Consider the following 115,343-nt stretch of genomic DNA (forward strand, 5'->3'; position numbering starts at 1 on the left):
GGCCGGCGTCCAACTGCCGAAACGTGCGGCGTTGAGGCCGCCGATCTTGTCGGATACGTGCATCAACTCGCTGATTTGCGCCGGGCTCAGCTCGCGCAACTGCTCGATCAACTCCTGGGAGTGGTCAAGGTATTGCGGCTGGGTAAAGCGCGGGGTCGCAGGCCTGGTCTCGAAATCGAGGGTTTTGGCGGGGGAAATCACCATCAGCATGAAGTCGTCTCCTGTAATCGTCGGGGGATTCTAGGGGGTAGGGCGGTTTGACTCCACCTATCAAGCCAATAGCCACGCAATTTCTGTAGGAGCGAGCTTGCTCGCGAAAAACGCCAGGGCACAGCGTGCATGCAGGATGCCAGTGTTATCGTTGACGTTCTTCGCGAGCAAGCTCGCTCCTACAGAGGGACCCGTTGTGCGAATTGCGCTTTTCTTATGCGCCTGGCTGGTGTGCCTGGGCGCCCAGGCGGCCAGTGTGGATGTCGCCAGCCTCGACCGCGGCACCTGGCCGGAAAAACTCAGCAGCCCGGCGCTGTTCGATGTGGCGTCACGCGCCGAAATCCTGATGTTCGCCAACACTCTGCTGGTCAGTGAGGCCCTGGACGAACCTGCGCTCAAGCAGCGCCTGGGCCTGAAGATCATCAACCAGGGGGCTGTCGATGACCTGCGTCGCCACCTGTGGCAACGGCTGCTGGAGAACTACACGTTCGCCCAGCAAAGCTGCGAGCAGGACGCCTCGTTCTGCTACCTGGTGGAAAACATGGACGACTTGCGCGAGCAGGCCGGCAAGTTTGAAGTCAGCGACCAATCCTTCTATATAGGCTGGGCCGGCCCCAGTCGCATGTTTCACCAGCGCTACCTGGACGAGTTGCTGCGCAAGGCCGCGTTGTTCCCGCAGATCAGCAGCGAAGTCGCGCGTTTTGGTGATTTCGAGCGCAATGGCGATGAGCTTAACGACCGGCTGTTCCTGCTGACCTTTGACGGCGGCCCGGCGCCGGTCAACGGTAATACCGACTGGCTGGCCGATTACCTGCGCAAGCAGAAAATGACGGCCACCTTCTTTGCCCTGGGCAACAGCCTGCAAACACGTCTGGAGAAAACTTCGGCCGCCGATGTGCAGGCGTTGTATCAAGGCCAGTGCGTGGGTATCCAGGGCTGGCAATATCGTTCCCACAGCCATTGGGTCGATTGGCAGGACTCCATCACCCGCAGCGCCGCGCTGACCCAGAACCTGCTGCCGGAAAACTACGTGCCGCTGTTCCGCCCGCCCTATGGCCAGCGCCGGGCCGACAGCCAGGGCTTCTTCCAGGCCCAGGGCCTGCAAGTGGCGCTGTGGGATATCGACTCCCAGGATGAGCCTGGGTCGCTCAAGGCCGAGGAGTCGGCTCATCGCGTTTTGACGCTGATGTTGTTGTGGCGCAAAGGTGTGATTGTGTTCCATGACACCCAGGACAAGGCACGGGTCGCATTGCCTCTGTTGTTACAGGCCACGGCGCAAAGTGGGTTGGGTTGGCAGGCGTGTCGGGAGGCGTTTCGCTGAAAAACGCAAATGCCCGGCCCTGTTGGGGATGAGGGGTTTCTGGGGCGATTTGCCGCGACATTTCGATGCAGGCGGACTTCCGACTTTAACGGTGCATCGGGCACTCGGCTAGTGCTATTCGTCATCCTGAAAAATAAACTTCAAAAAAGCGTCAAAGTGCTTTTTTCTGTCATGGGTTTTGCGGTATTACGAAGTCAGATCGCCGAAACCTGCACCACAGGTGGCGTCTTCCCAGACTCCCTTTGCGGTGTATCCGGCGGTCGAATCGAGGCGCAGCACTGTTGTGGTATTGCGTCGACTGGCTCCCACAAAGGTGACCGAGTATGGATGATCATGGACGTACCCCTTCTTCCGACCAGCCAATCCTTTATGTGCTTGATACCAACGTATTGATCCACGATCCAAACGCGCTGCTTAATTTCGAAGAACATCACGTCGCCATCCCCATGATCGTGCTTGAGGAGCTCGACAAGCTCAAAAGCGGGCACCATAGCGTGGCCGCCGAATGCCGCCAGGCCATCCGCCTGATCGACAAGACCCTGGGTGAAGCTTCGCCTGAGGATGTTGAAGTCGGCGTACCGATCCAGCGTGGCAAGGGCGACCCCAAGGGCTTGCTGTCGATCCTGATGAGCAAGCGCAGCGAGCCCAACAGCCTGCTGCCGGAAAACCTCAACGACAACAAGATCATCAACCAATTGATCGACCTGCACGCGCGCGACAAGGACCTGCGCCTGGTGCTGGTGACCAAAGACATCAATATGCGCCTCAAGGCACGAGCGTGTGGGATCGCGGCCGAGGACTACAGTACCGACCAACTGGTCGATGACGTGTCGATGCTGTCCCGTGGTTATCACACCATGACCGGCTCGTTCTGGGACCGCGTCAGCAAGGTCGAGACCCGCCAGGACCATGGCCGCACCTGGCACCAGGTACAGCTGATCGACAACCTGCCGGCGGTGCATATCAACGAATTCATCATCGACGAACAGGGTTTTGTGGGCTGGATCAAAGAGATCCAGGTCGACAAGCTGCTGATCCTCGACCTGCATCAGGAACCCCTGTTGCACCAGGAAGCCTGGGGCCTGAAACCGCGTGACGTGTACCAGAGCCTGGCGCTGTACGCGCTGCTCGATCCGGACATCCACCTGGTCAACCTGACCGGTGCTGCCGGTTCCGGGAAAACCATCCTCGCCCTGGCCGCCGCCATCGAACAGACCATGGTCACCAAGCGCTATCGCCGCATCATCGCTACCCGCAGCGTGCAGGGCCTGGACCAGGAAATCGGCTTTTTGCCCGGCACCGAGGCAGAAAAAATGGAGCCGTGGCTGGGGGCGATCACCGATAACCTCGAAGCCTTGCACATGGATGATGAAAACACCCATGGCAGCGTCGACTACATCCTCAGCAAAGTGCCGTTGCAGTTCAAATCCCTCAACTACATCCGGGGTCGCAGCTTCCAGCAGAGCCTGATTTTGATCGATGAGTGCCAGAACCTTACACCGCACCAGATGAAAACCATCATCACCCGTGCCGGCGCCGGTTCCAAAGTGGTGTGCCTGGGCAACCTGGCACAGATCGACACCCCTTACCTGTCCGCGACCAGCTCCGGGCTGACCTACCTGACAGAACGCTTCAAGGACTTCCCGAACGGCGTGCACATCGCCTTGCAGGGCGTCCCTCGCTCGATTCTGGCCGAATACGCCGAATCCCACCTGTAGCCGTCAGTGTGGGAGCGGGCAAGCCCGCTCCCACATTTTGATCTGCGTTGGGTTTACAATCGGGGCTTCTGATCAGGAGTATCCCCGTGCTGACTCATCTCGATTCCCAGGGCCGTGCCCATATGGTCGACGTCACTGACAAAACCGTGACGTTCCGTGAAGCCGTGGCCGAAGCGCGGGTGCGCATGCTGCCCCAGACCCTGCAAATGATCGTCGACGGCGCCCACCCCAAGGGCGACGTATTTGCCGTGGCCCGCATCGCCGGGATCCAGGCCGCGAAAAAAACCAGTGATCTGATCCCCCTGTGCCATCCGCTGATGCTGACCGGGGTCAAGGTTGAACTCGCCGCCGAAGGGGAAAATACCGTGCACATCGTCGCCCGCTGCAAGCTCTCCGGCCAGACCGGCGTGGAGATGGAAGCGTTGACCGCCGCCAGCGTCGCCGCATTGACCATCTACGACATGTGCAAGGCGGTCGACCGGGGCATGACCATCGAAAACATTCGCTTGCTGGAAAAACTCGGCGGCAAGAGTGGGCATTTCAAGGCGGATCAAGCATGAGTATCAACGTACTGTTTTTTGCCCGCTACAGCGAAGCGGTAGGCCTGGACTCGCTGGAAATGGAAGGCAACTTTGCCACGGTCGATGCCGTACGCCAGGCGTTGGCAGGTGATCCAGGTTTTGAGGTGCTCAACGAGGCCAGCTTGATGTGTGCGCGCAACCAGGAACTCTGCGCCCTCGACGAGCCACTGCAGGCAGGTGATGAAGTCGCGTTTTTCCCACCCGTGACCGGAGGCTGAACATGGCCATTCGTGTACAGGTCGAGGCTTTTGACCCCGGTGCTGAAGTCAACGCGATGCACGCGGCCAATGTCGGCGTGGGCGCGGTCGTCAGCTTTGTCGGTTATGTACGCGACTTCAACGACGGTCTCGACGTGGCGGGCATGTTCCTCGAACACTACCCCGGCATGACCGAAAAAGCCCTGGCCAAGATCGCCATCGAAGCCGAGCAGCGCTGGCCGCTGCTCAAGCTGGAAGTGCTGCACCGCATCGGCGCCCTGGAGCCCGGCGAGCCAATTGTGTTCGTCGCAGCCGCCAGTGCCCATCGCCAGGCCGCGTTTGATGCTTGTGCGTTTGTGATGGACTACCTGAAGACTCGGGCGCCGTTCTGGAAGAAGGAAAATACCAGTGAAGGGGCGCGGTGGGTTGAGGGGCGGGACAGTGATCATGTGGCGGCGGGGCGTTGGAAAGCCTGATTGTTGATTAGTCGATGGTGCCTGTATAAACAAGCTGCCACGTCTGTGGTTTACGGTTATGACGATTGTTGAAGTTATTTCGAATTGAGCTACTTGACTGTCAATTCTGACAGTTATCTTCTTTGAATTTTTAGGATCTACTTTTTCCAAGGATCTGGCATAAAAGTGCGTGCTTTTTGGCTGGTTTCTATTATTTCTTCGGATAGAAATTCATGGGAGAGCGAGATGATCAGGCAATCGGCTAATATGAAACTTGCACATTTTAATGTCAGGTTTGCTGACGGTACTGATTATACGGATGCGCTTTATGCCAATGGGCATCATCAGCTTGAAATCGTTGTTGAGGTTATAAAGGAGGTCGTCGGCCGGTTTAACACTTGGGGTAACGTTCCGTTGACTGATAGTGAGCGTGCGAGTGTAGAAATTGTACCGGTACCAACGGCATCTGATGAGAGTAAAGCGGTCGGATGGATATGTGATACGGAGAAAAATAAATACGATCCAGGGCTTTGGAATCGTACAGGGGAAGATTTAAGTGAGCGAGTACCAAGAAGTGTTGTTGCCGATCCGCGCATAGAAATTGTCAAGCGATACATACGTGTTGAAGAGAATGCATCTCTCGAACCTATGCAGTTCATGGCGACAATTATCTTGGATGGGGAAAACGTCACCAATAGCTATTCCGAATGGCCGACGGATTTTCAATCATCGGTCTTTGTTGCGCCTGTCCTGCCGCCTGAGTTGCTATCTACCGAGCTTACAGAAACGGTCGACTATAATGCTTTTAATGTGGTTAATAAACTCGATGTGGATGTGTACTACTGGAGTGGTGTAAATGGTTTGCGTTTTGTTGATAATTATGGATTGATTGAGCCGTTGTTTGTGCCGAATGAGGGGTTGATGTTTCAAACTTCTTATGGTTTTTCGGGGATATTTAAAGGAGGGGTTTTCAAAAATCCAGCCGCACTATATTGGTATTTAGATACGGTCCACCAGCAGCTTCCTGATATAGAACCGGGCTCAAATCCGGTCATTCGGCGAATAAATGCTAGCATCATGTGTGCAGCTAAGCTTACAACGACGATACCTGAGCTTCCGCATCTTGATTCAAAAAGTAACTGGCGGCTTCGGGACAATTTCGGAACACTCCATATATTCAAGATAGTGCCGTATGAGAGTGGCAATCGGTTGTCGATAGTGCCCGTACCACTGAAAAGGAAGGTTCATTTTTTCCGCATCACACTTCCCAATGGGCAAGATTCAACTAACGCTCTTTATGCCAATAGCCGACATCAGTGCAAAGTAAGCATTGAGGTCGTTGTGGAGCGTGAGACGGTAGATGGTGGATGGGAGGCTGTACCCTTAACCCCCGAAGAAAAAGCCAGTGTGACGGTGACGGCTTATTCGGCGGATGTGAACCAGCCGCTTCCGCTAGGGTGGGCGTGTGATACGAATAAAAATATATATGAAATCGGTCTTTGGGAACGTAGTGCAGAACCTGCAGGAGAGCAAGGCCCGCAAAGGCATGCAGACTCACCAGCTTCAATAGAGGTCATTGATCGTTATATGCGGCTGTTGGCAGGCTCTTCTGTTGAGTCTCGACGGTTTATGGCTAAGATAGTTGTAGGCGGCAAGGTCTATACAACTAACTTCAAGGATGGAAGTTCGGATTTCAATAGTTGGTTGCATATCTCCCCTCAGCGGCCTTATCGAGTGAAAGTTGCTGATCTTCGGCAGACCAGGGATGACCCATTTTGGGATGGGGTTTGGAAGATTGATATTGATGTTTATTATTGGTTGCCTCCTTCGGGTTTGAGGTTTGTCTCCCAGTCAGGACTGGATGCGCCTCTGCAAGTTAGTCATGAGGGGGATTATTTTCATACATCCTTTTGCCAAAGGTCGGGTAGGGTTTATAGAAAGGTGGGGGTGGTTGTCTCTAAGAATATACCCGGATTGAGGCTTCGTTATAATGATATTCATCGGGACGCCCCCGGTCATTGGGATAATCCCTATATTGAGTTTAATCGTGTGAATACAATCATGCGTGCGGTATGGTTTTCTACAGAAAGACCCATCAGTCAGGGAAATGCCGGAACACCTTGGCGCTTAATAGATAACTATGGTTGTGAGCACTCATTTGTGATACGTGAAGACTGGAATACAATTTTGCTGGCGGATTATGAGAATTGACTTGGGTTTTATTAGTGTAGGGAGCATGTCATGAATGTTTACTCCAATGCTTTTAATTTCAGTTCATACTTAAGTGGGTCGGTCGATCCGCGTACTGGTCAATACGGTTGTCAAATCAACTTGGCGCAGTTGTCCCCTCAAGGAGCTCTTGAGGTCAATCGCAGTATTGCTTTGTCATTCTCAATGCTCGGTCCCGAGAGCTCGCTTTATGGAAAAGGCTGGCGATTGAGCAACACAGAGTTTGATCTTGCTACCTCAAAACTTACTTTACTCAGTGGTGAGCAATTTCAGACGCAAGGCATGCCCTCGGTCAAAGGGACGATGATTATCAAGGATCGAAAGCTCCAAGATCTGGTGGTGAAGCGCCCGGATGAAAGTACGCTCTATGTGATTTATAAAGATGGCACGATCGAAGTTTTGCAGCGCACCAACAGTACCCTCCCTTATCGGATCACTTCTATAAAATTCGAAAACGGTGAGACCTTAAGCTTTCGTTATTCCGAGAGTGGGGCTCTGGAACGTATCCTCAATCACAAGCAGGAAGAATTACTGGTACTGACTTACGGGAGTGGGCGCTTACAAATGGCTGATGCCCGGGTTGATGGCGGCCGTTATGCGCGTATGTTGTTTACGCAGTCTAACGGCCGCCTCACTGCGGTCACCGCTCCGTATGACCGTAATGGCGCGCCCGGGACAGCTGCCTATAATATTGTGTACAGGGATCCGTTTCGTAACGGCCTGGTTGCGATCGATCGGATGCAGCTGCCTATGGGAGGGGAGGAGAAAATCAACTACACAGAAAATGGTCATCAATATGCAAATAACCAGTTCATCCCCCGAGTGTCCAGTTGGACGCTGACTCCGGGTAGTAATCAGCCTCGTATCACCCGGACTTATGGGTACAGCCCAGGTCTTAACTTTACAGGGTTCCCTTATGCCGGCGGTTTTCGTGAAGGCGAAGACAATTTGTATCTGGTTGGCAGTGCCTATGACTATTGGACAGAAGAAAAATACCTAGACTCGGAAAACAATGATGCGGTGCTAAGTACTACCCGTACCACCTACAACAAGTTTCACTTACTGATCGAAGAGCGAGTCCTGCGCGAGGGGACGTTGACCACGACGAGCATTGCCTATAACACTAAACCTGGGCTCTTTCCGGCGCAGCCGGCCAATCTCCACCTTCCGAAAACCATCACCAAACAATATGTACTGGCCGCTAACCCAACAAGGACGGTGATTGAGAGTATCGAGACCGACGACTACGGCAACGAACTAAGCCGCACTGACGCTTCCGGAGTTCGCACCGAATACAGCTATTACCCGATCACTGGCGAGAGCGGCAAATGCCCGGCCGATCCTCATAACCTGTTCCAGCGTTACGTGAAGCAAGAGCGCCTCATCCCGGTTGGAGGTACGCCTGCTGCCCGGCTCACCGAGTACACCCACACTCGCATGCCACTAACCGGCGACAGTTATTTTGTCGTGCAGCAGTCGAGCAACCAGGCCGGTGTGTTCAGCATGCAACAAACTTACTACGACACACCTGTCGCGCTGGCCGGCCGGCTGAAGAGCACCACCAGCACCATTGGCGGGCAGTCGTTGGTCAGCGATTTCAGTTACACCATTACCGGCGATACACTTTCCGAAACCCGCCGCCTCAAGGGGCGTGAAGGGCAATGGCTGGAGTCGGCGCGCACGCTCTCACTGGTCAACCGTCGTATATTGTCGATGACGCGAGACGGTGGCAGCACCTTGGCCCTGGCGTTCGATGTCAGTGGCCGGTTGACGTCGGAAACGGCATCCCCCGGCAAGCCGCAGCAAGCGGCGCGGCGTTATGCCTACCATTTTGCGACGCCGACCAAACGTGCTCACCTGATCACTACCGATGCCCAAGGCAACCGCTCAATCACTTACTACGATGGCCTGGGGCGTCAGGTCGCCGAAGCTCAACTGTTGACCGGGGACCAGGAGCGTGCTGCAGGGACCTGGCTGTATGACGCGCTTGGGCAAATCAAGGAAGTGGTTAATTTCGATTACCTGACCGACGGGCAACGCTTGCTCAAAAGCACCTACTCCTACAGTCGTTGGGGCAATGCCAGTCGTGTGACCCGTGCCGATGGCTCTGTGGTGATTGATGAATACGATCCGCAGCTCAATATCAAGCTGGAGGGCATTGAAGGCGGCGAGCGTCTGCGGACGTCTTTCAATGGGCATAATCAGCCGGTAAAGGTGGAGCGTCTCGACACGGCCAATAACAGCGTTGAAGTGGAGTCGCGTACCTACGATGGCTTGGGGCGTTGCCTGTCAGTACGGGATGTCAGCAAAAACCTCACCGAATTTACTTATGACCCGTACGACCGCCAACTGACGGCCACGCAAAAACCGGTAGATGGGACCCCACAACGGTCACGTAAAACAGACTACGTCCCAGGCACCAGTGGAGAAATGGTCAGTGCACTCACTATCGATGGCAAGCGGTTGGGCGCCCGTACTTACGATAGCCTGGGCCGAATGACCAGCCAGGTACGCGGGACAGGGCAAGCCACGACCTGGGAGTACGAAGCGGGTTGGATGGAACCTATCGCCATGAACTCCCCTGGTGGTGGCCGTCAGACCCTGACTTATGACAAAGAGCTGGATGTACCGACTAAGATCGAAATGACAGGGCTACCGATCAGTCACTACCGACATGACCCGGTTACTGCTGCACTGGCTCGCTCGGAGACCAATAGCCTGGTCCATGAGGTGTTTCACAATGCGAGCGGGTATCTGGAGAAAGACGTTCAAACCGCCAATGGCACGGCGTTGACTGCAACGTATGGTTACTCCTCCGGTGGGCGCCTGCAAAATCAAGCCGCTGCCGATGGCCAGCAAAGCCAGTTTGTATACGACACCCGTGGGCGCTTTTCAAAAATGACCGCCGGCGCCATGGCCATTGAACAGAGTTACGACACGTTTAGCCGGCCGCAGACCCTGACCACCACCTACGACAGTCTGAAGGTCGTCACCAGGGTGTCTTATGACACACTGGGGCGTGAAGCCGAGCGCCGCTTTGAGCAGAATGGTGCGTTGTTGCAGACGATGACCAGTACCTATCACGGCAACAGCATGCTGGCGACACGCGTTCTTCGGGATGCGAGTTCACGTGTAGTGATCGGTGAGACATTCACCTATGACGCCTACTTGCGGTTGAAGACGTACCGTTGCGAAGGTCTTGAACATCCTAAGGATCACCAGGGGCGTGGCATCGTCGGGCAGGATTTCAGCTTTGACAGCCTCAACAACATCACCCGGGTGGTGACCACCTTTGCCGATGGCACGCAAGACACCTGCGTGCGCTATTTCACGGGCACCGACCCAACCCAACTGACCCGGGTGACTCATACCCGGCCGGTGCAGGATTTCACCCTGGCCTATGATGCGGCGGGCAACGTGAAGACGGCGCCTTCAGGCCAGGTCTATACGTACAATGGTTTTGATCAACTGACCGCAGTACAGGCCGGCCCCCTCAAGTACAGCTACCAGTACGATGCCGAGTCTCGCCAGGTAAGCGCCTCCAGAGGCAACGAGGCGCCTGTGATGCTGGCGTACTCTGGTGATCGCCTGGATGTTCTGGTTGAGGGGAGCAAAAAGATCCGCTACTTCGACGGTAGGGATCAGGTGATGGCGCGCAGTGGTGGCGTGGATGGGCCGCAACTGCATGTCAATGATGCCGCAGGCAGTGTGCGCGGCGTATCGGCCCCGGGGCGGGCTCATGTGCGGCGCCATTACACGCCTTATGGCGACGCGCAGATACCTCTGGATGACGGTAAGGTCCGTACCATGGCTGACCTGCAACTACCGGCGTTCAATGGTCAGCGACTGGATGTTGCGAGCAATCTCTACTTCCTGGGCAATGGCCAGCGTGCCTACGATCCTGACTTGATGATGTTTCTGCAAGCTGACCCACTAAGCCCATTTGATGAGGGGGGAATCAACGGTTATGCCTACTGTGCGGGCAACCCGATCAACCTGATCGACCCCAGTGGGTTGTGGCCGAATTGGTTGAAGTGGGCGTTGACCGGGGCGGCATTGGCGCTGTCGATAGTGACTCTAGGGTTCGCCGTTCCGGGGGTTATAGCCGCAGCGGCGGCGTATACGGCGGCGGCAACTGCGGCCGCGGTAGCTACGGCTGCTGCCGCTGCTACTGCGAAAGCAGCGCTTACTACGGCAATGATAGTTCTTGCCTCCAAGCTCGCGCTGGCTACCGCTTCGGGGTTGGGTGTTGTTGGGGGGACACTGGGTACTGCGGCGCTGAGCATCGCTGAGGTCGACAGGAAGATGGGCTGGGACCGCTCGCGCCACATCAATAACCTGGGATGGGCTTCATTCGGATTTTCTATTGCTTCATGGTCTGTCAGTCTGGCAGGGGCTTACACGTCGGCAAGCCTGGCCTTTAACGCAGCAGCCAAAGCCGGGGCGGCCAAGGATTTTATCAAGTACCCCGGTTTTTTTGATACCCCGGTAGGGAGTGGCATTCTGGCAGCAGGTAAGCGCATGGTGGGTTTGAGCTATAAGTTCACCGATAAACAGGGAATCACCACGTTCAGCAAGATTTACGGTGTCACCCGTTTTGCATTGCGAACCACCAACTTTGGCCGGGCAATAGAAGCCAGAAGTAAAACGGCACCCGCAACTCCGGCTCCTGAGGCGGATCCATCAAGTTTCTCGACTCAGCCCCAGCCACAAGCGACGGGCAGCCGTTTGACCGATATGCCGAGCAGCAGTGCCAGCTATTACCAGGCATTCAGAGACGAGGCGACACGTATTCGCCAACCGATCCTGGGGGAATTGTTTTAAGGGTAACCGATGAGGCAGGAGCGGGAGCATGGCGCCAATGGGTTTGCGTCATGCTCCCGCTCAACTAAAACGCCTGGGTGACAGCATCGCCTCGCTCAAACCTGCTTGTTGCAAGCACTCGGGCAACCCCAACCCACGTACCAGCGCCGCACTGGCCTGGCCCATCGCCGGTGAGGTCTGAATCCCATAGCCACCCTGAGCCGCCACCCAGAACAACCCCTCCACCTGCGGATCAAAACCGCAGACCAGATCACCATCGCTGACAAAACTGCGCAACCCGGCCCAGGTCCGGGCCGGACGGCGGATGGTCAGGGTCGTGGCCTCTTCAATGTGATAGATGCCCGTGGCGATATCCAGCTCTTCGGGCTGTACGTCGTGAGGTTCCACTGGGTCGGCATTGGCCGGTGAGCCGAGGAACATGCCTGCGTCAGGCTTCATGTAGAACGAGCCGTCGAGGGCGGCCAGCTCTGGCCAGTCATGAATATCCAGCCCGGCAGGCGGGGCGAACACAAAGGCGCTGCGACGCTTGGGTTGCAGGCCGATTTTCTGCGCACCGGCCAGTTCGCCAATATGATCGGCCCAGGCACCGGCCGCATTGATAATGACCGGCGCACAAAAGCGTTGCTGCGAGGTGCGCACTTGCCACAGGCCTTGATCGTCACGGTTGAGCTTTTGCACTTCGCTGCTAGTGTGGATCACGCCACCGTTGCGCCGAATACCACGCAAATAGCCCTGATAGAGCGCGTCGGTGTCGATATCACAAACCGTCGGGTCATAGATCGCGCCGTAGACTTTCTCCCGGCGCAGGATGGGCAGCATCGCCAGGGTTTCTTCGAGACTAAGCAGGCGGGTTGGCGGGACCAGGGCCTTGGCGCTCAGGTACTGGCGCTGCAGCTCGTCGGGGTCGCCGATAAAATCCACGAGGACTTCGCCACGGGGCATGAGCAATGGATGCTCGGTAAAACCTGTGGGCGGATGATCGAAGAATTCGCGGCTGCCCAGGGTCAGGGCGCGCACTTGCGGGGTGCCGTAGGCGGCGATGTACAGGGCGGCCGAGCGTCCGGTGGAGTGATAGCCCGGCATGGACTCACGCTCCAGCACGATGACGCGGGCGTGTCGGGACAGCCAGTAACCGGCGGAGGCACCGGCAATGCCGCCGCCGATGATGATGTAGTCGGCTTGGGTCATGGGTTCCTCCTGGAATAGGTACTTGAAGATAGCGCAAGACTAATGTGGGAGCGGGCTTGCTCGCGATAGCGGTGTATCAGTCGCCGAATCTATTGACTGATCTATCGCTATCGCGAGCAAGCCCGCTCCCACATTTTTTACCGCATTCCAGCTTAAGGGCGCTTGCGTTCTACGGCGCGCAACAAGTGCGTCGGCGGTGTCTCACAGCTGATCTTGCGCCCCAGCAGCGCCTCGATCGACGGCAACTGGTACGAATCATCTTCACCGGCAAAGCTGATCGACACCCCGGCAGCACCTGCACGCCCGGTACGGCCGATGCGGTGTACGTAGTCGTCCGGCACTTCCGGCAGGGTGAAGTTGATCACGTGGCTGATGCCGTCGATATGAATCCCGCGACCCGCCACGTCAGTGGCCACCAGCACGCGGATCTTGCCCTCGCGAAAGCCTTCCAGGGTCTTGATGCGCTTGTGCTGCGGCACATCGCCCGACAGTTGCGCGGCGTTGACGCCATCGCGCACCAGGCGTTCTTCGATGCGGCGCACTTCGTCCTTGCGGTTGGCAAACACCATGACCCGTTCCCAACCGTTGTCGTTGACCAGGTTGTAAAGCAGTTTGTATTTGTCGGCACCGGCCACGGCATAGATATGCTGTTCGACGTTTTCGCTGGCGACGTTTTCCGCTTCGATTTCGACGATGGACGGGTCAGTGGTCCACTGCTTGGCGAGGTTCATCACGTCTTCGGTGAAGGTCGCGGAGAACAACAAAGTCTGACGCTCGTTTTTCGGCGGGGTCTGGCGAATGATCTGGCGCACTTGTGGGATGAAACCCATGTCGAGCATCCGGTCGGCTTCATCCAGCACCATCACTTCAACCATGTCCAGATGCACGTCGCCGCGCTGGTTGAAGTCCAGCAAACGGCCCGGCGTAGCCACGAGGATGTCGCAGTGCCGCGCTTCCAGGTGCTTGAGCTGCTTGTCGAAGTCCATGCCGCCCACAAACGTCATGACGTTGAGGCCGGTGTATTTGGTCAGGTCGGCGGCGTCCTTGGCGATTTGTACCACCAGCTCCCGGGTCGGTGCGATGATCAGCGCCCGTGGCTCGCCCATGTAGCGTTCTTTGGGCGGCGGGGTCTGCAGCAGTTGGGTAATGATGGAAACCAGGAAGGCAGCGGTCTTGCCGGTACCGGTCTGGGCGCGGCCAATGGCGTCTTTGCCGGCCAGGGTAAAGCCCAGCACTTGTGCCTGGATCGGTGTGCAATACGGGAAACCCAGGTCCTGGATGGCGTGCATCAGTTCCGGGGCCAGCTTGAAGTCATGAAAGCGGGTCTTGCCCTCTTGCGGCTCGACCACGAAGTCTTCCAGTTTCCACGGCTTGACCACGGGTTTTGGCGCACGTTCGCGGCGCGGTTTTTCCACGTGTGCGGGTTCAGCGGGCTGCACGGCGGTAGCGGCTGGCGGCTGTTTTGGTGAGGCAACGGGCGCGGTTCGGCCAGGCTGTTTACCGTCATTGCGGCTGCCGGGAGCTTGGACAGGGGCGCTGGGAACAGGGGCGAGTGGTTCAGCCTCGCTTTTACCGAACATCTTCTTGAGTGCTTTGAGCACGGTCATCTCATCAATTGGTTAAGGAATGTACGCCGGCCAGTGTAATGCAAGAATCGGGCGCGGCGTAGTGTGTTGGTCATGCGGCTACACAATGCCTGGTTTTCAACCCAGGCGGCCGGCCAGCCAAGTGCCGATATCGCGGATTTCCTCGGGTAACACTTCGTGACCCATTGGGTATTCCTGCCATGTCACGGTGACACCACGCAGTTTCAAATGCTCGTAGGCACTGCGGCCCATGGCGTTCTGCACCACTTCATCGTACTGGCCATGCAGGCACAGCGCCGGAATTCGCTGCTGGCTCGCCGACAGTTCGAGCTCGTCGCTGAAGGTTGGCGCATAAGTGGAGAGGGCAAGCACGCCACCGAGGGCACCCTGCCATTTCACAAACGCGGCGTGTAGGACCACGGCGCCACCCTGGGAAAAGCCGGCGAGGAAAATTCGCGATGCGTCTATTCCGCTGGCTTTTTGCTGCTCGATCAAATCAATGACCATTTCGGCCGACTCATCCAACTGTTCTCGGCTGATGGCCCGTGCTGGGCTCATGGCCAATATGTCGTACCAGCTGGGCATCTCGTAGCCACCATTAATGGTCACCGCACGGCTCGGTGCCTGGGGCAAAACAAAGCGGGTGGACAGCAAGGTTTCTTGCAGCGCCTCGGCCACCGGCAAGAAGTCGTAGCGATCGGCACCCAGGCCATGCAACCAGATTACGCAGGCGTCTGCGGGCTTGGCGGGCTGAAGAATCAAGGGTTCGGTCATGTTTGCTCCATATATGTGCGTGCGCGCCGATGGGGGGCGTTGGGGTGGTGCGAAAAAGGTGATTCAGTTAACAAGATGTCGCATGGTTGACTGTTTTGCGATGGTTCATGGGCTGAAACGGCTCAGCTGCCACTCTGGTACGGCGCTTGCTATGCGTAGGTCGATGTCAGAACTTTCCGAGGACGGTAACACTATCAGTGACTGCCGCCTGTGGGATACCGCTGGAATGACAGCACCAGCCTCTTGCCGCTTGACCCTAAAAAAAGCCAACACGGGTCGATATCGCCTCATAAGGGTGCGCAGAGGTTGGCGCTTCGACACAACAAGAGCAACTGGAGGTTTGAATGAAGGTATTGAAGTCCACCCTGGCCATCGCGACTGCGGCGACCGTATTGGGTATCAGTGGCCTGGCCCAGGCCGGCGCCACTTTGGATGCGGTGCAGAAGAAAGGCTTTGTGCAATGTGGTGTCAGCGACGGCCTGCCGGGTTTCTCGGTGCCGGATGCCAGCGGCAAGATCCTCGGGATCGACGCTGACTACTGCCGCGCCGTGGCCGCCGCTGTTTTCGGCGATGCGACCAAGGTCAAGTTCAGCCAGTTGAACGCCAAGGAGCGTTTCACCGCGCTGCAGTCTGGCGAAGTCGACATCCTGTCGCGCAACACCACCATGACCAGTTCTCGTGATGCGGGCATGGGCCTGAAATTCCCCGGGTTTATCACGTACTACGACGGCATTGGCTTTTTGGTCAACAACAAGCTGGGCGTGAAAAGTGCCAAGGAACTGGACGGTGCAACCATCTGCATCCAGGCCGGTACTACCACCGAGCTGAACGTTTCCGACTACTTCCGTGGCAACAACCTCAAGTACACCCCGATCACCTTCGATACCTCCGATGAAAGCGCCAAGTCGCTGGAGTCCGGGCGTTGCGACGTACTGACCTCCGACAAGTCCCAACTGTTCGCCCAGCGCAGCAAGCTGGCCGCACCGAAGGAGTACGTGGTGCTGCCGGAAACCATTTCCAAGGAGCCCCTGGGCCCGGTCGTGCGTAATGGCGATGACGAGTGGCTGGCCATCGTGCGCTGGGTGGGCTACGCCATGCTCAACGCTGAAGAAGCCGGTATCACTTCGAAAAACGTCGAGGCTGAAGCCAAGGCCACCAAGAACCCGGATGTCGCCCGCCTGCTGGGCGCTGATGGCGAATACGGCAAAGACCTGAAAGTGAAGAAAGACTGGGTCGTACAGATCGTCAAGCAGGTCGGTAACTACGGCGAAGTGTTCGAGCGCAACCTGGGCAAGAGCACCCCGCTGGAAATCGACCGTGGCCTGAATGCGCTGTGGAATAACGGCGGCATTCAATACGCACCCCCAGTGCGCTGATCGCTGATGGTTCTATCACCCGGTGGGCCAACCGCCGGGTGATGTTCTGTTCCATTTTTTGCGGGGCACTTCATGCAAACTCAAATCGGCGCACCCAAGCAGAAGCTCAGCTTCAGCGATCCCAAAGTGCGCGCGTGGCTATTCCAGATCATCACCATCGTGGCGGTGGTCTCGCTGGGCTGGTACTTGTTTCATAACACCCAGACCAACATGCAACACCGGGGTATTACCTCCGGTTTCGACTTTCTTGAGCGCAGTGCCGGCTTCGGCATCGCGCAACACCTGATCGACTACACCGAATCGGACAGCTATGCCCGGGTGTTTGTGATCGGCTTGCTCAATACCTTGCTGGTGTCCGTGATCGGTGTCGTCCTGGCGACCCTGCTCGGCTTCATCATCGGCGTGGCGCGCCTGTCACCCAACTGGATGATCAACAAGCTGGCGACGGTGTATGTGGAAGTGTTCCGCAACATTCCGCCGCTGCTACAGATCCTGTTCTGGTATTTCGCGGTGTTCCTGACCATGCCGTTGCCGCGCAACAGCCATAACGTTGGCGATACCTTCTTCATGAGCTCACGGGGCCTGAATATGCCGGCCGCACTGGCGTCTGAAGGTTTCTGGCCGTTTGTCGCCAGTGTCGTCGTCGCTATCGTGGCGGTCGTGTTGATGACGCGTTGGGCCAACAAGCGCTTTGAGGCCACCGGTGTACCGTTTCATAAGTTCTGGGCGGGCCTGGCGCTGCTCATCGTGATTCCGGCGTTGTGTACCTTGGTCTTCGGCGCACCGTTGCACTGGGAAATGCCCAGGCTTGCGGGCTTCAACTTTGTCGGCGGCTGGGTATTGATCCCGGAACTGCTGGCGCTGACCCTGGCGCTGACCGTCTACACGGCTGCGTTTATTGCCGAGATCGTGCGCTCGGGTATCCAGTCTGTGAGCCACGGCCAGACCGAAGCTGCGCACTCCCTTGGCATGCGCCCAGGCCCCACGCTGCGCAAGGTCATCATCCCGCAAGCCCTGCGGGTGATCATCCCGCCGCTGACCAGCCAATACCTTAACCTGGCGAAAAACTCGTCGTTGGCCGCCGGTATCGGCTACCCGGAAATGGTTTCGCTGTTTGCCGGCACGGTGCTCAACCAGACCGGCCAGGCCATCGAGGTCATTGCCATCACCATGAGTGTGTACCTGGCGATCAGTATCAGCATTTCCCTGCTGATGAACTGGTACAACAAGCGCATTGCGCTGATCGAGCGGTGAGGAAACACCCATGAGTACGCATACTTTCAAACCTGATATGCCGCCGCCGGGCAAGGTCTTCGGCCCGATGGCATGGGTGCGCGCCAACCTGTTCTCCAGCTGGCTCAACACCCTGCTGACCTTGCTCGCGTTCTACCTGGTGTACCTGGTTGTACCGCCGATTCTGCAGTGGGCGATCCTCGACGCGAACTGGGTGGGGACTACCCGCGCCGACTGCACCAAGGAGGGTGCCTGCTGGGTATTTATCCAACAGCGTTTCGGGCAGTTCATGTACGGCTACTATCCCAGCGACTTGCGCTGGCGCGTGGACCTGACCGTGTGGCTGGCCATTGTCGGCGCGGCGCCGTTGTTCATCTCGCGCTTGCAGCGCAAGGCGGTCTACGGCCTGGGCTTTCTGGTGGTGTACCCGATCGTGGCTTTCTTCCTGTTGCATGGCGGCGTCTTCGGCCTGACCAACGTGGCGACCAGCCAATGGGGCGGGCTGATGCTGACCCTGGTGATCGCCACTGTCGGCATCGCCGGCGCCTTGCCGCTGGGCATCATGCTGGCGTTGGGGCGGCGCTCGAATATGCCGGCGATTCGTGTGATCTGTGTGACCTTCATCGAGTTCTGGCGCGGCGTACCGTTGATCACCGTGCTGTTTATGGCCTCGGTGATGCTGCCGCTGTTCCTGCCTGAAGGCATGAGCTTCGACAAGCTGTTGCGCGCGTTGATCGGGGTGATCCTGTTCCAGTCGGCCTACGTGGCAGAAGTGGTGCGCGGTGGCTTGCAGGCGATTCCCAAGGGGCAGTACGAAGCGGCCGCAGCGATGGGCCTGGGCTACTGGCGCAGCATGGGCCTGGTGATTCTGCCGCAAGCCTTGAAGCTGGTGATACCGGGCATCGTCAACACCTTTATCGCGCTGTTCAAGGATACGAGCCTGGTGATCATCATCGGCCTGTTCGACCTGCTCAACAGCGTCAAGCAAGCCGCTGCCGATCCCAAATGGCTGGGCATGGCCACTGAAGGCTATGTATTTGCGGCCCTGGTGTTCTGGATTTTCTGTTTTGGTATGTCGCGCTACTCCATTCATTTGGAACGCAAGCTCGACACTGGCCACAAGCGTTAGGAGTTCTTTTGATGAGCGAAGCAATCAAACAGCCGGTGAGCCCTGAAGGCATTATCCAGATGCAGGGCGTGAACAAGTGGTACGGCCAGTTCCACGTGTTGAAAGACATCAACCTCAACGTCAAGCAGGGCGAGCGTATCGTCCTGTGCGGCCCGTCGGGCTCGGGCAAGTCTACTACCATCCGCTGCCTCAATCGCCTGGAAGAACACCAGCAGGGCCGCATCGTGGTCGATGGCGTGGAACTGACCAACGACCTCAAGCAGATCGAAACCGTGCGCCGTGAAGTGGGCATGGTGTTCCAGCACTTCAACCTGTTCCCGCACCTGACCATCCTGCAGAACTGCACGCTGGCGCCGATGTGGGTGCGCAAGATGCCCAAGCGCAAGGCCGAGGAAATCGCCATGCACTACCTGGAGCGCGTGCGCATCCCGGAGCAGGCCCACAAGTTTCCGGGGCAGTTGTCCGGTGGTCAGCAACAGCGCGTGGCGATTGCCCGGGCGTTGTGCATGAAACCCAAGATCATGCTATTCGACGAGCCGACGTCGGCCCTCGACCCGGAGATGGTCAAGGAGGTGCTGGACACCATGATCGGCCTGGCCGAAGACGGCATGACCATGCTCTGCGTGACCCACGAGATGGGGTTTGCACGGACCGTGGCCAACCGGGTGATCTTCATGGACAAGGGCGAGATCGTGGAACAGGCGGCGCCGAATGACTTCTTCGACAACCCGCAGAATGAGCGGACGAAGTTGTTCTTGAGCCAGATTTTGCATTGATCGATGTTTGAAAGCATAAACCCGGCCTGGCGCCGGGTTTATTTTTTTGGGCTAGGACGTTTTGAGTGCTTCAGCGTCGTTGTTCACCGTGTAGGTGAATGCACCGCGCATATCAGCGCCGTCCGCCAGGGTTTTTGCGTCTGCCAGCAAGTGTGGGTGACGATCCAGTAAGCGCATCAACAGCACCAAGGGTTTGGGCGCCAGAAGCTCGCCGCGCTCGTACCGGGAGAACGCGTTGTGACCGCCCCCGGACAGCAATTGCACCGCTTCCTTTTGTGTAAGGTGCAGTTTGCGGCGGGTGCGTTTCATCTCGGCGCCGATCATTTGCCGGGCGGCGAGGGTCAGTTCATCTTTTGCCTCTGCGTAGCGATCTGCGCTGTCGTTGTCAGGATCCCAGAAACCGTCGCCGCAGACCTCGCATTCCCAGCCTGAAAGGTTGTCGACCCGTCGCTCCATGCCTTTGACGCTGATGGTTTCGCTGCGGCCCTCGAAATAACTCAATGCATCGGGGGCGCCGCAGATGTAGCACAGCTCAGTTTTTTTCATGGGTTTTTCTCCTTGAAGGAGACTACTGGAGGTCTTCCGTCTGTGCGGTAAGTGACCTTGATGTAAATCTCCCTATCTTTTGAGTAAGTGTGATACACGTCCTGCCAGACTCTATGGTCTCCATAAGTGGTCATCGACTTGTACAACCTCCAGTTTTGTAACTCATAGATGACGCCCTGCATTTCCTCGATGCTGAAGCCGAGCTCCTCACCGCACTCTTGTGCTGCCCGGGTAAACGCTTTCTTCCCAAGCCGCCTGACATCAGCCTTTATCACCGCCAAATCGTAATGAGGTGTGTACTTTTCCATAAGACACCTGACTCCAATAATTACCCTTTAAGGGTAATTTTACTAATCGAAAATTCCGCTCCTTTACTCGCCTGAAAACCCTAGTGCGTTGCTTCTGTGGGCAACTCCGAATAGGCTGTACGAAAATTCATCCTATGATTGGACGAAAGCGAAAATCCGATGACAGACATCGCTCCGCTGATCAAACGTTCCCTGGTCGACCAGGCCCTGGACCAACTGCGCCAGCGCATCACCCAAGGCAAGTGGGCGATTGGCGAACGCCTGCCCACCGAGCCCGAGCTGTCTGCCGAGCTGGGCATCAGCCGCAACACCGTGCGCGAGGCCATGCGGGTGCTGGCGTTCTCGGGGTTGATCGAGATCCGCCAGGGCGATGGCAGTTACCTGCGCTCGATGACCGACCCCTTGGGGGTAATGAACGCCATGTCTCATTGCACCCTGTTCCAGGCCCAGGAGACGCGGCAGATTCTCGAAGTCGAGGCCATTGGCCTGGCCGCTTTGCGCCGAACCCCAGAAGATTTACGACGGTTGCGCGAAGCGTTAGACGCCAGCGGCGAGCACTACCATGGTGATCTGGAGCACTACATTCGCTGCGACCTGGTGTTCCACAAGCGCTTGGTGGATGCCGCTCACAACCCGGCCTTGAGCGAGTTGTACCAATACTTTTCCAGCATCGTCGGCGCCCAGTTGCGCCAGACCCTGAACATCAAGCCACGCCGCCAGGCGGTGTTCGACCTGCATGTCGAGCTGCTTGAGGCCGTGGAGCAACAGGACCCGGAGCGCGCCAAGGCATTGTCCCGGCAGTTGATCAATGAACCTTGACCCTGAGAGCGCCATGTCACGCCCAGAAAACACCCTTGAAGAATTGCTGATCGACGCCGAGGCCGACGACGAGATGGTCCAGCACAGCCCGCCGTTGGTGCATCGCCCGTGGCTGTTGCTGCTGGGCCTGATCCTGGTGGCGCTGAACCTGCGCCCGGCGTTGTCGAGCATGGCACCGTTGCTCAGCGAAGTGTCCAGCAGCCTGGGCTTGTCGGCGGCCCAGGCTGGCCTGCTGACCACCTTGCCGGTGCTGTGCCTGGGCCTGTTTGCGCCCCTGGCGCCGATCCTCGCCCGGCGCTTTGGTGCCGAGCGAGTGGTGCTGGGCATCTTGCTGACCCTGGCGGCCGGGATCATTTTGCGCAGTTCGTTCGGTGAGGTCGGGCTGTTCGCCGGCAGCCTGCTGGCCGGGGCCAGTATCGGCATTATCGGGGTGTTGCTGCCCGGTATCGTCAAGCGTGATTTCGCCAGGCAAGCCGGCACCATGACCGGTGTCTACACCATGGCCCTGTGCCTGGGGGCGGCGCTGGCGGCAGGGGCCACGGTGCCGTTGAGTCACTTCTTCGGCGACAGCTGGAACATCGGCCTGGGCTTCTGGGTTCTGCCAGCGCTGGTGGCGGCGCTGTTCTGGTTGCCGCAAGTGGGCCAGAAACACGGGGCCCACCAGGTGGCCTACCGGGTCAAAGGCTTGCTGCGCGATCCGCTGGCCTGGCAGGTGACCTTGTACATGGGCCTGCAATCGTCCCTGGCCTATATCGTTTTCGGTTGGTTGCCATCGATCCTCATCGGTCGAGGCTTGACCGCTACCCAGGCCGGGCTGGTGTTGTCTGGCTCGGTCATTGTGCAGTTGGCCAGCTCCCTGGCGGCGCCGTGGTTGGCCACGCGTGGCAAGGACCAGCGTCTGGCCATTGTGGTGGTGATGCTGTTGACCCTCGGTGGTTTGTTCGGTTGCTTGTATGCCCCACTGGACGGTTTGTGGGGCTGGGCGATTTTGCTCGGCCTGGGGCAGGGCGGCACCTTCAGCCTGGCGCTGACCTTGATCGTCCTGCGCTCGCGAGACGCCCACGTCGCCGCCAACCTGTCGAGCATGGCCCAAGGCTTCGGCTATACCTTAGCGTCCCTTGGCCCGCTCGCGGTGGGCCTGGTGCATGACTGGACCGGCGGCTGGACGGCCATCGGCTGGATTTTTGCGGTGATCGGCCTGGGTGCAATCGTCGCGGGGTTAGGCGCCGGGCGTGCGCTGTATGTGCAGGTCAGCAGCGAGAAGCTCTAGAGGTACACCACCTCCAGGGTCGCCGAGCCGTCGAGCAGGGTGTCGGTGCTCAGGTCCAGGTTCTGCCTGGCATTGATCACCGCCGCGACGTTGACCGTGCTGATCAACTCCTGGATCGCCGAAGGCCCGGCAACGCTGCCTTGGGTGTCGGTGAAACCCAGGTAACTGTTGGCACCGATATCGATGGGGTTGAGGTTGGATGTGCGCCAGGCCACCCCACCCGTGGTGGACTCGGTGCCGTAGGCAGTAGTGGTGCTGTCCACCTGGGTGTGGCGCGGGTCAAAACTCATGGAGTAAAGGCCGAGTCGATTGCCGCTGTGGTCCAGCCCCAGGCCGTAGTAAATCTCACTGTTGACCGTGGCCGTGCCATCACGGTTGTCGCGCATGCGCAGGGCAAAACGACTCGGGGCATTGCAGGCAATGCTGACTTGCAGGTATTTGATCGGCAGTCGTGTGCCCCGGTCGACGTTCAGGTCCTGTTGGGAGATCTTGCCGTAGTCAATCAGGCCGCCACTGGACAGCCGCGGCGTACAGGCGATGGGCGTGATCCGGCCCTTGACGGTCAGGTCCACGGTCGACGCCGCCAGTGCATGTTGGGCCGAGGGCAGTAGCAACAGGGACGAAAAAACCAGGCAGTACTTTTTCATGGGGTGGATTCCAGAGGCTAGAGGTAGATGATTTCCAGGGTGCCCGAGCCGTTGATGCGTACCACCGTGCGTAGATCCAGGGACTGGGTGGGGGCCAGGTAGGCCTTGATACGGACGGTACCGGCCAGGTTTTGCAACGCGATCGGGCCAAGGGTATTGCCGGCGCTGTTGGTAAATCCCATGAGGCTGTTGGCGGCGATAGGAATCTGTCGTGCACTGGAGCTGCTCCAGGCCTGGCCGCTGCTGGTGGAGTCCGTACGGTAGAGCGTGCCGTAGGCATCGGCGGTGAAATCCGCGGGGTCGATGTTCAGGTAGTAGCGGCCGATCTTGTTCCGGCTGTTGTCCAGGTCCAGGCCATAGGCGGTTTCATCGGTGCCGCCGGTCGCTGTACCGAAGCGGTTGTCGTGCATCAGCAGGGCGAAGGGCGTGGGCGCATCGCAACTGACAGAAAATTGCAGGGTACGGGTGGGCAGTGGGTTTTCGTTGGTGCTGCTCAGGTCCTTGGCCAACAAGGTGCCGTAATCGACCAGGCCACCATTGGACAGCTGCGGCATGCACGCGGCGGGTGCAAAGTGGGCGCGCAGGGTCAGTTCCCGGTAGCGACCGCTCTGGCGGCTATAGATTGTCCCTGGTACTTCCCAGGTGGTGGTGTCCTTGACCCGTGTGGCAGCGATATCGGCAAAGGCACTGAAGGTCAATTGCACGGAAAAGTGCTGGCCGCTGAGTACCGTATCGCCCTTGACCGGCGCGATGCCGTGGTTCGTGCGCCAGTTCAGCAGAGTGCCGCGAGCCACCGGCGGTTGGCCGAGTGCTGGGACCAAGCCAAGCTCCACAGCGTTGCCGTCCAGTACTGCGTCGCTGGCCTGGATCGCGTAACTGCCATGCTCGGTGAACTGCAGGCGCTGGGCATTGGCTGCCAGGGCTCTATAAAACAGACTCATATCGGCAGGTTGTGGACAGCTGAAGTTCAGGCTCATGCGCCGCTCACCCAGGGGGCGTTCAGACGCGCTGTCACGTTGGGCAATACGGCTCATCAGACCGAAGTCCAGCAGTGCTTCGCTGATGTTCAACTGGCATTCGTCCTCGGCGACGGCGTTGCTGGTGAATATCACCAGCATCAGCGTCACGGCCAGACGTGGCAGGGCAGAAATTATATCCATGGTGATTGTCCTCATGACTGATCACATCGGGCAGGTGCGGTTTCGAAATACACCCGCGGGTCGCTTTTTTCCGGCAACTCGAACCACAAGGCACAACGCGCCATTCCAGGTGCACTGACCCACAGTTGCGGTTGCTCAAGCACATTGGGCAGGAACACCTGGCCGCCGTCTTGAACCAGGGTCACGAACTCACCGCTAGCGGTGGTGACGGACGCCCCACGTGGCAGTGGCGTGCCCTGTTCGTTGCGCACGTAGAGCAATGCCCTGCGTGTCAGGGTCACGCCGAAGTCGACCCGATCCACGGCGCCGCGCCCGGCAGCGATCATCGCCAGGCCGTTGTTGATATCAGCGTTACGCGGCAGCGAGCGGGTCTGCACTTCCACCGGGCTGCGGCCATAAGCGCTCAACTGTGGCACCACGGCCTGGCCTTGCCAGTCGGTCCATACCGGACCGCTGGGGGTGCTCAGCTTGATGCCCTGCATATCGCCGACCGCGAGCAGGGCGAAGGTGTCACGCACCGGATAGGGCGACAGCGTTACGCCACCGCCATGCACCACCACACCGCCACGGGCACTGCCTTGATAACTTGAACGTTCGGCATCGGAGCGGCTGTAGCTGAAGTCGAGCTGGCTGTAGCGGGGCAGGGCCGAGAGGCCGAGGGTGGTTTCTACCTGCTGGTCGCGGCTGTCGTGTTCGGCGCTGACGCGGTAACTCAGTTGATCGTCGATCTGCTCGTTCAAACCGAGGCCGGTGCGGTGCTCGCCGCCCGAGTTGCGCACCCAACTGCGTACCCGACGGTTCTCGCCCAGGGGCAGGCTGATATTCAGGTACGCCGCATTGTCTTGCTGCTGACGGCCCCCCATTTGCCATTCCGCACTGGCCGACAGCGACACCCCACGCACACCGCTGCCCCAGGACACCAGGCCGCGGCTGCTGCTGTCGCCATCAAAGCTGCTGGAGCGCGAAACCCCGGCGCTGAAGGCGCCCAACCAGGGATGGGACCAACCCAGGGTGGCGCTTTGCTGATCGCGATAACGTGAGCGACGCTGCTGCGTAGTCTCGGGTTCGTAGGTGGCTTCTTCCAGCTCCCGATAGCCCGGTGTGCGCCAGGAATTGGCCACGCTGAACGACCATTGATCATTCAGGCGCTGGGACCAGGACAGGTCGGTCTGCAGCCCGCGGGCTTTGTCCCGTGCCTGCGCATCGGCGACCTGGCTGGACAGTTGCACTTGACTGTCCAGCCACGGCAGCCAGCCCAGGCTCAGCCCCGCCGCGCGGTATTCGCTGGACGCCAGCACGCCGCTGCCCAAGGACAGTTGCGGGTGCACGGCGCCGGTCCAGCCCGCACTGGCTACCCACGGATCCTCGCCCTGGGTATCACCGATGTTGCGCACGCGTCCCGCGGCCACTGAATAACCTGGCGCTGGCAACCCGAGGCCGAGCATGGCGGCTGGGACGGTGAACTGCCGCTCGTCACCGCTGCTTTCCCTGACGGTGACGTCGACGTCCGAGCGTGAATTCAAGCGTCGTACATCTGTCAGGGAAAACGGCCCGGCGGGGACCACTGTTGAGTGAATCAACGCGCCGTTCTGCCGCACTTCGACTTGCGCCGGGCTGTTGGCGATACCGTTGATGGTCGCGCCTTGGCCTTGTTCTTGAAGGGCCTGTTCGGTGAGTACCTGGACCCCCGTGATTTGCGCGCCGGACAACACCGGGTTGTAGAGATTGATCTGCCCGGCTTGCAGCACCGCCTGATGGCTGGCAAAGGTGCGTTGCGCATAAGCCTCCAGATGGGTGCTGCGCGACAGGCTGTCCTGCCAGGTCTGTACCTGGCGGCTGCGCACGATCCAGTCACCGGCATTGAAGCCGACCTCGGTATTGGCCGAGCCAAACCGGCTGTCGCCATCGCCAAAGCGATTGTAAAACCCGGTGAGATCGTAGTTGAGCAGGCCGGCAACGCCGCCGGTTTCATAACCCGAGATGTCCTGTTGCAATGGCCGCAAGGCCTCGGTCGGTACGACCAGAGAGACCGTGAGACTGGCCGGGTCGGGCTCCACCACGCTTTGTGGATATTGTGCGAGAAAGGCATGACAGGGGCCGTCGTCGCTGGGGACCAACAGGTTGGCAGCGTCCAACAGGGCACGGTCAAAACACAGCGTACCCTGTTGATCAAAGCCCACTTCCAGCCGCCCCCGGCGCTGGCCGTTGACCTGCAGGCTGACGGCATGCCGGCCGGCGGTAAAGCGCGGTGCGTCCAGCAACAGGCTGGCCAGTTGTGGATCAATACCACGCTGGTGCAGGGTCGTGGCATCAAAGCCTGGTCGTTCTGCGGCCCAGCCTCTGCCGGGCAACAGGGCGCATGCCAACAGCAGCGCGGGCAAGGCGATACGCGCAGGAATCTCGGGCACGGCTTTGCCGTCACGGTAGCTCAATACTGTTTTCACGAAGGGCACTCAAATGATGGGCGTTGGTGCGCCCTGGTGACGGTCTTCGAGCCGTCACTTCGTTATGCAGGCGCCGGGCGCCTGATGTTTAGTGGTCAGGTAATCGGAGCTTCATAGGCGGCGACTGCAAAGCCATACACCGTGGCCGGCTGCAGTCGGACTTTGCTGGCCGGGCCGCCGGTGGCTGGCACACTCAGGGTTTCTCCCGGCAACACGTAGGTGCGCGGCAGCATCGCCTTGCCGTCACCCGGGAGCAGGCGCAGTTCCTGGGCCAGGCGTACGACATACGGGCTGTCATTGCGCACCTGCAAGGTGTTGTCATTTAGCGACCAGGCAAGCCCGGTCCACGGTGTGCGATTGGGGGCCAGGCCCCTGGGATGAATGATCACCGGCAGGTTCTGGCGCACCGTCACGCCAACCCGCGCATGCCCGGCTTCAGTGGCTGGACGGCCCTGAGGCATGCCTTCGAAGATCGCCCGCTTGAGGCGCTGGGTGAGCAAGGGTTGCTGATTTTGCAGGATGAAACGTACCAGTTGTGATTTGGACGCCTCGACCCGCGATAGCGGTGGAGTGACCACCAACAACGGTTCGGTGTCTTCGGGAATGTCTTCCAGGGTGACGTGCAGCAAGGCGAGTTGACTGTCGGTGTTGGTGACCGACACGGCGGTTTCGCCATCGGCTTCGTAAATGATCACCACGGAGGTATCCGGAACCATTCCGTCGGCCTGTGCACACGTGCCAAACAGTAGCGTCAGGGCCGCGATACTGGCCACAGTTTTCAACAATGCTGTCGTCATGACGGGGTTTTCCATAGGGGAAATATGAAGAGCTCAGAGGTAGCGCAAATCCAGCACGATGGAGCCATCGAGGGGCACCTCCTGATTCAGGGTCAGGTATTGGGCAAAGTTGATGGCGGTGTCGATTTGCAGTTGGGCGCTTAACTGGCCGATGAAGTCGGGCTGCCGATCACCGGGGGGAGCAAAGCCGACGTAGGATCTGGGGGGGCATTGGGGGCCGGTGCCCAGGTTTCACCGTTGTCGCTGGAGGCCAGGGCTTGCATGGAGAGCGCGTCGCCCAGCGGGTTGCGATAAGACAGCGCCACTGACCCCAGGCGCTCGGCAGGCACGTGGATGTTTCTGCCCAGGCTGTAAACGCTTGGGCCCAGTGAGGACTCGGCTCGGTTGTCGACCCCTACCAGGGCAAACAGCATGGGCCTGGAGCACTGCACACTCAGTTCCAGTAAGCGGCTGGGCAGCATGGTGAACTCACTGGGGTTGAGGGTATGAGCAGGAATTTTTCCGTGATCGACCATGCCCTCGTCTGATAGCTCGACGTGACAGGCATCCGGCGTCAGCCGCCCGGTCACGGTGATTTCGACAAAAGATGCGGCGAAGGCCGTAGTGACGTTGCTCAGCAAAAGCACTATCGCCAGGAGGCGAGGGTAGGTATTCATCGGTTGGCGCCACTGGCCGAGGTGCAGACGGCCGCTACGGAAAAAATACCCATGCCTGCCTGTTCCAGCCAGGCATGGGCGCCCAAGGCTTACAGGTACTTCACTTCAAGGGTGGCCGAGCCGTCGAGCGTGACCTCGTTGCTCAGGTCCAGGCCATCGGTGCGGGCGATGGAGGTGTCTACCACCAACTCGGTTACCAGTTCCTTGATGGCGGCCGGTTGGGTGGCATCGTCCAGAGTGGCCAGCGCCATGTACAAGCCGGCGTCCCAGAGCTTTTCGCTGTACCAGGTATTGCCGCCATCGGACGAAGCGATTGTTTGCATCTGTGCCCCATCGGCAACGGCGTTGCGTAGCATCAGTTGGAACCAGCCCAGCTTCTGGGTGCCGTTGATCAGGCCCAGGCCATAGTCGGAAGACATGATGGATGAACCGGCACGGTTATCGATGGAGTGCAGGGCAAACTGGATGGGGGCGTCGCATACCACCACCAGGGTCATGACGTGTGTACCGATCAATGTGGGATTGTCCGGACGCAGGTCTTTTGCGGAGATCTTGCCGTGGTCGATGATCCCGCCACTGCTCATGTTCGGTGTGCAGGCGCTGGGCACGATCAGCCCCTTGACGGTCAGGTCCACGGTGGAGGCAGCATAAGCGGTGGTGGAACCGAGGAACATCAGGCCGGTGGCGATGGCCGTAAACAGGGGCTTCATGGCGGCGAATTCCTTTTGATAGCGTTTATGTGTGGCGCTTAGAGGTAGTTGACCTGGACCGTGGCGTGCCCGTCGACGGGGACTTCATCGGTCAGGGTCAGGTCGTCGGCGGGGGCGATATGGGCGTACAGGCGGATCTCGGCGTCGAAATTCTGTACCGCGATGGGTACCAGTTGGTTACCTATTGCGACGGCCGTCAGCATGGTGTGGGTGAGCAGGCTGGTCGGCAGCCACGTCACGCCGCCGTCTTGTGAGGTGATGGTGCGTACAGCGACGCCATCAGCCACAGGGGCATACAGATGAAAGGCGGTACCGCCGAGCTTTTCGCCTTCCGGTGTCATCCCCAGTCCATGCCAGAAGTCGTGATTGGCGGAGGAGCCTGCGCGGTTATCGATGGTGGTCAGGGTGAAAAACGTCGGTGCTTCACAGCGCACGCTCAATTGTATGGATTGGTTGGGCAGTGAGGTGTACTGCTCGGCGTTCAGGTCTTTGACCGCCAATTTTCCGAAGTCGACCATGCCTCCTCCGGAGATCAGTGGGGCACAGGCGCTGGGGGTGATACTGCCTTTGACCGTGAGGTCGGTATTGCTGGCGGCCATTGCGATTGACGATACGCCGGCTAGGCAGGCAACCAAGGGGATGCTGCGAAGAAAGTGCATTGTGTGAGCCCTCCTGGCGTTCTGGTTTGGCATTACAGGTACATCACTTCCAGCGTTCCGGAACCGTCGATAGGCTGCTCTTCGCTGAAATCAAACTGATCCGCGCGAGCGATTTGGGTGGCTACTTCAAGGTCCATGACCAGATCCTTTACCGGGATCAGCGCCGTGGCATCATCCAGGGCACCCACACCCCACAGGGTTTGCAGTTCCCAGAGCCTCTCTGCATACCAGGTACTGCCACCATCGCTAGACGCGATGGGTTGTACAGCGACGGCATCAGCCACCATGTTCAGAGGCGTCAGATAAAACCTGCCGAGTTTCTTGTTCTCATTGATCAGGCCCAGGCCGAAATCGCTGCTGCCGGTGGATGTTCCGGCACGGTTGTCGATGGGCCTGATGGCCATGGCGGTGAGGCCTTCGCAATTGATCGTCAGTTGCAGCGTGAACCTGGGAAGGGATGTCGGGTTGTTCTGTACCAGGTCCTTGGAGGCGATCTTTCCATGGTCGACAACACCGCCGCCGGAGAGGGTTGGTGTGCAGGCGTTGGGTGTGATCAGGCCCTTTACCGTCAGGTCCACGGAGCTGGCGGCAAAGGCAGATGCAGAGCTGGCGAGCAACAGGGCAGTGCCCAGCAGGGTTAGGGATTTGTTCATTTTCAGGTTGTTCCAGTGCAAGGTCGGCTGTTGAAGCGCGCAGGGCAATGCCTTTCCCTGGACAGGGGCAGGTTGCAAGGCGGCTTGGCGTATCTGTTTCAGGTCTGCCGCAGTGCGGCATCCCTGTTCCCTCTGGTTGGGGTGGGCGCAATTTATCGAGAGGCGGGGACTGGGGGAATACAACTATTACGACAATGGCGGGGCGGATAAAAAACCGCTTGTGCCATGTCGGAATAGTTTGTTTGGCATGTAGGACAAGTGGTTTTTTCGTAGTAGTTGCATCGTCACCAAGGCGTTCATAGCGATATTTTTAGGTGGCGATGGCGGTCATATGAGTGTTTGTGATGCGCTCTCTGACCGTTGCGTCAGTGCCAGCCGGGCGCTGTAGAACTGATCGCAACACTGAGGTGAACATGGAGACTGGCGTATCGTTGAACGCAGTGCTTTCCCGTGAACTGAGACCCTCGACCGTTCCGCCACCGCATTGGCAACATCTGAAGGTATTGGTGGTGGAGGACCACTCTGCCTATCGCGCCTTGATGGGGTGGTTTCTGAAGAAGCTAGGGTTGGGCCATCAATTGGTTGGCGATGGGCTACACGGGCTGGCGGCCCTCGCCGAATGCCCTTTCGATCTGGTCATCAGCGATTGCCAGATGCCACTGATGGACGGCTACAGCATGAGTCGTGCTATCCGTCGTCGTGAGTGTGCCAACGACCTGGCGCGAGTGCCGATCATTGCATTGACGGGTAACCTGGTACACGACGATCCCCAACGCTGTCGCGATGCGGGTATGGACGCCTGGTTGCTCAAGCCGTTGTCCCTTGAGCAACTGCATAGCGTATTGGCATTGTGGCTGCCCGGCCCGGCCGATGCGAAGCTGCACGCGCCGGTCTCGGCACTCTGGCCGAGCCGTATTGACCTGATCGAAAGCTTTGGTGATGCCCGCGTGGTGAATCAGATGCTCGCCAGTCTGCTTTGTGAGGCCCGGGAAGACAGTGCAGCCCTGGATCACGCCCGCATGACCCTGAATGTGCCGCTGACTGCCGAACGCCTGCATCGCCTGGTGGGAAGTCTGGCCTTTCTCGGCGTCGCAGAGTTGGAGTTGCGCGGGATGCGCCTGATCGAGCATGTCCATACCCAAGGCATTGTGTTGACAAAACCGCAGCTGGAAGCGTTCCAGACGGACCTGCGGGCCTACCTCGTTTACCTGGGCTCGTTGTGATGTGCTCGGCGATTTGTAGGGGGATGGAGTTCTGTGTTGAAGGCTTTGGATGTAGGTGTTTTCTTTTTATTTTGTAGGTTTTGGTTGGGTAACTACCAAACATTGATCTCGGCGAAAAAAGCGCGGGACTTAGGCGGTTGTTGAGGGCGGCTGGCGGAGGTATTTTGCGCGGACTCAAATTGCCATCATTCGTGGGTACCTAATGCTTCGCGTAATTATTGCTGACGATCATCCCATTGTACGTATCGGGCAGAGAGTGGTGATCGAGGCGAATAGCAGATGCAAAGTGGTGGGGGAAGCCGAGGGCCCGGATGAATTGCTTCGGCTGCTGGAAAGCACTTCTTGTGATGTGCTGGTGACTGATTTCGCTATGCCGGGAGGCCAGCAGGCCGACGGCTATGGCTTGCTGAGCCTGCTGCGCCGCCAGTATCCGAAGTTGCCCGTGATTCTGGTGACCATGTTTGCCAATGTCGCCACCTTGCGTGCCTCCTTTGCCCATGGCGCCCAGGCCATTGTCGCCAAAAGTGCCTCGGCCAAAGAGTTGCCCCAGGCGATCAAGGCGGTGAGCGCTGGGCAGACCTTTGTCAGCGAATGCCTGCGGGTTCAACTGGTGGAGGCTGGCACGGGGGATCAGTCGCAGCAGCCACAGTTGTCCGGCAAGGAGCGGGAAGTGGTGCGTATGCTCGCCAGCGGCATGACGGTCAGTCAGATCGCCGTACGGGTCAATCGCAGCATCTCCACCATCAGCAAACAGAAAAGCACGGCGATGAACCGGCTATGTATTTCCACCGATGTGGATCTATTTGCCTATGCCCGCAGCTGCGGCATGGTGCCATAGGGGCACACCCTTGGCATTTCGGGCGTCAATATCGATGGTGCTCCAGGTCTTTGCACACTATCGTGACTTTCCAAGCCTTTGCTGGATGCTGCCCATGCGCGATGCCCATAATGCCCTGATTACCGAGTTCTACAGCGCCTTCAAGCGCCTGGATGCCGAGGCCATGAGCGCCTGCTATACCGACGACGTGGTGTTCAGCGACCCGGCGTTCGGCGAACTACGTGGACGTGATGCCGGTGACATGTGGCGCATGCTCACCACCCGGGCCAAGGACTTTTCCCTGACCTTCGACAGCGTGCGCAGCGATGACGCCACCGGCAACGCCCACTGGGTGGCCACCTACCTGTTCAGCCAGACCGGCAACACCGTGGTCAACGATATCCAGGCGCGCTTTGTGTTTCGCGATGGCAAGATCTGCGAGCACCACGATCACTTCGACCTGTGGCGTTGGTCGCGCCAGGCGCTGGGTACCAAGGGCCTGTTGCTGGGCTGGACGCCGTTGGTGCGCAATGCGGTGCGTAGCCAGGCATTAAAAGGGTTGAAGGCGTTCCAGGCCAGTCGTTGATAAGATCAGCGTTTCTTTGCTTGGCCAGAGTCCGTTGTGAACAATCCTTCTGAACCCGTCGCTCCCAAGCCTTGGTTTGTCTACTTGGTGCGTGCGGCCAATGGCTCGCTCTATTGCGGGATCAGTAACGACCCGGTACGCCGCTTTGCTGTGCACCAGAGCGGCAAGGGTGCGCGGTTTTTCCTGTCCAGCCCCGCCGTGGCACTGGTCTACACCGAAGCCTGTGCCAGCAAGGGCGAAGCCCTGCGCCAGGAGCGGCTGATCAAAAAACTCAGGAAAAGCGCCAAGGAGTGTCTGGCGCGGGCTTATCAACCTGACTGATCAGTTCCCATCAGGCCCAACGGTAGGCCGCCGGCCTGGTATGCGCGGGTATTGAGCTTCGGCCGTGGCACTTCCCACGCCAGGGGTTCCTGATCAGGTGATCCCCCTGTAGGAGCGAGCTTGCTCGCGAAGAACGTCAACGATAACGCAGCGCTAACAGTTAACCTGCGTCGCCTGTACGTTTTTCGCGAGCAAGCTCGCTCCTACGGGGTTAGTGCTGACAGGATGGCCTCGGGGTTGTATTCGCGAATCAGCGTGCCGTTCACATCCACAAACGGAATCCCGCCGCCGCCCAGCGCTTGATAGGCCTTGCGGCCTTCGGGATCCTGGTCGATATCGACGCTCTTGTAGGGAATGCCCTTCTGATCCAGGAATCGCTGGATCTGCTTGCAGTAGCCGCACCACTGGGTGGCATAAAGCACCACCCGCGCTGACGCCCGGGTCTGCTCCGAGACCACCTGCGAGGGGTTGAACACCCGCTGGATCTTGCCCCAGTTCTGGAACACCACCACCACCAGCAACACCAGCAGGACTTTTTTCAGGACCCCGCCAAGCATCAGTTGCGGCGCTTGAGCTGGTCGGTCAGTTGGGTCGGCAGGCCCTTGATGATCAGGGTGCCGGCGGCCTCGTCGTACTCGATCTTGTCGCCCAGCAAATGCGCTTCAAAGCTGATGGACAAGCCTTCGGCACGCCCGGTGAAGCGGCGGAACTGGTTGAGGGTGCGCTTATCCGCCGGGATTTCCGGGGACAGGCCGTAATCCTTGTTGCGGATGTGATCGTAGAAGGCCTTTGGCCGATCTTCATCGATCAAGCCCGAGAGTTCTTCCAGGCCCATCGGCTCGCCGAGCTTGGCCTGGCTGCTGGCGTAGTCCACCAGGGTCTTGGTTTTCTCGCGGGCGGACTCGTCCGGCAGGTCTTCGCTTTCAACAAAATCGCTGAAGGCCTTGAGCAGGGTACGGGTCTCGCCCGGCCCATCGACCCCTTCCTGGCAGCCGATAAAGTCGCGGAAGTACTCCGAGACCTTCTTGCCGTTCTTACCCTTGATAAAGGAAATGTACTGCTTGGACTGCTTGTTGTTCTGCCATTCGGAGACGTTGATCCGCGCCGCCAGGTGCAATTGGCCCAGGTCCAGGTGGCGCGACGGGGTCACGTCGAGCTGATCGGTCACGGCCACGCCCTCGCTGTGGTGCAGCAGGGCGATGGCCAGGTAGTCGGTCATGCCCTGCTGGTAGTGGGCAAACAGCACGTGGCCGCCGACGGAGAGGTTGGACTCCTCCATCAGTTTCTGCAGATGTTCCACCGCGATCCGGCTGAAGGCGGTGAAATCCTTGGCGCCGTCGAAATATTCCTTCAACCAGCCACTGAACGGGTGCGCGCCGGACTCGGCATGGAAGAAACCCCAGGCCTTGCCTTGTTTGGCGTTATAGCTCTCGTTGAGATCGGCGAGCATGTTCTCGATGGCGGCGGACTCGGCCAATTCGGAGTCACGGGCGTGGAGAACTGCGGGCGTGCCGTCGGGTTTTTTGTCGATCAGGTGGACGATGCAATGACGGATCGGCATGGGCTTCTCGGCTGGTTGGGCGGGAGCGGTCGGCCTCCCGGAAAAAGTTGCCAGTGTACCGCACCCGTTGGTCCCGGCGTCGTTTGAAGCGGTTTCGGGAGCCCTCTGACGGCTCATATGCCTTTTTTTCACGGTTTAGAGCGATAAAGCTGACCAAATGGGTAGGTAGAAGCGGATATTTCCCCGTCTCTGTGCTAGTTTTGCCCCGTCTTACGCGATGTATCGGCGTTAAGCGTGCATTCAGCATTTGTCAGGTCGAACCAAACCCCGTTTCAGGCATCTATAACCCCGATCTCTCGCGGTTATGGCCAGGGGTGCCAGGCCATGATGGTCGGGCTCGATGGCTGACACTGCACTCTGCAATCCAAATGAATTTGATAGGGAAGGAACACCACAATGGCTTTGACTAAAGACCAACTGATCGCTGATATCGCCGAATCCACTGACACCACCAAGGTTCAAGTACGTGCAGTACTGGAGCAACTGGCTCAGATCGTTGGTGACCAGCTGGACAACGGCGGCGAAATCACTCTGCCAGGTGTTGGCAAACTGAAAGTGACCGAGCGTCCAGCCCGTACCGGCCGTAACCCTTCGACTGGCGCTGCCATCGAAATCGCTGCCAAGAAAGTGATCAAGCTGGTTGTGGCCAAAGGCCTGACCGATTCGGTCAACAAGTAAGACGCAGTAAAAAAACCGTGCTCCGGAGCGATCCGGGCACGGTTTTTTGTTGCCTGCGTTTTTTGCTTTATCTGTAGGAGCGAGCTTGTCTCCGGGCGGCGTTCCGACGAAGAGCTAAAGCACACCGCGTTAAACCAGGGAGAACACGTGATCGTTGGCGTTCTTCGCGAGCGAGCTCGCTCCTACAGGAGCGAGCTTAGCGCACCCAGCGCTGGCGCCAGAGCTGCTGCTCGTTCTTGGTCTGGAAGGTCCAGGCCACAAAACGGCTCTGTTTCTGGCCCTGGGACATCTCCACCACCTGGCTTTCCAGCACACCGGCTTTTTTCAGCGCAGTCTCGATGGCGGGCAGGTTGGAGGCTTTTGACACCAGGGTGCTGAACCACAGCACTTTATGGGCAAAGTGCGCACTTTCGGCGATCAACTGCGTGACAAAGCGTGCTTCACCGCCTTCACACCACAGCTCTGCCGATTGGCCACCGAAGTTCAGCACCGGCAACTTGCGCTTGGGGTCGGCCTTGCCCAGGGCACGCCATTTACGCTCGCTGCCTTTGGTCGCTTCGTCCATGGACGCATGGAAGGGCGGGTTGCACATGGTCAGGTCAAACCGCTCACCCGGCTCCAGCAGGCCCAGCAGGATGTGCTTGGGATTGGTTTGCTGGCGTAGCTGGATCACCTTGCTCAGGTCGTTGGACTGCACGATGGCCTTGGCCGCGGCGACCGCTGTCGGGTCAATCTCGGAGCCGAGGAAGTTCCAGCGGTAGTCCATGTAGCCGATCAGCGGGTAGACGCAGTTGGCGCCCATGCCGATGTCCAGCACCTTGACGATCGAGCCACGGGGAATCTTGCCGTCATTGACACTGGCCAGCAGGTCGGCGAGGAAGTGCACGTAATCGGCACGGCCCGGCACCGGTGGGCACAGGTAGTCAGCCGGGATATCCCAGTGCTGCACGCCATAGAACGCCTTGAGCAACGCCCGGTTGAATACCCGCACCGCATCGGGGCTGGCGAAGTCGATGCTTTCCTTGCCGTAAGGGTTAAGGATCACGAACTGGGCCAGTTCCGGCGTGGTCTTGATCAGCGCGGGGAAGTCGTAGCGGCCTGTGTGGCGATTGCGCGGGTGCAGAGTGGCCTCTTTGCGCGGCGTGACGGGCTTGGCCGTGGCGGCGGTTTTAGGCTTCTTGCGCGAAGGTTTTGGCGTGCTGGGGGCGGTCATGGGCTACGTCGATTCTGGGGTTGCTTCAAAAGTGGTGGGTATTGTCACACATTCCGAAGTTGATCTCGGTTAAATGTGGGAGCGGGCTTGCTCGCGAATGCAGTGTGTCAGTTATTGGGTGTGTGTCTGATATACCGCATTCGCGAGCAAGCCAGCTCCCACATTGATTGGGTTTCAACACCAAAAAAAAGAGACCCGAAGGTCTCTTTTTTATCGCAGGCCGGCCCTTACAGGCTGGAAATCCGCGCATGTTGCTCCGCCAATTTGCCCAAGGCCTGCTCGGCCTCGGCCAGCTTGGCGCGTTCCTTGTCGATGACTTCGGCCGGGGCCTTGTCAACGAAGGCGGCGTTGGACAGCTTGCCGCCGACGCGCTGCACCTCGCCTTGCAGGCGCAGGATTTCCTTGTCCAGGCGCGCCAGTTCGGCATCTTTGTCGATCAGGCCGGCCATCGGCACCAGCACTTCCATCTCGCCAACCAGTGCGGTAGCGGACAGCGGTGCTTCGGCGCCAGCGGCCAATACGGTGATCGACTCCAGCTTGGCCAGCTTCTTGAGCAGGGCGTCGTTCTCGGTGAGACGGCGCTGGTCCTCGGCACTGGCGTTCTTCACGAACACCGCCAATGGCTTGCCCGGGCCGATGTTCATCTCGGCGCGGATATTGCGCGTGCCGAGCATCAGGGCCTTGAGCCATTCGATATCGCTTTCGGCCGCCTCGTCGATGCGGGCTTCATTGGCCACTGGCCAAGGTTGCAGCATGATGGTCTTGCCTTCGATACCGGCCAGCGGCGCCAGGCGCTGCCAGATTTCTTCGGTGATGAACGGCATGAACGGGTGCGCGAGGCGCAGCGCCACTTCCAGCACGCGCACCAGGGTGCGGCGGGTGCCGCGCTGGCGCTCGATCGGCGCGTTCTCGTCCCACAGCACCGGCTTGGACAGTTCCAGGTACCAGTCGCAATACTGGTTCCAGATGAACTCGTACAAGGCCTGCGCGGCCAGGTCGAAACGGAACTGGTCGAGTTGGCGGGTCACTTCGGCTTCGGTGCGCTGCAACTGCGAGATGATCCAGCGATCGGCCAGGCTCAGTTCAAAGGCTTCGCCGTTCTGGCCGCAGTCTTCGCCCTTGTCCAGCACGTAGCGCGCCGCGTTCCAGATCTTGTTGCAGAAGTTGCGATAGCCTTCGACGCGGCCCATGTCGAACTTGATGTCGCGACCGGTGGACGCCAGCGAGCAGAAGGTGAAGCGCAGGGCGTCGGTGCCGTAGCTGGCGATGCCGTCGGCAAACTCGTCGCGGGTCTGCTTCTCGATCTTTTTCGCCAGTTTCGGCTGCATCAGGCCCGAGGTGCGTTTTTGCACCAGGGTTTCCAGGTCGATGCCGTCGATGATGTCCAGCGGGTCGAGGACGTTGCCCTTGGACTTGGACATCTTCTGGCCCTGGCCGTCGCGGACCAGGCCGTGCACGTACACGGTCTTGAACGGCACCTGCGGGGTGCCGTCCTCGTTCTTCACCAAATGCATGGTGAGCATGATCATCCGGGCAACCCAGAAGAAAATGATGTCGAAACCGGTGACCAGCACGTCGGTGGAGTGGAATTTCTTCAGGAACTCGGTCTGCTGCGGCCAGCCCAGGGTCGAGAAGGTCCACAGGCCCGAACTGAACCAGGTATCCAGTACGTCGTTGTCCTGTTGCAGCGTCACGTCTGCGCCGAGGTTGTGCTTGGCGCGCACTTCGGCCTCGTCACGGCCGACATAGACCTTGCCCGACTCGTCGTACCAGGCCGGAATCCGGTGGCCCCACCACAGTTGACGGCTGATGCACCAATCCTGGATGTCGCGCATCCACGAGAAATACATGTTTTCGTACTGTTTGGGCACGAACTGGATACGGCCATCTTCCACGGCAGCAATCGCAGGTTCTGCCAGCGGCTTGGTGGAGACGTACCACTGGTCGGTCAGCCATGGCTCGATGATGGTACCGGAGCGGTCGCCTTTCGGCACTTTCAGGGCGTGGTCATCCACACTGACCAAAAGGCCAGCAGCGTCGAAGGCGGCAACGATCTGCTTGCGCGCCTCGAAACGATCGAGACCGGCGTATTCGGCCGGGATCTTGCCATCGATGCTGTCATTGAGCGTGCCGTCGAGGTTGAACACCTGGCAGGCCGGCAGAACGGCGGCATTCTTGTCGAAGATATTCAGCAGCGGCAGGTTATGGCGCTTGCCGACTTCATAGTCGTTGAAATCGTGGGCCGGGGTGATTTTCACGCAACCGGTACCGAATTCAGGGTCGCAGTAGTCATCGGCGATGATCGGGATGCGACGACCCACCAGCGGCAGTTCGACGAACTTGCCGATCAGTGCCTGGTAGCGCTCATCGTTCGGGTTAACGGCCACGGCGGAGTCGCCGAGCATGGTTTCCGGACGGGTGGTGGCGACGATCAGGTAGTCGTTGCCCTCGGCGGTCTTGGCGCCGTCGGCCAGCGGGTACTTGAGGTTCCACAGGAAACCTTTCTCGTCGTGGTTTTCCACTTCAAGGTCGGAAATCGCCGTGTGCAGCTTGGTGTCCCAGTTGACCAGGCGCTTGCCGCGATAAATCAGGCCATCTTCATGCAGGCGCACGAAGGCTTCCTTCACTGCTTCCGACAGGCCATCGTCCATGGTGAAGCGCTCGCGGCTCCAATCCACCGACGAGCCCAGGCGACGGATCTGACGGCTGATATTGCCGCCGGACTGGTCCTTCCATTCCCAGACCTTCTCCAGGAACTTCTCGCGGCCCAGGTCGTGACGGTTCTGGCCGGTGGCTTCCAGTTGGCGTTCCACCAGCATCTGGGTGGCGATACCCGCGTGGTCGGTGCCCGGCTGCCACAAGGTGTTGCGACCCTGCATGCGGCGGAAACGGATCAGGGCGTCCATGATCGCGTTGTTGAAACCGTGACCCATGTGCAGGCTGCCGGTGACGTTCGGCGGCGGGATCATGATCGTGTAGGAATCACCCGCGCCTTGAGGGGCGAAGTAATTCTCGGATTCCCAGGTGTTGTACCAGGAAGTTTCAATGGCGTGCGGCTGGTAGGTCTTATCCATGCGCGGCGGGACCCTAGTTGGCATTTATTCAGGAAAGCCGACAAGTATAACGGGGGATAGGGGAGAGGGCGAGATGAAGAGGGGCTTAAGACTTGCGCTGACCAAATGTGGGAGCGGGCTTGCTCCCACAGGGGGGTATCTGCGTGGCTTAAGACTGGTACTGACTGAGCAACCGCTCCATGCGCGCATCCATCCGGCGCTTGATCTCGGTTTCGATATGCGGGGCAAAATCGTCGATCACGTCCTGCATGATCAATTGCGCAGCGGCGCGCAGTTCGTTGTCCAGGTGCAGCAGCAGGGCGTCGGGGGCCTTTTCGGCGACGGGGTCGGCTTGGACGGTGGGCGGCTCGACTGGCTCGGCAGCGGCGGGTTTGGCGCCGACCATATCGAACAGCAGGGGAATCTGTACCTCTTCTGCGACGGTATCGGTCAGCAGCGGCGGTTGCAGGTTGTCATCACCCAGCAACTGGCGGATCGATTCAAGGTCGTCCAGCAGGTGGTCATCTTTTTTAATCGGGTTGGGAGTGTCCATCGTGTGCTCAGAGTCGCTGTAATCGGTGATCTTGCAGAGAATAGCCCTGTTCGCGGTAGAAACGGAAACTCTCCCGCGCGGCCTGACGAATAGCCGGATCTTCCACCACCACTTCCGCCACGCGGGCGAAACCCTTGGCGAAGGCCGGCACTTTCAGGTCCAGGTTGACCAGCAGGTCATGGTGATCGCCGCAACTGTCGCCCAGGCCCAATGCCACCAAACCGTCTGGCTCTGATTCTGCAGGGCCATGGGGCACGAAGCTCTCGCCCTTGAAGCGCCACAGGCGGGCATCGAGGTCGTCACGCTGGGCGGCATCGCTGCAATGCAGGTAGATGCGGTGGCCCATGCGCCAGGCCTTTTCCGTGAGCTTGCAGGCAAAGTCCAGGCGAGCGGATGGATCGGCGCTGGGCAATATATAGAAGTCGACTTGGGTCATTACATTTCCTGGAGCAGCCTTGCCTGCTTGACCCTGTAGGAGCGAGCTTGCTCGCGAAAATCGCTAACGATGACGCGTTCATTCTGAATGAACGCATTGTCCTCAGGTTTTTCGCGAGCAAGCTCGCTCCTACAGGGTCAAGCAGTGGCCGTGAGGTTTAGGCCTTGGCGCGATCCAGCAGGTACTGGGTCAGCAGCGGAACCGGACGACCGGTAGCGCCCTTGTCCTTGCCGCCGCTGGTCCAGGCAGTGCCGGCGATATCCAGGTGGGCCCAGTTGAAGTTCTTGGCAAAGCGCGACAGGAAGCAAGCGGCGGTGATGGTGCCGGCCTTTGGCCCGCCAATGTTGGCGATGTCGGCGAACGGGCTGTCCAGTTGCTCCTGGTACTCATCGAACAGCGGCAATTGCCAGGCGCGGTCGTCGGCAGCCTTGCCGGCGCTGAGCAGTTGCTCGACCAACTCGTCGTTGTTGCCCAAAAGGCCCGAGGTATGGGAGCCCAGGGCAACGATGCAGGCGCCGGTCAAGGTGGCGATGTCGATCACCGCCTGCGGCTTGAAGCGCTCGGCGTAGGTCAGGGCATCGCACAGCACCAGGCGGCCTTCGGCGTCGGTGTTGAGGATTTCCACGGTCTGGCCGCTCATGGTGGTGACGATATCGCCAGGGCGCGCAGCACCGCCGCTCGGCATGTTCTCGGCGCAGGCCAGGATGCACACCAGGTTGATCGGCAGCTTGAGTTCGAGCACGGCACGCAGGGTACCGAAGACACTGGCGGCGCCGCCCATGTCGTACTTCATTTCGTCCATGCCGGCGCCAGGCTTGAGGCTGATGCCGCCGGTATCGAAGGTGATACCTTTGCCAACCAGGGCGAACGGCTTGTCGGCTTTCTTGCCGCCGTTGTATTGCATGACGATCAGGCGTGGTGGTTGGTCGCTGCCCTGGCCCACGGCATAGAACGAGCCCATGCCCAGTTCCTTGATCTTCTTCTCGTCCAGGACCTCGACCTTCAGGCCCTTGAACTCTTTGCCCAGTGCCTTGGCCTGTTCGCCGAGGTAGGTCGGGTGGCAGATGTTTGGTGGCATATTGCCCAAGTCGCGGGTGAACGCCATGCCGGCGGCGATGGCCTGGGCGTGGGTCGCGGCGCGCTGGACTTCAGCCTGTGCGGCCTTGATGGTCAGCAGGGTGATTTTCTTCAGGGCGCGGGGTTCGGCTTTCTGGCTCTTGAACTGGTCGAAGGTGTAGCCGCCATCCAGCAGGGTTTCGGCCAGCAGGCGGGTCTTGCCATAGCTGTCGCGGCCCTTGACCACGATTTCGTCCAGCGCCAGTGCCGCATCGCTGCCGCCCAGGCCCTTGAGGGTGCTGAGGATGGCGCTGATGATCTTGCGGAACGGGCGGTCGCCCAGTTCAGCGTCCTTGCCCACGCCTACCAGCAATACGCGGTCGGCTTTGAGGTTAGGCAGGCTTTGCAGCAGCAGGCTTTGCCCGACCTTGCCGACCAGGTCGCCACGCTTGAGCACGGCGCTGATGGCGCCACCGCTCAGTTCGTCGACTTGCTTGGCGGCGGCGCCGAGCTTGCGGCCTTCGCCGACGGCGACCACGAGGGTGGCGGTCTTCAACGTTTCGGGGCTAACGCTTTTTACAACCAATTCCATGTTCGGGTCCCTTATATAAGGTCAAAGAGCCTGGAGTCTGTACTCCGGCCTGTAGGCTGGGCCACCTGTAGGCGACCGCGACAAAGCCCGCAGTTTGTACCGCGCCGCCCAGGCCTGACAACCCTTGACGCCAGCTTTGTGCACCGGTGTGAGCAAGCTCCGTGACAGGCGCGGACAATCACAGGATAATGCGCCATCTTTTTCGCCGGCCCGTGTCAACGGGGCGACTTGATATGCTTGCTTGTTTGGCCGCCTTAGCCTGACAACCCTGGAGTGTCTGGTTTGATCGTCTTCCGTTATCTGTCCCGCGAAGTTCTGCTGACCCTGAGTGCCGTGAGTGCGGTATTGCTGGTCATCATCATGAGTGGTCGTTTCGTCAAATACCTGGCCCAGGCCGCCTCGGGTGCCCTGGATCCGGGCTCGCTGTTCCTGATCATGGGCTTTCGCCTGCCAGGCTTTTTGCAGTTGATCCTGCCGTTGGGCCTGTTTCTCGGGATCCTGCTGGCCTATGGCCGGCTCTACCTCGAAAGCGAGATGACCGTGCTGTCGGCCACCGGCATGAGCCAGCAGCGCCTGCTGGCCATGACCATGGTCCCGGCCACCGGCGTGGCGCTGGTGGTGGCCTGGCTGAGCCTGAGCCTGGCCCCCCAGGGCGCCATGCAGTTCCAACTGGTGCTCAATAAACAGGACGCCATGACCGAGTTCGATACCCTCGAACCGGGGCGCTTCCAGGCCCTCAACGATGGCACCCGTGTGACCTACACCGAGCGCATGACCGATGATCGGGCCAACCTCGGCGGTGTATTCATCTCCGAGAAGCGCCTGGGCCAGGACAAGAAAGACCGTGGCATTTCCGTCTTGGTGGCCGATAGCGGGCGCCAGGAAGTACGTCCGGACGGCAGCCGATACCTGATCCTGGAGAACGGCTATCGCTACGACGGCAGCCCCGGCCAGGCCGACTACCGCGCCATCAAGTACGACACCTACGGGGTCATGCTGGCCCGGCCGGATGTGAGTGGCGAGGTTACCGATCGCGATGCCATCCCGACCCTGGACCTGATCGGCAACAACCAATTGCGGGCAATTGCCGAGTTGCAATGGCGTATTTCCCTGCCGTTGCTGGTGTTTATCGTCACCTTGATGGCGGTGCCGCTGTCTCGGGTCAACCCGCGCCAGGGCCGCTTCCTCAAGTTGCTGCCGGCGATCCTGTTGTACATGGCCTACCTGACCATCCTGATTTCCGCCCGTGGCTCCCTGGAGAAGGGCAAGCTGTCGCCGACCCTGGGGTTGTGGTGGGTCCACGGCATCTTCCTGATGATTGGCCTGGGCCTGCTGTACTGGGAACCGATTCGTTTGAAAATGCAGAGCCGTCGCGGCATGAAGGAGATGGCTCGTGGGTAAGTTGGATCGCTACATCGGTAGCAGCGTACTGGTCGCCATCCTGGCGGTATTGGGCATCATCCTCGGCCTGGCGTCGTTGTTTGCCTTCATTGATGAAGTGGGCAACGTCACCGATACCTATACGGTCACTGACGTACTGAGCTACGTGGCGCTGACCGCGCCGCGCCGCCTCTACGACATGATGCCGATGGCCGCGCTGATCGGTTGCCTGATCGGCCTGGGCAGCCTGGCCAGCAACAGTGAACTGACCATCATGCGTGCGGCCGGGGTGTCCGTTGCCCGTATCGTCTGGGCCGTGATGAAACCCATGCTGCTGCTGATGGCTGCTAGTGTGCTGATCGGCGAATACGTGGCGCCACCGGCGGAAACCACGGCCCAGGCCAACCGTGCGCTGGCTCAGGGCTCTGGCGATGCGCAAAGCTCCAAGCGGGGCCTGTGGCACCGCCAGGGCGATGAATTCATCCACATCAACGCGGTGCAACCCGGCGGCCTGCTGGTCGGTGTCACCCGTTATCGCTTTGACGAAGAGCGCCACATGCTGTCGTCGAGCTTTGCCAAGCGGGCACAGTTCAGTGACAACCAGTGGGTGTTGAGCGATGTGACCACCACCCACTTCCGCAACCCTGGCAAAGGCACCGAGGCCAGCACCGAGGTGATCAACGAGCCGACACAGGCCTGGGACATCGCGCTCAAGCCGGAACTGCTCAATACGGTGGTGATGATCCCCGAAAGCCTGCCGATCTCCGGTCTGTGGAGCTATATCCACTACCTCAAGGAGCAGGGCCTGAATAACGGCCGCTACTGGCTGGCATTTTGGGTCAAGGTGTTGCAGCCGGTGGTGACCGCCGCGCTGGTGTTGATGGCGATTTCGTTTATTTTCGGCCCGTTACGCTCGGTGACCCTGGGTCAGCGCGTATTTACCGGGGTGCTGGTCGGTTTCACCTTCCGCATTGCCCAGGATCTGCTGGGGCCGTCGAGCCTGGTATTCGGCTTCTCGCCGCTGTTTGCGGTGCTGGTGCCAACCGGCATCTGTGCCCTGGCCGGGTTCTGGCTGCTGCGGCGGGCCGGTTGATCCGCTGTTGTTGAGCAAAAAATGCCCCGTTCGCAAGAGTGGGGCATTTTTGTTATTGGTCGCCAAAGATGACGTCTGGCCCGAGCATCAGGTACAATTCCCGGCTATTTTTCAGCGGGCAATCTGCCTGCAGCCTTTTTGAGTGTTGATCCGTGAGTGATTTGAGTCATATCCGCAATTTCTCCATCATCGCCCACATTGACCATGGTAAGTCGACGCTGGCCGATCGATTCATCCAGATGTGCGGCGGCCTTGCCGAGCGTGAAATGGAAGCCCAGGTCCTGGACTCCATGGACCTCGAACGCGAGCGCGGGATCACCATCAAGGCCCACAGCGTTACCCTGTACTACACCGCCAAAGACGGTATCAAGTACCAGCTGAACTTCATTGATACCCCGGGCCACGTCGACTTCACCTACGAAGTCAGCCGTTCCCTGGCGGCCTGTGAAGGTGCGCTGCTGGTGGTGGACGCGGGTCAGGGCGTAGAAGCCCAGTCCGTGGCCAACTGCTACACCGCTATCGAGCAGGGCCTGGAAGTCATGCCGGTGCTGAACAAGATCGACCTGCCACAGGCTGATCCGGACCGCGTGAAAGAAGAAATCGAAAAAATCATCGGCATTGACGCCACCGACGCCGTCGAGTGCAGCGCCAAGACCGGCCTGGGTGTCGACGAAGTGCTCGAACGCCTGGTCAAGACCATTCCCGCACCAACCGGCAACTACGAAGATCCGCTGCAAGCGTTGATCATCGACTCCTGGTTCGACAATTATCTGGGCGTTGTGTCCCTGGTACGTGTGCGCCATGGCCGGGTGAAGAAGGGCGACAAGATCCTGGTCAAGTCCACCGGCAAGATCCATCTGGTGGACAGCGTCGGTGTATTCAACCCCAAGCACACCGCTACCACTGATCTGAAAGCCGGTGAAGTAGGCTTTATCATCGCCGGTATCAAGGACATCCACGGTGCACCGGTCGGTGACACCCTGACGCTCAGCTCCACGCCGGACGTCGATGTGCTGCCAGGCTTCAAGCGCATCCAGCCACAGGTCTACGCCGGCCTGTTCCCGGTCAGCTCCGACGACTTCGAGGATTTCCGCGAAGCCCTGCAAAAGCTGACCCTCAACGACTCGTCGTTGCAGTACACCCCGGAAAGCTCCGACGCCCTGGGCTTTGGCTTTCGCTGCGGGTTCCTGGGCATGCTGCACATGGAAATCATCCAGGAGCGCCTGGAGCGCGAGTACGACCTGGACCTGATCACCACCGCGCCAACGGTTATTTTTGAGCTGTTGCTCAAAACCGGTGAAACGATTTACGTCGACAACCCGTCCAAGCTGCCGGATCTGTCGTCCATCGAAGACATGCGCGAACCGATCGTGCGGGCCAATATTCTTGTGCCGCAAGAGCACCTGGGTAACGTCATTACCCTGTGTATCGAAAAGCGTGGCGTGCAGCACGACATGCTGTTCCTCGGTACCCAGGTACAAGTGACCTATGATTTGCCGATGAACGAAGTGGTCCTGGACTTCTTTGACCGCCTCAAATCCACCAGTCGCGGCTATGCTTCGCTGGATTACCATTTTGACCGCTACCAATCGGCCAACCTGGTGAAGCTCGATGTATTGATCAACGGTGACAAGGTTGATGCCCTGGCGCTCATCGTCCACAAGGACAATGCGCACTACAAGGGTCGCCAACTGACCGAGAAGATGAAAGAACTGATTCCGCGCCAGATGTTCGACGTCGCGATCCAGGCCGCCATTGGCGGGCAGATCATTGCGCGGACCTCCGTCAAGGCACTCAGAAAGAACGTACTGGCCAAATGCTATGGCGGCGACGTCAGCCGTAAGCGCAAGCTGCTTGAGAAGCAAAAGGCCGGTAAAAAACGCATGAAGCAAGTGGGCAACGTGGAAATTCCACAAGAAGCCTTCCTTGCGGTGCTCAGGTTGGATAGTTAGGTCCTATGTCACTAAATTTCCCGCTGTTGCTGGTCATCGCCGTTGCCGTCTGTGGTCTCTTGGCGCTGCTCGATCTGCTGTTCTTCGCCCCGCGTCGTCGGGCGGCCATCGCGTCCTATCAGGGCAGCGTCAGCCAGCCCGATGGCGTGGTGATCGAGAAGCTCAACAAAGAGCCCTTGCTGGTTGAATACGGCAAGTCGTTCTTCCCGGTGTTGTTCATCGTGCTGGTGCTGCGCTCGTTTCTGGTGGAGCCGTTCCAGATCCCTTCGGGGTCGATGAAGCCAACCCTGGATGTCGGCGACTTCATCCTGGTGAACAAGTTTTCGTACGGGATCCGCTTGCCGGTGATCGACAAGAAAATCATCGAGGTGGGTGATCCGCAGCGCGGCGATGTGATGGTGTTCCGCTACCCAAGCGACCCGAACGTCAACTACATCAAGCGGGTGGTTGGCCTGCCGGGTGACGTGATTCGCTACACCAGCGACAAGCGCCTGTTCGTCAATGGCGAGTCGGTGGCCGAGAAACTCATCGGCTCCGAGCCGAACACCCTGGGCAGCGCCGAGCTGTACGAGGAAAAACTCGGGGCGGTAGAGCACCAGATCCGCAAGGAAATGAGCCGCTACCGTTCGCCGCCCGACAACCAGTGGACAGTGCCTGCCGGGCATTACTTCATGATGGGCGACAACCGCGACAACTCCAATGACAGCCGCTACTGGGATGATCCAAGCATTCCCAAGGAGCTGCTGGGCATGGTTCCCGACCAGAACATCGTCGGCAAGGCCTTCGCGGTCTGGATGAGCTGGCCGGAACCCAAACTCAGCCACCTGCCGAACTTCTCGCGGGTGGGGCTGATCAAGTAATCCATGCGGCGCTGTGAACACAGCGCCGAATGCTTTTCTGGGGCTTGGACATTGGTCCGGCTTCGAGCAATACGCAGCATTGCCAGGATTTGAATTTGAACACAGCGTTAATCGTCGATGGCCTTTGCCGCCACGTACTGAAAGTAGGTAAACCGTGAGCGTTTCTTTGAGTCGTCTTGAGCGTCAGCTCGGCTACACCTTCAAGGACCAGGAATTGATGGTCCTTGCCCTCACACACCGCAGTTTTGCCGGGCGCAACAATGAACGCCTGGAATTCCTCGGTGATGCCATCCTTAACTTCGCCGCTGGCGAAGCCCTGTTCAACCGCTTCCCCCTGGCCCGTGAAGGCCAGCTGTCGCGCCTGCGCGCGCGCCTGGTGAAGGGCGAGACCCTGGCCGTACTGGCCCGTGGTTTTGACCTGGGCGAATACCTGCGCCTGGGTTCCGGTGAGTTGAAGAGCGGCGGTTTCCGTCGCGAGTCGATCCTGGCCGATGCCCTGGAAGCCCTGATCGGTGCGATCTACCTGGATGCCGGGATGGAAGTGGCCAAGGAGCGGGTCATGGCCTGGCTGGCGTCGGAAATCGACAGCCTGACCCTGGTGGATACCAACAAGGATCCCAAGACCCGCCTGCAGGAATTCTTGCAGTCGCGCGGCTGCGAACTGCCACGCTACGAAGTGGTGGATATCCAGGGTGAACCGCACTGCCGTGTGTTCTTCGTCGAATGCGAAGTCACCTTATTGAACGAAAAAAGCCGAGGTCAGGGTGTGAGCCGTCGTATTGCCGAACAGGTAGCGGCCGCTGCAGCACTGATTGCCCTGGGCGTGGAGAATGGCCATGACTGATTCAACCGCAACACGCTGTGGCTATGTTGCCATCGTCGGCCGTCCCAACGTGGGCAAGTCCACGCTGCTGAACCATATCCTGGGGCAGAAGCTGGCGATCACCTCGCGCAAGCCGCAGACCACTCGCCACAACATGCTGGGCATCAAGACCGAAGGCAACGTGCAAGCGGTCTACGTCGACACCCCGGGCATGCACAAAGGCGGCGAGAAAGCGCTGAACCGCTACATGAACAAGACCGCTTCGGCCGCGTTGAAAGACGTCGACGTGGTGATCTTCGTGGTCGACCGCACCAAGTGGACCGATGAAGACCAGATGGTGCTGGAGCGTGTGCAGTACGTCACCGGGCCGTTGATCGTCGCGTTGAACAAGACCGACCGCATCGAAGACAAAGCCGAACTGATGCCGCACCTGAGCTGGTTGCAGGAACAACTGCCGAATGCCCAGATCATGCCGATCTCGGCCCAGCACGGGCACAACCTCGAAGCCCTGGAGCGCGTGATCGCAGGCTACCTGCCGGAGAACGAGCACTTCTTCCCGGAAGACCAGATCACCGACCGCAGCAGCCGATTCCTTGCCGCCGAGCTGGTACGCGAGAAAATCATGCGCCAGATGGGCGCCGAGTTGCCGTACCAGATCACCGTCGAAATCGAAGAGTTCAAGCAGCAGGGCAAGACCCTGCATATCCATGCGCTGATCCTCGTCGAACGTGACGGCCAGAAGAAAATCATCATTGGCGACAAGGGCGAACGCATCAAGCGCATCGGCACCGAAGCGCGCAAGGACATGGAGTTGCTGTTCGATTCCAAGATCATGCTTAACCTGTGGGTGAAGGTTAAGGGTGGCTGGTCCGATGACGAGCGTGCGCTGCGCTCCCTGGGCTACGGCGACCTGTAATCAGTCTCCAGTAACACCGCAGGACAAAATGTGGGAGCGGGCTTGTGTGGGAGCTGGCTTGCCTGCGATAGCATCGCTTCGGTCTACTTGATACATCGAGGCGTCTGCATCGCAGGCAAGCCAGCTCCCACACAAGCCCGCTCCCACATTGGTTTATCGCTGTTCTTAAGTTCTGCGAAGAGACATTTATGTCCCAATCCCCACCCCCCAGCCAACCCGCCTACGTCCTGCACAGCCGCGCCTACCGCGAGACCAGCGCCCTGGTGGATTTCCTCACGCCTCAAGGCCGCCTGCGCGCGGTGTTGCGCAGCGCGCGGGGCAAGGCGGGGACGCTGGCACGGCCATTCGTGGCGCTGGACGTGGAGTTTCGCGGCAAGGGTGAGTTGAAAAACGTCGGGCGCCTGGAAAGCATCGGCACCTCGGCCTGGCTCAATGGCGAGGCGCTGTTCAGCGGGCTCTACCTCAACGAGCTGCTGATCCGCCTGCTGCCCGCCGAAGACCCGCACCCTGCGGTCTTCGATCACTACGCCGCCACCTTGTTGGCCCTGGCCGAAGGCCGCCCACTGGAGCCGCTGCTGCGCGCCTTCGAATGGCGCCTGCTCGACGACCTGGGCTACGGCTTCGAACTCAACAACGACTTGCACGGCGAGCCCATCGCGGCCGATGGCATGTACCGCCTGCAAGTGGACGCCGGCCTGGAGCGCGTCTATCTGCTGCAACCCGGTCTGTTCCAGGGCGCCGAGTTATTGGCCATGGCCGAGGCCGACTGGAGTGCCCCCGGTGCCCTGTCGGCTGCCAAGCGCCTGATGCGCCAGGCCCTGGCCGTGCATTTGGGCGGTCGGCCGTTGGTCAGTCGCGAGTTGTTTCGAAAGCCCTGACATCCCCGTGTATGCTGTGCGCCGATTCTTTCCCTTTTCAGGAGCGCTTCCGTGACCACCAGCAATCGCATTCTTCTTGGCGTCAACATCGACCACGTTGCTACCCTGCGCCAGGCCCGGGGCACCCGTTACCCTGATCCGGTCAAGGCCGCACTGGACGCCGAAGAAGCAGGCGCCGACGGGATCACCGTGCACCTGCGCGAAGACCGCCGGCACATCCAGGAGCGCGATGTGCTGGTGCTCAAGGACGTGCTGCAAACCCGCATGAACTTCGAAATGGGCATCACCGAAGAAATGATGGCCTTCGCCGAGCGCATCCGCCCGGCGCATATCTGCCTGGTCCCGGAAACCCGTCAGGAACTGACCACCGAAGGCGGCCTGGACGTGGCCGGCCAGGAAGCGCGGATCAAGGCGGCGGTCGAGCGCCTGTCGCAGATTGGCAGTGAAGTTTCGCTGTTTATCGACGCCGATGAGCGGCAGATCGAAGCCTCGCGCCGCGTGGGAGCGCCGGCCATCGAGTTGCATACCGGCCGCTACGCCGATGCCACCACCCCGACCGAGGTCGCCGACGAACTGCAACGCATCATCGACGGTGTGGCCTGCGGCTTGCGCGAGGGCCTGATCGTCAACGCCGGCCATGGCCTGCACTACCACAACGTCGAAGCCGTGGCGGCGATCAAGGGCATCAACGAACTGAACATCGGCCACGCGCTGGTCGCCCATGCGCTGTTCGTCGGTTTCAAAGGTGCGGTTGCCGAGATGAAAGCGCTGATCCTGGCCGCCGCCAAGCACTGACCGTCGATCAACCTGTAGGAGCGAGCTTGCTCGCGAAGGTCGTCAACGATGACGCGGGGAGTCTGGTTCCCCGCGCTGTTCTCAGGTTTTTCGCGAGCAAGCTCGCTCCTACGGGTTTCATGCGGCAATGCGAAGCCTTACTGTTTAGCCTGCGGGGGTGTATCGTATTTGCCCTTTGCGGGCCTTGCGCCCGCGCAGATACGTGAGGTTGTTGTGTCCCGATCCTTTTCCCGTCGACAAATCCTTGGTGGCCTCGCCGGCCTGGCAGTGGTGGGCGTCGGTGCCGGTGGCGCCTATCGCTACTGGCTGGGGAAAGTCGCGGACGCCAGCGCCGGGCGCGATTACGAGCTGATCGCCGCGCCCCTGGATGTGGAACTGGTGCCAGGGCACACAACCCAGGCCTGGGCATTCGGCCCATCGGCACCGGGTACCGAGTTGCGTGTGCGCCAGGGTGAGTGGCTGCGGGTGCGTTTTATAAACCACCTGCCGGTTGCCACCACCATCCACTGGCACGGCATCCGCCTGCCCCTGGAAATGGACGGCGTGCCGTACGTTTCGCAATTACCGGTGTTGCCCGGCGAGTATTTCGACTACCAATTCCGCGTGCCGGATGCCGGCAGCTACTGGTATCACCCCCATGTGAGCAGCAGCGAAGAACTGGGCCGGGGCCTGGTCGGCCCGTTGATTGTCGAAGAGCGCGAGCCCACCGGCTTCAAGCATGAGCGCACCCTGAGCCTGAAAAACTGGCATATCGACGAGCAGGGTGAGTTTGTCGAATTCAGCATCCCCCGCGAAGCAGCCCGTGGCGGTACGGCTGGACGGCTGTCGACCATCAACGGTGTACCGCAGGCGGTCATCGACCTGCCGGCCGGGCAAATCACCCGTGTGCGCCTGCTCAACCTCGACAACACGCTGACCTATCGCCTGAATATCCCCAATGTTGAAGCGCAGATCTATGCGCTGGATGGCAACCCCATCGAGCCACGGCCGTTGGGCAAGGACTATTGGCTGGGCCCGGGCATGCGCATTTGCCTGGCGATCAAGGCTCCGCCGGCCGGCGAAGAACTGTCGATCCGCAATGGCCCGGTGCGCCTGGGTACCTTCCGCTCGGTGGCCAATACGGATGCGCCCGGTGAGTGGCCGCCCGCCTTGCCGGCCAACCCGATTGCCGAGCCGGACCTGGCCAATGCCGAAAAGCTCAACTTCAATTTCGAATGGGTGGGCTCGGTCTCGGTCAACGTCGAGAACGGCAAACCGCCAAGCCTGTGGCAGATCAACGGCCAGGCCTGGGACATCACCGACAAGACCTGCGCCGACCGCCCGATTGCCAAGCTGGAACTGGGCAAGAGCTATATTTTTGAATTGAAAAACATGACCCAGTACCAGCACCCGATCCACCTGCATGGCATGAGCTTCAAGGTGATCGCTTCGAACCGCCACAAGGTCACGCCGTATTTCACCGACACCTACTTGCTGGGCAAGAACGAACGCGCCCGCGTGGCGTTGGTGGCGGATAACCCTGGGGTGTGGATGTTCCATTGCCATGTGATCGACCATATGGAAACCGGCCTGATGGCCGCCATCGAGGTGGCGTGATGCGCCAGATTCGCCCGACGGCGATTATCGACCGCAGCCGCGATCAGGACTTCATGCGCGAGGCCCTGGCCCTCGCGGCCCAAGGCGCGGCCCTCGGTGAAGTGCCGGTGGGCGCGGTGTTGGTGCAGGACGGTGAAATCATCGGCCGCGGCTTCAATTGCCCGATCAGCGGCAGCGACCCGAGCGCCCACGCCGAAATGGTCGCCATCCGCGCCGCCGCCCAGGCCATCAGCAACTACCGCCTGCCGGGCAGTACGCTGTATGTGACCCTGGAACCGTGCAGCATGTGCGCCGGGCTGATCGTGCATTCGCGCATCGCCCGGGTGGTGTACGGCGCACTGGAGCCCAAGGCCGGGATTGTGCAAAGCCAGGGGCAGTTCTTTACCCAGGGCTTTTTGAATCATCGGGTGTTGTATGAAGGCGGGGTGCTGGCCGAGGAGTGTGGGGCGGTGTTGAGTGAGTTCTTCAAGGCGCGCCGGGCTAAACCCTGACCTCATGTAAAAACCCAATCAATGTAGGAGCCGGCTTGCCGGCTCCTACAGGGATGGGTTATTTCTTGGCGATGATCACCGCCCGCATCGGCGCCGGCAGCCCTTCAATCGTCTTGCTGTGATCCTCAGGGTCGAGGAAATCACTCAGCGACTGATACTTCATCCACTCCGTCCCGCGTTGTTCCTCGACCGTGGTCACGCTGACATCCACGCAACGTACATCGCTGAAACCCGCACGGCGTAGCCACAACATCAGTGCCGGTACGGATGGCAGAAACCACACGTTGCGCATCTGCGCATAGCGGTCTTCCGGCACCAGCACCTGCTGCTGGTCACCCTCGATCACCAAGGTTTCCAGTACCAGTTCGCCACCCTTGACCAGGCAATCCTTGAGTGCCAGCAAGTGCTCGATCGGCGAGCGGCGGTGGTAGAACACGCCCATGGAGAACACGGTGTCGAAACCTTCCATGTTCGGCGGCAGGTCTTCGAACGGGAAGGGCAGGTGCCAGGCGTTGGGCGCCGACAAGTAGCGCTGTACCGCCTGGAACTGGCAGAAAAACAGCCAATTGGGATCGACGCCAATCACGCTGTCGGCACCGGCGCCGAGCATGCGCCACATGTAATAGCCGTTGCCACAGCCGACATCGAGGATGCGCTTGCCTTTGAGATTCAGGTGCGGCGCGACCCGTGACCATTTCCAGTCCGAGCGCCATTCGGTGTCCACATGCACCCCGAACAGGTTGAACGGCCCCTTGCGCCACGGGCTCAGGCCCATCAGCGCGGCATGCATCTGCGTGCGGGTTGCGTCATCGCAATCGGTGTCGAGGGTCAGGCCGTTCAGCAGGTCGATTTCGCTGGGCAGGATCTTGGGCAATGCGTCCAACGCACTTTGCCAGCGCGCGAGGTCGCCATGGCCCTTTTCCATTTTTGCATCGAGTTGCGCTTGCACGCCTTGGGCCCAAACGGCCAGGGGAGTGCCGACCAGATGGCGGGCGAGGGGAGACAGATCAATCATGGCAAGGCAATCAACGAGGCAAAGTTAAGACACTGGAACCACGGCACGACTTTCGAGAACCCGGCCGCCAGCAGGCGCTCGCGGTGTTCTTCGAGGCTGTCGGGCTTCATGACGTTTTCGATGGCGCTGCGCTTCTGGGCGATTTCCAGCTCGCTGTAGCCGTTGGCGCGCTTGAACGCCACATGCAGGTCGGTGAGCAGCGCATGCTCTTGGGGATCATTGAAGCGCAGTTTTTCCGAGAGAATCAGCGCGCCACCCGGCAGCAGCGCCTGGCGAATCCGCCCAAGCAATGCCAGGCGCTCTTCAGGGGCGATAAATTGCAGGGTGAAATTCAGCGCCACCACTGAGGCCGGCTGGAACTGCAGGGCGAGGATATCGCCGTCGATCACCTCCACCGGCAACAGCTCCTGGAACATCGAGTCCTGGCCGTTGAGGTATTCGCGGCAGCGCTCGACCATCGCCGCCGAGTTATCCACAGCGATCACCCGGCAACCGTCGGTGCGCACGTGGCGGCGCAGGGCCTGGGTCACCGCGCCGAGGGACGAGCCCAGGTCATACAGCACGCTATTGGGCTGGGCAAACTGCGCGGCGAGCACACCGAGGTTCTCGACAATGGTCGGGTAGCCGGGCACCGAGCGCTTGATCATGTCCGGGAATACCCGCACCACGTCCTCGTTAAAGGCGAAGTCCGGCACCTGGGGCAAGGGCTGGGCGAATAGGCGATCGGGTTCTTTGCTCACGGCTGTTCCGGCGACAAGGGGAAAAGGCCGGTATTTTAGCCAACTTGCTCCTTGGATGCGCGGGTTGTCTGATGGAACGCCGACGCGGTGATCCCCCATTGCCCCAGCCAGTAGGTAATGATCAGCAAATACGGCGCAGCATCAAAGGTCACCACAAAGCGGTTGATCCCGATCAGCGTGTCGGAAAACACAAACAACGCCGCGCCAATGGCCGCCAGTTGTGCCGAGCGCTTGGGCACATCGCTGCCCAACCGGGCCAACGCACGCCAGAGCATGGCGCTGATCACCAGCGCATACACCACCACCGGAATCAGCAAGTCGCCCAGGCCATGGGAAATCAGGATGCTCAGCAAGATCGCGCCCACCACCAGCGCCAGTATCAAGGCCGGCAGCGCTGCACGGCGGCAGTCGCTGAAATAGGCCTTGAGGTACGCCAGGTGCGCAAACAGAAACGCACCGAGGCCAAAGATAAACAGGTCGCCGGGCCAGGCCAGCAACACATCGCCCACCAGGGAAAAAATCAACCCGAGGCTGATCCAGCGTCGATAGTCGCTGGGTGGCGCATCATGCAGCCAGCCCAACATCGCCAGTACCGGCAGCGGCTTGACCAACAGGCAAAGCAAGGTGGCGTGCGTGCTCAGGCCGTAGATAAAGGTACCCGCACCCATCAACGCAAGAATCATCCATGGCATATCAGTTCACCGTAATGGCGCAGTCAAAGGTGTCCACCGGATTCACTTCCGGGGCCCAGGGTTGTTGGGAGGTCAGGCGTAGGCGGCCGCTACCGGCGGTAAACGCCTGGAAACGCCAGGTCGATTGCCCGGCGGCCCCGACCACGCCGGCATCCTCGGGATTGCTGTAGACCTCGGGACTCAGGCTGCGCAGCACGCCGCCAGCCGAATCCTGGATCGCCCAGCGGTAGCCGGTGGTGGGGTTGCTGGGCAAGGTCAGGATCAGGTTTTGCCCGGTCTTGAGCACCAGCGGGCAGGCGCTCTGTTTTTCCACGGTGACGTTTTGCTTCGGTGCACTGGCGCAAGCCGCGAGCAGGGCGAGGCTTAACGGAAGAAGCAGGCGGGCAGCGGTCATGAAAGCTCCGTTGATTGACGACGAAGAGCGAGCATAACCGAAGATGAGACAAGGTGTTACAGCAGGGGGGGTATGTTGGCCGTGCTGGCCCTATCGCGGGCAAGCCCGCTCCTACAGTTGGAATGCGTACCCTGTAGGAGCGGGCTTGCCCGCGATGAGGCCAGTGCAGGCGCTACAGATCTATCAGAACAACACCTTCGCCACATCCGCAAAGCGCTTGGCAAAGTGCACCGTCATCCCTTCCTTCAGGTATTCCGGCAACTCTTCAAAGCTCCCGCGATTAGGCTCCGGCAGGATCAGTTCATGAATCTTCTGGCGCCGTGCCGCAATCACTTTCTCACGCACGCCGCCAATCGGTAGCACATGCCCGGTCAGGGTCAGTTCACCGGTCATGGCCACGCCTTTTTTCGGCGGCTGGTTGCGTGCCAGCGACAGCAGGGCACTGGCCATGGTCACCCCGGCACTCGGGCCGTCCTTGGGTGTGGCGCCTTCCGGTACGTGCAGGTGGACGAAGGCTTCATCGAAGAACTTCGGATCACCGCCAAACGACTTCAGGTTGGAGCTGATGTAGCTGTAGGCGATTTCGGCGGATTCCTTCATCACTTCGCCCAACTGCCCGGTGAGTTTGAAGCCGCGATTGAGCGTGTGGATGCGCGTCGCTTCGATCGGCAAGGTCGCGCCGCCCATGCTGGTCCAGGCCAGGCCGGTGATGACGCCGGTGCCCGACAGCACTTGCTCGTTGCGAAACACCGGCATGCCCAGGGAACCTTCCAGGTCCTTGTTGCCGATCTTGATCACCGAGTCCGGCTCGTCCAGCAGCTTGACCACGGCTTTGCGCACCAGCTTGCCCAGCTGTTTCTCCAACTGGCGCACCCCGGCTTCGCGGGCGTAGCCATCAATCAGGGCGCGCAGGGCGCCGTCGGTGATGCTCAGGCTGTTCTTGGTCACACCGGCCTTTTCCAACTGTTTGGGCCACAGGTGACGCTTGGCGATGGCGACTTTCTCTTCAGTGATATAGCCCGACAGGCGAATCACTTCCATCCGGTCCAGCAGGGGGCCGGGGATTGAGTCCAGGGTGTTGGCGGTACACACGAACAGCACTTTGGACAGGTCCAGGCGCAGGTCCAGGTAGTGATCGAGGAACTCGACGTTCTGCTCCGGGTCGAGGGTTTCCAGCAGCGCCGAGGCCGGGTCGCCCTGGAAGCTCTGGCCCATCTTGTCGATCTCGTCGAGCATGATCACCGGGTTCATCACCTCCACATCTTTAAGCGCCTGCACCAGCTTGCCCGGCAGGGCGCCGATGTAGGTGCGGCGATGGCCCTTGATCTCGGCCTCGTCGCGCATGCCGCCGACGCTGAAGCGGTAGAACGGCCGGCCCAGGGACTCGGCAATGGATTTGCCGACGCTGGTCTTGCCCACGCCCGGCGGGCCCACCAGCAGTACGATGGAGCCGGCGACTTCGCCTTTATAGGCGCCGACGGCGAGGAATTCGAGGATACGGCTCTTGATGTCATCCAGGCCGGCGTGGTGTTTGTCCAGGACCTTGCGTGCGTGCTTGAGGTCGAGTTTGTCCTCGCCATACACACCCCACGGCACCGAGGTGGCCCAGTCCAGGTAATTGCGCGTGACCGCGTATTCCGGCGAGCCGGTTTCCAGGATCGACAGTTTGTTCAGTTCTTCATCGATGCGTTTCTGCGCCTGGGCCGGCAGCACCTTGCCTTCCAGGCGTTGCTCGAACTGCTCGACGTCGGCGCTGCGATCGTCCTTGGTCAGCCCCAGCTCCTGCTGGATCACCTTGAGCTGTTCCTTGAGGAAGAACTCGCGCTGGTGCTCGCCGATCTTGCGGTTAACTTCGGCGGAGATTTCCTTTTGCAGGCGCGCGACTTCCACCTCTTTGCGCAGCATCGGCAACACTTTCTCCATGCGCTTGAGCATGGGCACGCAGTCCAGCACTTCCTGCAACTCGTTACCCGTGGCCGAGGTCAGCGCGGCGGCGAAGTCGGTCAGGGGCGATGGGTCGTTGGGGCTGAAGCGGTTGAGGTAGTTCTTCAGCTCTTCGCTGTACAGCGGGTTGAGCGGCAGCAGTTCCTTGATCGCATTGATCAGCGCCATGCCGTAGGCCTTGACCTCGTCGGTCGGCTCGCTGGGCTGGTGCGGGTATTCGACTTCCACCAGGTACGGTGGGCGATGGTGCTTGAGCCAGGTCTTGATCCGCACACGGGTCAGGCCCTGGGCGACGAATTGCAGCTTGCCGTTTTCGCGGCTGGCGTGATGGACCTTCACCAGGGTGCCGTACAGCGGCAGGGCGGAGGTATCGAAATGCCGTGGGTCTTCAGGTGGCGTGTCCATGAAGAACAGGGCCAGGGAGTGATGGTCGGATTTGCTTACCAGCTCCAGGGTCTCGGCCCAGGGCTCTTCATTGACGATCACCGGCAATACTTGCGCCGGGAAGAACGGCCGGTTGTGGATCGGGATGATATAGACCTTGTCCGGCAGGTTCTGCCCAGGCAGGGCGAGGCCGGTGTTGGACGACGGAGCTTGGGCGTTTTCGGGGTCGGCGTAGTCGTTGAGGTCGATATCGGGGAATTCTTGCTGGTCGCTCATGGGGCACCTGCATAGTGAAGTATGCAGGTTAGATGGGGCAGGTGAGCGGTGGTTTCAATGGCGCAGCGTGGTTAGCAACAAATTGCATGATATTAACCAACCTGTAGGTCAGCTGATTTTGTGCAGGTAGGTGGGCAATGGTTGCTCCGGCAGCACCGACAACACTTTCAGCCGCTGCAACATGCGCTGGCGTGCCCGCTGCAAATGCTCGCGCAGGTTCAGCGCCGCCGCATCGAAGGCCCCGTGCAGCAGCAGTTCCAGGATCAGCCGGTGTTCGGCGAGCATCGCCGGGTCTGCGCCGATCCCCAGCAAACGGTAGAAGATCCGGCTGATGATCATCGGGCTCTGGCCCTGGCGGATCAGCGCGGCGATCTTGCGGTTCTGCAGGCCCGCCAGGCAGTGCTGGTGCAGGTCGGCTTCGAGTTGTTCGATGTCTTCAAGGCTGCAGTGGGCGCTGTTTTGCGCCTCGATCACCCGCTGCAACATGGCTTCGAGCACCTCGCGGGCCAGGCCCGGCGCGCTCTGGCGCAAGGCTTCCGGCTCCAGGCAGGCGCGTAGTTCGTAGTCTTCAGTGACTTCCCGGGCGGTCAGCGGGCCTGCCAGCCATTGCGAGTACGGCTCCTTTTCCACCAGGCCGCGGTCGCGCAGGCGCATCAAGGCTTCACGCACCACCGCGCGACTGACGCCGTAGTGATCGGCGGCGGCCTGTTCATCGAGGCGGTAGTGGCCGAAGGCAATGCAGGTGGACAGCGCCGCGCCGATTTCCTCGACGATGCGTTCACCCAGGGGGCGGGTGTCCACCAGTTCATCTTCGCCGTTCAGGCCCAGGTGCGCATGGCTCAGGGGCAGGCGCAGCGGCTCCAGGTCCAGGCCTTCGGGGTTGATCAGGTAACCCCGGCCATCGAAACGGCAGATCAACCCTTCTGTGTGCAGCAGGTCCAGCGCCTTGCGCACCGGCACGCGGCTGGTGCCGAACAGTTCGGCCAGCGGCGCCTCCAGCAGGACCAGCCCGTGGCGCGCGGTGCCGCTGACGATCGCATCACGCAACAACTGGTGAATCATCGCGTAGCGGGAGGCCGAGGCGGACACTGCTTTCATTGCTTTCTCTGAGGCATGTAGGACGGTGGCCGGGGATTCTCTCATAGATGCGCCTGTCACTCTGCGCCACATCGGCGGCACTTTTTTGGGGCCTGGAATGTTGGGGTGTTACCTTTCTGCACCAAAATGTATTTATTAATAAAAGATACATTATTTCATTGAAGGCCTATCGCGGATGCGGTGCAAGATTTTTTCCCCGGACTCAACACCATCTATCCCGTAGGTCTTGGCCAGGTCGTCCGATCCTGGGCTTGAGTGCGCAGACAGGCTGGCACGAAATCTGCCTTTGTTAAATGTACATTTTATTAATATGTACGTTTTTGTGGTGGGCCGCCCTGGCCGTTGAAGCCGCAATCAACCTTGAAGGGAGATACCCCATGGCTAAAGACATCCTCTGTGCATTTGGCGTCGACGTCGACGCGGTCGCCGGCTGGCTCGGTTCCTATGGCGGCGAAGACTCCCCGGACGATATTTCCCGTGGCCTGTTCGCCGGTGAAGTCGGCGCGCCGCGCCTGCTCAAGTTGTTCGAGCGCTATGGCCTGCGCACCACCTGGTTTATCCCGGGTCACTCGATGGAAACCTTTCCTGAGCAGATGAAGGCCGTGGCCGATGCCGGCCACGAAATAGGTGTGCATGGCTACAGCCATGAAAACCCCATTGCCATGACGGCCGAGCAGGAAGAAATCGTCCTCGACAAGTCCATCGAACTGATCACCCAGGTCACTGGCAAGCGCCCCACCGGCTACGTCGCGCCCTGGTGGGAGTTCAGCAAGGTCACCAATGAGTTGCTGCTGAAAAAAGGCATCAAGTACGACCACAGCCTGATGCACAACGACTTCCATCCCTACTACGTGCGCAAGGGCGATACCTGGACCAAGATCGACTACAGCCAGCACCCCGATACCTGGATGAAACCCCTGGTGCGCGGCGAAGAAACCGACCTGGTGGAGATCCCGGCCAACTGGTACCTCGACGACCTGCCGCCAATGATGTTCATCAAGAAAGCGCCCAATAGCCATGGCTTCGTCAACCCGCGCCATCTGGAAGAAATGTGGCGCGACCAGTTCGACTGGGTCTACCGCGAGCACGAGCACGCGGTGTTCACCATGACCATCCACCCCGACGTGTCCGGTCGCCCGCAAGTGCTGTTGATGCTTGAACGCTTGATCGAACACATCCAGGGCCATGCCGGTGTGCGCTTCGTCACCTTCGACGAGATCGCCGACGACTTTATCCGCCGCCAACCCCGTACCTGACCTGGCCCCCCTGTAGGCGCGAGCTTGCTCGCGAAAATCGCTGACGATGACGCGGGCATCCTGGATGTACGCGGCGCACTTGGGTTTTTCGCGAGCAAGCTCGCTCCTACAGGGGGCCCCATGCGTACCTGACCCTTTGCCCCCATCGAGGCGCGATCCATGTCTATCTATAACAAGCTCGACCTGACTGGCTGGAAACCCCGGCAACTGACGTCCAAGGAGGTGCGTTTCGCCACCTGGATTGCGTTTTTTGCCTGGGTGTTTGCGGTGTATGACTTCATCCTGTTCGGCACGTTGCTGCCGGAAATCGGCCGGCATTTCGGCTGGGGTGAGGTGGAGCAAGCCGAGATTGCGACCTGGGTGGCGGTGGGGACTGCCGTGGTGGCGCTGGCCATCGGCCCGCTGGTGGACAAGCTGGGACGGCGCACCGGGATTATCTTCACCGTCGCCGGCTCCGCCGTGTGCTCGGCCCTGACGGCCATTGGCGGCGCGTGGGGCAAGTCACCGTTGATCTTTATCCGTTCCCTGGGTGGCCTGGGCTATGCCGAGGAAACGGTCAACGCTACCTATTTGAGCGAGCTGTACGCCGCTTCCGACGACCCGAAACTGGCCAAGCGCCGTGGCTTTATCTACAGCCTGGTACAAGGCGGCTGGCCGGTGGGCGCGCTGATCGCTGCGGGCCTGACTGCGCTGCTGTTGCCGATCATCGGCTGGCAGGGCTGCTTCATCTTCGCGGCCATCCCGGCCATCGTGATTGCGATCATGGCGCGCAAGCTCAAGGAGAGCCCGCAGTTCCAGATCCACCAGCGCATCACCCAACTGCGTAAAAGCGGCGCGGTGAGCGAGGCGCAGAACGTCGCCCTGACCTACGGCGTGGACTACGATGAACACAGCAAGGCCGGCCTCAAGGCGGCCTTCCGTGGTCCGGCACGCCGGGCGACCCTGGTGATCGGCGCGGCGATCCTGCTCAACTGGGCGGCGATCCAGGTGTTCAGCGTGCTTGGCACCTCGGTGATCATCAGCGTGCACCACATCTCGTTCGAGAACTCGCTGATCATCCTTGTGCTGTCCAACCTGGTGGGCTACTGCGGCTACCTGACCCACGGCTGGCTGGGCGACAAGATCGGTCGGCGCAACGTGATCGGCCTGGGCTGGATGCTTGGCGGCCTGGCGTTCGCCGGCATGCTGTATGGGCCGAGCAATATGCCCATGGTGGTCGGGCTGTACAGCCTGGGCCTGTTCTTCCTGATCGGCCCGTACTCGGCGGCGCTGTTTTTCATCAGTGAAAGTTTCCCTACCAGCATCCGTGCCACCGGCGGCGCGATCATCCATGCCATGGGCCCGATTGGCGCCGTGGTCGCCGGTTTTGGCGCGACCCAGGTGTTGTCTGCCGGCAGTGATTGGCAGACCGCCGCCCTGTATTTCGGTGCGCTGCCGTGCTTCCTCTCCGGCGCGCTGATGTTTGCCGCACGCCACGTGCGTCCGGAAACTGTCCAGTAAGGAGTGTATTGATGAGCCGTAAAGTTGCCTTGATTACCGGTGCCGCCAGCGGCATCGGCCAAGCCCTCGCCGTGGCCTATGCGCGCAGCGGCGTGGCGGTGGTGGGCGGGTATTACCCGGCCGATCCCCATGACCCGCAAATCACCGCAGACCTGGTGCAAGCGGCCGGTGGTGAATGCGTGATGTTGCCGCTGGACGTGGGGGATACCACCTCTGTGGATAACCTGGCGGCGCAGGCGATCCAGTATTTTGGCCGCCTCGACTATGCGGTGGCCAACGCCGGCCTGTTGCGCCGCGCGCCATTGCTGGAGATGACCGACGCGCTGTGGAACGAGATGCTCAACGTCGACCTGACGGGGGTGATGCGCACCTTCCGCGCGGCGACCCGGCAGATGAAAGAGGGTGGGGCGCTGGTGGCGATCTCGTCGATTGCCGGTGGCGTGTACGGCTGGCAGGAGCATGCGCATTACGCGGCGGCCAAGGCGGGCGTACCGGGTTTGTGTCGCTCGCTGGCGGTGGAGTTGGCGCCGCTGGGGATCCGTTGCAACGCCGTGATCCCGGGGTTGATCGAGACGCCGCAGTCGCTGGATGCAAAGAACTCCCTCGGCCCCGAAGGCCTGGCGAAAGCCGCGCGGGCGATCCCGCTGGGCCGGGTTGGGCGGGCGGATGAGGTGGCATCGCTGGTGCAGTTCTTGACCAGCGATGCCTCCAGCTACCTGACCGGGCAGAGCATCGTCATCGATGGCGGCCTGACCGTGCGCTGGCCCGATTAACCCTATGGGACGCTCACCCGTCTCAGGAACAGGAGAATCTATATGCCTCAACTCAGCAACCGCCGCGCCGTGATCACCGGTGCCGGCAGCGGTATCGGCGCTGCCATCGCCCGCGCCTACGCCATCGAAGGCGCACGCCTGCTGCTGGCCGACCGCGACGCCGCGAGCCTGGCCGAAACCGCCATCACCTGTCGCAACCTTGGTGCCGAGGTGTTTGAGTGCATCGCCGATGTCGGCACCGTCGAAGGCGCCCAGGCCAGTGTGGACAGTTGCGTCGCCCGTTTCGGCGGCATCGACATCCTGGTCAACAACGCCGGCATGCTGACCCAGGCGCGCTGTGTCGACCTGTCCATCGAGATGTGGAACGACATGCTGCGCGTGGACCTGACCAGCGTGTTTATCGCCAGCCAGCGCGCCTTGCCCCATATGCTCGCCCAGCGTTGGGGGCGGATTATCAACGTCGCTTCGCAACTGGGGATCAAGGGCGGCGCTGAACTCACCCACTACGCGGCGGCCAAGGCCGGGGTGATCGGTTTTACCAAATCCCTGGCCCTGGAAGTGGCCAAGGACAACGTACTGGTCAACGCCATCGCCCCCGGCCCGATTGAAACGCCGCTGGTGGGCGGCATCAGTGACACCTGGAAGCGCGCCAAGGCCGCCGAGTTGCCCCTGGGACGCTTCGGCCTGGCCGATGAAGTAGCGCCCACGGCGGTGCTGCTGGCCAGTGAGCCGGGTGGCAACCTGTTTGTTGGCCAGACACTGGGGCCGAACTCCGGCGATGTCATGCCATGAGCGGAGCTTAAGCATGTGCGGACTCTGTGGACTGCTGGGCGAAGACCTGCACTGGAGCGATCCTTTGGGCGACGAGCTGCCACGGCGCCGCGAACGCCTGCGCCGGATTGCCGCGATCAACCAGGTGCTGGCGGTGTTCCGGCTCAAGGTCGAAGACTTCCAGGGCGCCTCTTACCTGCTGCTCGGCGCCACCGGCAAGCAGGAACTGGCCAGCGGCCTGGATCAGCTATGGCGTGCCGCAGAAAGCATGCTGGGGCGCCCGCTGGATCCTCTGGACCCAACCTTGCTCAACCATCTGGAAGTTGCCCCGGACCGCCTTTGAATGTGGGGGATGAATATGAGTATTGCGCTGAATGTGATCACCGGCTTCCTCGGCAGCGGCAAGACCACCTTGCTCAAGCGCCTGTTGCAAGGCGAAAGCCTCGGTGACACGGCGCTGCTGATCAATGAATTTGGCGATGTCGGCATCGACCATCTCCTGGTCGAAGAAGTGGCGCCCGACACGGTATTGCTGCCCAGCGGTTGCATCTGCTGTTCCATCCGTGGCGAATTGAAAGACGCGCTACTGGGCCTGCTGCAACGCCGCGAACGTGGCGAAATCCCGGCTTTCAAGCGGGTGATCCTGGAAACCACCGGCCTGGCCGACCCGGCGCCGATCCTTGCCACCTTGAACAACGATGTGCAACTGCGCGGGCGTTTTCATATCGGCCTGGTGGTGACCCTGGTCGATGCCAGCCACGCCGCCCTGCAAGAGCGCCTGCACCCGGAGTGGCTGGCCCAGGTGGCGGCGGCCGATCGCTTGCTGTTGAGCAAGACCGACCTGGTGGATCACTGCGATGACTTGCGCCAACACCTGGCCGCGCTGAACGCCGGCACGCCGATCCTCAACACGGATGAGGTCCACAGTGGCGACCAATTGCTGCTGGGTGAAGGTCTGCGCAGCGCCACGCCAGCGCTGGAAGTGGGGCGCTGGAAATTGCATCAGGCAGCTTCCACACCCTCGACCCACGGCGCGGCGCAAGTGTGTTGCCTGACCTTCGACCAGCCCCTGGACTGGGTGGGCTTCGGGGTCTGGTTATCGATGCTGTTAAGATGCCACGGCGAACGCATTCTTCGCGTCAAAGGACTGCTCAACGTGAACGCCAGCTCAGCCCCCATCGTCATTCATGGCGTGCAGCATTGCCTGCATGCCCCGGTTCATTTGCCTGCATGGCCGGGCACGGAGCGTCAGTCGCGCCTGGTGTTTATCTTGCGCGGCCTTGACCCGGCGTTGCTGCGCCGCTCCTTTGATGTGTTCTGCCGCAGGTTCGCCCCATGATTACCCTAAGAGTGCTGGGCACCTCGGTGACCCTGTTGGAATGTTTGCGCGTGCGCGCCGAACAGGAGCTGGGCATTCGCCTGGTGTATCAGGTCCACGATGTCGAGCAGGCGCAGCGCATCGCGGTGATGCAGCCGGACAGCTATGACCTCTATGACCAGTGGTTTCACAACGTCGACTTTGTGTGGCCGGCACGGGCGATCCAGCCAATCGATACCCGGCGCATCGCCCTGTGGCACGAGATCAACGACCTGCCCAAGCGCGGGCGCCTGAGTGCTGATGATCGCCTGGGCGGCGGCAGCGTGCCCAGCGAACGCCTGTTCGTGCAGCACGATGGCAGCCTCGGCAGCACCGTCAGCGAGCGCATCAGCATGTTGCCCTTGACCCACAACGCCGACAGCTTTGCCTATCGTCCCGAGCGCTTGCCCGAGGGCTTTTGCCGCAGCAATGAAAGCTGGGGCTGGCTTTTGGACCCGGCCTGGAGCGCACGCACCGCGCTGCAAAGCGACGCGGCCATCGGCGCCCTGGATGCGGCGCTGGCGGTGCAGGGCGCGGGGCTGGCCGACTTCAATGACATCGGCAATATGAGCATCGAAGAGATCGATGTGCTGGCCGACATTCTTGTGCGCAAGCAGAAGGAAGGCCATTTCGCCGCGTTCTGGTCCGACGATGAGGAAGCGGCGCAATTGATGCTCAGCCCCAGCATCGATATCCAGAGCCTGTGGTCGCCGACCTTGATGCGCCTGCATCGGGCCGGGGTCAAATACCGTCTGGCTGTGCCCCGCGAAGGCTATCGCGCCTGGTTCGGCGGCCTGTCGCTGTCGCGCCATGCCAAAGGCCCGGTGCTGGACGCGGCCTATGCCTACCTCAACTGGTGGCTGTCGGGTTGGCCCGGTGCGGTGATGGCCCGCCAGGGTTACTACATCGGCAACCCGGCGCGCAGCCGCGACCACCTGAGCAGCGCCGAGTGGGACTACTGGTACGCAGGAAAACCCGCCCGCGAAGAGTTGCTGGGCAGCGATGGCCTGCCACTGATCGACGTCGGCGAAGTCCGCGATGGCGGCTCCTACGAGCAGCGCATGGGGCATATTGCGGTGTGGAATTCGGTGATGGACGAGCACAACTACCTGGTGCGCCGCTGGGGCGATTTCATGCGGGCCCGCTGCCGTTTAGGCGGTGATTTGTCGTCAAAATAATGTCATCGAACCGCCCGCATTTATTAGGTTTTACTTCTGCCCGGCGAAGACTAATCTGGATGTCCAAATGCCCTGAATGAAAGGGCATTTTTTTGACGCAGGGTTTGTAGTCGCGAGGGATGCGTATGACAAAAGGACGCTTGAGCTGGGGTGGGCGAACGCTGCCGGAGGGCAAGCGGATTGGCTGGCGCCACGCCTTCCAGACGCGCCTGGCTGGGGTGTTGGCGTTACTGCTGCTGGTTGTGGTGGGCGCGGTGTATTTCGCCGTCCAGGGCGCCACCACCCGGGCGGTGGAAAACCAGGCCCAGGTGCAGCTGGAAACCGGCAGCCGGGTATTCGAGCGTTTGCTGGACCTGCGCGGGCGGCGCCTGCAATACGGCCTGGACTGGCTGACGGTGGACGCGCAGTTCCGCCGGGCCGTTGCCGCCGGCCAGCCGTCACAGATTATTGCCGCCTTGCAGCGCCATGGCACAGGGGTCCGCAGCAGCGAGGTGTTTGTGCTGGGACTCGACGGGCAGGTCATCGTCAGTACCCTGGCTGGCGTTCCCCGCCAGCAAGTCTTCCCTTACGCCCATGCCCTGCGCCAGGCCCGGCGCAACTCCCTGCAAATCCTGATCGTCGCCCTGGCTGGCCAGCCGTTCCTGCTGGTCGAGGAAGAGGTCCTCGATCCGTTGCCCGTGGCCCGGGTGGTCATGGGGTTCTCCATGGATGAGACGTTTGCCAGCGAGTTGCGCTCCCTGAGCAACCTGGAAGTGTCATTCATGAGCCTGGACAACGGTGAGCAGGGTACCTTGTTCAGCACCCAGCCGATGGAGGATCGCCCGGCGATCATCCAGGCGCTGCAAGATTCAAGTACTACCGCGCGGGGGCAGATGATCGAGTTTCGCGGCCAGCGTTTTCTCAGCCAGGTGCTGCCCCTGGCCAACAGTGGGGAGGGCGGGCAAGTCATGGCCTTGTTGCAAAGCCCGCTGGACCACGCCCTGCAATCCTTTGCGCCGCTGGACCGGCAATTTCTCGGCATCGCTCTGGCCGCATTGCTGGTGTCGTTGGTGGGCGCGCTGTTGATGGCGCGCCGGGTGTCGCGCCCACTCAATGCCCTGGTGCAGGCGGCCGAACGGATTGGCGCCGGCGATTACCGCACACCGGTGGCGGTGCGTGGCAAGGATGAGTTCGGCCTGCTGGCCCGCGCCTTCAACGCAATGCAGAGCGGTATCGCCGTGCGCGAACGGCAACTGGCCCATAACGCCTTGCACGATGCCCTGACCGGGCTGCCCAACCGCGCCCTGGCCATGGAGCGCCTGGGCAGCGCGATCAGCGCGCGGCGCCCGGTGGTGTTGCTGTACCTGGGGATTGAAAACTACCGCGTGATCAACGAAGGCTTTGGCCCGCAAGGCGTTGAAGAAATGCTCCGCGAAGCCAGCCGCTGCCTGCTGTCGAGCCTGGCCGCTGGCGACACGGCGGCCCGTATCACGGGCAGCGAGTTCCTGGTGCTGCTGGAAAATACCCGGATCGACAGCGCGGTGGCCCGTGCCGACCGCTTGTACGCGCTGCTGACCGAACCGCAGCGGGTCGGCGGTGATGAGCTGCGGCACGAAGTAAGCATGGGTATTGCGACCTACCCTGAAGATGGCCGGCAGGTCGAAGAACTGATCAGCCGCGCGGCCATTGCACGCCACGATGCCGCCGCGCAGCCCGGCTATCTGCAGATCTATCAACAGGACCGAGACCTCGCCCATCAACGCCAGATCAGCCTGATCCGCGACCTGCGCCGCGCCGCCATCGAGGGTGAGTTATACCTGTGTTATCAACCCAAGCTCGACCTGCGCCATGGCTACGTGCGCCAGGCCGAAGCGCTATTGCGCTGGCAACACCCGACCCTGGGGCTGGTATCGCCCGCCGAATTCATTCCCCTGGCCGAACGCTCCGGCAGCATGTCGAGCCTGACCCACTGGGTGATCGAAGAGGCCATCCGCCAATTGGCAGAGTGGAGCGTGCGTGGGCTGGAGGTGCAGCTGTCGGTGAATATTTCGGTGGATGACCTGGGCGACGAAGGGCTGGCGCCACGGGTGACCGAGTTGCTGGAGATACACGGGGTGCTGGCCGGGCAATTGATCTTTGAAATCACCGAAAGCGCAATCATGCACAACCCGGAACAGGCCTTGCGCATCCTTGAGCAACTGCGCGGGTGTGGCATCAGCCTGTCGGTGGACGACTTCGGCACCGGCTACTCATCCCTGGCCCAGTTGCAGCGCCTGCCGGTGCAGGAACTGAAGATCGACCAGTCGTTTGTGCGCAACCTCGACAGCACCAGCGGCGATGCGGTGATCGTGCGCTCGACCATCGAGATGAGCCACAACCTGGGGCTCAAGGTGGTGGCCGAAGGGGTGGAGTTCGAGCCGAGCCTGAGGCTGCTCAAACAGTGGAATTGCGACACGGCCCAGGGTTACCTGATCAGCCGGCCGTTGAATGCCATGGCGTTTGAAATGTGGATGCGTCGAGATCGCAGCACGGTCTGACTGATTCAACACAACCTCATGTGGGGACTGGCTTGTGTGGGAGCTGGCTTGCCTGCGATGGTCGTTAACGATGACGTTGGGTAACTGACACCCTGCGGCGCTCTTACAGACGCCATCGCGGGCAAGCCCGCTCCTACATTTGGACTGTATTTCAAATAAAAAACCCCGGAATTCCGGGGTTTTTTATTGCAGCTGCCGCTTAATCCGCCAGCTTGAACGCCATCACATAGTCACCCTGCTTGGTCCCCAGGGAACCATGACCGCCCGCCACGACCAGCACGTATTGCTTGCCGTCCTTGCCGGTGTAGGTCATCGGGGTGGTCTGTGCGCCTGCAGGCAGGCGACCTTCCCACAGTTGCTTGCCGTTTTTCACGTCATAGGCACGCAGGTACTGGTCGAGGGTACCGCTGAGGAAGGACACGCCACCGGCGGTGGTGAAGGTCCCGCCCAGGCTTGGCACGCCCATGCTCAGGGGGATGGGAACCGGCGAGCTGTCACGCACGGTGCCGTTCTTGTGCATCCAGATGGTCTGGTTATTGGTCAAGTCCACGGCAGCCACATAACCCCAGGCCGGAGCCTGGCACGGCAGGCCCATGGGCGACAGCATCGCTTCGAGGACCACGCCGTACGGCGTGCCTTTGTTCGGCTGCACGCCTTCGGTTTCGCTGACGCGTGGGCCCATGGCGGCGATTTTTTCCGCCGGGATCATGGTCGATTTGAACGCCATGTAGCTCGGGTTGACGAACGCGATCTGGCGCACCGGGTCAACCGAGATGCCGCCCCAGTCGAACACGCCGAAGTTGCCTGGGTAGACGATCGAGCCTTGCAGCGATGGCGGGGTGAACGGGCCGTCGTAGCGCAGGGACTTGAAGTCGATCCGGCACAGCAGTTGGTCGAACGGGGTCACACCCCACATGTCACGTTCCTTGAGGGGCGGTGGCATGAAGTTGAGGTCGGACTTGGGCTGGGTTGGCGAGGTGTGATCACCGGCCACCGCGCCTTGCGGCACAGGGATTTCGTTGATCGGCACGACAGGCTCGCCGGTCGCACGGTCCAGCACGTAGATGCTGCCTTGCTTGGTCGAAGTCATCACCGCTTGCTTCACGCCGGCTGCGGTCTTGATGTCGATCAGGCTTGGCTGGCCGCCCACGTCCATGTCCCACAGGTCATGGTGGGTGAACTGGTAGTGCCAGCGCACTTTACCGGTGTCGATATCCAGCGCTGTCAGGCCGGCAGCGTGCAGCTCCGACGCAGGCGTGCGGTAGCCACCGAACTGGTCCGGGGTCTGGTTGCCCATCGGCAGGTAGAGCATGCCGAGTTTTTCATCGACGGCGAACATGGACCACATGTTCGGCGAGTTGCGGGTGTAGGTCTTGCCCTCGGCAATCGGCGTGGTGTCGTCCGGGTTGCCGCTGTCCCAGTTCCACACCAGTTTGCCGGTGTGTACGTCGAACGCGCGGATCACGCCGCTTGGTTCGTCGGTGGAGACGTTATCGGTGACGTGACCACCAATCACCACCAGGTTCTGGGTGACGGCGGGCGGCGAGGTGGAGTAGTAGCCACCTGGGGCGAAGGCGCCGATATTGGCACCCAAGTCGATCTGGCCTTTGTCGCCGAAGTCTTCGCACATCTTGCCGGTGTCGGCGTTCAGGGCGATCAGGCGGGTGTCGGCGGTCGGCAGGAAGATCCGGCGCGGACAGGCGTTGGCAGCCGGCGCAGCGGCGTCAGTGGCCGGGCTTTGCGCGGTGGCGGCGTAGGCGGCGTCATCGTGATAGGTCACGCCACGGCAGGTCATGTGCGCCCAACCCTTGAAGTTCGCGGCTTTTTGCGTCGAGAGCTTAGGGTCGAAACGCCAGATTTCCTTGCCGGTGTCCGGATCAAGGGCAATCACCTGGCTGTGCGGCGTACACACGTAGAGCATGCCGTTGACTTTCAGCGGGGTGTTTTCCGCGGTGGTTTCACCGGGGTCGCCCGGGCCAGGCAGGTCGCCGGTGCGATAGGTCCAGGCCGGCACCAGTTTGTGCGCATTCTCAGGGGTGATCTGCGCCAGGGGCGAGTAACGATCACCGAAGGCCGAGCGGCCATAGGAGTTCCAGTCGCCATCGGCCTGGGCCGGGGCGGCATTGGTCATGCCCGGTACCGCATCGCGGTCCAGTTGGCCCTTGATTTCACCGGGGTTGGTGAACTGGCTGGCCACGGCGGTGGCGCCGGCCAAGACCACGGCCACGCTCAGTGCGCCAGTGCCCAGCGGGGCAGGTTGGCCACGCAGCAAGGGGCGGCGGAACCACGGCAGCAGCATGACGATGCCCAGGCCGAACAACAGGGCCAGGCGCGGCACCAACTGCCACCAGTCCAGGCCGACTTCCCACAGGGCCCACACGGTACTGGCGAACAGCACCACCGCGTACAAGCCCAGCGCCGCGCGGCGCGTGGCCAGCAGCAGGAGGCCGGTCAGGGTGATGCCGATACCGGCCAGCAGGTAGTACAGCGACCCGCCGAGCATGCTCAGCTTGATGCCCCCGGCCAACAAGGCCAGGCCCATGATCAGCAGCAAGATCCCCAGCAGCCTGGGCAGCAGGCGGCTTGGACTTGAAGCACCATCAGTGCTCATAGTGTGATTCTCCGTGACGTTTAAGGTAGTCCCGCGCATGTTCACTGTAGATGACGTTTGCGCGCAGGCTTGGTTCAGGGCTAATTGCGTTTATTCAGATTTAGAAGGACGCTTGCAGCTTGATCCCGCCGACCAGCGCGTCATCCACCTGGGCGACGGCCCCCGGATGACGGATGTACTGCAGGTTCGGGCGCACCGTCAGCCAGTGGCTGACGTGCACGCCGTAATAGAGTTCGGCGCTGTACTCGGTGTCTTGCACCGGCAGGTAGGCGGCGTCGTCAAAGTCGTAGACCGCGCGGGCCTGGTTGCTGGCCTGGGCGTTCTTGCGGTACGCCGGGTTGACGTGGACGCGGGCCACGGCAAAGCCGATATCGTCCTTGGCACGAGCATCGAACGGGCCTTTGTAGACCACGCCGGCCTGGACATAGTTATCCACAGCGTTGGTTTTCTTATCGTGCATCGTCGCGTTGGCGAACACGCTCAAGCCCCGGGTGTTGTCGCTGGCCAGGCTGCTGACTTGCTGCTGCACGCCCAGCCAGATGCCGTGCTTGCTGGAGGCGCTGCGATAGGCCTCGCCACTGAGGGCAGCAGGCTGGTCGTTACGGTCCTTGTACACATCGCTGGCCTTGGCGCTGCTGTAGTAATACCCGGCACGGTATTCGCCCGGCAGGCCGTGGACCTTTGGCGTCCATACCAGCTCCACCGGCAACAGGGCGCCCTGGGTACCGCTGCCGCTGAGCTTGAAGCCATTGCCGCGGTCGAGGTTGGACGGGTTTTGCTCATAGGCGCCGATTTGCGCGTACAACTCGGGCGTCAGGTGGTATTTGACCCGCAGCGCCCATTGGCTCACCGGCCAGTTGTACCAGATGCCACCGACCCAGTTGCCCACCTGTGAGCCGCAGAACGCCAGGTTCTGGAAGTCGCAGGGGAAGCTGTTGAAGTCTTCACCTTCGCCAAAACGCCCAGCCTTGATATCGAGCTTCTGGTCGAAGAACTTCTGCTGGTACCACATCTGCGTCAGGCGCCAGGTCTGGCCACGGCCCCAGACCTCCTGGGACGAGGTAAAGCCGCCGACCCGTGGATCGTTGATGCGATCGTTCGTGATGTTGTTGCCACTGCGCTCGGTGATCGTCAGTTGGAACTCGGCATCCTGCCAGCCGAAAATCTTCTGCAGGTCCAGGTGGCTGCCGAAGGCCCATTGATCGCTGTAGCGCGCAGTGCGGTCGTGGTTCGAGCCGCCGTGCAGGTTACTGCCCATCTCGCCGGTGTAGTCGATCTTGAAGTCGTAGCCCAGTTGAGACAGCGCTGTCCGGGAGCCGCCGAAATCACCCAGCATCCACGGGGACTCACGGTCAAAGGCCGGCGCGGCCTGGGCGCAGGTGATCAGGCACAAAGGCAGCAGCGCAGCGCACAGGCGCAGTGTTGGGAAAGCAGGCATAGGCAAGGGCAGGTCTTAATAGTTTTTGGTTTTGGGTACGCAAACGGCGGCCGGGGGTGGGCGTTCGTCAGGTTTGGCTGAAAGGTGAAACGTTTCAGGTTGTTGCAGACAAGGATAAAGCGCTGGCTCGGGGAGAGAAAGCGCTAATCGCAAGATGGATTCTTTCGGATTTGGTAACAGTGCGACAGAACACCGCTCCCACAGGGTTGAACCGCAGTGTCTGTTAGAAGGTCGTGCGCAGGCCCACTTGCACACTACGCCCCGGAGCCGGCGCAATATCGCGCAGGATCGAGCTGGCATAACGCACGGTCTGGTTGGTCAGGTTCTCGCCATTGACGAACGCCAGCCATTGGCTGCCTCCCAGGTTGAAGCGATAACCGGCGCTGGCGCCCAAGGTGGTGTAGCCGTCGGTTCCGCTTTCGTTGCGCGGTACACGGCCCTGGCCGGTAGCGTGCTCGACATCAATGCGCGCCTGCCAGCGGTCCAGTTCCCACAACAAACCGCTGTTCAAGCGCAGTGGGGCGATGCGCGGCAAGGCTTCGCCGGTATCCAGGTTGGTGGCGCGGGTGTAGTCGCCCGACAGCTCCAGGGCGAATTTGCCGTAGGCGCCTTCGCCGAGTTTCCAGTGGTCCTGGGCTTCGAAGCCGACGAAACGTGCGCGCACGCCCGAGTAGGTGTACTCCGGGATACCATCGGCGTCTTCTTCGCCCTCATCATTCAAGGTGCGGCCGCTGTTCAGCAGGCCGATGTAATTGGAGAAGTGGCTGTAGAACACGCCGAAGCTGCCCTTATGGGTGCCATTGTCAAAGCGCAGGGCCAGGTCGCTGGCTACCGCTTTTTCCTTCGACAGCTTGGCATCGCCCACTTCATAGGTACCGGTGGCGACGTGGGCGCCGTTGGCATACAGCTCGTAGAAGGTCGGCGCGCGCTCGGTGTAGCCCAGGGTCGCGGCCAGCGACCAGATGGGCGTCAGCGTATACACCGCGCCCGACGACAGGCTGCCGGCGGTGAAGCTGCTGGAGCTGTTGGCCTTGGCGAAACGCTCGTTGCCCTTGCCGTCCGGGTCGACGGTGGTGTGTTCCAGGCGTGCGCCCAGGCTGAGTTTCAGGCGCTCGGTGGCCTGCATTTCTTCGAGGATAAACAGCGCGCCAGCATGGGTATCGGTCTGTGGGACGAAGGCTTCTTCGCCCAATGCCGAGAATTCACTGCGGCTGACCTGCGCGCCGACAATGCCGTCGAACGGCCCCAAAGGTTGGTGCCGTGCTTCGACACGGGCTTCATAGCCTTTGTTCTTGAAGGTGGTACCGGTTTCGCCGCCTTCGATTTCGCGGTGTTCGTAATCGGTGTAGCCGGCATCGAGTTTCACCGAGGTAAACGGGCCTTGCAGGTTACGAATCTCGGACGCGAAGGCGTAGTGCTCCTGCTGCATGCGGATGCGCACGTCCTGTTCGGCGGGCGAGCCGTAGTTGCTGTCGGAGTTGCTGTAGGACAGCCCGGCGTAACCATCGTCCCACGTGTAGGAGCTGCCCACCGCGCCGCTGTCCTGGCGCCCGTTGCTGTTGCCCAGGCGGCCATTTTTACCGGGGCCATTTTCGCTTTCCGGGGCATGGCGGCTGCGGGCAAAGCCTGGGATTTTCAGGTCATTGAACTCGCGGGCGCTGGCATCCAGGTGCAGGGCGAAGGTGCCGTTGCCGGCCTCCAGCTTGCCGGCGCTGCTGCGGGTGGTGTCGGCGCCGCCGTAGCGCAGTTCACCGGCACCGTGGATGCCTTCGATGGCTTCGGTGGGGATGCGGTTGTCGAAGGTGTTGACCACGCCACCGATGGCGCTGCCGCCATACAGCAAGGCGGCCGGGCCACGCACGATCTCGATGCGCTCGACGTTGACCGGGTCCAGCGGCACCGCATGGTCATAGGACAGCGACGAGGCGTCCAGCGCGCCCACGCCATTGCGCAGGATACGAATGCGGTCGCCGTCCTGGCCACGGATGATCGGGCGGCTGGCGCCTGGGCCGAAGTACGACGACGACACGCCAGGCTGTTTGTTCAGGGTCTCGCCGAGGCTGCCTTTTTGTTGCAGGGTCAGGTCGTCGCCTTCCAGCACCGTCGTGGGCGAGGCCAGTTGCTGGCTGCCCAATGGGTTGCCGGTGATGACTTGGGGTTGCAGTTCCAGGGCGTGGGCCTGGGAGCCGATCAACAGGGCAGCGGCCAGCGGGGTCAGGCGCCAGAGAGGGGAGAGGGACATCGGGAGGTTCCTTGGTAAAGCAAGAGAGTTGGATATTTATAGTTACAATATAACATCTCTTTTCTGGCCGGGAGGTGGAACTTTCCATAAATCCTGTAGGAGCGAGCTTGCTCGCGAAAAAACTGAGCGCGCCGCGTTAAACCAGGTTTGGCGCGTTATCGTTGACGATTTTCGCGAGCAAGCTCGTTCCTACAGGGGGGCGGAGGTGGGGCTACAATCACGGCAATGCTTCCACCGGCCAGGCACCTCGGCTAAGGTGCGCGGCTTCTTCTTCAACTCTTGGCAAAGGCTTGGCATGACCGCACCGAACAACAACCCACTGCACGGCGTTACCCTGGAGCAGGTGCTCACCGCGCTGGTGGCGCACTACGAATGGGAAGGCCTTGCCGAGCGCATCGACATCCGCTGCTTCAAGAACGACCCGAGCATCAAGTCGAGCCTGACGTTCTTGCGCAAGACGCCGTGGGCGCGGGAGAAGGTCGAAGGGTTGTACGTCAAGCTGATGCGCACCAAACGCCCACTGGAATGAGGGCCTATGTGGCAGGGGCAGCCCTGGCCGGTTGGGCAGGCCTGGCGATTCAGCAGTACCTGATTGTCTATTCGCGCTGGATGGCCGATGCCAGCCTGTTAGGCGGCCTGGTGAATTTCTTCAGCTTCTTCACGGTGCTGACCAACACCCTGGCGGCAGTGGTGTTGAGTTATGCACTGGTGAGTCGCCCTTCTGCCGGGCGCCGGTTTTTCCTGCGGCCAGCGGTCAGCAGTGGGATTGCGGTGAGCATTGTTGTGGTAGGCCTGGCGTACAGCTTGCTGCTGCGGCATTTGTGGAGCCCCGAGGGCTGGCAGTTTATCGCTGACGAATTGCTTCACGATGTGATGCCGCTGCTGTTCCTGGGCTACTGGTGGTTCTGGGTACCCAAGGGCACCTTGCGCCTCAAGCACATCGGCTACTGGGTGATTTACCCGCTGGTGTACTTCGTTTATGTGCTGCTGCGCGGGCATCTGCTGGGGCAGTACCCATATCCGTTTATTGATGTGGGGACGCTGGGTTATCCACAGGTGTTCATGAATGCCGGGGGGATATTGTTGGGGTTTGTGTGTGTGGCGTTGGCGCTAGTAGGGCTGGACAAGATCCTGAAGCGGGCAGCGTAAAACTGTGGGAGCAAGCAAGCCCGCTCCCACAGGGTCTTATTCTTCGCTGCTGCCTTCGGCACGCCAGTAACCCACGGCCTTGACGAACTCATCGTTGAGTGTGTGCTCATCGAGCAGCACCCGCCGGACCTGGCGTGACAACTTGGTTTCTGTCGCGACCCAGGCATACAACGAACCTTGTGGAACCTGCAGTTCACGCACGGCGCCAAGCAAATCATCCCGGCCCCGCACTACCCAGATCACCTCTACATCCGCCGCACTGTCGAGTGCCTGTTGTTCATGCTCATCGGCAATCTCGATCACCGCCAGCACCTTGCACCCAGCCGGCAGTTCTTCCAGGCGCCGGGCAATGGCCGGGAGGGCGGTTTCGTCGCCGACCAGCAGGTAGCTGTCGAAGATATCCGGCACGATCATCGAACCGCGCGGGCCGGCAATGTGCAGGTGCTGGCCGGGCTTGGCCTGTTCGGCCCAGGTCGAGGCCGGGCCATCGCCGTGCAGGACGAAGTCGATATCCAACTCACCGCTGCCCAAGTCAATACGGCGCGGGGTGTAGTCACGCATCGCCGGTTGCGGTCCCTCGCCCTTGACGCTGAAGGTTGGGCTTTCCAGGGCCGCCTGCTCGGCAGCATTCTGCGCGAACAGCAGCTTGATATGGTCATCGCTGCCCAGGCTGGCAAACCCGGCCAACTGCTCGCCACCCAGGGTGATGCGGCGCATGCGCGGGGTGATGTCGACCACGCGCAGCACCTCCAGGCGCCGGCGTTTGATCTCGTGGGTCACACGGTGAATGACAGGCGTACTCATACGTTTTTCCCCTGTACAGGTTGGACGGCCGGGCCATCCACAATGGCTTGGGCGGTACTGTTGAGCAGCGCCGCGACACGGGTGATTTCTTCCGGGCTCCAGCGCCCGTGGTGCAATTGCAGGGCATGGCGCAGGTTATGCACCGCCTCGTGGATTTCGGGTGGCCGGTCATGGCCGCGTAGCGAGCGTTTGCTCACATCAATGCGCATGCGCACACCGTCCAGGGCAATGGCTTGCTCTCTTAAGAACAGACGTCCGGCGTCGGTGATTGTGTAGCGTTTTTTGCCACCTTCGGCATCGCCGGTGATCAATTCGCTCTCTTCAAGAAAGGTCAGGGTGGGGTAGATCACCCCGGGGCTGGGGCTGTAGGCACCGTCGAACAGGCCTTCGATCTGGCGGATCAGGTCGTAGCCGTGGCAAGGCTGTTCGGCAATCAGCGCGGGTAGCAGCAGCTTCAGGTCGCCAGGGGCGAAGACCCGTGGGCCTCGGCCGCCACGTTCGCGACCGGGGCGTTTTTCGAAGCCGTCGCGGCCATCACCGTGTTCTCGGTGGGAATGAGGGTCTCTCATCGTCATGCTCTCTTTGTGTGATTTAGACATAACGTAAGATATATCTTAATGCCTGGGTAGGCTTGCCCGACCAACGGTCATCAGCAGCAGAGCCATGGATGGATTCACAAATAACGTAATGCAAATTTACGTATTTCGGTTTATGGCCGTTAACTTGAGTAGGCGCTCTAATTTTGCTTCTGGTGCTCGATGGTTTAATTGGGGTTGTGGTATCGTTCTTACGGAATATTCAACTAATAAGTTGTATTGATAATCGTGTAGTCCAAATCTTACAGCTAGTGTTGAAGTTTTGGCAAAGTGCCATGTTTTTCCTGCGGTATATTTATTTATCGGCTACGAAGTTGTGGGAAGTGGATTGCATACTTGCATTCTAAGTTGGTGGATTATTGCTCGGGTGTTGTGCTGCTCCTTCGCGGGCGGTAACGGCTCTCATTGTCAGTTGAGGTTAAGTCAACTTTCAGTGGTTCAATCCAATGCCCAAAATGAAACAGGTATCGACCATGTTCAAGAAGTTTGCGATTGCTGCTCCCCTGGCTCTTATGGCACTGAGTTCCTCGGTAGTGTTTGCCGCCGGTGAGGCCAGCCATACCGTCAATCTCAAGGCAAATATCCCAACTACTGTGTTTCACGCCCAACCCCGTGACCCGAACTTCGGTCGGGACGAAACCATGAACTACAACTTGGTCAGCGGTGAGCTGACTCCTCTTACTGCTATCTACGACCTGAAAAACACCAACGGCTCGGTTCACGCCTACATCGAAGGTGGCCCGGCGGTGTTGTTCAACGGTACCCCAGCGCAGAACATCCCACTGACCACCACCCTGCATGGCGTCACCCTGACCGGTACGCCAACCGAAGTGGTGAACGACGCTGATTCCACCCCAGGTGTCGGGGCGGAATTGCGCATCACGGCTGCCAAGCCTTCGGCCACCCAGCGTGGGGCGTACACCTCTGCTGTGGCGCTGGTGTTCGACGCGGTGCTGCCAACACCAGCACCTTGATGGTGTGAGTGCCCGTAAGGCCTTTGTGCCTGCGGGCATTTGCGTTCAGGCCGGCTGATTTTCCCCAGTGGCTGGCCTGGTTTTCATCTTGTCTCTTGGCCCTCAGAGTATTTCTTTCATGTTCCCGATGATGCCCATCGCGATTGCGCTTGCGCTTTTGGTGTGTACGAGTGCCTTGGCCGCGCCGACGCTCGGCGCTGTGACGTCGACCAACCTGCTGACCCAGGCCCAGGGTTTGCCTGCCGGGTTCAGTGATCATTTTTTCGACGTGCCACTGGCGGTACGGGTTGAGCTGGATCAGCAACTGTTGGGGGAGGCGCTGATTGTCTTGTCGCAGGATGAGCGTGTGACCCTGCTGGAATTTACCGATCCAGGCGAGAGCAAGGTTCCTGCCGCGACGCGCGATACCTGGCAGTCGGCGCTGGAAAAGGGCATAGCCCTTGGTTCGTGTACCCAGTCCTGCCCGCAGCAACTGGTATCCATGCACTACAACCTTGAAAACTCCCAGCTGTCGATCATCACCCAAAACGTCGAACACGCCAGTGACGCCCCGCGCTACTACCCACAGCCCGATGGCGGCAGCCGTGGCTTGATCATCAACAACCAGCTCAACCTCAACGGCGGTCAGGACGAAGACCTGGGCGGACGTTACGGTTTGCAGGCCAGCGCCAGCCTGGGCAACTGGACCCAAGTGTTCAACCTGCAACTGGCTCGCCAGAGTGGCGACGAAGAACAACTGCGCCACGCGATCCACGAGCTGTATACCCAGCGTGAACTGGAAGGCCAGTTTCTGCGCCTGGGCCATTTCACCCCCAATTCCGATGGCCTGACGCGTCAGTTACGCAGCTTTGGTACCAGCCCCGATACGGCCCTGGGCGTCATGTATGGCAGCTCTGACAGCCTGGCCATCAACAATGCCAAGGCCAGTGTTTACCCGATCTACGTCACTGCCAATCGCCAGGCCGCCGTGGAGATTTACCGCAATGGCCTGTTGATCAATACCCAGGCCGTGTCGGCCGGTTTGCAGACGTTGGACACGCGCCCCTTGCCTGGCGGTATCTACGAAGTAGAAGTGCGCCTGGTGGAAGACGGCCTGACCGTCAGCACCACCCAGGAACTGGTCTACAAACCCAGTAACTGGCGCAACGTCGATGACCGCTGGCGCTATAACGTATTCGCCGGGCGTGAAACCAAGTTGTTCAGCAACTGGGACGAACAGTCCACAGGTGCAATGACCGCCGGCGCTTCCGTCAACTACCTGGTGCACCCACGGGTGATTCTCGGCCTGTCGGCACGCGAAGTGCGCGAGCAACTGCAATATGGCGGCTCGGTCGACTGGACCGTTGCCAACAACACCAGCCTTTACACCAACCTCTATCAGACCAAGGAACACGGCACCGGCATGGACCTGCAGGGGCTCTATACCTTCGGCGCCACCAACCTGGTATTGAGCCATAACCGCAGCTGGCTCGACACCCGCGACACCTACGAAACCCTGCCCGACGGTACACGCCTGCGGCGCAATACCTTCGTGGGCCAAACCAGCAACTCGGCGGTCTCCGTCAACCATCGGGTCGATGCGAAAAATTCGTGGAACCTGCGACTCTCCCACAGCGAAGGCAACGCCGAAGGTGCCGGGCTGGACCTGGGCTGGAGCCGCCGCGACACTGTGATGGGCAGCGATGCCAATTGGCGTTTCTCGGTGTTCGATCGTCCCGGTAACGCCGGTACCGATGATCAGCGCAACCGTGGCGTCGATATCAGCTTGAGCCTGGCCCTGGGGAGTGATGGCCGGCAGATTTCCGGCAGCATCGGCACCCGTACTGCCCGTGATGGCGGTCGCGACAACAACGCTTCGGTCACCTACCGCCAGGACCTCACCGACCACCTGTTGCAAAGCGTCTCGGTTACGGCGATCACCGACACCTATGGCGCCGGTTTGTCGAGCATGGCCAGTTTCGACACCGACGTTGTCAGCGGTGATGGTTTTGTCCAGCGCAGTTCGTTCAACGGCAACTTCACCGGTGGTTTGAACCTGCACAGCACCTTTGTTGCCGGCGCCGACAAGATGCTGCTGACCAGCCAGTACCAGAGCAATGGCGCGGGCATGATCATCGATGTCGAAACCGATCTGGACAGCCTTGCCCTGCGGGCCGATGACTTCAACGGCGGCGGTGCGCTGCTGCGACCGGGGCGCAACTTTGTGCCGGTGTCGGCCTACAAGAGCAGCACCGTCAACTTCGACTTTGAAGGCAACCACCCACCGGCCGCGAACATCCAGCCGGCGCGCACCACCTATCACCTGAACAAGGGCGGGGTGGACTACCGGAAAATCACCGTGATGAAAACCGTCAGCGTGCTCGGGCGCCTGCTCGATGCCCAAGGGCAGCCGCTCAAGGGGCACCACGTGATCAACCACGCCAGCCGTGGGGTGAGCGAAGTGGATGGGTTCTTCTCCATGGAAATGAGCGCCAGTTCACCGACCCTGGAAGTGCGATACCAGAACCAGTTGCTCTGCCAGTTCCGCCTGGATCCGGCCACGACCGCCAATGAAAACGACGTGCTGATGATCGGTGACCTGCGCTGCACACCGGACACCCTGGCTGAAAACACTTCCAGCACTCAGAGCGCCGGTTAAGTGCAATGACGAGACTCTTCACGATGAAACGCGTCAAGACATTGATCATACAGATGGGGGCGGCGCTGTTGTTCAGTTCGTCGGCGCAGGCTGCGGTTCAGGAGATCCGGGCGACGTTTGTCCCGGATCCGTCTAACCCGATGGTCAACCGCTTTGAGAATAAAACGCCCCAAGCGGGTGTCTGCGCCTCCTTCATGCCTGCACGTTGCAAGGCGTTGGGTATTTTCAGCCTGAGGCTTCCAGAGCTTTCGTTCGTTACCGAGCAGGCGATTGAAGCTAATCATGAAAACCCGCGGCAGGGTTTCATGCTCACCCTGCCTTCAGATTGGCGGGATGTGGAGGTGCGCAACAGCCTAGGTGAGACGGAAGTCGTCCAGATACGCATTGCCGGTATCGGTGGTAGTTGGAACCTTTCTCGTCCACCCGGGGTGAGTGCCTGGGCCCGGCCTGGGGCTACCTGGCAATCAATGTGGCAATCGGCTCCCGCCCCCTGCATGAGTACCAATTTCATGTTGGCGGGTGCCTCTTTTGCCCAGTTTTTCTGGCTGGTACCCGAGGGTGCCGGGGCTTGCGCAAGAACGCCGTCGGTGACGATTCCTTACTTCCGTTGGAGTGGCATTGACTATGTGTATGAACTGCGTACCCCCAACCCGCTGAATATGCGCGCCGGTGAGTACCGTGGCTCGCTGTCTTATTCCATTGGGCGGGGGATGGACTTTGATATGGGGGATGTGCTGATCCCCAGCATCAACACGGTAGCCCTCAACTTTGTCCTGAGCGTGGAACACGCGCTCAAGGTCGATATTCCGCCCGGCGGCAATCGTATCGAGTTACTCCCCGAAGGCGGCTGGCAAGCCTGGCTTGATCGGGGGCGTACGCCGACCCGGCTGTACCGCGACCAGACCTTTCGTATCGCCGCCAGTTCACGGTTCAAGATGCAGTTGGAGTGCTCGATTGTCATGGGCAACACCTGTGGCTTGCGCAACGGCACGGGCGATGAAGTGCCGGTGCAGGTGGCCGTGACCCTGCCCGGCGGCATCGACGGCCAGGACGACCAGGCGGTGCGCAAACGCCCCCTGCGGCTGGATGGCACGGGCACTGAGTTGTTCCAGCCGCTGTTTTACGTGAATGACCGCCCCGGCACCCTGCACTTTGAAGTGCTCAGTGATGACATGCGCGAGATGCTCAGCCGGCCAGGCAGTACCTATTCGGGCGTGGTGACCGTGGGCTGGGACTCCGAGGTCTAGGCCGGCCCTACAACACCGGCGGCCGGGTACTTTTGCCCAGGCGCGCCGCGTTCAATCAATGAGGTGAAGTAAACATGAAGCATGCAGTGTTATGGATCGGGTTGTGCCTGATGTCGCTGACGGCCCACGCCGGGCCGTTGATCAATGTCGGGGTGGTGTACGACTACCTGGAAGGTGATCGCAGTTCTTACCTCAAGCGCGTGTTCAATGGCGGCACCAGCACCGCGTTCATCAAGGTCAATGTGCTGGAGATCCTCTACAACGCAGACGGCACCACCCGGGAAGTGCCTGTCGCCTCGATGACCGATGGCAAGGGCAACACCACCAGCCGCGACGGGCTGATGGCCAGTCCCGCACGGATGATCGTGCCGGCGAACGGACGTCAGGGCACCCGACTGTTGTACATGGGCGCGCGGGACACAGAGCGTTATTTCCGCCTGCGCTTCATCCCGGTGGTGCCGGAGAAAGACGACAACTTTGGTATCAGCGACGAAGAGCGGGCCGAATACAAAGACCATCTGGCTGCCGGGATCAACGTGATGGCCGGCTACGGCACGGTGTTTTTCGTGCGCCCCAAGCACACCCGTTTCGATACCCAAATCAATGAAACGAGCAGCGAGTACCAACTGCGTAACGCCGGCAACAGTGTGGTGGTGCTCGACGAGTTTTACGACTGTTCGGCGACCAGTGCGGCTGACTGCGTGCCCACCACCAAGCACCACATCCTTCCGGGGCGTCAGTTGACGTTCGAGAAGAAGCCGGACCGGCGTTACAGCTTCGTGCTGGTCGAAGGGCAGGTCAAAAAGCCGATGAAGGTCGGGAACAATAACGGGTGATCATGATGTTCAAGCAACTGACAAGACTCGGTGTGCTGGCGGCCTTGATGCTGTCGGGCACCCAGGCTGGAGCGATCCAGGAGCGCCATTCCTTTGATGTGTCGGTGACCATTCCGGTCCATGAGGCCTATGTGCTGCCGTCCGAGCCAGACTGGATGGGCCAGGACCAGCTGTTGGCCTGGAACCTGGTGACGTCCCAGCTCAGCCATTTGCGCAAGAACTTCGATGTGAAGAACCTCCATGGCGGTGTCGCTGCCCGGTTGGGGGATACGCCGTACCTGTCCAACAACGGGCAGGGGCGCATCGATTTGCAGGTGCTGTTCAACCGTATCCCCTTGACCCTGGACGCGACGGAGGTGGTCAACGCCGAGGTGGCGCGCGTCGGCACCCGGGCCGAGCTGGACATCTCGGCGATCGAGCCCCCGGGTGGTTATAACGGCGGCGAGTATTACGGCACGGTGCACCTCGTGTTTGATTTTTTGGCACCGTGAGCAGGGCCCTCTTGCGTGTCAGGCCCAGGGATTGGGCAAAGGCCTGCTGTTCGCTCAAACCTCGGCGGCCAACGAAAACGACGTGCTGATGATCGGTGACCTGCGCTACACGCCGGACACCTTGGCTGAAAACACTTGCGGCACTCAGACCGCAGGTTAAGTGCAATGACGAGACCTTTCACAATGAAACGCATCAATACATTGATCATACAGATGGGGGCGATGGGCGCGGCGCTGTTGTTCAGTTCGTCGGCACAGGCCACTCAGGAGATCACGGCGCGGTTCCGGCCGGATGCCAGTAACCCGATGTTGAACAGATTCGAGAACACCACGCCGATCAGTACGATCTGTGCGGCGCACATCCCGGCCAGGTGCAAGGCATTGAATATTTTCAGCCTCCGGGACACTAACTTCAGATTGGCTGCCAATGCGCGGATCATGGCCAATCACGAGGATGAGCGACAGGGCTTCATGGTCAAGGTGCCGTCCGATTGGCGCGACCTGCAGGTGACCCATACCGTCACTGGCGAAACCGAGACGGTGCAACTGCGGATCGCCGGGATTGGCTCGTTATGGACTGTGCCCAGGCCACCGGGCGTGTCTGCCTGGGCGCAGCCCGGTTTTTCTTGGCAGGGACGATGGACGAATGCTCCAGCCCCATGCCAAAGCACCGGGCATCTGGCGGCAGGTGTCAACTTCGCTTCGTTTTTTTGGCTGACCCCTGAAAATGCTGGGCCTTGCAGTCGTCAACCATCGCAAGACCTGGCCTCCATGACCTTTAATACCATGGAGTACGCCTACGAACTCAGGACCCCCAATCCATTGGGAATGTCCAGCGGCCAGTACGTTGGCGGCATCACCTACAGCATAGGGCCAGGTGCTGATTATGATTTTGGCGACGTCATAGTCCCCTCGAAAAACGCCATTACCTTCAACTTTACCCTGAGCGTGGAGCACGCGCTCAAGGTCGATATTACGCCCGGCGGCAATCGTATCGAGTTACTCCCCGAAGGCGGCTGGCAAGCCTGGCTTGATCGGGGGCGTACGCCGACCCGGCTGTACCGCGACCAGACCTTTCGTATCGCCGCCAGTTCACGGTTCAAGATGCAGTTGGAATGCTCGATTGTCATGGGCAACACCTGTGGCTTGCGCAACGGCAACGGTGATGAGGTGCCGGTGCAGGTTGCCGTGACGCTGCCAGGTGGCATCGACGGGCAAGGCGACCAGGCGGTGCGCAAACGCCCCCTGCGGCTGGATGGCACGGGCACCGAGCTGTTCCAGCCGCTGTTTTACGTGAATGACCGCCCCGGCATCCTGCACTTTGAAGTGCTCAGTGATGACATGCGCGAGATGCTCAGCCGGCCAGGCAGTACCTATTCGGGCGTGGTGACCGCGGTCTGGGACTCTGAGGTCTAAACATGAAGCCTGCAGTTTTTGCTTTTTTGTAGGAGCGAGCTTGCTCGCGAAAAACGTCAACGATTAGGCGTGCTTCCTGAATGTACACGCTGTCCTTGAGTGTTTCGCGAGCAAGCTCGCTCCTACAGGAGGTCTCGTCCGCTTAACTGATCGGCATTGGCTCTTTTGAGTGTTACATATGCCTCCGGGCGGGTGTTACAGGCCTGCGTTTTTCAGTGCCTGGCGTGTCAATTGCCGGCCCAGCTCATTGTAATCATGCTGAATATCGTCGTAGAGCTTACGCACGGTAGCGTCCGATAACGGCTGTTCGGTGAGCACCACGATGTGCGGGATAACCAGCTCATTGGCCAGTGTGATGAGTTGTTCGCGCAGTTCAGCTTTACGCTCAGGTGTCACTTGCGGGCTAGCCCATTCCTTTTGAGCGTCCAGCAAGTCCTCCAGTTGACTGCCGGCGTTGTTGCGTTTCTCACGTTGGGTGTTGAACTCTTCCAGGTGCGCGTCTTGCAGGTAGTCGCTCCAGAACGGTTGTTCAAGCAGGCCGTTCACCAGGCCATCGCCTTGCTCTTGCTCGGTGATACTGGCCGCCGCTTGGTCGAGATGCGCTTGCGTCACATTGGCTGTGTTGCGGTAGACCATGTGCTCGGATAGCCACGGCAGGTCGAGGCGCGTCTTGAGTCCGGTCTGGTAGGCGAGGTACACCTGCACGTCGTCGACGGTGTTTTCACCGAGGCCGAATGTCTGCCCCAGCCCACCCTCACTCTCTGGGGCTACACGATGCTGGATTTCTTGGTGGGCGAGTTGGTTGACCCGTTCCAGGCGCCAGGATTGCCTGGCTAGCGTTACCAGTTTCTTTTCGCGGGTCGATAGGCCTTGCGGGGAGTCATCTTTGCGGATGTTTTCCAGCAGGGTTTCGACGCCCATGCGGTTGAAAATATGAGCGCCGGCGTCTGCACAGTTGGCGGGGGCACCGGCCAGACTGAACATCCGGTCGCGAAATTGTGGGTTTTCATCTACAGCAAACAGTAGTTGCCAGACGCGAACAGAGAGGTTACCCCGGCCTCGTTGAAACAACAGCTCATCGATATCCGTCTGGAACGCCTCAGGCGGTTGCAACAGTTTGAGGACATCGAAGAAACCCTGGGAGCCGTGCTCCTTTTCGACATCATCCCAAACCGTTGCAAAGAAGAGGTTATCGGCTTCTGTCGGGCCAAGCAGCCAGTATTCTCTGTCGGCGCTGCCCCCTCGTGGTGCGGTGCGGTAAGGGTCGATACCGAAGGCACGGCGATAGCTGACAAACAGGTCTTCATCCAGGCGCCCAAGCTTTGTGCGATCCACCCAACTGTTGGCCACTATTTGAGCGCCTATAGAGCCCTGGGCGAACGCGGGAACGGTCTTGACCTGGGTGTTGCTCAGGTCCAGCGTCGGGATGGAGCGTCTTGGGCTGTCCAGTCCGACCGGCCATTGGGTAATGTTGGTTCTGCGCAGTACCAGTAGCCGCAGATCCAGCATCTGGTTGATGTTCGGCGGGACTTCCAGGAGGCGGTTACCTTCCAGGTTCAATGAGCGCAGATATGAGCATTGTTCAAGGGTCTGATAGTCGGAGGGTAACCATACGATTGAGTTTTCGCTCAGGTTCAGAGCGGTCAGGCTTTTCATGTTCTGCAGTCGTGACGGTACCTCCCCCAGGCCATTGTCTGACAGGTCCAGGGCGCGCAGGTTGGGGAAATTGTCGAGAAAGCCCGTATCCCCATCACTTAACCGCGTACCGCCCAGGTTCAGTCGTGTGACATGGCTGAAGTTTGCCCTCAGCGGCGCCAGGCGACGTATGTAGCGACCCAGGACCAGCTCGCTCAAGTCCAGCAACGTACCGCGTGGTCTGGGCTCAGGGGGGAGCATGCGCTGGTAGGCGCCTTCTGCCCAGCAGGTTTTCAGTTCATCGATGATCAGGTCTCGCATGAGTTTTTCATTCAGCGTTATCGTGGCGCTTGCCCTGATGAGTGCTGGTTTTTCTCTGCGAAATATGTCCATGTCTTCGTCCAGCGTCGCTCGGTCGGTTATCAGCGTTTTCAGCAACTGTTCCCCCTCCGGCGTGCTCAGGTAGGGCATCACTTTCTGTATCTGTTCCTCGCTCAAACGGGGGCACAGTTGGGTCAGTGTTTCTTTGAGCGTGGGTGGCTGCCTCGGTGGATTTCTCCGAAGTAAGCGGCGGAAGGCCCCGAGCATGGGTTTTTGCAGTAAGCGTTGTGTCGTGCGGTCATCGGCCTGGCGGCGAGTGGGTTCCTCCAGCACCTTGCGGCGTTCGGCCAAGGGTTCAAGTTGCTCGATGAGCCATGCCTTGAATATGCCTCCCTGGCCCGGCAGGTAGTCGAGTGTGTTCGCGGGGGTAGCACGCAACAGCGCCTCGTAGAAGCTGTATTGCGCCTGGGAGGCAGAGGGTTCGGCATCGTAGATCTGGTAGCGCCCGGGGCTCTTGTACACGAGTATTTTTTTCGTGCCGGCGTCTGCAGGTCCCACCTGGCAACGCAAGGCGCCGTTGGGGGATTGCTCATGAATGGCAATGTTCAAGTCACCCAGGGCATCGGTGTGCAAACGCACGATATTGAGCGCCATGCGCTCGGTATCCGCTGTCAGCAAATCGTCGTTGTAGAACCCTTCAGCCGCGTGGCTGGCGCGGACTTCGTTGGCCAGTTCCCGGGCCAGGTTTTTCAGGCGCAGAGGGATTCGTTGTTCGCTGCTCATTATTGTCAGTTCTTGCGGCGAAATGCGTAGCAGCAGTGTCGCCACCAGGTCTTTGGGCAATTGCGGGAACTGCTGTTGAATCAGCCGGCCATGAGGCGTGTCGATAACCTCTCGGGTGCTGTAAAGGTGGCTGAATACGGCAGTTTTTTCCTGCATCAGGGCATCGGCCAGCAGATCGCGCAGGGCCTTGATTCGTCCGGCCGGGGTTTCAGGTACGGGGGTGGACAGCAGGGTAGCGAGCTCTGTTTCACTCAAAAAGGCGACGAGTTGCTCGGGCAATTTGCCCGCTTCCACGTCCCGGTGACTGATCTTGAGGGTGTTGGCCTCCGTGGCGTCCTGGGCCCCGTAAGGCATGGCGTTACCCACCAAGTCGTCACTTATAAACACCTTGATGGCTTTGTTCGACGGCCAACCCGCACGTTCACTGGTGGTTTGCGCCGACCAGTTGGTTGGCAGCTCAGTCGTGGCCCCGGTGCGGATTTTTTCTGGCATGCGTTCGAGTTCCCCGCGTAGCTTCATGCGCTTGAGACTATCGGCCAGCAGGGGCGGTGGGGTATCGCGGTTGGCGTACATCATGCGCAAGGCGCCGTCATGGGTGCCGCTGGTTTCACAGGCTTGTTCGAGTTGAGCGGGGGAGAGACCCTTGACCACGGGCCCGAGGCGGCGGCGTAAGGTTTCGCTGTCCCAGGTGTTCGGGTTCTCCCCCTCATGGGCCCAGGCGCCACTGCCGTTATGGTCGAGCGTGGGTGAATAGGCCTCGGGACGGGTGGGGTGTTTGATCCGGTAAGTATTAGAGATTTCTTCGTGTTCGACGACGTAGTGCTGGTCATCCAAGGGCAGGATTTTTTGCTCCTGGTGTGAATGCAGGCCCAGCTCATCGGGACGCGAGTCGCTCGGTAACTGCAGGTCTTTCTTGGCATAAGGTGCAAGGTCAGGGTTCCACAAGCGTTGTTGATCCCCCACCTTGACTGCCCGCAGGCCATCGACGAAGGAGGAGCGTTTGAAGACGCTCACAACTTCTCCACCCTCGGCGAAGATTGCCAGTTGGATCAAATCGGTCGCCACGCCGATGAAGTGCTCAGCGCCTTCTATGACCTGCCCCTCCGCCAGGTCGACAATCCCTTCGAGCACGTCGTTGGCCAGTTGGAGGGCGGTGTAGACCAGCATCAACTCGCCCAGGCCCGGCACGAACGGGGTGATGACCATCAGGGCCGCGTTAAAAATATCCGAGAGGATTTTTGTAAAGTTATCCCACCAGGCCCAACGTTGTGCGCTGTCGGTATCGGCCGTGGAGATGGCGATGCTTCGTCCATCGTTAAGGATCTTGTTGAAGGATTGCTGGTAGAGGTATTCCCACAGGTCACCCTCGATTCTGCGTGAGGAGGACCGCAGCTTGGGATCGTCCTGTGGGACTTTCTGGCCCCCCTGGAGCGTGCACAGCCGTTGATCCAGCCCGGCAAAGAAATGCCCGCGTTGGGCATGATCGACAAACTGACTGAAGAACTGCTGGTAAGTCTGTTGCTGACGAGAAGGGATGGGCGCGTTGGCTTGCAGTTTGCGGGTCAGGTCGCGCATGAACGCAGGGATCGAGTTGTACTCCTTGACGGGGTTCTCTGGGTCATGGGGTATGTAGGCGATCACTTTCGACTCGCTGGTGGCCTGATCCGGGTCTGCTGCAATCAGCAGAATACCGCTCAGCGCCGTCTCCAGAATGCTCAGTTGGTAGAACTGCATGACGCCTCGTTCACCGCGTAACGCGCGCATCAACACATGGTAGGTGGCCATCCCCAGGTCCGGCACCTGTTGCGCATCGGTTTTCAGGCAGGCCAGTTGCACTGCGGCCATGAGCGTGGCTTTCTGGCTGGCGGTGACCTGCTTCTTCAATTTCGCGCGGGCAGTGAGGTTCGTCGGCAGCAGATGGGTGTTCAAGTGTTGTTGGTACCGGGCGCCGAGGTCCAGTTCACGACACAGCGCTTTGAACTGGTCGATGGACATCGCGTCGGTTAACGGTTTGATGGTGAAGTGACCGCGATAGTCAGGCTGGCTGATGTAACAGGAGTTGTCTTCAAACGTTTCGCTATCGGCAAAGTTATGCAACGCGGCGTCCAGCAGGGACACTTTTCGCGAAGTCACCCCCTGGGCGATATTGAAGGCGTACCTGGGCAGCATTTTGGGGATGTACAGGTTCAGGAAGGTTGTCTTGACGTCCAGGTCGAGTTGGTACTTGTCCTGAATGGCCTTTTTCAACAGCGGTTCGGCAAAGGCATACGCATCCTGCACGTTGCTCAGTTGCTGGTCTACGGCGTTTTGCGCACGCCAGCCCTCGACATTGGCAGTCTTGAGGGCTTGATGCTGGTCGGGCGTGGCGCTGGTATGCCAGGCCGGTCGAGAAAGGACCGCATTGTTTAACTGACTGACTCTCGCCAGGGAAGTTGTGGATAGCCAGTCCGGGATTTTTTGTTTGATCAGATCATAATGCGGGCCTTTATAGGGCGTTGCAGGCGTACTGGATGGGATTGAATGTTTTGGCATTAAGTTAAACTCGTAGAGGGTTTTAATTATTAGCGTATCCTTTGTGGTGGAGAATAAAAGTTCAAAATGCTGAGCAATTTTTAAGTGTTAAGTGTGTTGGGGTTTCGTTATTCAGATGTGAAATATATATAACTAATGCCTGAGGTCTGCGTTAACTAACGAGTCCCTGTCGGAGCCTCCTGATAAATGTGTAACTCCCAATAATGCCGTAGGAGCGAGCGGGCTCGCGAAAAACTCAAGAACGCCGCGTTTATCCAGCCAATACGCGTTATCGTTCACGACCTTCGCGAGCAAGCTCGCTCCTACACACCTGGTATTAAGACATGCCTCGGCGTCTTATTCGTCGATCCGTCCCAGCGACAGGCGGGTCTGTTCCCGCAACCATTCCTGGCGTCGCCGGCCCAGGTCATTGAGCAATTGGTTGTAGAGCTCATCGGACATCGGCTCGTCAGGCACTACTCGGTCTTCGATTTGTAATTGCTCGACCATGAGTTTCAGTTGTTCGCGTTTTTCAACTTTCTGCGCCTCGGTCAGGTCCGGGGATTGGGTCAACGCTTGTTGTTCGCTTTGCAGTTCATCGAGGAGGGCAAATTGTTCATCGATGCTGCTCTCGTTGGCCTCGTAGTCTGTCGCATAGTGCTCCTTGAGGAAGTTTTCCCAGTAAGGCTCAAGCAGTATTTGATCCACCAGCCCGTCACCTTCACTCAAGGCCAGTACTGCCGTGTGCGCTCGTGTGATGGATAGCTCACTGACCCTGGCGGTCTCCCGGTACAGCATGTGTTCGCTGACCCAGGGCAAACCGAGCCTGCGGGCCAGGCGCGTCTGGTAGGCCAGGTGAACTTCTACTTCATCAACGGTTCCGGGCTCGCCGTTGATCACGTCTGAGGTCAGTCGCAGGCCGAGCCCGCCTTGTTCGACAGGTTTGAGGCGCTGAGCGATGTCGGCGCGCGCCACGTGGTTCAACAGCTTGAGGTTGGCCGCCCCCTTGGCCAGTTTGATCAGTCGCTCTTCACGTTCAGCGGGTGTTTTGCTGAAGCGCCTGGCCTGGCTCACCTCAACTTCGATACCCATACCGTTGAATATTTGCATACCCGCATCGGGGCACAACCCGGGGAAACTGGACATCCGAAACAGTATTTGCCGCAAGTCGCGGTCGTCGTGCATGGACGACAGCATGCGCTGCACTTGTGATCTCATCATTGCGCTGTTCTGTTCATAGAGGGCCTCGTCGCTCGGGTCTTCGAAGAACTCTGGGGGCTCCAGGGATTTGATCACTTCGAAAAAACCTTGGGAGCCGTGTTCATGCTCCAGGTCTTTCCAGATTGCTCTATAAATAAAGCGGTTTTCATCGTCCAGATCGTCGAGCCAGTAACGGCTGTCGCCTTGGGGCTCATAGGTCCGATAAGGGTCAAGCCCAACGGCGGTTCTATAGGCCTCATAGCGCTCCTGGGCCTCAACGGTCAGTCTTGCACGGTCCAGGCGGGTCTGGGCGACAACGATGGCCGATTCGGAGTTGCTGGCAACCACGGGGACGGTGGTAATGGGGTTACCGCGCAGTTCCAGGATGAAAGCCTCGTTGCGTGGTTGTGCAAACAAGCCGGCAGGCCATTCACTGATACCGGTATCGCTTAACAGGAGTAGATCTAACTCGGGCATCTTGCTGACATCCGGCACGATGCCCAACGGGTTGTTGGCCAGGTTTAGAGCGCGTAGGCGCGACAGGTTACTCAACTGCTCGGAGGTCGAGGCGTCCAGGACAATGTTGTTTTCGGCCAGGTTCAGCTCTCTGAGATGGGGCATGCGCTGAATGGCGGGAGGCAGCGTTGTTAGAGCGTTGCCTGTCAGATCAAGGATCCTCAGGTTTGGAAAGTGCTGTAGGAAGTTGGCGCTGTCCGAAGAGAGCTCGCGGTCGATCATGTACAAGCGAGTGACCTGTCGCATTTCGGTGGGCAGCATGGGCAGTTTGTCCGGCCATGGCGTTTCAGATAAATCCAGCTTGACGCCACCGCGATGAGTGTTGAACTCGTCATGCAGTCGCGTATAGCCCTCACGCCAAGCCTGCATCAGGCTGTCAGCAAACAGGGCTCTAGTACGACGAGTCACGGCCTCCAGGCGATGGCCCGCAGGAAACTTTGTTGCGGATCTGACGTAGTCGTTTAGCGTGTTTTCAAAGGCTTGGCCTTCGGTTTCCAGGCGCTCCAGTTTTTGTAGGCCTTCCGCTGTTTCCGCCACTTGAGAAAAGCGTCTTACACCTTGCTCTGACATTTCGGGGAGCCATTTTTTGATGCGTTGTTGCAAGGTGACGGTAGAGCTGTCTTCGGCCAGTGCCCCCCGCAAAGTGCTGGTATTGCCGCCCCCCAGCAAGGTGAGGGTTTCACGTTCGGCCTGTACGCGGATCGGTGGTTCAGCCATTATCAGGCGCCGCTCTGCGGGGGCCGTATTTTTTGCGATAAGCCATGACCTGAGGCGCTCACCGTCGATGAAGCGTGCGTCGGTGGTCAGGGTATGGAAGACCGCGCTATAGAAGTCTGTCGTCCCATGCAGCAGTGTGCCTTGAGCATTAAAGACCCGGTATTGGGCCTTTTTGTTGCGCACCAGGATGCGCAGGTTTGCAGCGTCCTGTTCACCGACCTGAATCCGCAAGTCGCCAGTCGGGGTTCTTTCACGGATTTCGATACGCAAGTTCGCCAGCGCGTCGGTGTAGATTCTCAAGGTATTGAGCGCCAGGCGTTCGGCCTCTTCCGACAGGGGATGGTCTTGAAGGATCTGCTCGAAGACCCGTGTGCTGGTGACCTCGAACTCCAGTTCCCGGACCTGGTTCTTGACGTCCAGTGGCAGGCGTTGGTCCTCGGTCATCACCTTTAGGTGGCGGTTTCGGGTATGACGGACCAACCGTTGGGCGATGCTCAGGGGGAGGTCAGGGTACTGGGTGCGCAGTAATTGGACATGCGGGTCGTCAGTGGCTTCTTGTTCGAGGTAAAGGTGCCGGGTGAGCGATTGACTCTGTTGTTCGACATGCTCGGCCAACCGATCACGCAGTGCCTGTACCTGTTCCGGTGCGGGCAGGGTTTCGCCCAGTAAGCGGGTGAGCTGTTGTGGGTCGAGAAACGCCACGACTTTTTCCGGCAGTTGGCCGGACATGACGTCGGCGATGCTGAGCGTCAGCACGTCATCTCCCTGGGCAGTCGAACTGCCATAGAAACGGGAGTCGCCGGACAGGTCGGAGTGTTGATAGACCCGCAGCGCTTTGTCCTGCGGCCAGCCTTCAAGCTCGGTGACCATTTGCTCAAACCAACTAGACGCAGAGTCAAGCGGTTGTGCCATGCGAATTTTTTCGATACTGGCCTTGATCTGATGGTCATTTTTGAAGCGTTTCAACGTGTCGGCGAGCAACGGCGGAGTCGGTTCATTCTTGACGTACATCTGGCGCAACGCGCCGTACTCTACCCCGCTGATGACGCGTACTTGCTCAAGTTCTGTGTTGCTCAAGCCATCCGTCTGTGGCCCCAGCCGGCGCAGTAATCGGGCATTGCTCCATGTGCGCGGCTGTTCGCCTTCCAGTACGCAGGCGCCGCTGCCGTTGAGTGTTACGGGTGGGCGATAGGCGTCGGAGCGTTGGGGGTGGGCGAGTTGGAATGCCTGGGTTTCGGGATTCTGCCGGACTTCATAATGACGGTTATTCACACGCACGATCTGCTTGCCCTGGTGGGAGTGCAGGCCATTTTCTTGCGGTTCTGGCAGATCCTGCACCCTGTGTTGATAAGGCCGCAAGTCAGGGTTCCACAAACGGGTATCGCCGGAAGGCACCTGTACGGGTTTAAGCCTGTCGACAAAGGGAGACAACTTCAGGCGGGCGACTGCTGCGAGCTGCCCTCCGGCGTGGAATGTCCCCAGTTGAATAACGTTTTCGGCAACCGCCAAGATATGCAGCCACCCCTCAATTTGCCGGCCTGCGCTCCAATCGATGATGCCTTCGAGCATGTCGTCGAGCAGTTGGTAGGCGGTATAGGCCAACATCAGCAGACCCAGGAAGGGTACGAATGGGGTGATGACCATGAGGGCGACGTTGAAAATGTCCGTGAGCATCTTTTCCAGATTGTCCCACCATGCCCAGCGGGCCATACGGTCGGCATAGCTTGTGGAAATGGCGACTTCCAGAGCATCGTTGATGATTTTGTTCAGTTTGTCCTGGTACAGATAACGCCACAGATCCTCGCTGGTATAGCTAGTAACGTCATCGCGTACAAAATGAGTGCGAAACTGCAGGTTGGGTGCCTGTACAGGGGTTTCTCGCCAGTTCGGGCTGCTGTCACCCGGTTCCCTCGGGTTCCAGCGCACGGGCGAGAGCAGGTTGTTGAGTTGGTTAAAGAGGCGCCCGCGCTGTTGATGGGGAACGAACTGACTGAAGAATTGCTGATAGCTGAGGTGAGGCGAACCCGGTGTTGGCGTCTTGTCACGTAACTGGCGGGTCAGTTCTATGACGAAGTCCAGTGACGAAGCGTATTCCTTGAGGGGGTGTTCCGGGTCATGGGGGACATAGACCAACATCCGCCCGCCCCTCCAGTCAGCCATTTGCGAGGTGATGATCAGGATGCTGGCCAGGCGGGTATCCAACAGTTCCAGGGTGTAGAACTCGATTGGCTTGGCGTCGAGCATCAGCAGCCCGGGGGTGCCTGTGACCATGAGCTGGATCAGCTCATAGGCGTCCTCGGCAATGTGCTTTTTTGCCAGGGCCATATGGGCCGCGCTGTCCAGGGCTGCCTGCAGGTTGTCGATGACTTCGTGTCGTAGCGCGTCGGCGACCGACGGATTATCGAACCCCAACGAGGCCCGAAGTTGCTGTTGATAGCGCGCGCCAATGTCGAGGTTGCGACAGAGCGTCTTGAACGTGTCGGCGGTCAGCACCTGGCCGCTCACGTTATGGGTGAACGTCAATAGCTGGCGCTGGCCTCGGGCATCTTCATCGGACAGGAAGGCGTAGTCGGCGAAGGTTTCCGAGGCCGAGAAATTGTGCAGTGCGGCATCGAGCAACGTGACGGTTCGGCTGCTAACGCCAGGGTACAGATCTATTATCGACCACCAGGGCCGGCTGACGGGGGAATAGAGGCGAATGAAGGTGTGCGACACATCAATGTCACCGTAGGCGCGCAGCGCCTCTTTGAGTAGCGGCTTGGCAAAGGCCTGGACGTCATTCAGATGGGCAAATTTTTTGTCGAGGGTGTTCTGGGTGGACCAATGCTTGTCCAGAGCCTGTTTCATGGCCGTGTGTAACGGTGGCGTGAGTGCGTTTGTGTGGGGCCCGGAGATGTCTGGCTTGAGTGTTTTTAGTGTTGTCAGTCGCTGGGGCCCGGTATCGAGTAGCCAGCGAGGCAGTTGTTGTTTGATGAAGTCGTAATGAACCGGTTTTTTTTCTGCGATCGAAAGTGGTTGTTCTATGACAGTGGTAGGCATGGTTGGATGACCTTTTGATAATGCTTGGGTCATCCGATTGTGTGCGGGAACACGCCATTCAAACCTCGAAAATGTTGCTCGGAACAGGGGGTGTTGAATGAACAATTCGGGACTGAAAAGTAGACAAGTAACGCCCAGCTGCGAATGCCTTGACGGGCAGGGTATTGGCTCGGGAACATGCGGAAAAACTTAGTTGCGATTAACCGCCGGCTGTCGGTGGCCGGCACAAGCTCCGGGTGCCGGGTTGTAGGTAAGGCGTCAAAATCGGGGCCATGCCCTTGAGTACTTGTACTGGCAAGGCCGAGGTGAACGTGAAGCCTTGGGCCGAGGCGCCAGGTACGAAGGCGGTCAGGGTGCCGAAGTGATGTTCACCGATGTAGAAGACAAACGTGGCAGTGCGGTTGATCGACTTGGAGCTGAGAATGCGTCCGCCGGCACCGATGGTTTCAATGCGGTTATCCCCGGTACCGGTTTTACCGCCCATGGCCAGCGGCATGCCGTCTGTGAGTTTGAAACTGCCGGAAACCCTTTTCGCCGTTCCCGCATCCACCACTTGCGACAACGCCTCGCGCAAGGCACTGGCGACTTCGCTGGGCATCACGCGTTTGCCGCGATTCGGGTCGTTGATCAAGCGGGTTTCATAAGGCGTGGCGGCAGCAAAGTGCAGGCTGTCAATGCGCAGTGTCGGTTGGCGCACGCCGTCATTGAGGATCGTTCCTACCAATTCCGCAAGGGCTGCGGGCTTGTCGCCCGAGCTGCCGATGGCGGTAGCCAGGGACGGCACCAGATGGTCGAAGGGGTAGCCGACGGCCTGCCAGCGTTGATGAATATCCAGGAACGCCTCGATCTCCAGCATGGTGCGGATACGGCTGTCGCGGGCGCTCTTGTGGCGGCTTTTGAAGAGCCAACCATAGACTTCCTGACGCTCGTGCTCGCTGGCGGCGACGGCTTGGGTGAAGGTGGCGTCGGGCTTGTTCAACAGGTAGCCGAGCAGCCACAAGTCCAGGGGGTGGACCTTGGCGATGTAGCCTTGGTCCGGCAGGTCATAGGCGCCGGGGCCGTAGTTTTGATAGAGCTTTTCCAGACGTTCATCGGTGAGCTTTTCCGGGGCCTTGGTGTGGATCAAGTGGGCCCGTACGAAGCTGTTGAAATTCTGTTGACTGGCCTGGGGCAACAGGTAGCGGTGCACGGCGGCCAGCCGGATGGCGGTGGGGTGCATGCTGTCGAGGAAGGTGTCGAGTCGGGCCTGGGTGTCCTTGTTGCGGTACTTTTTCCAGAAGCGCAGTAGAAAGGTAGTGCCCTCGCGGTCGGCGAATTGGGCCAGGTATTCCTGGCGGCGCGGGTCGTTGTCGTCCTTGAGCAACTCGGCACTGTTGTTGGCACCGTGGTAGGTGCTGTAGCGCACCAGGTCGCGCATCAGGCGAATGAACGGCAGGTTGATCGATTCGCGCAGGGCGTCGCGCAAGGTCGGGTTGCGGCCGTTGTCTTCGTTGCGAAAGTTGTGGAAGTGATGCAAACCGCCGCCGGTGAAAAAGCTTTCGCCGGGGCTGGCCGAGTACTGCCGGTTGAGGGCCGCATCGAGCATTTTCGGCAGGCTTTGGTCGCTGTTTTGCGCCAGGTAATCCACGGCCCAGCGGGACAGGCGATCCTGGTCATCGACGTTGACTTTCTTCAGTGCGGCGGGCGCTTGCCCTGCGTAGCGGTCATGCAGTTCGCTGATGATCTGCAGGTAGGTGGTCAGCACCCGCAGTTTGGCGGTGGAGCCCAGTTCCAGCTTGCTGCCTTCATTGATGTCGAAGGGTTGATCGGTGTTGTCGGTCTGTACCCGTACGCGGGCGCCATCGGGTGTCATCTCGTAGAGGTTGAAGCTGTAACGCACCTGGGCCGTGTTGGCTGGGGTCAGCAGGCGCGGCCCGAGCAGGCCGAGTTGTCCGGCGAAGGCGGGGTCGGCCAGGTGTTTGAGGTAGGCGGTGGCCTGGGTTTGCAGGTCGTTTTGCAAGGTGCTGGTAGCGGACAGGTCGAGGCGGTCCAGGTCATACAGCGGGCGTTTGAGCAGGGTCGCGAGGCGGCTGCGGGCGACACTGATGCCTTTGTTGGTTTCGATGGGTTGGATCGTGGGTTGTTGCTGCCAGTCTCGGTAGCTGACCTGGCTGTCGAGCGCGGCTCTGGACAGCGCTGGGTCGATCACCCCGTTTTGCGTCAGCAGCCGGATATGACTGTCGGTCAGGTTCGCCAGGTCTGCGTGGCCTTTGGTGAGGTAGTAGGACGGTCGGCGCTGGGCAATCATCAGCGACAACACCTCACGCAGGGCCAGGCCTTTTTGCCCGAGACTGTGCGGATCGTTACCGGCGAGCAGGGCATTGGTCTGCTTGAAATCGGCGCCATACCAGACCCGCAAGCCCTCGGCCATGCCATGCACTTCACCGTGGCCGGGCACGGCAGACAGCGGCACGCTGTTGAGGTAGTCGCGCACAATGTCCTGGCGCGCCTGCAGGTTGTCTGGCCCGTCCTGATAGGCGCGTACGCTGGCAGAAATCATCTGGCGGATTTTCTCGCCACCGCTCAGGGTCAGCCCGTCGGGTGAGTGGCGATACTTCTCCAGTTGTGTGGCCAGGGTGCTGCCGCCGGCGGTCTGCCCCGGCAAATGCAGCAGGCGGGCAATTTGCGACCAGGCCGCCTTGGCAAAACGCGGCCAATCCACCGCCGGGTTGGCCTGGGGCTGGGCGGGGTCGAGCAGGTCGCGGTTCTCGATGAACAGCAGGCTGTTGACGATCACGGGCGGGATATCGGTGAAGTGCTGGTACGCCTGCTGTGGGTAAGTGAAGCGGTACAGCGGTGCGCCCCGGCAATCGGTGATCGACAGGCCGGCCTGGATCTTCTCGGGGTAGGGGATGAACAGGCCGTATTGGCTGTAATCGAGCAGTGCGCTGGAAAAGCGCGCCTGCTGCTGGATCAGGTAGTCACGCTTGATCAGGCGCGGCAGGAACTCACCCAGGGCGCTGTAGCCCAGGCGCTTGTCAAACGGGCCATCACCCGGATAAACGATGGCATCGCTGGCGCCCGGTTGTACCTGGTAGTTCAAGGTCTTGGCGAGTCGACTCAACTCCCGGGCTTGCCAGTAAGAGGTGCGCATTTCCCGATTGGCGGCAAAACCTGCAGCGATCAGCCCGATCACCAGCAGTATCCAGATCATTCGCCACCCATACCGCCGCTTGCGGGGGCCTTGTGGCAATGGCTGTTCATCCAGGTTGTCGGCGGGGCCCGCAGCCTTGGTCGAATCGGTTTGCCATAAAGCGCCCATAGTCGATTGATCCATTCACGCAGATTGATCGGACTTGAGTGAAGCGTAGACGCTGTTTGAGGTGGACAGGGAATTTGTCGCAATTCCATGGCGGTCACTCTGCGCACAGTGGATGTGTGGTGGTTGAGCGCGACTGACCCACGGACTAGAGCGCTTCGGCTGGGTAAATACGACCAGGGTAGGGGCATGACGATGCACCAATGCTGTGCAATACTCGCCGCCGTTTACGTAAGACGATGCCTACATCGTTCAGGTGATGCCCCTCCGCAGAAGCGGCACTTGCCGAGAAAACTCGCTGAATATTGTTGTTTATAGAGTGAAAAGCCCTGCTTCTGGCTTTTTATACTGCATGCCCCCTGAGCTGGCCGATTTGCGCGGCCAGACGGGTTTACCCACAAGGTGAGCCCGGCAGGACGGTGTCATGGCGACCGGCCGTGCCACTGAACGCTCGGTGGTTCAATCCAATAACAAAATGAGGTTGTATCCCTATGCCAGCTGGCAACCACCTGCCCCATGGCGAGACCGCTTCCGGCGGCCCGCTCAAACGTGAACTGGGTGAACGGCATATTCGCTTGATGGCGCTCGGCGCCTGCATCGGTGTCGGTCTGTTCCTCGGCTCGGCCAAGGCCATTGAAATGGCCGGCCCGGCAATCATGCTTTCCTACATCATTGGCGGCCTGGCGATCCTGGTGATCATGCGTGCCCTCGGTGAAATGGCGGTGCATAACCCCGTCGCCGGCTCGTTCAGCCGTTACGCCCAGGATTACCTCGGCCCGTTGGCGGGCTTTCTCACCGGCTGGAACTACTGGTTCCTGTGGCTGGTGACCTGCGTCGCGGAAATCACCGCCGTGGCGGTGTACATGGGCGTCTGGTTTCCCGATACGCCACGCTGGATCTGGGCCCTGGCGGCGCTGGTCAGCATGGGCACCATCAACCTGATCGCGGTCAAGGCGTTCGGTGAGTTCGAGTTCTGGTTTGCCCTGATCAAGATCGTTACCATCATTGCGATGGTCATCGGCGGCGTCGGCATCATTGCCTTCGGCTTTGGCAATGACGGTGTAGCGCTGGGGATTTCCAACCTGTGGGCCCATGGCGGCTTCCTGCCCAACGGTGTGCAGGGTGTGTTGATGTCCCTGCAAATGGTGATGTTTGCCTACCTGGGCGTGGAAATGATCGGCCTGACCGCCGGTGAGGCGAAGAACCCACAGAAGACCATTCCCAACGCGATCGGCTCGGTGTTCTGGCGGATTCTGCTGTTCTATGTCGGTGCGTTGTTCGTGATTCTGTCGATCTACCCGTGGAATGAAATCGGTACCCAGGGCAGCCCCTTCGTGATGACCTTCGAGCGCCTCGGCATCAAGACCGCGGCTGGCATCATCAACTTCGTGGTGATCACCGCCGCGCTGTCATCGTGCAACGGCGGGATCTTCAGCACCGGGCGCATGCTCTACAGCCTGGCGCAGAACGGCCAGGCCCCGGCAACCTTCGGCACCACCTCCAGCAACGGCGTGCCGCGCAAGGCGCTGCTGCTGTCGATCTTCGCCTTGCTGTTGGGCGTATTGCTCAACTATCTGGTGCCGGACAAGGTGTTTGTCTGGGTCACGTCCATCGCTACCTTCGGTGCGATCTGGACCTGGGTGATGATCCTGCTGGCCCAGCTCAAGTTCCGCAAAAGCCTGAGCCCGGCCGAGCAGAAAGCCCTGAAGTACCGTATGTGGCTATACCCGGTCAGTTCCTACCTGGCCCTGGCCTTCCTGGTATTGGTGGTGGGCCTGATGGCGTACTTCCCGGACACTCGCATCGCGCTGTATGTCGGCCCGGTGTTCCTGCTGTTCCTGACGGTGCTGTTCTACGTGTTCAAGCTGCAGCCGACCCAGGCCAGCCAGGGTTCGCCGCATTCGGCATGATTTGACACACGGCCTGCCCCTTGCGGCAGGCTGGTCGTGTTTCGGCGTCCAGGCCATCCAGGGCCTGGAGGGACTCGATTGCAGATTGCCGGACAGGCCGCCGAGTCATTGTTGAGTGGCATGCGCTCTACCTTTCACGATAAGTGGAGGGTAGATGGACGCATCGCGCATGCAGGCCCGGGGGCTAACTATTTAATCGCGATGGATCGCTGTGCGGCCGACAGGTTCAAGTGCTTGTTGAACTCCAGCCACACCGCTAGCCCGGCCATCAATACCAGCCCCAGCAGGGCGCTGAATATCTGCATCGGCCAGGCATCATCGACCTGGGCGTTGAGCATGTCTGCCAGCGGCGCCAGCAATACCCCCAGGCAGAACACCTCCAGGGAGTAACGGCCCATACGACAGCTTTGTCGGGCCAGCCAGTTCTGGGTCCAGCCGCGACCGGGCAACAGTTTAGCGGTGACGTAGGCCAGGGCGAGGAAGTGCAGCAGGCGCACGGGCGACAGGTCTGTCTTGCTGATGGGGTACAACAGATTGCTCAGGGCTGCTGGCATCACAGCATCGTGGATTTCAGGCCAGCGCCAGGAGAGGGTGATGATACCGGCCAGCAGCACATACGCCGCTGCCGCAAGAAACAATGGCTGCTGGTGCAAGGGCCGGGTTTCAGGCGCCCGTGGCTGGCTGGCGTGAATGGCGGCGGCACCACCGAGTATGAACAGCAATTGCCAGGTCACCGGGTTGAAGTACCACACACCGTCGGCAATCGCCGCCAGGTTCCAGCCCAGCCTGGGGGCCAGTAGATACACAGTCAACGACACCGCGACCACTGCCAGGGGCTTGCGCACCAGCACCGGCAGGGCCAGGGGCAAGCCCAGCAGCAACACAATGTACAACGGCAGCGGGTCCATCAGGTTGGGCTTGAAGCGCAGCAGCAGCTCGTCGGTCAAGGCTTGTTGTGGGTTGGTAATGAAGTGGGTCAGGCCCATTTCCTGGACCAGATCGCGGGTTTCCACCTTGCTGTTGGCGAAGAACACGATGCCCATCAGCATCGCCAGCAAGAAGATATGCACCACATACAACACCCAGGCGCGGCGCATGATTTTCAGGCAGGCCATCCAGTAGCCTTCGCGTTGCAACACCTTGCTGTAGGCCAGCACGGACGCGTAACCGGCGAGAAATACGAAGACCTCGGCGGCATCGCTGAAACCGAAGTTGCGCAGAGTGATCTGGCCGAGAGGGTTGTGGGGCACGTGATCCCAGAAAATGAAGATCAACGCCAGGCCCCGAAAGAAATCGATGCGCGGGTCGCGTCCGTTAAGCATGGCTGCGGGCTCTTGAACAATGGTTTAAATAGCGACGCGCAGGGTCCTGCCGTGCGTCGGGCGGGCGCAGGTTGGCGGTATTTGTAAGCAATTGCAAAGGTTGGGTATTACTGAATGTCTCATGCCTGTCCGCTAGACATCGATGATCAGCAGCGTGCCATGGCTGCCGGCCAGTACCCCATGGGCAATGCCGGCTTCGACCAGATACATCTGCCCGGCGCTCACCTCGACAGTCTGTTTGCCGATGGACAAGCGCAGGCAGCCGCTGATGACCAGCAACCCTTCGTTGTAGTCGTGGGTTTCTTCTGCGTAGGCCTGCTCGTCCATGCGCAGGACCTTGAGCTGCGCAGGGCCGACGTGGCCGACCGGTGATGATTTCCAAGGGGTGGGCAGTTGCCCGGCAAGTGCGGCAAAGTCCAGAAACGGCATGGTGAATCTCCTGGGTTCAACGATGCCGTCGGTGGTCCGGTTCAGCACAGGGGGATTAGTCAGAACGCATCCATCAACAACACCCGGCACGGCTTGGCCTGGTACGCGTTGATCTGTGGCACCAACCGGGTGAAGTGCTCGCTCTGGCAGTGAGCATCCAGTGCGGCCTGGTCGGGCCATTGCTCGACAAAGATAAAGTGCCCCGGGTCTTTCTGGTCGACAAACAGATCGTAGGCGATGCACAGCGGTTCCTGGCGGGTTTTTTCCACCAGTTCGGCATACCAGGGCCGCACCGTGTCCAGGTGTTCGGGTTTGATAAAGTCTTCAGCGATTACTTTCAACATCTGATCGGTCCTTCAAGCAGCTACTTCTTCATGGGGCTCGAAACTGTCGGCCCGTGCCATTTGCCACATGCGCGAATAGAACTCGCCGTTCACCTCGCCGGTCAACAGCTCCCCTGGCTTGAGGAACACATGCAACTGTGAGAACAGCTTGATCTCGGTGGCAGACATGCGGCGCACCAAATGCTTGGCCGACAATTGCGATGGATGATCCAGGCCTGCCGCCGCAAGCATTTCCGCCAGGGCCTTGAGGGTGTTGCGGTGGAAGTTGAACACGCGCTGGGCCTTGTCCGGCACCACCAGTGCGCGTTGGCGCAAGGGGTCCTGGGTGGCCACGCCGGTCGGGCATTTGTTGGTGTGACAGCTTTGTGACTGGATACAGCCGATGGCGAACATAAAGCCCCGGGCCGAGTTGGCCCAGTCGGCTCCGATGGCCAGGACACTGGCGATATCGAAGGCACTGACGATCTTGCCGCTGGCGCCGAGCTTGATCTTGTCGCGCAAGTTCAGGCCCACCAGGGTGTTGTGTACGAACAGCAGGCCTTCGCGCAGGGGCACGCCGATATGGTCGGTGAACTCCACGGGCGCGGCACCGGTGCCGCCTTCCTTGCCGTCGACCACGATAAAGTCCGGCAGAATCCCGGTTTCCAGCATGGCCTTGGCAATCCCCATGAACTCCCACGGGTGGCCCAGGCAGAACTTGAAGCCCACCGGCTTGCCGCCGGACAGTTCACGCAACTGGGCGATGAACTGCATCAGCTCGATTGGCGTGGAAAACGCGCTGTGGCGTGACGGCGAGATGCAGTCCTCGCCCATCAGGATGCCGCGGGTCTCGGCGATTTCCTTGGTCACCTTGTGCTTGGGCAAGATCCCGCCATGGCCGGGCTTGGCGCCCTGGCTCATCTTGATTTCGATCATCCGCACTTGCGGGTTTTGCGCCTGCACGGCAAAACGTTCCGGGTCAAAGCGGCCGTCGCTGGTGCGGCAGCCGAAGTAGCCGCTGCCCAGTTCCCAGGTCAGGTCGCCGCCGTTTTCGCGGTGATAGGCGCTGATGCTGCCTTCGCCGGTGTCGTGGGCGAAGTTGCCGAGTTTGGCGCCCTGGTTGAGCGCGCGGATGGCGTTGGCGCTCAACGAGCCGAAACTCATCGCCGAGATATTGAACACCGACGCCGAGTACGGCTGCGTGCACTGCGGGCCGCCGACCATCACGCGGAACGCGCTGGGGTCGCTCAATGGGGCCGGGCGCATGGAGTGGCCGATGAACTCGAAGCCCGACTGGTACACGTCGATCAGGGTGCCGAAGGGTTTGTCGGCGCTTTCGTTCTTGGCCCGTGAGTACACCAGCGAGCGCTGGGCCCGGGAGAAGGGCAGGGCGTCACTGTCGGATTCCAGCAGGTATTGGCGGATTTCCGGACGGATGCCCTCTACCAGGTAACGGATATTGCCCAGGATCGGGTAATTGCGGCGCACCGCGTGGGGGCTTTGCAGCAGGTCGAACACGCCGATCAGGCTGAGCACGCCGGTCACCAGGGTAATCGGCCAGAGCCATTCGTGTTGGATAAAAGGGAGGCTGGCGAGGGTGAAAATGACACACACGGCAAAAAATGCATAACGGCTAAGCAAGGACAGGCTCATACGGTTTCCTTGGGTTCGGACTCTTTATGACCTGTAGAGGCCGGCTTGCTGGCGATGGCGTTTTTGGTGGCGCTATCGCTGGCAAGCCAGCTCCTACAAGGATCTCCAGGCTATGGATGCCTGTGCTCTCTCACGGAGTCCCAGCTTACGGGGGAGTTCCTTGCCGGGGCAACCGCAGAGAACCGCTGTCTATTTCGGTATTGCAATCCGTTCTCGTTTGGATGCAATATTGCGTTACTGTATAACGTATTAAATCTACCCAGACGCCCTCGGAGGCCCCATGAAAGCTGGTATCCATCCTGACTACCGCAAAGTGCTGTTCCACGATACTGCCGCCGATGTGTTCTTCCTGATCGGCTCCACGGTCGACACGGACCGTACCCACCAACACACCGACGGCAACACTTACCCCTACATGGCCCTCGACGTGTCCAGCGCTTCCCACCCGATCTACACCGGCCAGCAGCGCAAGACCCAGGTTGAAGGGCGGATTGCCGGGTTCAACAAGCGATTTGCTTCGTTTGGTTCGAGTCCGAAGAAAGCCCAGGCCTGACCGATGGCAGGCGCGGCGGGTGTCACGCCGCAGTCTGCCGGATCGGCAGCACCACCCGGAATGTGGTGCCCGTGCCGACTTCACTTCTCACTGAAATCTCCCCATGGTGTTTTTTGACGATGCCGTAGGACAGAGAAAGCCCCAGGCCCGTCCCTTCACCCACCGGCTTGGTGGTGAAAAACGGGTCGAAGATTTTCTGCAGGCTGTGAGGGGCAATCCCGCAGCCGTTATCTGCCACTTCCAGCCAGACCTGATCGCCCTCCACGCCATTGCTGAGGGTGATTGTGCCGCGCTCCGACCCCATGGCCTGGGCTGCGTTGATCACCAGGTTCATCACCACCTGGTTGATTTGTGAAGCCAGGCATTCGATGTCAGGCAGTGGCTGATAGTGTTTGATCACATCCGCCTTGTGTTTGAGTTCACTGGCCACGATATTCAGGGTCGAGTCGATCCCGTGCTGCAGGTTCGCCCATTGCCAATTCTCGTCATTATCGACCCGGGAGAAGTTCTTCAGGTCCTTGACGATCTGCGTCACACGAGCGATCCCGTCCTTGGACTCCCGGATCAGGATCGGAATGTCTTCCTTGAGAAAGTCCAAGTCCAGATCTTTGCGCAGGGCGTTCAATTGCTCAATACATGCTCCAGGCGGTAATGCTTCTTGGGCCTGTTGATAGGCATCAAGCATCCGTTGCAACTGCTTGAAGTAACCGTCCAGTGTGCCGAGGTTGGAGCTGACAAAACCTACGGGGTTATTGATTTCGTGGGCTACCCCGGCAGCCATCTGCCCCAGGGAGGCCAGTTTCTCCGACTGGATCAATTGGCTTTGCAGTTGCTTGCGCTCATCGATTTCCAGCTGCAATGCCTGGTTGCGCTGTTCCACCAACTGCTCCAGATGAATGGTTTTCAGGTTGGCGCGGCGGGCCATGTCCCATTTGGTAGCCAGGGTATTGGCCATCTGTTGGACTTCGATGTTGTCGAAGGGTTTTTTCAGGATCAGTAGCCGGTCGTGGGCCTTGAGGCGTGACAGCAGCTCCTCCCAGGAATAATCCGAGTAAGCCGTGCACACCACCACCTGCAGGTCCGGGTCGACTTTCCAAAGTTCCTCGATGGTCTGGGCGCCATCCCAACCTTGGGGCATGCGCATGTCGACAAACGCCAGGGCGTAGGGACGGTCGTGTTGCATAGCGCTACACAGCTGTTGCAGGCCTTCCTGGCCGCCATAGGCCGAGTCGAGTTCAAAGGGTTGGGCGAGGGGGGCGGCGGTTGCGCCGAACAGCGTGCTTTCTAGTTCGTCCAGCGCTGGGTTCTGTTCGACGGGCGGCATGAGGATCTTGCGAAAATCTTCGTGGATCGACGGCGTGTCATCAATCAACAGAATGCGCCGGTTGTGGAGAGAGGGCATGGTCAGTTCTCGGCACGTTCAAGAGGAATATATAAGGTAAACAGGGCGCCCTGGCCGGGTCCGTCGCTGTGTGCGGTCAGGCGGCCATTCATTTCGATGGCGGCCAGGGCGCAGCTGTGCAGGCCAAAACCGTGACCCTCCTTGCGGGTGGTGAAACCGTGGGTAAAGATCCGCGTCATGTTTTCTGCGGGGATGCCTTCACCTTCGTCCTTGACGCTGATCTGCAACGTGTCGTCATCCAGGGCGCGGACCGTGAGGGTTATCTGGCGTGGCCGGTCGCTGAGGTTGGACATGGCGTACTTGGCGTTGCTGATCAGGTTCACCAGAATCAACAGCAACCGATGTTTGTCGGCCATGACCTCGGGCACCGGGTGATAGTCCTTGACCACCGTGACATGGTGGCGACTCAAGGCGCCGGAATTCATGCGCAGCGCGTCTTCGACCATGGCGCTGATATGCACGGGCTCCAGCAGTTTGGAGGCGCCAGCATAGGACTGTTGGGTGGAGACGATATCCTTGATGTGGTCGACACTCTTGGTCAATTGTGCCAATTCTTCAGCCATGCCCTGCTGCTCGACAGCGATGGCGTCCACCAATTGGTTCAAATACCCCGGCAGCAATTTGCCCTTTTCGTCCTCCATGAGGAAGGCGCCCAGGTCATGGGGGTGTTCGTTGATCATCTGCATGGCCTTGCCCAACCCAAGGGCCTTGCTGGCCCGTAGTTTACGGGTCACCAGGTCGGCAGACACATTCACGCTGTTGAGCACGTTCCCGACGTTGTGCAACACATTGGTGGCAATTTCTGCCATGCCGGCCTGGCGGGCGCTGTCGAGTAACTCGCTTTGAGCGTCCCTGAGTTCCCGGGTGCGTTCCTCGACCCGTTGTTCGAGGCCTTCGTTGGCAGTCTGCAAGGCCCGGTTGACCCGGTTGATCTCGGCAAAGCTGCGCAACAGGCGAATGGCCAGGTACACCAGCACCAGCATCAGTAACGTCGAAAACACCAGCAGGTAGCGGTGGTATTTCTGATCGCTCAGGTCGGCGACCCGTTGATCCTGATTGAGTTGGTTGGTCAGATCATCCAACTGCTCGGGCAGCGGTATCGCCGCGATGCGCTCCAGCACGCCGTTGACCAAGGGTTGCTCACGCAGGATCAGGGCGATGTGCTTGCTGAGGATCTCCACCGGAGCCTGGAAGTCCTCGGGCAGAAGTTCCTTGTTGATCGTCAGTTTGTTCAGCCCGACGAGTATCTCGGCGGCCTTGTCGTCACTGGTGACCAGAGCGAACTCAAGACTGCTGAGCAATAAGTCATAGGTGTCGGTGGCAATGTTTTGCAATTGCAGTCGTTTGTTGGCGTCCAGCAGGCCGAATTGCGCCTGGATATCGTCCTCGGCGGTCGGCAGGAAAGCCAGGGAGTTGCGCAACAACGCGTTATGGGATTTGAACTGGTCTACCAGTCGCGCTTTTTCCTGGACCGCCTCCCGATAGTTGTTTTGCACAGCTTGCCAGTTGCCTGGATCGGTATGTTGGTGCAAGGACTCGCGCGCTTCCAGCTCGGCCCAAAGGCTGTTCATCTCGTTGAGCGGCGCGACCAGGGGGTCGTAATTGTGGGTCAGGGCTATCCGGGCCTTGAGTACCTCGCTGTCCCATTGTGCGTTCAATTGTTTGATATGGCGGATCAAGTCGCGGGACTGTGTGTAGGTGGTGCTCTGCTCAGACGAGGATTTGACGTATAAAAATACCAGTATCGAGGCCAGCACCAGGGTGATGGCGCCGAGCAGGGACAGGCTGGAGCGGCGACTGAGCTTCATAGCGGTTTGCCTTCCCATTCACCCGTCAGTGTCTTGAGGAACAGGGTAATCCGAGTCTTGTCGTCTGCCGAAGGTGTACGCCCCAACTGGTACTCGAACATCACGTCGACCGCTTCTTCCAGGGTCTTGGCCGAGCTGTCGTGAAAGTAGGGGGCGGTGACGGCGACGTTACGCAGGCTCGGCACTTTGAACACATGGCGATCGTCCTCATCCAGGGTCACCAGGTAGCGCCCCAGGTCGGCTTCAATCGGATTGCCTCGGGCTTCGAAGTAGTCCTTTATCACACCGAACTTCTGGTACATGTTGCCCCCGATATTGACCCCTTGATGACAGGCAATACAACCGTACTCCTTGAATCGCAGGTAACCCTGTTTTTCGTCGTAGCTGAGGACATCGGTGTTGCCCAGCAGGTACTGATCGAAACGTGAATTGGGCGTGATCAGGGTGCGCTCGTAAGTGGCCAGGGCATTCTGCACGTTGGCGGCAGTGACGCCGTCGGGGTAGGCCAGGCTGAATGCGCGTTGATATTCAGGTGCTGCGGCTAGCGTAGCGACTACGGTTTTCCAGTCGTTGCCCATTTCTGCAGGGCTGGTCACCACTTGTTGGATCTGTGCCTCCAGAGTGTCCACCCGGGCGCTCCAGAACTGTTTGAAGTTCAGGCTGGCGTTGAACACGGTGGGGGTGTTGAGCGCCACTGGCTTGCCGTCGAAGCCAAGGGAGAAGGGTTTGTCATCGGCGCCGCCTTTGTCCAGGTGATGGCAACTGGCGCAAGACAGGGTGTTATTGATCGACAGGCGTGTCTCATTGAACAGCCGACGCCCCAGTTCAACGCGGGATGCATCCAGCACCGGTGTTGCAGGCAGGGGTTTGAGTGGCTCATCGAGCGGCGCGGCGAATACCGCGCAACTGCCCAGCCATACACCGGATACAAGGCTTATGACCGGTGCCGACGGGTAACGCAGTGGTGTATTGCTCAACTTCAATTCCTTGTGAGCTGAGGATCATTGACCGGGCATCAGATGATGTGGGCCTGTTTCCAGTAGCAGGGCAAAATCCTCGGCCGCCACGGCTTTGCTGAACAGATAACCCTGGCCTTCCTCACAGTTGCGGGCCTTGAGGAACTCCAGTTGTTCGACTGTCTCCACGCCCTCGGCAATGATATTGAGGTCCAGGCTTTTGCCCAGGCTGATAATGGCACTGATCAGTTGCATGTCCTGGGTGCTTTCGCCCATGCCGCGAATAAACGACTGGTCGATTTTTAGCACATCCACGGGAAAGCGCCGCAGGTAACTGAGGCTGGAGTAACCGGTGCCGAAGTCATCGATGGCCAGCCTTACCCCCATCTTCTTGATTTCGCGCAGGGTGGCAACGGTGTCCTCGACGTTTTGCATCAGCACGCTTTCGGTAATCTCCAACTCCAGCAGTGCGGGCGCCAGGCCCGTTTGCTCAAGTGTGGCGGCAAGGTTGGGGACAAAGTCGCGCTGACGGAAGTCGATGGCCGAGATGTTCACCGAGACGCAAATGGGCGCCAACCCCTGCGCCTGCCAACGCTGTGCCTGTGTGCAGGCCTGGTGCAATACCCATTGGCTCAAGGGCACGATCAGGCCACTGTCTTCGGCCACCGGGATGAAGGCGGACGGGTAAACCCAGCCATGCTCGGGACGATACCAGCGAATCAACGCTTCAGCGCCGACCACTCGCCCGCTTTTCAAGTCCAGTTTCGGTTGGTAGTGCAAGACAAACTCGTCGTGCTCCAGGGCCCATCGAATCGCGGTCTCCAGGGTTTGTTGCCGGCGCGCTATCAGGTTCATGTCTTCGATAAAGAAGCTGAAGTTGCCAGGCCCGTGCTCCTTGACGTTATGCATGGCGGTTTCCGCGTTCTTTATCAACTCAACGGCGTTGAAACTGTCATTGGGGTAAATACTGATGCCAAGGCTGGCGGTGACGCGCAGGTCATGGCCTGCGACATGGCGGGTACGCCCGAGGGCCTTGAGGATCTTCTCGGCAATGCTCATGGTTTGTTGAGGGTGATGAATGTCGTTGAGGATCATCATGAATTCATCGGAGCCATAGCGGAACACCGAGTCGGATTCACGCACCGTTGCCAGCAGATCCTCGCTGATCTGTTGCAACACCTGGTCACCCACCGGGTAGCCCAGTGCATTGTTGACGCGCTTGAAACGGTCCAGGCCAATAAACATCACCGCCAGTTGCGTATCGTGGCGCCGGCCCAGGGCAATGGCCTGGGTCAGCCGGTCGCCGAGCAGCGTGCTGTTGGGCAGGCCTGTGAGAGCATCGTAGTGCAACAAGTGCGAAACCTTGAGTAACTCCTGGACCCGCTCTTCGATCATGCGCTCAAGGCCCAACACTTTGAGTAACGCGTCCTGTGCCAACTGCCATTTCCAGGTCAGGGCACTGGCCATCTGGCGGATCTCCAGGTGATCGAACGGCTTTTTCAGGATCAGCAACTGATCATTGAACTTCAAGCGGGCTTCAATCGCTTCGAAGGAGTAGTCGGAATAGGCCGTACACAGGGCGATTTGCAGGTTGGGGTCGATGTTCCATAGCTGTTCGATGGTTTCCAGGCCATCCCATCCCGGCGGCATGCGCATGTCGATAAATGCCAGGGCATACGGTGCGTCGTCAGCCAGTGCCCGAGTGACCAAATCGAGGGCTTCCTGGCCCTGGTACGCAGAGTCCAGGGTATAACGCTGGTGGGTGGCTGGTGCAGTGCCGAACAGGCTTTGCTCTATGCTCTCCAGCGTCTGGTCGGCAATGGCCTCGGCACAGAGGATCTTGCGAAAATCCTGATGGATCGACGCCGTGTCGTCGACGATCAGAATACGTCGGTTCGCCCCTTCGGGCCGAAGCGTCATGACGTGTACCCATTGGCGCGCAACAAAGTGGATGGGCGCATAAGGCTTCCTTTCCTCAATGGCTGGGTTGGGTGAGTCAATCACGGACTTCACCTTCAAGCGTAGTCGGCTCCCTTGAATTCGTCGGCCAGTTGGCGTCAAATCAGTGGCAGTTCACCCTTTGATAGCGTGCGCTGTCTGCCTGGGCCAGTACTGCGTACAGTCGATTGCGGGTGTCAGGGTTCAATTTAGTTCAAGTGTTAGCAGGTGTCGCCATGGATGAGCAGCTCGCTACAGTTCCCCCCTACAAGCCCACTGTTCTACTGGTCGATGATGAAGAATCGATCCTCAACAGCCTGCGCCGCCTGCTGCGTGGCCAGCCTTATGAAGTATTGCTGGCTGCAAGTGCTGCCCAGGCCCTGGAGATCATGGCCACCCAGCCCGTGGACCTGATCATGAGCGACGCGCGGATGCCAGTCATGGATGGGGCGACGTTGCTGGCCGAGACCCACCGTCTGTATCCGGCGACGTCGCGCATCCTGCTGACGGGCTACGCTGACCTGACGATGATCATCAAGGCCATCAACGAAGGACAGATCCACCGCTACATCAGCAAGCCCTGGAACGATGAGGAGATGCTCCTGGTGTTGCGCCAGTCCCTGGAGCACCAGCATTCCGACCGCGAGCGGCTGCGCCTGGAGCAACTGACCCGGCAACAGAATGATCAGCTCAAGGCCCTCAACGCCACCCTGGAAAAACGCGTGCTCGCGCGCACCAGCGAGCTGCAGCAGACCGCCGACATGCTTGACCTGGCCTACGATGAACTCAAGCGCAGCTACGTGACCGGCACCGAAGTGTTTTCCCTGCTGGCCAACCTGCGGCTGCCCAAGGAAAAGCAGACCAACCGCCCGTTGATCGAATTGATCCGGGTCTACTGCAGATCCCAGGCGATGGATGAGTCCAGTGTGCGCGACCTGACCATGGCTGCGGCGCTCTACAACGTCGGTAAGTTGAGCTGGACCGACAGAATGATGATCGCCCCCGCTGACCTGCTGCACAGCACCGACCGCGAGCTTTATCGGTCTTACCCGACCCAGAGCGAATCGCTGCTGATGACCCTGGAACCGATGAAGGATGCAGCGCGCATCATCCGCCATCACCAGGAACGCTGGGATGGCAGCGGCTTCCCCGATCACCTCAAGGGCGAGGCGATCCCTGTTGGTTCGCGTCTGTTGAAGCTGGCAGTGGACTTTATCGAGTTGCAACGCGGCTTGATTCTTGAACGGCAGATGAACAGCGACGAGGCGCTGCTGTATATCCGCAAATACGCAGGCCGCCTGTATGACCCGGACATGGTGGAAGACTTCGTCCAGGCCTGTGCGGCGTTTCTCAGTGACGTGACCCTGGGGGACCCGACGGTCAAAGTGCTGGGCACTCGTGAGTTGACCGAGGGCATGGTCCTGGCGCGCAACCTCAATGCCGATAACGGCATGTTGTTGCTCAACGCGGGCAAGGTCTTGAACCTGCCGCTGGTGGACAAGTTGATCGCTTTCGAAGCCATGGAAGGCGCCAAATACAGCGTGTTTATCAAGGAGCCCGAGGAGCCACAGACCTTGTAGGAGCGAGCTTGCTCGCGAAAAACGTCAACGATAACGCGTGCTTACTGAACGAATGCGGCGCCTGTAAGTTTTTCGTCGGAACGCCGCCCGGAGACAAGCTCGCTCCTACATCGATTGCGAGGAGCAGGGGAGTCGTGTGATCCTTTGCGGCCTCTACTCCAAGGCGTTTATTTCATGTCCAAGACCATCCGCATCGCCGCCGCCCTGTTGATCGGCAGCAACGGCCAGACCCTGCTGGTGCGCAAGCGCGGCACCCAGGCCTTTATGCAGCCGGGCGGCAAGATCGATGCGGGCGAGCAACCGGCGCAGGCCCTGGCGCGTGAGCTGCACGAAGAACTGGGGCTGCGTATCGATCCGGCACAAGCGCACTACCTTGGCCACTTCTCGGCTCCGGCGGCCAATGAGCCGGGGTTTACCGTGGAGGCCGAGCTGTTTGAGGTGCGTATCGACGTACCGGTAACCCCCGCTGCCGAGATCGAGGAAGTGCGCTGGATCGACCCGGCGGGCGACGGCGGCCTGCAGTTGGCACCCTTGACACGTGACCTGATCCTGCCGTTCTATCGTGCATCGCTGACCACCACTGCCTGAGCTGTCGGGCGCAAAGGACTGACCCGTGATCCCCCTCAATGACTTGCTGATTTTTGCCGCCGCCTCGCTGCTGTTGGTCCTGACGCCGGGGCCGAACATGATCTACCTGATTTCCCGTTCGATCTGCCAGGGCCGCAAGGCCGGGGTGACGTCGTTGCTGGGGGTGGTCGCAGGGTTCTTTGTGCATTTGTTCGCCGCGGCCGCAGGTTTGACCGCCGTCTTTCTCACGGTGCCAATGGCCTATGAAGTCCTGAAATGGGCCGGTGCGCTGTACCTGTTGTGGCTGGCCTGGCAAGCCGTGAAGCCGGGCGCCCGCTCGCCATTCGAAGCCCAGCAACTGCCTGCTGACTCGCCACGCAAGTTGGTGACCATGGGCTTTTTGACCAGTGCATTGAACCCGAAAATCGCGGTGTTCTATCTGTCGGTATTCCCGCAGTTCATCACCCCGGAGCACGGTTCGGTCTTTACCCAAAGCCTGATGCTGGGCTTTACCCAGATCAGCGTCAGCTTTGTGGTCAACCTGCTGATCTCGCTGTGCGCCGCCAGCATCGCCGCCTGGTTTATCCACAACCCCACGTGGCTGGCGGTGCAACGCTACTTCATGGGGTTTGTGCTGGCGGCCCTGGCGGTGCGCCTGATGCTGGAGCAACGGCGCAGCGCATAAACAATCAACGCACCGCGCTGACCCCGTCCAGGGTCGAAAACGAGGTGTCCTTGGCGGTCAGCAAAAAGTCGCGCATGTACGGCGCATCCAGCATATCGGCACGGATCCCGGCGTACAGCGTGGCGAACAGCCCTTTCTCCCCCAGCCGCTTGGCCTTCACATAGCCTCGCGAGCTGTACTCATGCAGCGCCCAGTGGGGCATGCCACATACGCCGCGGCCGCTGGCCACCAACTGCATCATCATCACCGTCAGCTCTGAAGTGCGGACCTGGGCCGGCTCGACATCGGCCGGTTCCAGGAAACGGGTGAAGATATCCAGGCGGTCGCGCTCCACGGGGTAGGTGATCAAGGTTTCGCTGAGCAGATCCTCGGGCACGATATACGGCTTGTTCGCCAGCGCGTGCTGGTTGGCCACGGCGAGCATCGCTTCGTAGGTGAACAGCGGCACATAGGTGATGCCCGCCAGTTCCAGTGGGTCGGAGGTCACCACCAGGTCCAGGTCACCACGGGCCAGGGCCGGCAGCGGGGCGAAGGCAAAACCGGAGGCCAGGTCCAGTTCTACTTCCGGCCAGGCATCGCGGAACTGATCGATGGTCGGCATCAGCCACTGGAAGCAGCTGTGGCATTCGATCGCCATGTGCAGGCGTCCGGCAGTGCCTCCGGCCAGGCGGGCGATATCCCGTTCGGCACCGCGCAGCAGCGGTAGCGTGGCATCCGCCAGT

93 protein-coding genes and 1 pseudogene (2 of these 94 cut by a window edge) are annotated in these 115,343 nt (G+C 59.9%); 50 read left to right on the top strand and 44 right to left on the bottom strand.

Going from position 1 to position 115,343, the window contains the following annotated elements:
* A protein-coding gene (yaaA, locus tag FJD34_RS04600) for a peroxide stress protein YaaA (RefSeq protein WP_090291966.1) crosses the window boundary here: on the bottom strand, window positions 1–210 show its 5' end (the start). 570 nt of this gene lie to the left of the window's left edge; 210 of the gene's 780 nt are visible here — the first part of the coding sequence; the start codon lies at window positions 208–210; its stop codon lies off the left edge, out of view.
* 196 nt (window positions 211–406) lie between these two features.
* On the opposite strand from yaaA, the gene FJD34_RS04605 reads away from it, so the two are divergent.
* The 7 genes from FJD34_RS04605 to FJD34_RS04635 all read left to right on the top strand — a co-directional run bounded on the left by FJD34_RS04605 (window position 407) and on the right by FJD34_RS04635 (window position 11,535).
* Window positions 407–1,531, top strand: a complete 1,125-nt coding sequence (locus FJD34_RS04605) for a polysaccharide deacetylase family protein (RefSeq protein WP_090291965.1) — start codon at window positions 407–409, stop codon at window positions 1,529–1,531.
* Between the two features lie 323 nt (window positions 1,532–1,854).
* Complete coding sequence (locus FJD34_RS04610) at window positions 1,855–3,249, top strand: PhoH family protein (protein ID WP_032860002.1); 1,395 nt, start codon at window positions 1,855–1,857, stop codon at window positions 3,247–3,249.
* 86 nt (window positions 3,250–3,335) lie between these two features.
* Window positions 3,336–3,809, top strand: coding sequence for a cyclic pyranopterin monophosphate synthase MoaC (gene moaC, locus FJD34_RS04615; protein WP_032860001.1), 474 nt, complete (start codon window positions 3,336–3,338; stop codon window positions 3,807–3,809).
* A complete protein-coding gene (moaD, locus tag FJD34_RS04620; RefSeq protein ID WP_090291964.1) occupies window positions 3,806–4,048 on the top strand; it encodes a molybdopterin converting factor subunit 1 in 243 nt (80 codons plus the stop codon). The genes moaC and moaD overlap by 4 nt, the downstream gene beginning before the upstream one ends.
* Window positions 4,049–4,050: 2 nt before the next feature.
* Entirely contained in the window at window positions 4,051–4,503 is a 453-nt protein-coding gene (gene moaE / locus FJD34_RS04625) for a molybdopterin synthase catalytic subunit MoaE (protein WP_090291962.1), read from the top strand.
* Between the two features lie 165 nt (window positions 4,504–4,668).
* Window positions 4,669–6,693 (top strand): hypothetical protein, encoded by a 2,025-nt coding sequence (locus FJD34_RS04630; protein WP_139115732.1) that lies wholly within the window; start codon window positions 4,669–4,671, stop codon window positions 6,691–6,693.
* 30 nt (window positions 6,694–6,723) lie between these two features.
* Window positions 6,724–11,535, top strand: a complete 4,812-nt coding sequence (locus FJD34_RS04635; protein WP_032859998.1) for an RHS repeat domain-containing protein — start codon at window positions 6,724–6,726, stop codon at window positions 11,533–11,535.
* 60 nt (window positions 11,536–11,595) lie between these two features.
* On the opposite strand, the gene FJD34_RS04640 is transcribed toward FJD34_RS04635, so the two are convergent.
* The 3 genes from FJD34_RS04640 to FJD34_RS04650 form a co-directional block, all read right to left on the bottom strand.
* On the bottom strand, window positions 11,596–12,723 hold the full coding sequence (locus FJD34_RS04640) for an NAD(P)/FAD-dependent oxidoreductase (RefSeq protein ID WP_090291960.1): 1,128 nt from the start codon (window positions 12,721–12,723) through the stop codon (window positions 11,596–11,598).
* A gap of 152 nt (window positions 12,724–12,875) precedes the next feature.
* The gene (gene rhlB, locus FJD34_RS04645) at window positions 12,876–14,330 is read right to left on the bottom strand and encodes an ATP-dependent RNA helicase RhlB (protein ID WP_032859996.1); all 1,455 of its coding nucleotides are present in this window, start codon (window positions 14,328–14,330) and stop codon (window positions 12,876–12,878) included.
* A gap of 96 nt (window positions 14,331–14,426) precedes the next feature.
* On the bottom strand, window positions 14,427–15,083 hold the full coding sequence (locus FJD34_RS04650; protein WP_090291958.1) for an alpha/beta hydrolase: 657 nt from the start codon (window positions 15,081–15,083) through the stop codon (window positions 14,427–14,429).
* 344 nt (window positions 15,084–15,427) lie between these two features.
* On the opposite strand from FJD34_RS04650, the gene FJD34_RS04655 reads away from it, so the two are divergent.
* From FJD34_RS04655 to FJD34_RS04670, 4 genes are all read left to right on the top strand, one after another.
* Window positions 15,428–16,459 (top strand): amino acid ABC transporter substrate-binding protein, encoded by a 1,032-nt coding sequence (locus FJD34_RS04655; protein ID WP_032859994.1) that lies wholly within the window; start codon window positions 15,428–15,430, stop codon window positions 16,457–16,459.
* A 72-nt stretch (window positions 16,460–16,531) separates the two neighbouring features.
* Window positions 16,532–17,713, top strand: coding sequence for an amino acid ABC transporter permease (locus tag FJD34_RS04660; RefSeq protein WP_032859993.1), 1,182 nt, complete (start codon window positions 16,532–16,534; stop codon window positions 17,711–17,713).
* Between the two features lie 10 nt (window positions 17,714–17,723).
* Window positions 17,724–18,821 (top strand): amino acid ABC transporter permease, encoded by a 1,098-nt coding sequence (locus FJD34_RS04665; protein ID WP_032859992.1) that lies wholly within the window; start codon window positions 17,724–17,726, stop codon window positions 18,819–18,821.
* 11 nt (window positions 18,822–18,832) lie between these two features.
* Window positions 18,833–19,597 (top strand): amino acid ABC transporter ATP-binding protein, encoded by a 765-nt coding sequence (locus tag FJD34_RS04670; protein WP_032859991.1) that lies wholly within the window; start codon window positions 18,833–18,835, stop codon window positions 19,595–19,597.
* A 51-nt stretch (window positions 19,598–19,648) separates the two neighbouring features.
* Here FJD34_RS04670 and FJD34_RS04675 read toward each other — a convergent pair whose 3' ends face one another.
* Together FJD34_RS04675 and FJD34_RS04680 are read right to left on the bottom strand one after the other, a co-directional pair.
* Complete coding sequence (locus FJD34_RS04675) at window positions 19,649–20,143, bottom strand: type II toxin-antitoxin system MqsA family antitoxin (RefSeq protein WP_032859990.1); 495 nt, start codon at window positions 20,141–20,143, stop codon at window positions 19,649–19,651.
* Window positions 20,140–20,451, bottom strand: a complete 312-nt coding sequence (locus FJD34_RS04680) for a type II toxin-antitoxin system MqsR family toxin (RefSeq protein ID WP_065944177.1) — start codon at window positions 20,449–20,451, stop codon at window positions 20,140–20,142. Before FJD34_RS04680 ends, FJD34_RS04675 begins: the two co-directional genes overlap by 4 nt.
* A gap of 159 nt (window positions 20,452–20,610) precedes the next feature.
* Here FJD34_RS04680 and FJD34_RS04685 point away from each other — a divergent pair, with 159 nt between their 5' ends.
* On the top strand, window positions 20,611–21,270 hold the full coding sequence (locus FJD34_RS04685; protein ID WP_032859988.1) for a FadR/GntR family transcriptional regulator: 660 nt from the start codon (window positions 20,611–20,613) through the stop codon (window positions 21,268–21,270).
* Window positions 21,260–22,540 (top strand): CynX/NimT family MFS transporter, encoded by a 1,281-nt coding sequence (locus FJD34_RS04690; RefSeq protein WP_032859987.1) that lies wholly within the window; start codon window positions 21,260–21,262, stop codon window positions 22,538–22,540. The genes FJD34_RS04685 and FJD34_RS04690 overlap by 11 nt, the downstream gene beginning before the upstream one ends.
* On the opposite strand, the gene FJD34_RS04695 is transcribed toward FJD34_RS04690, so the two are convergent.
* The 8 genes and pseudogenes from FJD34_RS04695 to FJD34_RS04730 form a co-directional block, all read right to left on the bottom strand.
* Entirely contained in the window at window positions 22,537–23,187 is a 651-nt protein-coding gene (locus tag FJD34_RS04695; protein ID WP_065944176.1) for a DUF1120 domain-containing protein, read from the bottom strand. The two genes, FJD34_RS04690 and FJD34_RS04695, sit on opposite strands and share 4 nt — an antisense overlap.
* Before the next feature lie 17 nt (window positions 23,188–23,204).
* On the bottom strand, window positions 23,205–24,347 hold the full coding sequence (locus FJD34_RS04700; protein ID WP_090291957.1) for a DUF1120 domain-containing protein: 1,143 nt from the start codon (window positions 24,345–24,347) through the stop codon (window positions 23,205–23,207).
* Window positions 24,348–24,358: 11 nt separating this feature from the next.
* Window positions 24,359–26,791 (bottom strand): fimbria/pilus outer membrane usher protein, encoded by a 2,433-nt coding sequence (locus tag FJD34_RS04705; protein ID WP_174553291.1) that lies wholly within the window; start codon window positions 26,789–26,791, stop codon window positions 24,359–24,361.
* A 95-nt stretch (window positions 26,792–26,886) separates the two neighbouring features.
* A complete protein-coding gene (locus FJD34_RS04710; RefSeq protein ID WP_032859984.1) occupies window positions 26,887–27,588 on the bottom strand; it encodes a fimbria/pilus chaperone family protein in 702 nt (233 codons plus the stop codon).
* A gap of 33 nt (window positions 27,589–27,621) precedes the next feature.
* Window positions 27,622–28,244: pseudogene (locus tag FJD34_RS04715) on the bottom strand (DUF1120 domain-containing protein).
* Window positions 28,245–28,333: 89 nt separating this feature from the next.
* Window positions 28,334–28,954, bottom strand: coding sequence for a DUF1120 domain-containing protein (locus tag FJD34_RS04720; protein ID WP_032859983.1), 621 nt, complete (start codon window positions 28,952–28,954; stop codon window positions 28,334–28,336).
* A 38-nt stretch (window positions 28,955–28,992) separates the two neighbouring features.
* Window positions 28,993–29,613 carry a DUF1120 domain-containing protein gene (locus tag FJD34_RS04725; protein WP_032859982.1) on the bottom strand — a complete coding sequence of 207 codons (621 nt, stop codon included), beginning with the start codon at window positions 29,611–29,613 and terminating at the stop codon, window positions 28,993–28,995.
* Window positions 29,614–29,645: 32 nt separating this feature from the next.
* Entirely contained in the window at window positions 29,646–30,266 is a 621-nt protein-coding gene (locus tag FJD34_RS04730) for a DUF1120 domain-containing protein (RefSeq protein WP_032859981.1), read from the bottom strand.
* Between the two features lie 413 nt (window positions 30,267–30,679).
* On the opposite strand from FJD34_RS04730, the gene FJD34_RS04735 reads away from it, so the two are divergent.
* The 4 genes from FJD34_RS04735 to FJD34_RS04750 all read left to right on the top strand — a co-directional run bounded on the left by FJD34_RS04735 (window position 30,680) and on the right by FJD34_RS04750 (window position 33,213).
* Entirely contained in the window at window positions 30,680–31,489 is an 810-nt protein-coding gene (locus tag FJD34_RS04735; RefSeq protein WP_032859980.1) for a response regulator, read from the top strand.
* A gap of 202 nt (window positions 31,490–31,691) precedes the next feature.
* Window positions 31,692–32,327 (top strand): response regulator, encoded by a 636-nt coding sequence (locus FJD34_RS04740; RefSeq protein ID WP_032859979.1) that lies wholly within the window; start codon window positions 31,692–31,694, stop codon window positions 32,325–32,327.
* A gap of 94 nt (window positions 32,328–32,421) precedes the next feature.
* A complete protein-coding gene (locus FJD34_RS04745; RefSeq protein ID WP_032859978.1) occupies window positions 32,422–32,892 on the top strand; it encodes a nuclear transport factor 2 family protein in 471 nt (156 codons plus the stop codon).
* Window positions 32,893–32,928: 36 nt separating this feature from the next.
* The gene (locus tag FJD34_RS04750; RefSeq protein ID WP_090291953.1) at window positions 32,929–33,213 is read left to right on the top strand and encodes a GIY-YIG nuclease family protein; all 285 of its coding nucleotides are present in this window, start codon (window positions 32,929–32,931) and stop codon (window positions 33,211–33,213) included.
* Window positions 33,214–33,416: 203 nt separating this feature from the next.
* On the opposite strand, the gene FJD34_RS04755 is transcribed toward FJD34_RS04750, so the two are convergent.
* Window positions 33,417–33,770, bottom strand: a complete 354-nt coding sequence (locus tag FJD34_RS04755; RefSeq protein WP_032859976.1) for a glutaredoxin family protein — start codon at window positions 33,768–33,770, stop codon at window positions 33,417–33,419.
* Window positions 33,770–34,774: a nucleoid-associated protein YejK gene (yejK, locus tag FJD34_RS04760; RefSeq protein ID WP_032859975.1), complete on the bottom strand. Its 1,005-nt coding sequence runs from the start codon at window positions 34,772–34,774 to the stop codon at window positions 33,770–33,772. The genes FJD34_RS04755 and yejK overlap by 1 nt, the downstream gene beginning before the upstream one ends.
* A gap of 396 nt (window positions 34,775–35,170) precedes the next feature.
* On the opposite strand from yejK, the gene FJD34_RS04765 reads away from it, so the two are divergent.
* Complete coding sequence (locus FJD34_RS04765) at window positions 35,171–35,452, top strand: HU family DNA-binding protein (protein ID WP_032859974.1); 282 nt, start codon at window positions 35,171–35,173, stop codon at window positions 35,450–35,452.
* Between the two features lie 196 nt (window positions 35,453–35,648).
* Here FJD34_RS04765 and rlmF read toward each other — a convergent pair whose 3' ends face one another.
* The 5 genes from rlmF to FJD34_RS04790 form a co-directional block, all read right to left on the bottom strand.
* A complete protein-coding gene (gene rlmF / locus FJD34_RS04770; RefSeq protein ID WP_090291951.1) occupies window positions 35,649–36,665 on the bottom strand; it encodes a 23S rRNA (adenine(1618)-N(6))-methyltransferase RlmF in 1,017 nt (338 codons plus the stop codon).
* 227 nt (window positions 36,666–36,892) lie between these two features.
* The gene (locus FJD34_RS04775) at window positions 36,893–39,739 is read right to left on the bottom strand and encodes a valine--tRNA ligase (protein ID WP_032859972.1); all 2,847 of its coding nucleotides are present in this window, start codon (window positions 39,737–39,739) and stop codon (window positions 36,893–36,895) included.
* A gap of 148 nt (window positions 39,740–39,887) precedes the next feature.
* Window positions 39,888–40,271: a DNA polymerase III subunit chi gene (locus FJD34_RS04780; RefSeq protein ID WP_090291950.1), complete on the bottom strand. Its 384-nt coding sequence runs from the start codon at window positions 40,269–40,271 to the stop codon at window positions 39,888–39,890.
* Window positions 40,272–40,278: 7 nt separating this feature from the next.
* A complete protein-coding gene (locus FJD34_RS04785; RefSeq protein ID WP_032859970.1) occupies window positions 40,279–40,707 on the bottom strand; it encodes a DNA polymerase III subunit chi in 429 nt (142 codons plus the stop codon).
* A 157-nt stretch (window positions 40,708–40,864) separates the two neighbouring features.
* Complete coding sequence (locus FJD34_RS04790; RefSeq protein WP_090291948.1) at window positions 40,865–42,355, bottom strand: leucyl aminopeptidase; 1,491 nt, start codon at window positions 42,353–42,355, stop codon at window positions 40,865–40,867.
* 282 nt (window positions 42,356–42,637) lie between these two features.
* Between FJD34_RS04790 and lptF the strand changes: the two genes are divergently transcribed.
* The 10 genes from lptF (at window position 42,638) to tadA (ending at window position 53,139) form a co-directional block, all read left to right on the top strand.
* Window positions 42,638–43,756 carry an LPS export ABC transporter permease LptF gene (lptF, locus tag FJD34_RS04795; RefSeq protein WP_090291947.1) on the top strand — a complete coding sequence of 373 codons (1,119 nt, stop codon included), beginning with the start codon at window positions 42,638–42,640 and terminating at the stop codon, window positions 43,754–43,756.
* Window positions 43,749–44,828: an LPS export ABC transporter permease LptG gene (gene lptG, locus FJD34_RS04800; protein ID WP_032859967.1), complete on the top strand. Its 1,080-nt coding sequence runs from the start codon at window positions 43,749–43,751 to the stop codon at window positions 44,826–44,828. The genes lptF and lptG overlap by 8 nt, the downstream gene beginning before the upstream one ends.
* Window positions 44,829–44,980: 152 nt before the next feature.
* Window positions 44,981–46,780, top strand: a complete 1,800-nt coding sequence (gene lepA, locus FJD34_RS04805) for a translation elongation factor 4 (RefSeq protein ID WP_032859966.1) — start codon at window positions 44,981–44,983, stop codon at window positions 46,778–46,780.
* A gap of 5 nt (window positions 46,781–46,785) precedes the next feature.
* Window positions 46,786–47,640, top strand: a complete 855-nt coding sequence (gene lepB / locus FJD34_RS04810) for a signal peptidase I (RefSeq protein WP_032859965.1) — start codon at window positions 46,786–46,788, stop codon at window positions 47,638–47,640.
* A gap of 154 nt (window positions 47,641–47,794) precedes the next feature.
* Window positions 47,795–48,484 (top strand): ribonuclease III, encoded by a 690-nt coding sequence (gene rnc, locus FJD34_RS04815; RefSeq protein WP_029297476.1) that lies wholly within the window; start codon window positions 47,795–47,797, stop codon window positions 48,482–48,484.
* Window positions 48,477–49,379 (top strand): GTPase Era, encoded by a 903-nt coding sequence (gene era, locus FJD34_RS04820; RefSeq protein ID WP_029297473.1) that lies wholly within the window; start codon window positions 48,477–48,479, stop codon window positions 49,377–49,379. The genes rnc and era overlap by 8 nt, the downstream gene beginning before the upstream one ends.
* Window positions 49,380–49,567: 188 nt before the next feature.
* Window positions 49,568–50,257, top strand: a complete 690-nt coding sequence (recO, locus tag FJD34_RS04825; RefSeq protein WP_090291945.1) for a DNA repair protein RecO — start codon at window positions 49,568–49,570, stop codon at window positions 50,255–50,257.
* 51 nt (window positions 50,258–50,308) lie between these two features.
* Window positions 50,309–51,052, top strand: a complete 744-nt coding sequence (gene pdxJ / locus FJD34_RS04830; RefSeq protein WP_032859963.1) for a pyridoxine 5'-phosphate synthase — start codon at window positions 50,309–50,311, stop codon at window positions 51,050–51,052.
* A gap of 213 nt (window positions 51,053–51,265) precedes the next feature.
* Window positions 51,266–52,648, top strand: coding sequence for a multicopper oxidase family protein (locus FJD34_RS04840; RefSeq protein ID WP_065944169.1), 1,383 nt, complete (start codon window positions 51,266–51,268; stop codon window positions 52,646–52,648).
* Window positions 52,648–53,139 (top strand): tRNA adenosine(34) deaminase TadA, encoded by a 492-nt coding sequence (gene tadA, locus FJD34_RS04845; protein ID WP_032859961.1) that lies wholly within the window; start codon window positions 52,648–52,650, stop codon window positions 53,137–53,139. Before FJD34_RS04840 ends, tadA begins: the two co-directional genes overlap by 1 nt.
* A 58-nt stretch (window positions 53,140–53,197) precedes the next feature.
* Here the strand turns inward: tadA and cmoB are convergent, their stop codons facing one another.
* The 6 genes from cmoB to FJD34_RS04875 all read right to left on the bottom strand — a co-directional run bounded on the left by cmoB (window position 53,198) and on the right by FJD34_RS04875 (window position 59,682).
* Window positions 53,198–54,154 carry a tRNA 5-methoxyuridine(34)/uridine 5-oxyacetic acid(34) synthase CmoB gene (gene cmoB, locus FJD34_RS04850; RefSeq protein WP_032859960.1) on the bottom strand — a complete coding sequence of 319 codons (957 nt, stop codon included), beginning with the start codon at window positions 54,152–54,154 and terminating at the stop codon, window positions 53,198–53,200.
* Window positions 54,151–54,894, bottom strand: a complete 744-nt coding sequence (gene cmoA, locus FJD34_RS04855; protein WP_029297461.1) for a carboxy-S-adenosyl-L-methionine synthase CmoA — start codon at window positions 54,892–54,894, stop codon at window positions 54,151–54,153. The genes cmoB and cmoA overlap by 4 nt, the downstream gene beginning before the upstream one ends.
* A gap of 35 nt (window positions 54,895–54,929) precedes the next feature.
* On the bottom strand, window positions 54,930–55,586 hold the full coding sequence (locus tag FJD34_RS04860; protein ID WP_032859959.1) for a lysoplasmalogenase: 657 nt from the start codon (window positions 55,584–55,586) through the stop codon (window positions 54,930–54,932).
* Window position 55,587: 1 nt separating this feature from the next.
* Complete coding sequence (locus FJD34_RS04865) at window positions 55,588–55,980, bottom strand: protease inhibitor I42 family protein (RefSeq protein ID WP_032859958.1); 393 nt, start codon at window positions 55,978–55,980, stop codon at window positions 55,588–55,590.
* A 183-nt stretch (window positions 55,981–56,163) separates the two neighbouring features.
* Window positions 56,164–58,584: an endopeptidase La gene (gene lon, locus FJD34_RS04870; RefSeq protein WP_032859957.1), complete on the bottom strand. Its 2,421-nt coding sequence runs from the start codon at window positions 58,582–58,584 to the stop codon at window positions 56,164–56,166.
* Between the two features lie 108 nt (window positions 58,585–58,692).
* The gene (locus FJD34_RS04875) at window positions 58,693–59,682 is read right to left on the bottom strand and encodes a GntR family transcriptional regulator (RefSeq protein WP_090291943.1); all 990 of its coding nucleotides are present in this window, start codon (window positions 59,680–59,682) and stop codon (window positions 58,693–58,695) included.
* 377 nt (window positions 59,683–60,059) lie between these two features.
* On the opposite strand from FJD34_RS04875, the gene FJD34_RS04880 reads away from it, so the two are divergent.
* From FJD34_RS04880 to FJD34_RS04915, 8 genes are all read left to right on the top strand, one after another.
* Window positions 60,060–60,938 carry a polysaccharide deacetylase family protein gene (locus FJD34_RS04880; RefSeq protein ID WP_032859955.1) on the top strand — a complete coding sequence of 293 codons (879 nt, stop codon included), beginning with the start codon at window positions 60,060–60,062 and terminating at the stop codon, window positions 60,936–60,938.
* Window positions 60,939–61,097: 159 nt separating this feature from the next.
* Window positions 61,098–62,438, top strand: coding sequence for an MFS transporter (locus tag FJD34_RS04885; protein ID WP_032859954.1), 1,341 nt, complete (start codon window positions 61,098–61,100; stop codon window positions 62,436–62,438).
* An 11-nt stretch (window positions 62,439–62,449) separates the two neighbouring features.
* A complete protein-coding gene (locus tag FJD34_RS04890; RefSeq protein WP_065944167.1) occupies window positions 62,450–63,211 on the top strand; it encodes an SDR family NAD(P)-dependent oxidoreductase in 762 nt (253 codons plus the stop codon).
* Between the two features lie 42 nt (window positions 63,212–63,253).
* Window positions 63,254–64,003, top strand: a complete 750-nt coding sequence (locus FJD34_RS04895) for an SDR family NAD(P)-dependent oxidoreductase (protein ID WP_032859952.1) — start codon at window positions 63,254–63,256, stop codon at window positions 64,001–64,003.
* Window positions 64,004–64,016: 13 nt separating this feature from the next.
* A complete protein-coding gene (locus tag FJD34_RS04900) occupies window positions 64,017–64,325 on the top strand; it encodes a hypothetical protein (RefSeq protein WP_032859951.1) in 309 nt (102 codons plus the stop codon).
* Window positions 64,326–64,340: 15 nt separating this feature from the next.
* The gene (locus FJD34_RS04905; RefSeq protein ID WP_032860153.1) at window positions 64,341–65,321 is read left to right on the top strand and encodes a CobW family GTP-binding protein; all 981 of its coding nucleotides are present in this window, start codon (window positions 64,341–64,343) and stop codon (window positions 65,319–65,321) included.
* Window positions 65,318–66,517, top strand: a complete 1,200-nt coding sequence (locus tag FJD34_RS04910) for an ABC transporter substrate-binding protein (RefSeq protein WP_032859950.1) — start codon at window positions 65,318–65,320, stop codon at window positions 66,515–66,517. Before FJD34_RS04905 ends, FJD34_RS04910 begins: the two co-directional genes overlap by 4 nt.
* 179 nt (window positions 66,518–66,696) lie before the next feature.
* Entirely contained in the window at window positions 66,697–69,033 is a 2,337-nt protein-coding gene (locus tag FJD34_RS04915; RefSeq protein ID WP_090293201.1) for a putative bifunctional diguanylate cyclase/phosphodiesterase, read from the top strand.
* A 199-nt stretch (window positions 69,034–69,232) separates the two neighbouring features.
* Here the strand turns inward: FJD34_RS04915 and FJD34_RS04920 are convergent, their stop codons facing one another.
* The 3 genes from FJD34_RS04920 to FJD34_RS04930 form a co-directional block, all read right to left on the bottom strand.
* Window positions 69,233–71,644, bottom strand: coding sequence for a glucose/quinate/shikimate family membrane-bound PQQ-dependent dehydrogenase (locus tag FJD34_RS04920; protein ID WP_032859949.1), 2,412 nt, complete (start codon window positions 71,642–71,644; stop codon window positions 69,233–69,235).
* 100 nt (window positions 71,645–71,744) lie between these two features.
* Window positions 71,745–73,082, bottom strand: a complete 1,338-nt coding sequence (locus FJD34_RS04925) for a carbohydrate porin (protein WP_065944166.1) — start codon at window positions 73,080–73,082, stop codon at window positions 71,745–71,747.
* Between the two features lie 223 nt (window positions 73,083–73,305).
* Window positions 73,306–75,324, bottom strand: a complete 2,019-nt coding sequence (locus FJD34_RS04930; RefSeq protein WP_032859947.1) for a TonB-dependent receptor — start codon at window positions 75,322–75,324, stop codon at window positions 73,306–73,308.
* Window positions 75,325–75,619: 295 nt separating this feature from the next.
* Between FJD34_RS04930 and FJD34_RS04935 the strand changes: the two genes are divergently transcribed.
* Together FJD34_RS04935 and FJD34_RS04940 are read left to right on the top strand one after the other, a co-directional pair.
* On the top strand, window positions 75,620–75,853 hold the full coding sequence (locus FJD34_RS04935) for a VF530 family protein (protein WP_032859946.1): 234 nt from the start codon (window positions 75,620–75,622) through the stop codon (window positions 75,851–75,853).
* Window positions 75,850–76,473, top strand: coding sequence for a Pr6Pr family membrane protein (locus FJD34_RS04940; RefSeq protein ID WP_065944165.1), 624 nt, complete (start codon window positions 75,850–75,852; stop codon window positions 76,471–76,473). Before FJD34_RS04935 ends, FJD34_RS04940 begins: the two co-directional genes overlap by 4 nt.
* Before the next feature lie 36 nt (window positions 76,474–76,509).
* On the opposite strand, the gene FJD34_RS04945 is transcribed toward FJD34_RS04940, so the two are convergent.
* Window positions 76,510–77,277, bottom strand: coding sequence for a siderophore-interacting protein (locus FJD34_RS04945; RefSeq protein WP_090291940.1), 768 nt, complete (start codon window positions 77,275–77,277; stop codon window positions 76,510–76,512).
* The gene (locus tag FJD34_RS04950; RefSeq protein ID WP_065944163.1) at window positions 77,274–77,846 is read right to left on the bottom strand and encodes a PadR family transcriptional regulator; all 573 of its coding nucleotides are present in this window, start codon (window positions 77,844–77,846) and stop codon (window positions 77,274–77,276) included. Before FJD34_RS04950 ends, FJD34_RS04945 begins: the two co-directional genes overlap by 4 nt.
* 500 nt (window positions 77,847–78,346) lie before the next feature.
* Between FJD34_RS04950 and FJD34_RS04955 the strand changes: the two genes are divergently transcribed.
* From FJD34_RS04955 to FJD34_RS04980, 7 genes are all read left to right on the top strand, one after another.
* The gene (locus FJD34_RS04955; RefSeq protein WP_065944162.1) at window positions 78,347–78,847 is read left to right on the top strand and encodes a CS1 type fimbrial major subunit; all 501 of its coding nucleotides are present in this window, start codon (window positions 78,347–78,349) and stop codon (window positions 78,845–78,847) included.
* Window positions 78,848–78,965: 118 nt separating this feature from the next.
* Window positions 78,966–81,485 (top strand): CS1-pili formation C-terminal domain-containing protein, encoded by a 2,520-nt coding sequence (locus tag FJD34_RS04960; RefSeq protein WP_065944161.1) that lies wholly within the window; start codon window positions 78,966–78,968, stop codon window positions 81,483–81,485.
* Window positions 81,486–81,979: 494 nt separating this feature from the next.
* Complete coding sequence (locus FJD34_RS28660) at window positions 81,980–82,732, top strand: hypothetical protein (protein ID WP_308425945.1); 753 nt, start codon at window positions 81,980–81,982, stop codon at window positions 82,730–82,732.
* A gap of 74 nt (window positions 82,733–82,806) precedes the next feature.
* Window positions 82,807–83,568, top strand: coding sequence for a pilus assembly protein (locus FJD34_RS04970; protein WP_032859939.1), 762 nt, complete (start codon window positions 82,807–82,809; stop codon window positions 83,566–83,568).
* A gap of 5 nt (window positions 83,569–83,573) precedes the next feature.
* On the top strand, window positions 83,574–84,059 hold the full coding sequence (locus FJD34_RS04975; RefSeq protein ID WP_032860151.1) for a CS1 type fimbrial major subunit: 486 nt from the start codon (window positions 83,574–83,576) through the stop codon (window positions 84,057–84,059).
* A 31-nt stretch (window positions 84,060–84,090) separates the two neighbouring features.
* On the top strand, window positions 84,091–84,219 hold the full coding sequence (locus FJD34_RS28615; RefSeq protein WP_262975312.1) for a hypothetical protein: 129 nt from the start codon (window positions 84,091–84,093) through the stop codon (window positions 84,217–84,219).
* A 23-nt stretch (window positions 84,220–84,242) separates the two neighbouring features.
* Window positions 84,243–85,475, top strand: a complete 1,233-nt coding sequence (locus FJD34_RS04980; protein WP_090291936.1) for a hypothetical protein — start codon at window positions 84,243–84,245, stop codon at window positions 85,473–85,475.
* 195 nt (window positions 85,476–85,670) lie between these two features.
* Here the strand turns inward: FJD34_RS04980 and FJD34_RS04985 are convergent, their stop codons facing one another.
* From FJD34_RS04985 to FJD34_RS04995, 3 genes are all read right to left on the bottom strand, one after another.
* Window positions 85,671–90,746, bottom strand: a complete 5,076-nt coding sequence (locus FJD34_RS04985) for an NEL-type E3 ubiquitin ligase domain-containing protein (protein WP_090291935.1) — start codon at window positions 90,744–90,746, stop codon at window positions 85,671–85,673.
* 336 nt (window positions 90,747–91,082) lie between these two features.
* Window positions 91,083–96,005: an NEL-type E3 ubiquitin ligase domain-containing protein gene (locus tag FJD34_RS04990; protein ID WP_223232718.1), complete on the bottom strand. Its 4,923-nt coding sequence runs from the start codon at window positions 96,003–96,005 to the stop codon at window positions 91,083–91,085.
* A gap of 391 nt (window positions 96,006–96,396) precedes the next feature.
* Window positions 96,397–99,498 (bottom strand): transglycosylase domain-containing protein, encoded by a 3,102-nt coding sequence (locus tag FJD34_RS04995; protein ID WP_090291929.1) that lies wholly within the window; start codon window positions 99,496–99,498, stop codon window positions 96,397–96,399.
* 488 nt (window positions 99,499–99,986) lie between these two features.
* Between FJD34_RS04995 and FJD34_RS05000 the strand changes: the two genes are divergently transcribed.
* A complete protein-coding gene (locus FJD34_RS05000) occupies window positions 99,987–101,405 on the top strand; it encodes an amino acid permease (protein WP_032859936.1) in 1,419 nt (472 codons plus the stop codon).
* A gap of 188 nt (window positions 101,406–101,593) precedes the next feature.
* Here the strand turns inward: FJD34_RS05000 and FJD34_RS05005 are convergent, their stop codons facing one another.
* From FJD34_RS05005 to FJD34_RS05020, 4 genes are all read right to left on the bottom strand, one after another.
* Window positions 101,594–102,727: an OpgC family protein gene (locus tag FJD34_RS05005; RefSeq protein WP_065944156.1), complete on the bottom strand. Its 1,134-nt coding sequence runs from the start codon at window positions 102,725–102,727 to the stop codon at window positions 101,594–101,596.
* 132 nt (window positions 102,728–102,859) lie between these two features.
* Window positions 102,860–103,156 (bottom strand): cupin domain-containing protein, encoded by a 297-nt coding sequence (locus FJD34_RS05010; protein WP_065944155.1) that lies wholly within the window; start codon window positions 103,154–103,156, stop codon window positions 102,860–102,862.
* A 59-nt stretch (window positions 103,157–103,215) separates the two neighbouring features.
* On the bottom strand, window positions 103,216–103,500 hold the full coding sequence (locus FJD34_RS05015; RefSeq protein WP_032859933.1) for a putative quinol monooxygenase: 285 nt from the start codon (window positions 103,498–103,500) through the stop codon (window positions 103,216–103,218).
* Between the two features lie 12 nt (window positions 103,501–103,512).
* Window positions 103,513–105,132, bottom strand: coding sequence for an FMN-binding glutamate synthase family protein (locus tag FJD34_RS05020; RefSeq protein WP_032859932.1), 1,620 nt, complete (start codon window positions 105,130–105,132; stop codon window positions 103,513–103,515).
* 280 nt (window positions 105,133–105,412) lie between these two features.
* On the opposite strand from FJD34_RS05020, the gene FJD34_RS05025 reads away from it, so the two are divergent.
* On the top strand, window positions 105,413–105,685 hold the full coding sequence (locus FJD34_RS05025) for a type B 50S ribosomal protein L31 (protein WP_032859931.1): 273 nt from the start codon (window positions 105,413–105,415) through the stop codon (window positions 105,683–105,685).
* A 22-nt stretch (window positions 105,686–105,707) separates the two neighbouring features.
* Here the strand turns inward: FJD34_RS05025 and FJD34_RS05030 are convergent, their stop codons facing one another.
* The 4 genes from FJD34_RS05030 to FJD34_RS05045 form a co-directional block, all read right to left on the bottom strand.
* The gene (locus FJD34_RS05030; protein ID WP_032859930.1) at window positions 105,708–107,087 is read right to left on the bottom strand and encodes an ATP-binding protein; all 1,380 of its coding nucleotides are present in this window, start codon (window positions 107,085–107,087) and stop codon (window positions 105,708–105,710) included.
* Between the two features lie 2 nt (window positions 107,088–107,089).
* Complete coding sequence (locus FJD34_RS05035) at window positions 107,090–108,895, bottom strand: DAHL domain-containing protein (RefSeq protein ID WP_032859929.1); 1,806 nt, start codon at window positions 108,893–108,895, stop codon at window positions 107,090–107,092.
* Complete coding sequence (locus FJD34_RS05040; RefSeq protein ID WP_223232721.1) at window positions 108,892–109,833, bottom strand: cytochrome-c peroxidase; 942 nt, start codon at window positions 109,831–109,833, stop codon at window positions 108,892–108,894. Before FJD34_RS05040 ends, FJD34_RS05035 begins: the two co-directional genes overlap by 4 nt.
* A gap of 63 nt (window positions 109,834–109,896) precedes the next feature.
* Complete coding sequence (locus tag FJD34_RS05045; protein ID WP_090291927.1) at window positions 109,897–111,771, bottom strand: putative bifunctional diguanylate cyclase/phosphodiesterase; 1,875 nt, start codon at window positions 111,769–111,771, stop codon at window positions 109,897–109,899.
* Window positions 111,772–112,025: 254 nt separating this feature from the next.
* On the opposite strand from FJD34_RS05045, the gene FJD34_RS05050 reads away from it, so the two are divergent.
* From FJD34_RS05050 to FJD34_RS05060, 3 genes are all read left to right on the top strand, one after another.
* Window positions 112,026–113,369, top strand: coding sequence for an HD domain-containing phosphohydrolase (locus FJD34_RS05050; RefSeq protein WP_090291924.1), 1,344 nt, complete (start codon window positions 112,026–112,028; stop codon window positions 113,367–113,369).
* Window positions 113,370–113,543: 174 nt separating this feature from the next.
* Entirely contained in the window at window positions 113,544–113,957 is a 414-nt protein-coding gene (locus FJD34_RS05055) for an NUDIX hydrolase (RefSeq protein WP_032859926.1), read from the top strand.
* Window positions 113,958–113,982: 25 nt separating this feature from the next.
* Window positions 113,983–114,621 carry a LysE family translocator gene (locus tag FJD34_RS05060; protein ID WP_032859925.1) on the top strand — a complete coding sequence of 213 codons (639 nt, stop codon included), beginning with the start codon at window positions 113,983–113,985 and terminating at the stop codon, window positions 114,619–114,621.
* Between the two features lie 4 nt (window positions 114,622–114,625).
* Here FJD34_RS05060 and metR read toward each other — a convergent pair whose 3' ends face one another.
* A protein-coding gene (gene metR / locus FJD34_RS05065; protein ID WP_032859924.1) for a transcriptional regulator MetR crosses the window boundary here: on the bottom strand, window positions 114,626–115,343 show its 3' portion. The gene runs 200 nt beyond the window's last position; 718 of the gene's 918 nt are visible here — the last part of the coding sequence; its start codon lies off the right edge, out of view; the stop codon is at window positions 114,626–114,628.

Origin of the sequence: Pseudomonas brenneri, from assembly GCF_007858285.1 — a bacterium.
Classification (GTDB): domain Bacteria; phylum Pseudomonadota; class Gammaproteobacteria; order Pseudomonadales; family Pseudomonadaceae; genus Aquipseudomonas; species Aquipseudomonas brenneri.

Excerpts from the sequence above, each read along its gene's own strand:
- FJD34_RS04745 (WP_032859978.1), top strand. The coding sequence starts at position 32,422 with ATGCGCGATGCCCATAATGCCCTGATTACCGAGTTCTACAGCGCCTTC.
- FJD34_RS05015 (WP_032859933.1), bottom strand. The coding sequence starts at position 103,500 with ATGTTGAAAGTAATCGCTGAAGACTTTATCAAACCCGAACACCTGGAC.
- FJD34_RS04985 (WP_090291935.1), bottom strand. The coding sequence starts at position 90,746 with ATGCCAAAACATTCAATCCCATCCAGTACGCCTGCAACGCCCTATAAA.
- FJD34_RS04860 (WP_032859959.1), bottom strand. The coding sequence starts at position 55,586 with ATGCCATGGATGATTCTTGCGTTGATGGGTGCGGGTACCTTTATCTAC.
- FJD34_RS04885 (WP_032859954.1), top strand. The coding sequence starts at position 61,098 with ATGTCTATCTATAACAAGCTCGACCTGACTGGCTGGAAACCCCGGCAA.
- FJD34_RS04780 (WP_090291950.1), bottom strand. The coding sequence starts at position 40,271 with ATGGACACTCCCAACCCGATTAAAAAAGATGACCACCTGCTGGACGAC.
- FJD34_RS04945 (WP_090291940.1), bottom strand. The coding sequence starts at position 77,277 with ATGAGTACGCCTGTCATTCACCGTGTGACCCACGAGATCAAACGCCGG.
- FJD34_RS04980 (WP_090291936.1), top strand. The coding sequence starts at position 84,243 with ATGAAACGCATCAATACATTGATCATACAGATGGGGGCGATGGGCGCG.
- FJD34_RS04925 (WP_065944166.1), bottom strand. The coding sequence starts at position 73,082 with ATGCCTGCTTTCCCAACACTGCGCCTGTGCGCTGCGCTGCTGCCTTTG.
- FJD34_RS04890 (WP_065944167.1), top strand. The coding sequence starts at position 62,450 with ATGAGCCGTAAAGTTGCCTTGATTACCGGTGCCGCCAGCGGCATCGGC.
- FJD34_RS04665 (WP_032859992.1), top strand. The coding sequence starts at position 17,724 with ATGAGTACGCATACTTTCAAACCTGATATGCCGCCGCCGGGCAAGGTC.
- FJD34_RS04975 (WP_032860151.1), top strand. The coding sequence starts at position 83,574 with ATGTTCAAGCAACTGACAAGACTCGGTGTGCTGGCGGCCTTGATGCTG.
- FJD34_RS04635 (WP_032859998.1), top strand. The coding sequence starts at position 6,724 with ATGAATGTTTACTCCAATGCTTTTAATTTCAGTTCATACTTAAGTGGG.
- yejK (WP_032859975.1), bottom strand. The coding sequence starts at position 34,774 with ATGCCGATCCGTCATTGCATCGTCCACCTGATCGACAAAAAACCCGAC.
- FJD34_RS05035 (WP_032859929.1), bottom strand. The coding sequence starts at position 108,895 with ATGAAGCTCAGTCGCCGCTCCAGCCTGTCCCTGCTCGGCGCCATCACC.
- FJD34_RS04710 (WP_032859984.1), bottom strand. The coding sequence starts at position 27,588 with ATGACGACAGCATTGTTGAAAACTGTGGCCAGTATCGCGGCCCTGACG.
- FJD34_RS04895 (WP_032859952.1), top strand. The coding sequence starts at position 63,254 with ATGCCTCAACTCAGCAACCGCCGCGCCGTGATCACCGGTGCCGGCAGC.
- tadA (WP_032859961.1), top strand. The coding sequence starts at position 52,648 with ATGCGCCAGATTCGCCCGACGGCGATTATCGACCGCAGCCGCGATCAG.
- FJD34_RS04900 (WP_032859951.1), top strand. The coding sequence starts at position 64,017 with ATGTGCGGACTCTGTGGACTGCTGGGCGAAGACCTGCACTGGAGCGAT.
- rlmF (WP_090291951.1), bottom strand. The coding sequence starts at position 36,665 with ATGACCGCCCCCAGCACGCCAAAACCTTCGCGCAAGAAGCCTAAAACC.
- FJD34_RS04950 (WP_065944163.1), bottom strand. The coding sequence starts at position 77,846 with ATGAGAGACCCTCATTCCCACCGAGAACACGGTGATGGCCGCGACGGC.
- moaE (WP_090291962.1), top strand. The coding sequence starts at position 4,051 with ATGGCCATTCGTGTACAGGTCGAGGCTTTTGACCCCGGTGCTGAAGTC.
- FJD34_RS04905 (WP_032860153.1), top strand. The coding sequence starts at position 64,341 with ATGAGTATTGCGCTGAATGTGATCACCGGCTTCCTCGGCAGCGGCAAG.
- FJD34_RS04755 (WP_032859976.1), bottom strand. The coding sequence starts at position 33,770 with ATGCTTGGCGGGGTCCTGAAAAAAGTCCTGCTGGTGTTGCTGGTGGTG.
- FJD34_RS04955 (WP_065944162.1), top strand. The coding sequence starts at position 78,347 with ATGTTCAAGAAGTTTGCGATTGCTGCTCCCCTGGCTCTTATGGCACTG.
- FJD34_RS05045 (WP_090291927.1), bottom strand. The coding sequence starts at position 111,771 with ATGACGCTTCGGCCCGAAGGGGCGAACCGACGTATTCTGATCGTCGAC.
- cmoB (WP_032859960.1), bottom strand. The coding sequence starts at position 54,154 with ATGATTGATCTGTCTCCCCTCGCCCGCCATCTGGTCGGCACTCCCCTG.
- FJD34_RS04785 (WP_032859970.1), bottom strand. The coding sequence starts at position 40,707 with ATGACCCAAGTCGACTTCTATATATTGCCCAGCGCCGATCCATCCGCT.
- FJD34_RS04930 (WP_032859947.1), bottom strand. The coding sequence starts at position 75,324 with ATGTCCCTCTCCCCTCTCTGGCGCCTGACCCCGCTGGCCGCTGCCCTG.
- FJD34_RS04685 (WP_032859988.1), top strand. The coding sequence starts at position 20,611 with ATGACAGACATCGCTCCGCTGATCAAACGTTCCCTGGTCGACCAGGCC.
- recO (WP_090291945.1), top strand. The coding sequence starts at position 49,568 with ATGTCCCAATCCCCACCCCCCAGCCAACCCGCCTACGTCCTGCACAGC.
- FJD34_RS05010 (WP_065944155.1), bottom strand. The coding sequence starts at position 103,156 with ATGCCGTTTCTGGACTTTGCCGCACTTGCCGGGCAACTGCCCACCCCT.
- FJD34_RS04730 (WP_032859981.1), bottom strand. The coding sequence starts at position 30,266 with ATGAACAAATCCCTAACCCTGCTGGGCACTGCCCTGTTGCTCGCCAGC.
- FJD34_RS04680 (WP_065944177.1), bottom strand. The coding sequence starts at position 20,451 with ATGGAAAAGTACACACCTCATTACGATTTGGCGGTGATAAAGGCTGAT.
- moaD (WP_090291964.1), top strand. The coding sequence starts at position 3,806 with ATGAGTATCAACGTACTGTTTTTTGCCCGCTACAGCGAAGCGGTAGGC.
- FJD34_RS05025 (WP_032859931.1), top strand. The coding sequence starts at position 105,413 with ATGAAAGCTGGTATCCATCCTGACTACCGCAAAGTGCTGTTCCACGAT.
- lepB (WP_032859965.1), top strand. The coding sequence starts at position 46,786 with ATGTCACTAAATTTCCCGCTGTTGCTGGTCATCGCCGTTGCCGTCTGT.
- FJD34_RS05030 (WP_032859930.1), bottom strand. The coding sequence starts at position 107,087 with ATGCCCTCTCTCCACAACCGGCGCATTCTGTTGATTGATGACACGCCG.
- FJD34_RS04880 (WP_032859955.1), top strand. The coding sequence starts at position 60,060 with ATGGCTAAAGACATCCTCTGTGCATTTGGCGTCGACGTCGACGCGGTC.
- FJD34_RS04865 (WP_032859958.1), bottom strand. The coding sequence starts at position 55,980 with ATGACCGCTGCCCGCCTGCTTCTTCCGTTAAGCCTCGCCCTGCTCGCG.
- FJD34_RS04740 (WP_032859979.1), top strand. The coding sequence starts at position 31,692 with ATGCTTCGCGTAATTATTGCTGACGATCATCCCATTGTACGTATCGGG.
- rhlB (WP_032859996.1), bottom strand. The coding sequence starts at position 14,330 with ATGACCGTGCTCAAAGCACTCAAGAAGATGTTCGGTAAAAGCGAGGCT.
- FJD34_RS04920 (WP_032859949.1), bottom strand. The coding sequence starts at position 71,644 with ATGAGCACTGATGGTGCTTCAAGTCCAAGCCGCCTGCTGCCCAGGCTG.
- FJD34_RS05005 (WP_065944156.1), bottom strand. The coding sequence starts at position 102,727 with ATGCTTAACGGACGCGACCCGCGCATCGATTTCTTTCGGGGCCTGGCG.
- FJD34_RS04935 (WP_032859946.1), top strand. The coding sequence starts at position 75,620 with ATGACCGCACCGAACAACAACCCACTGCACGGCGTTACCCTGGAGCAG.
- FJD34_RS04995 (WP_090291929.1), bottom strand. The coding sequence starts at position 99,498 with ATGGGCGCTTTATGGCAAACCGATTCGACCAAGGCTGCGGGCCCCGCC.
- FJD34_RS05020 (WP_032859932.1), bottom strand. The coding sequence starts at position 105,132 with ATGAGCCTGTCCTTGCTTAGCCGTTATGCATTTTTTGCCGTGTGTGTC.
- FJD34_RS04640 (WP_090291960.1), bottom strand. The coding sequence starts at position 12,723 with ATGACCCAAGCCGACTACATCATCATCGGCGGCGGCATTGCCGGTGCC.
- FJD34_RS04655 (WP_032859994.1), top strand. The coding sequence starts at position 15,428 with ATGAAGGTATTGAAGTCCACCCTGGCCATCGCGACTGCGGCGACCGTA.
- FJD34_RS05050 (WP_090291924.1), top strand. The coding sequence starts at position 112,026 with ATGGATGAGCAGCTCGCTACAGTTCCCCCCTACAAGCCCACTGTTCTA.
- FJD34_RS05000 (WP_032859936.1), top strand. The coding sequence starts at position 99,987 with ATGCCAGCTGGCAACCACCTGCCCCATGGCGAGACCGCTTCCGGCGGC.
- FJD34_RS04790 (WP_090291948.1), bottom strand. The coding sequence starts at position 42,355 with ATGGAATTGGTTGTAAAAAGCGTTAGCCCCGAAACGTTGAAGACCGCC.
- era (WP_029297473.1), top strand. The coding sequence starts at position 48,477 with ATGACTGATTCAACCGCAACACGCTGTGGCTATGTTGCCATCGTCGGC.
- FJD34_RS04675 (WP_032859990.1), bottom strand. The coding sequence starts at position 20,143 with ATGAAAAAAACTGAGCTGTGCTACATCTGCGGCGCCCCCGATGCATTG.
- FJD34_RS04875 (WP_090291943.1), bottom strand. The coding sequence starts at position 59,682 with ATGAAAGCAGTGTCCGCCTCGGCCTCCCGCTACGCGATGATTCACCAG.
- FJD34_RS04650 (WP_090291958.1), bottom strand. The coding sequence starts at position 15,083 with ATGACCGAACCCTTGATTCTTCAGCCCGCCAAGCCCGCAGACGCCTGC.
- FJD34_RS04725 (WP_032859982.1), bottom strand. The coding sequence starts at position 29,613 with ATGCACTTTCTTCGCAGCATCCCCTTGGTTGCCTGCCTAGCCGGCGTA.
- FJD34_RS04720 (WP_032859983.1), bottom strand. The coding sequence starts at position 28,954 with ATGAAGCCCCTGTTTACGGCCATCGCCACCGGCCTGATGTTCCTCGGT.
- FJD34_RS04695 (WP_065944176.1), bottom strand. The coding sequence starts at position 23,187 with ATGAAAAAGTACTGCCTGGTTTTTTCGTCCCTGTTGCTACTGCCCTCG.
- FJD34_RS04775 (WP_032859972.1), bottom strand. The coding sequence starts at position 39,739 with ATGGATAAGACCTACCAGCCGCACGCCATTGAAACTTCCTGGTACAAC.
- lon (WP_032859957.1), bottom strand. The coding sequence starts at position 58,584 with ATGAGCGACCAGCAAGAATTCCCCGATATCGACCTCAACGACTACGCC.
- FJD34_RS04765 (WP_032859974.1), top strand. The coding sequence starts at position 35,171 with ATGGCTTTGACTAAAGACCAACTGATCGCTGATATCGCCGAATCCACT.
- FJD34_RS04670 (WP_032859991.1), top strand. The coding sequence starts at position 18,833 with ATGAGCGAAGCAATCAAACAGCCGGTGAGCCCTGAAGGCATTATCCAG.
- FJD34_RS04970 (WP_032859939.1), top strand. The coding sequence starts at position 82,807 with ATGAAGCATGCAGTGTTATGGATCGGGTTGTGCCTGATGTCGCTGACG.
- FJD34_RS04660 (WP_032859993.1), top strand. The coding sequence starts at position 16,532 with ATGCAAACTCAAATCGGCGCACCCAAGCAGAAGCTCAGCTTCAGCGAT.
- FJD34_RS04735 (WP_032859980.1), top strand. The coding sequence starts at position 30,680 with ATGGAGACTGGCGTATCGTTGAACGCAGTGCTTTCCCGTGAACTGAGA.
- FJD34_RS04960 (WP_065944161.1), top strand. The coding sequence starts at position 78,966 with ATGTTCCCGATGATGCCCATCGCGATTGCGCTTGCGCTTTTGGTGTGT.
- FJD34_RS04910 (WP_032859950.1), top strand. The coding sequence starts at position 65,318 with ATGATTACCCTAAGAGTGCTGGGCACCTCGGTGACCCTGTTGGAATGT.
- FJD34_RS04940 (WP_065944165.1), top strand. The coding sequence starts at position 75,850 with ATGAGGGCCTATGTGGCAGGGGCAGCCCTGGCCGGTTGGGCAGGCCTG.
- FJD34_RS04690 (WP_032859987.1), top strand. The coding sequence starts at position 21,260 with ATGAACCTTGACCCTGAGAGCGCCATGTCACGCCCAGAAAACACCCTT.
- FJD34_RS28660 (WP_308425945.1), top strand. The coding sequence starts at position 81,980 with ATGAGTACCAATTTCATGTTGGCGGGTGCCTCTTTTGCCCAGTTTTTC.
- FJD34_RS05055 (WP_032859926.1), top strand. The coding sequence starts at position 113,544 with ATGTCCAAGACCATCCGCATCGCCGCCGCCCTGTTGATCGGCAGCAAC.
- FJD34_RS04610 (WP_032860002.1), top strand. The coding sequence starts at position 1,855 with ATGGATGATCATGGACGTACCCCTTCTTCCGACCAGCCAATCCTTTAT.
- FJD34_RS04990 (WP_223232718.1), bottom strand. The coding sequence starts at position 96,005 with ATGAAACAGGCTCTGGACAAGCATTGGTCCACCCAGAACACCCTCGAC.
- FJD34_RS04700 (WP_090291957.1), bottom strand. The coding sequence starts at position 24,347 with ATGGATATAATTTCTGCCCTGCCACGTCTGGCCGTGACGCTGATGCTG.